The 115343-nt window shown below is 52.7% G+C and carries 110 protein-coding genes and 2 pseudogenes (2 of these 112 only partly in view); 57 read left to right on the top strand and 55 right to left on the bottom strand.

Features of this window, described 5'->3' with window-relative positions:
* From RJ38_RS09410 to RJ38_RS09390, 5 genes are all read right to left on the bottom strand, one after another.
* Nucleotides 1-481 carry the 5' portion of a DUF7146 domain-containing protein gene (locus tag RJ38_RS09410; RefSeq protein ID WP_039018587.1) on the bottom strand. 377 nt of this gene lie to the left of the window's left edge, so the window shows 481 of its 858 coding nt (coding positions 1-481); it begins with the start codon at nt 479-481; the stop codon falls past the left edge of the window.
* A gap of 2 nt (nt 482-483) precedes the next feature.
* On the bottom strand, nt 484-681 hold the full coding sequence (locus RJ38_RS09405; protein WP_039018586.1) for a hypothetical protein: 198 nt from the start codon (nt 679-681) through the stop codon (nt 484-486).
* A gap of 1 nt (nt 682) precedes the next feature.
* Entirely contained in the window at nt 683-865 is a 183-nt protein-coding gene (locus tag RJ38_RS09400) for a helix-turn-helix transcriptional regulator (RefSeq protein WP_039018585.1), read from the bottom strand.
* A 96-nt stretch (nt 866-961) separates the two neighbouring features.
* Entirely contained in the window at nt 962-1498 is a 537-nt protein-coding gene (locus tag RJ38_RS09395) for a hypothetical protein (RefSeq protein WP_039018584.1), read from the bottom strand.
* Nucleotides 1498-2691 (bottom strand): tyrosine-type recombinase/integrase, encoded by a 1194-nt coding sequence (locus RJ38_RS09390; protein WP_082005689.1) that lies wholly within the window; start codon nt 2689-2691, stop codon nt 1498-1500. The genes RJ38_RS09395 and RJ38_RS09390 overlap by 1 nt, the downstream gene beginning before the upstream one ends.
* Before the next feature lie 467 nt (nt 2692-3158).
* Between RJ38_RS09390 and RJ38_RS09380 the strand changes: the two genes are divergently transcribed.
* Entirely contained in the window at nt 3159-3914 is a 756-nt protein-coding gene (locus RJ38_RS09380) for an aspartate/glutamate racemase family protein (protein ID WP_039018581.1), read from the top strand.
* Nucleotides 3915-3920: 6 nt separating this feature from the next.
* Here RJ38_RS09380 and RJ38_RS09375 read toward each other — a convergent pair whose 3' ends face one another.
* The gene (locus RJ38_RS09375; RefSeq protein ID WP_039018580.1) at nt 3921-4616 is read right to left on the bottom strand and encodes a GntR family transcriptional regulator; all 696 of its coding nucleotides are present in this window, start codon (nt 4614-4616) and stop codon (nt 3921-3923) included.
* A gap of 167 nt (nt 4617-4783) precedes the next feature.
* Between RJ38_RS09375 and RJ38_RS09370 the strand changes: the two genes are divergently transcribed.
* On the top strand, nt 4784-6475 hold the full coding sequence (locus RJ38_RS09370; RefSeq protein ID WP_039018879.1) for a thiamine pyrophosphate-binding protein: 1692 nt from the start codon (nt 4784-4786) through the stop codon (nt 6473-6475).
* On the opposite strand, the gene RJ38_RS09365 is transcribed toward RJ38_RS09370, so the two are convergent.
* Nucleotides 6472-7368 (bottom strand): LysR family transcriptional regulator, encoded by an 897-nt coding sequence (locus tag RJ38_RS09365; protein WP_039018579.1) that lies wholly within the window; start codon nt 7366-7368, stop codon nt 6472-6474. The two genes, RJ38_RS09370 and RJ38_RS09365, sit on opposite strands and share 4 nt — an antisense overlap.
* A 166-nt stretch (nt 7369-7534) precedes the next feature.
* On the opposite strand from RJ38_RS09365, the gene RJ38_RS09360 reads away from it, so the two are divergent.
* From RJ38_RS09360 to RJ38_RS09340, 5 genes are all read left to right on the top strand, one after another.
* Complete coding sequence (locus RJ38_RS09360) at nt 7535-8782, top strand: NAD(P)/FAD-dependent oxidoreductase (protein ID WP_039018578.1); 1248 nt, start codon at nt 7535-7537, stop codon at nt 8780-8782.
* Nucleotides 8783-8840: 58 nt separating this feature from the next.
* Entirely contained in the window at nt 8841-9818 is a 978-nt protein-coding gene (locus RJ38_RS09355; protein WP_039018577.1) for a TRAP transporter substrate-binding protein, read from the top strand.
* 110 nt (nt 9819-9928) lie between these two features.
* Nucleotides 9929-10444, top strand: a complete 516-nt coding sequence (locus RJ38_RS09350; RefSeq protein WP_039018576.1) for a TRAP transporter small permease — start codon at nt 9929-9931, stop codon at nt 10442-10444.
* 3 nt (nt 10445-10447) lie between these two features.
* Nucleotides 10448-11758, top strand: coding sequence for a TRAP transporter large permease (locus RJ38_RS09345; RefSeq protein ID WP_039018575.1), 1311 nt, complete (start codon nt 10448-10450; stop codon nt 11756-11758).
* Between the two features lie 74 nt (nt 11759-11832).
* Complete coding sequence (locus RJ38_RS09340; RefSeq protein WP_039018574.1) at nt 11833-12957, top strand: enolase C-terminal domain-like protein; 1125 nt, start codon at nt 11833-11835, stop codon at nt 12955-12957.
* Between the two features lie 367 nt (nt 12958-13324).
* Here RJ38_RS09340 and leuB read toward each other — a convergent pair whose 3' ends face one another.
* From leuB to RJ38_RS09300, 7 genes are all read right to left on the bottom strand, one after another.
* Nucleotides 13325-14428: a 3-isopropylmalate dehydrogenase gene (gene leuB, locus RJ38_RS09335; RefSeq protein WP_039018573.1), complete on the bottom strand. Its 1104-nt coding sequence runs from the start codon at nt 14426-14428 to the stop codon at nt 13325-13327.
* Nucleotides 14429-14501: 73 nt separating this feature from the next.
* Nucleotides 14502-15566 carry an endonuclease/exonuclease/phosphatase family protein gene (locus tag RJ38_RS09330; protein WP_039018572.1) on the bottom strand — a complete coding sequence of 355 codons (1065 nt, stop codon included), beginning with the start codon at nt 15564-15566 and terminating at the stop codon, nt 14502-14504.
* Between the two features lie 11 nt (nt 15567-15577).
* Complete coding sequence (locus RJ38_RS19230) at nt 15578-16417, bottom strand: hypothetical protein (RefSeq protein WP_039018571.1); 840 nt, start codon at nt 16415-16417, stop codon at nt 15578-15580.
* A gap of 301 nt (nt 16418-16718) precedes the next feature.
* Nucleotides 16719-17324, bottom strand: a complete 606-nt coding sequence (leuD, locus tag RJ38_RS09320; RefSeq protein WP_039018570.1) for a 3-isopropylmalate dehydratase small subunit — start codon at nt 17322-17324, stop codon at nt 16719-16721.
* Between the two features lie 11 nt (nt 17325-17335).
* A complete protein-coding gene (leuC, locus tag RJ38_RS09315; RefSeq protein ID WP_039018569.1) occupies nt 17336-18742 on the bottom strand; it encodes a 3-isopropylmalate dehydratase large subunit in 1407 nt (468 codons plus the stop codon).
* Between the two features lie 715 nt (nt 18743-19457).
* A complete protein-coding gene (locus tag RJ38_RS09305) occupies nt 19458-19856 on the bottom strand; it encodes a VOC family protein (protein WP_039018567.1) in 399 nt (132 codons plus the stop codon).
* 11 nt (nt 19857-19867) lie between these two features.
* Entirely contained in the window at nt 19868-20617 is a 750-nt protein-coding gene (locus tag RJ38_RS09300; protein WP_039018566.1) for a sulfite exporter TauE/SafE family protein, read from the bottom strand.
* 177 nt (nt 20618-20794) lie between these two features.
* Between RJ38_RS09300 and nthA the strand changes: the two genes are divergently transcribed.
* The 4 genes from nthA (at nt 20795) to RJ38_RS09275 (ending at nt 24151) form a co-directional block, all read left to right on the top strand.
* Nucleotides 20795-21442 carry a nitrile hydratase subunit alpha gene (gene nthA, locus RJ38_RS09295; RefSeq protein WP_052245308.1) on the top strand — a complete coding sequence of 216 codons (648 nt, stop codon included), beginning with the start codon at nt 20795-20797 and terminating at the stop codon, nt 21440-21442.
* Nucleotides 21443-21445: 3 nt separating this feature from the next.
* On the top strand, nt 21446-22114 hold the full coding sequence (gene nthB, locus RJ38_RS09290) for a nitrile hydratase subunit beta (RefSeq protein ID WP_039018565.1): 669 nt from the start codon (nt 21446-21448) through the stop codon (nt 22112-22114).
* Nucleotides 22101-22469, top strand: coding sequence for a hypothetical protein (locus tag RJ38_RS18145; protein ID WP_052245307.1), 369 nt, complete (start codon nt 22101-22103; stop codon nt 22467-22469). The genes nthB and RJ38_RS18145 overlap by 14 nt, the downstream gene beginning before the upstream one ends.
* Before the next feature lie 464 nt (nt 22470-22933).
* On the top strand, nt 22934-24151 hold the full coding sequence (locus tag RJ38_RS09275) for an MFS transporter (RefSeq protein WP_052245306.1): 1218 nt from the start codon (nt 22934-22936) through the stop codon (nt 24149-24151).
* Nucleotides 24152-24165: 14 nt separating this feature from the next.
* Here the strand turns inward: RJ38_RS09275 and RJ38_RS09270 are convergent, their stop codons facing one another.
* Complete coding sequence (locus tag RJ38_RS09270) at nt 24166-25059, bottom strand: DMT family transporter (protein WP_039018563.1); 894 nt, start codon at nt 25057-25059, stop codon at nt 24166-24168.
* Nucleotides 25060-25097: 38 nt separating this feature from the next.
* Complete coding sequence (locus RJ38_RS09265) at nt 25098-25700, bottom strand: LysE/ArgO family amino acid transporter (RefSeq protein ID WP_039018562.1); 603 nt, start codon at nt 25698-25700, stop codon at nt 25098-25100.
* Between the two features lie 92 nt (nt 25701-25792).
* Here RJ38_RS09265 and RJ38_RS09260 point away from each other — a divergent pair, with 92 nt between their 5' ends.
* The gene (locus RJ38_RS09260) at nt 25793-26701 is read left to right on the top strand and encodes a LysR family transcriptional regulator ArgP (protein ID WP_039018561.1); all 909 of its coding nucleotides are present in this window, start codon (nt 25793-25795) and stop codon (nt 26699-26701) included.
* A 123-nt stretch (nt 26702-26824) separates the two neighbouring features.
* Here the strand turns inward: RJ38_RS09260 and RJ38_RS09255 are convergent, their stop codons facing one another.
* A complete protein-coding gene (locus RJ38_RS09255) occupies nt 26825-27568 on the bottom strand; it encodes a YebC/PmpR family DNA-binding transcriptional regulator (RefSeq protein WP_039018560.1) in 744 nt (247 codons plus the stop codon).
* 115 nt (nt 27569-27683) lie between these two features.
* On the opposite strand from RJ38_RS09255, the gene RJ38_RS09250 reads away from it, so the two are divergent.
* From RJ38_RS09250 to RJ38_RS09230, 5 genes are all read left to right on the top strand, one after another.
* Nucleotides 27684-29465 carry an SLC13 family permease gene (locus tag RJ38_RS09250; protein ID WP_039018559.1) on the top strand — a complete coding sequence of 594 codons (1782 nt, stop codon included), beginning with the start codon at nt 27684-27686 and terminating at the stop codon, nt 29463-29465.
* A 322-nt stretch (nt 29466-29787) separates the two neighbouring features.
* On the top strand, nt 29788-31257 hold the full coding sequence (locus tag RJ38_RS09245) for a flagellin (protein ID WP_039018558.1): 1470 nt from the start codon (nt 29788-29790) through the stop codon (nt 31255-31257).
* Between the two features lie 97 nt (nt 31258-31354).
* Nucleotides 31355-31735: a flagellar biosynthesis regulator FlaF gene (gene flaF, locus RJ38_RS09240; protein WP_039018557.1), complete on the top strand. Its 381-nt coding sequence runs from the start codon at nt 31355-31357 to the stop codon at nt 31733-31735.
* A complete protein-coding gene (gene flbT / locus RJ38_RS09235) occupies nt 31732-32145 on the top strand; it encodes a flagellar biosynthesis repressor FlbT (RefSeq protein ID WP_039018556.1) in 414 nt (137 codons plus the stop codon). Before flaF ends, flbT begins: the two co-directional genes overlap by 4 nt.
* Nucleotides 32142-32954, top strand: coding sequence for a DUF1217 domain-containing protein (locus RJ38_RS09230; RefSeq protein WP_039018555.1), 813 nt, complete (start codon nt 32142-32144; stop codon nt 32952-32954). Before flbT ends, RJ38_RS09230 begins: the two co-directional genes overlap by 4 nt.
* 15 nt (nt 32955-32969) lie before the next feature.
* On the opposite strand, the gene RJ38_RS09225 is transcribed toward RJ38_RS09230, so the two are convergent.
* Nucleotides 32970-34280: a FliI/YscN family ATPase gene (locus RJ38_RS09225; RefSeq protein ID WP_039018875.1), complete on the bottom strand. Its 1311-nt coding sequence runs from the start codon at nt 34278-34280 to the stop codon at nt 32970-32972.
* Between the two features lie 135 nt (nt 34281-34415).
* On the opposite strand from RJ38_RS09225, the gene RJ38_RS09220 reads away from it, so the two are divergent.
* Genes RJ38_RS09220 through RJ38_RS09180 form a run of 9 tightly spaced genes read left to right on the top strand, consistent with a single transcriptional unit; the run spans nt 34416 to nt 39006 of the window.
* Nucleotides 34416-34802 carry a FlgB family protein gene (locus tag RJ38_RS09220; RefSeq protein WP_039018554.1) on the top strand — a complete coding sequence of 129 codons (387 nt, stop codon included), beginning with the start codon at nt 34416-34418 and terminating at the stop codon, nt 34800-34802.
* A gap of 11 nt (nt 34803-34813) precedes the next feature.
* Complete coding sequence (flgC, locus tag RJ38_RS09215; RefSeq protein ID WP_039018553.1) at nt 34814-35206, top strand: flagellar basal body rod protein FlgC; 393 nt, start codon at nt 34814-34816, stop codon at nt 35204-35206.
* 11 nt (nt 35207-35217) lie between these two features.
* The gene (gene fliE, locus RJ38_RS09210; protein ID WP_039018552.1) at nt 35218-35508 is read left to right on the top strand and encodes a flagellar hook-basal body complex protein FliE; all 291 of its coding nucleotides are present in this window, start codon (nt 35218-35220) and stop codon (nt 35506-35508) included.
* A 10-nt stretch (nt 35509-35518) separates the two neighbouring features.
* A complete protein-coding gene (locus RJ38_RS09205) occupies nt 35519-35785 on the top strand; it encodes a flagellar biosynthetic protein FliQ (protein ID WP_039018551.1) in 267 nt (88 codons plus the stop codon).
* A gap of 1 nt (nt 35786) precedes the next feature.
* Nucleotides 35787-36506 (top strand): flagellar hook-basal body complex protein, encoded by a 720-nt coding sequence (locus tag RJ38_RS09200; protein ID WP_039018550.1) that lies wholly within the window; start codon nt 35787-35789, stop codon nt 36504-36506.
* Between the two features lie 12 nt (nt 36507-36518).
* Nucleotides 36519-37304 (top strand): flagellar basal-body rod protein FlgG, encoded by a 786-nt coding sequence (flgG, locus tag RJ38_RS09195; protein ID WP_039018549.1) that lies wholly within the window; start codon nt 36519-36521, stop codon nt 37302-37304.
* Complete coding sequence (flgA, locus tag RJ38_RS09190; RefSeq protein ID WP_039018548.1) at nt 37304-37729, top strand: flagellar basal body P-ring formation chaperone FlgA; 426 nt, start codon at nt 37304-37306, stop codon at nt 37727-37729. The genes flgG and flgA overlap by 1 nt, the downstream gene beginning before the upstream one ends.
* Before the next feature lie 12 nt (nt 37730-37741).
* A complete protein-coding gene (flgH, locus tag RJ38_RS09185; RefSeq protein WP_039018547.1) occupies nt 37742-38470 on the top strand; it encodes a flagellar basal body L-ring protein FlgH in 729 nt (242 codons plus the stop codon).
* 14 nt (nt 38471-38484) lie between these two features.
* Nucleotides 38485-39006 (top strand): flagellar basal body-associated FliL family protein, encoded by a 522-nt coding sequence (locus RJ38_RS09180; RefSeq protein ID WP_156121815.1) that lies wholly within the window; start codon nt 38485-38487, stop codon nt 39004-39006.
* A gap of 3 nt (nt 39007-39009) precedes the next feature.
* Here RJ38_RS09180 and RJ38_RS09175 read toward each other — a convergent pair whose 3' ends face one another.
* The 6 genes from RJ38_RS09175 to RJ38_RS09150 all read right to left on the bottom strand — a co-directional run bounded on the left by RJ38_RS09175 (nt 39010) and on the right by RJ38_RS09150 (nt 47917).
* Nucleotides 39010-40560, bottom strand: a complete 1551-nt coding sequence (locus tag RJ38_RS09175; protein WP_039018545.1) for a polyamine aminopropyltransferase — start codon at nt 40558-40560, stop codon at nt 39010-39012.
* An 85-nt stretch (nt 40561-40645) separates the two neighbouring features.
* Nucleotides 40646-41221, bottom strand: a complete 576-nt coding sequence (locus RJ38_RS09170; protein ID WP_039018544.1) for a hypothetical protein — start codon at nt 41219-41221, stop codon at nt 40646-40648.
* Nucleotides 41222-41254: 33 nt separating this feature from the next.
* Nucleotides 41255-42547: a rhomboid family intramembrane serine protease gene (locus RJ38_RS09165; protein ID WP_039018543.1), complete on the bottom strand. Its 1293-nt coding sequence runs from the start codon at nt 42545-42547 to the stop codon at nt 41255-41257.
* Between the two features lie 3 nt (nt 42548-42550).
* Entirely contained in the window at nt 42551-42943 is a 393-nt protein-coding gene (gene speD, locus RJ38_RS09160) for an adenosylmethionine decarboxylase (protein WP_039018542.1), read from the bottom strand.
* 157 nt (nt 42944-43100) lie between these two features.
* The gene (locus tag RJ38_RS09155; protein WP_039018541.1) at nt 43101-46292 is read right to left on the bottom strand and encodes a DNA translocase FtsK; all 3192 of its coding nucleotides are present in this window, start codon (nt 46290-46292) and stop codon (nt 43101-43103) included.
* Between the two features lie 293 nt (nt 46293-46585).
* Nucleotides 46586-47917 (bottom strand): amidase, encoded by a 1332-nt coding sequence (locus tag RJ38_RS09150; RefSeq protein WP_039018540.1) that lies wholly within the window; start codon nt 47915-47917, stop codon nt 46586-46588.
* 49 nt (nt 47918-47966) lie between these two features.
* Between RJ38_RS09150 and RJ38_RS09145 the strand changes: the two genes are divergently transcribed.
* Entirely contained in the window at nt 47967-49229 is a 1263-nt protein-coding gene (locus RJ38_RS09145) for a UbiH/UbiF/VisC/COQ6 family ubiquinone biosynthesis hydroxylase (protein WP_039018539.1), read from the top strand.
* A gap of 3 nt (nt 49230-49232) precedes the next feature.
* On the opposite strand, the gene RJ38_RS09140 is transcribed toward RJ38_RS09145, so the two are convergent.
* Genes RJ38_RS09140 through RJ38_RS09130 form a run of 3 tightly spaced genes read right to left on the bottom strand, consistent with a single transcriptional unit; the run spans nt 49233 to nt 51009 of the window.
* Nucleotides 49233-49430, bottom strand: a complete 198-nt coding sequence (locus tag RJ38_RS09140; protein ID WP_039018538.1) for a Trm112 family protein — start codon at nt 49428-49430, stop codon at nt 49233-49235.
* Nucleotides 49427-50062 (bottom strand): LON peptidase substrate-binding domain-containing protein, encoded by a 636-nt coding sequence (locus tag RJ38_RS09135; RefSeq protein WP_039018537.1) that lies wholly within the window; start codon nt 50060-50062, stop codon nt 49427-49429. Before RJ38_RS09135 ends, RJ38_RS09140 begins: the two co-directional genes overlap by 4 nt.
* Nucleotides 50063-50088: 26 nt before the next feature.
* Nucleotides 50089-51009, bottom strand: a complete 921-nt coding sequence (locus RJ38_RS09130) for a thioredoxin family protein (RefSeq protein ID WP_039018536.1) — start codon at nt 51007-51009, stop codon at nt 50089-50091.
* A gap of 179 nt (nt 51010-51188) precedes the next feature.
* Between RJ38_RS09130 and RJ38_RS09125 the strand changes: the two genes are divergently transcribed.
* Complete coding sequence (locus RJ38_RS09125; protein WP_039018535.1) at nt 51189-52610, top strand: DUF2793 domain-containing protein; 1422 nt, start codon at nt 51189-51191, stop codon at nt 52608-52610.
* Between the two features lie 46 nt (nt 52611-52656).
* On the opposite strand, the gene xth is transcribed toward RJ38_RS09125, so the two are convergent.
* Nucleotides 52657-53445, bottom strand: a complete 789-nt coding sequence (gene xth / locus RJ38_RS09120) for an exodeoxyribonuclease III (protein WP_039018874.1) — start codon at nt 53443-53445, stop codon at nt 52657-52659.
* Between the two features lie 93 nt (nt 53446-53538).
* On the opposite strand from xth, the gene RJ38_RS09115 reads away from it, so the two are divergent.
* Together RJ38_RS09115 and RJ38_RS09110 are read left to right on the top strand one after the other, a co-directional pair.
* The gene (locus RJ38_RS09115; protein WP_039018534.1) at nt 53539-54771 is read left to right on the top strand and encodes an MFS transporter; all 1233 of its coding nucleotides are present in this window, start codon (nt 53539-53541) and stop codon (nt 54769-54771) included.
* A 214-nt stretch (nt 54772-54985) separates the two neighbouring features.
* The gene (locus RJ38_RS09110) at nt 54986-55741 is read left to right on the top strand and encodes a LytTR family DNA-binding domain-containing protein (protein WP_039018533.1); all 756 of its coding nucleotides are present in this window, start codon (nt 54986-54988) and stop codon (nt 55739-55741) included.
* 199 nt (nt 55742-55940) lie between these two features.
* On the opposite strand, the gene RJ38_RS09105 is transcribed toward RJ38_RS09110, so the two are convergent.
* The gene (locus RJ38_RS09105) at nt 55941-56627 is read right to left on the bottom strand and encodes a response regulator transcription factor (RefSeq protein ID WP_039018532.1); all 687 of its coding nucleotides are present in this window, start codon (nt 56625-56627) and stop codon (nt 55941-55943) included.
* Between the two features lie 194 nt (nt 56628-56821).
* Between RJ38_RS09105 and ribA the strand changes: the two genes are divergently transcribed.
* Both ribA and RJ38_RS09095 read left to right on the top strand, forming a co-directional pair.
* The gene (gene ribA, locus RJ38_RS09100; RefSeq protein ID WP_039018531.1) at nt 56822-57913 is read left to right on the top strand and encodes a GTP cyclohydrolase II; all 1092 of its coding nucleotides are present in this window, start codon (nt 56822-56824) and stop codon (nt 57911-57913) included.
* The gene (locus RJ38_RS09095; protein WP_039018530.1) at nt 57910-58422 is read left to right on the top strand and encodes a L,D-transpeptidase family protein; all 513 of its coding nucleotides are present in this window, start codon (nt 57910-57912) and stop codon (nt 58420-58422) included. The genes ribA and RJ38_RS09095 overlap by 4 nt, the downstream gene beginning before the upstream one ends.
* Here the strand turns inward: RJ38_RS09095 and RJ38_RS09090 are convergent.
* The gene (locus RJ38_RS09090) at nt 58413-59066 is read right to left on the bottom strand and encodes a YggS family pyridoxal phosphate-dependent enzyme (RefSeq protein ID WP_039018529.1); all 654 of its coding nucleotides are present in this window, start codon (nt 59064-59066) and stop codon (nt 58413-58415) included. The two genes, RJ38_RS09095 and RJ38_RS09090, sit on opposite strands and share 10 nt — an antisense overlap.
* 101 nt (nt 59067-59167) lie before the next feature.
* A complete protein-coding gene (locus tag RJ38_RS09085) occupies nt 59168-60118 on the bottom strand; it encodes a porin (RefSeq protein WP_039018528.1) in 951 nt (316 codons plus the stop codon).
* A 281-nt stretch (nt 60119-60399) separates the two neighbouring features.
* On the opposite strand from RJ38_RS09085, the gene RJ38_RS09080 reads away from it, so the two are divergent.
* The 5 genes from RJ38_RS09080 to RJ38_RS09060 all read left to right on the top strand — a co-directional run bounded on the left by RJ38_RS09080 (nt 60400) and on the right by RJ38_RS09060 (nt 65678).
* Nucleotides 60400-60912: a DUF3576 domain-containing protein gene (locus RJ38_RS09080; RefSeq protein ID WP_039018527.1), complete on the top strand. Its 513-nt coding sequence runs from the start codon at nt 60400-60402 to the stop codon at nt 60910-60912.
* 96 nt (nt 60913-61008) lie between these two features.
* On the top strand, nt 61009-63582 hold the full coding sequence (gene leuS / locus RJ38_RS09075) for a leucine--tRNA ligase (RefSeq protein ID WP_039018526.1): 2574 nt from the start codon (nt 61009-61011) through the stop codon (nt 63580-63582).
* On the top strand, nt 63569-64057 hold the full coding sequence (gene lptE / locus RJ38_RS09070) for an LPS assembly lipoprotein LptE (protein ID WP_039018525.1): 489 nt from the start codon (nt 63569-63571) through the stop codon (nt 64055-64057). The genes leuS and lptE overlap by 14 nt, the downstream gene beginning before the upstream one ends.
* Nucleotides 64054-65076 carry a DNA polymerase III subunit delta gene (gene holA / locus RJ38_RS09065; RefSeq protein ID WP_039018524.1) on the top strand — a complete coding sequence of 341 codons (1023 nt, stop codon included), beginning with the start codon at nt 64054-64056 and terminating at the stop codon, nt 65074-65076. The genes lptE and holA overlap by 4 nt, the downstream gene beginning before the upstream one ends.
* 8 nt (nt 65077-65084) lie before the next feature.
* A complete protein-coding gene (locus tag RJ38_RS09060; RefSeq protein ID WP_039018523.1) occupies nt 65085-65678 on the top strand; it encodes a glutathione S-transferase family protein in 594 nt (197 codons plus the stop codon).
* Between the two features lie 8 nt (nt 65679-65686).
* On the opposite strand, the gene RJ38_RS09055 is transcribed toward RJ38_RS09060, so the two are convergent.
* The 6 genes from RJ38_RS09055 to RJ38_RS09030 form a co-directional block, all read right to left on the bottom strand.
* Nucleotides 65687-66841, bottom strand: coding sequence for a TIGR03862 family flavoprotein (locus RJ38_RS09055; RefSeq protein ID WP_039018522.1), 1155 nt, complete (start codon nt 66839-66841; stop codon nt 65687-65689).
* A complete protein-coding gene (locus RJ38_RS09050; protein WP_052245304.1) occupies nt 66838-68175 on the bottom strand; it encodes a mechanosensitive ion channel family protein in 1338 nt (445 codons plus the stop codon). Before RJ38_RS09050 ends, RJ38_RS09055 begins: the two co-directional genes overlap by 4 nt.
* A gap of 76 nt (nt 68176-68251) precedes the next feature.
* Nucleotides 68252-68875 carry an enoyl-CoA hydratase/isomerase family protein gene (locus tag RJ38_RS09045; RefSeq protein ID WP_039018521.1) on the bottom strand — a complete coding sequence of 208 codons (624 nt, stop codon included), beginning with the start codon at nt 68873-68875 and terminating at the stop codon, nt 68252-68254.
* The gene (locus tag RJ38_RS09040) at nt 68872-69627 is read right to left on the bottom strand and encodes an SDR family oxidoreductase (RefSeq protein ID WP_039018520.1); all 756 of its coding nucleotides are present in this window, start codon (nt 69625-69627) and stop codon (nt 68872-68874) included. The genes RJ38_RS09045 and RJ38_RS09040 overlap by 4 nt, the downstream gene beginning before the upstream one ends.
* 136 nt (nt 69628-69763) lie before the next feature.
* Nucleotides 69764-70918, bottom strand: a complete 1155-nt coding sequence (rlmN, locus tag RJ38_RS09035; RefSeq protein WP_039018872.1) for a dual-specificity RNA methyltransferase RlmN — start codon at nt 70916-70918, stop codon at nt 69764-69766.
* 158 nt (nt 70919-71076) lie between these two features.
* Nucleotides 71077-71628, bottom strand: coding sequence for an invasion associated locus B family protein (locus RJ38_RS09030; RefSeq protein WP_039018519.1), 552 nt, complete (start codon nt 71626-71628; stop codon nt 71077-71079).
* Nucleotides 71629-71802: 174 nt separating this feature from the next.
* On the opposite strand from RJ38_RS09030, the gene RJ38_RS09025 reads away from it, so the two are divergent.
* Nucleotides 71803-72798, top strand: coding sequence for an asparaginase (locus RJ38_RS09025; protein WP_039018518.1), 996 nt, complete (start codon nt 71803-71805; stop codon nt 72796-72798).
* Between the two features lie 6 nt (nt 72799-72804).
* Here the strand turns inward: RJ38_RS09025 and serB are convergent, their stop codons facing one another.
* Nucleotides 72805-73674 (bottom strand): phosphoserine phosphatase SerB, encoded by an 870-nt coding sequence (serB, locus tag RJ38_RS09020; RefSeq protein ID WP_039018517.1) that lies wholly within the window; start codon nt 73672-73674, stop codon nt 72805-72807.
* A 132-nt stretch (nt 73675-73806) separates the two neighbouring features.
* Between serB and RJ38_RS09015 the strand changes: the two genes are divergently transcribed.
* The 3 genes from RJ38_RS09015 to RJ38_RS09005 all read left to right on the top strand — a co-directional run bounded on the left by RJ38_RS09015 (nt 73807) and on the right by RJ38_RS09005 (nt 77357).
* Nucleotides 73807-74952 carry a phosphoserine transaminase gene (locus RJ38_RS09015; RefSeq protein WP_039018516.1) on the top strand — a complete coding sequence of 382 codons (1146 nt, stop codon included), beginning with the start codon at nt 73807-73809 and terminating at the stop codon, nt 74950-74952.
* Nucleotides 74953-75026: 74 nt separating this feature from the next.
* Nucleotides 75027-76622 (top strand): phosphoglycerate dehydrogenase, encoded by a 1596-nt coding sequence (gene serA, locus RJ38_RS09010; RefSeq protein ID WP_039018515.1) that lies wholly within the window; start codon nt 75027-75029, stop codon nt 76620-76622.
* A gap of 9 nt (nt 76623-76631) precedes the next feature.
* Nucleotides 76632-77357, top strand: a complete 726-nt coding sequence (locus RJ38_RS09005; RefSeq protein WP_039018514.1) for a metallophosphoesterase — start codon at nt 76632-76634, stop codon at nt 77355-77357.
* A 3-nt stretch (nt 77358-77360) separates the two neighbouring features.
* Here RJ38_RS09005 and RJ38_RS09000 read toward each other — a convergent pair whose 3' ends face one another.
* From RJ38_RS09000 to RJ38_RS08985, 4 genes are all read right to left on the bottom strand, one after another.
* Nucleotides 77361-78920 (bottom strand): pentapeptide repeat-containing protein, encoded by a 1560-nt coding sequence (locus tag RJ38_RS09000; protein WP_039018513.1) that lies wholly within the window; start codon nt 78918-78920, stop codon nt 77361-77363.
* Nucleotides 78921-78965: 45 nt separating this feature from the next.
* On the bottom strand, nt 78966-79157 hold the full coding sequence (locus RJ38_RS08995) for a DUF2783 domain-containing protein (RefSeq protein WP_039018512.1): 192 nt from the start codon (nt 79155-79157) through the stop codon (nt 78966-78968).
* Between the two features lie 3 nt (nt 79158-79160).
* Nucleotides 79161-80747: an FAD-dependent oxidoreductase gene (locus RJ38_RS08990; protein WP_039018511.1), complete on the bottom strand. Its 1587-nt coding sequence runs from the start codon at nt 80745-80747 to the stop codon at nt 79161-79163.
* 78 nt (nt 80748-80825) lie between these two features.
* On the bottom strand, nt 80826-81776 hold the full coding sequence (locus tag RJ38_RS08985; RefSeq protein WP_039018510.1) for an MBL fold metallo-hydrolase: 951 nt from the start codon (nt 81774-81776) through the stop codon (nt 80826-80828).
* Between the two features lie 52 nt (nt 81777-81828).
* Here RJ38_RS08985 and RJ38_RS08980 point away from each other — a divergent pair, with 52 nt between their 5' ends.
* Nucleotides 81829-82404 (top strand): DUF2585 domain-containing protein, encoded by a 576-nt coding sequence (locus tag RJ38_RS08980; protein ID WP_039018871.1) that lies wholly within the window; start codon nt 81829-81831, stop codon nt 82402-82404.
* A gap of 66 nt (nt 82405-82470) precedes the next feature.
* Here RJ38_RS08980 and fahA read toward each other — a convergent pair whose 3' ends face one another.
* The 3 genes from fahA to hmgA are packed head-to-tail and all read right to left on the bottom strand — an operon-like array spanning nt 82471 to nt 85766.
* Nucleotides 82471-83757: a fumarylacetoacetase gene (gene fahA / locus RJ38_RS08975; protein ID WP_238321671.1), complete on the bottom strand. Its 1287-nt coding sequence runs from the start codon at nt 83755-83757 to the stop codon at nt 82471-82473.
* A 21-nt stretch (nt 83758-83778) separates the two neighbouring features.
* A complete protein-coding gene (maiA, locus tag RJ38_RS08970; protein WP_039018509.1) occupies nt 83779-84408 on the bottom strand; it encodes a maleylacetoacetate isomerase in 630 nt (209 codons plus the stop codon).
* A gap of 5 nt (nt 84409-84413) precedes the next feature.
* Complete coding sequence (hmgA, locus tag RJ38_RS08965) at nt 84414-85766, bottom strand: homogentisate 1,2-dioxygenase (RefSeq protein ID WP_039018508.1); 1353 nt, start codon at nt 85764-85766, stop codon at nt 84414-84416.
* Nucleotides 85767-85939: 173 nt separating this feature from the next.
* On the opposite strand from hmgA, the gene RJ38_RS08960 reads away from it, so the two are divergent.
* The 3 genes from RJ38_RS08960 to RJ38_RS08950 all read left to right on the top strand — a co-directional run bounded on the left by RJ38_RS08960 (nt 85940) and on the right by RJ38_RS08950 (nt 89767).
* Nucleotides 85940-86380, top strand: coding sequence for a MarR family winged helix-turn-helix transcriptional regulator (locus RJ38_RS08960; RefSeq protein ID WP_039018507.1), 441 nt, complete (start codon nt 85940-85942; stop codon nt 86378-86380).
* Between the two features lie 87 nt (nt 86381-86467).
* Nucleotides 86468-87643, top strand: a complete 1176-nt coding sequence (locus tag RJ38_RS08955; RefSeq protein WP_039018869.1) for an acetyl-CoA C-acyltransferase family protein — start codon at nt 86468-86470, stop codon at nt 87641-87643.
* 165 nt (nt 87644-87808) lie between these two features.
* Entirely contained in the window at nt 87809-89767 is a 1959-nt protein-coding gene (locus tag RJ38_RS08950) for an ATP-binding protein (RefSeq protein WP_039018506.1), read from the top strand.
* A 3-nt stretch (nt 89768-89770) separates the two neighbouring features.
* Here the strand turns inward: RJ38_RS08950 and recQ are convergent, their stop codons facing one another.
* Nucleotides 89771-91819, bottom strand: a complete 2049-nt coding sequence (gene recQ / locus RJ38_RS08945) for a DNA helicase RecQ (RefSeq protein WP_039018505.1) — start codon at nt 91817-91819, stop codon at nt 89771-89773.
* Nucleotides 91820-91882: 63 nt separating this feature from the next.
* Nucleotides 91883-92167 (bottom strand): YggT family protein, encoded by a 285-nt coding sequence (locus RJ38_RS08940; protein WP_039018504.1) that lies wholly within the window; start codon nt 92165-92167, stop codon nt 91883-91885.
* Nucleotides 92168-92291: 124 nt separating this feature from the next.
* On the opposite strand from RJ38_RS08940, the gene RJ38_RS08935 reads away from it, so the two are divergent.
* The 7 genes from RJ38_RS08935 (at nt 92292) to RJ38_RS08905 (ending at nt 98844) form a co-directional block, all read left to right on the top strand.
* Nucleotides 92292-92837: an acyl-CoA thioesterase gene (locus RJ38_RS08935; protein WP_039018503.1), complete on the top strand. Its 546-nt coding sequence runs from the start codon at nt 92292-92294 to the stop codon at nt 92835-92837.
* A gap of 73 nt (nt 92838-92910) precedes the next feature.
* A complete protein-coding gene (locus RJ38_RS08930; protein ID WP_039018502.1) occupies nt 92911-94245 on the top strand; it encodes an MFS transporter in 1335 nt (444 codons plus the stop codon).
* Between the two features lie 12 nt (nt 94246-94257).
* Complete coding sequence (mepA, locus tag RJ38_RS08925; protein ID WP_039018501.1) at nt 94258-95127, top strand: penicillin-insensitive murein endopeptidase; 870 nt, start codon at nt 94258-94260, stop codon at nt 95125-95127.
* Complete coding sequence (locus RJ38_RS08920) at nt 95100-95999, top strand: esterase-like activity of phytase family protein (protein WP_039018500.1); 900 nt, start codon at nt 95100-95102, stop codon at nt 95997-95999. Before mepA ends, RJ38_RS08920 begins: the two co-directional genes overlap by 28 nt.
* 87 nt (nt 96000-96086) lie before the next feature.
* Nucleotides 96087-96707, top strand: a complete 621-nt coding sequence (locus RJ38_RS08915; RefSeq protein ID WP_039018499.1) for a queuosine precursor transporter — start codon at nt 96087-96089, stop codon at nt 96705-96707.
* Between the two features lie 258 nt (nt 96708-96965).
* Nucleotides 96966-97385 (top strand): alternative ribosome rescue aminoacyl-tRNA hydrolase ArfB, encoded by a 420-nt coding sequence (arfB, locus tag RJ38_RS08910; RefSeq protein WP_039018498.1) that lies wholly within the window; start codon nt 96966-96968, stop codon nt 97383-97385.
* A gap of 4 nt (nt 97386-97389) precedes the next feature.
* Nucleotides 97390-98844 carry a protein adenylyltransferase SelO family protein gene (locus tag RJ38_RS08905; protein WP_162183565.1) on the top strand — a complete coding sequence of 485 codons (1455 nt, stop codon included), beginning with the start codon at nt 97390-97392 and terminating at the stop codon, nt 98842-98844.
* Between the two features lie 7 nt (nt 98845-98851).
* On the opposite strand, the gene RJ38_RS08900 is transcribed toward RJ38_RS08905, so the two are convergent.
* From RJ38_RS08900 to RJ38_RS08880, 5 genes and pseudogenes are all read right to left on the bottom strand, one after another.
* On the bottom strand, nt 98852-99898 hold the full coding sequence (locus RJ38_RS08900; protein WP_039018496.1) for a glycosyltransferase family 2 protein: 1047 nt from the start codon (nt 99896-99898) through the stop codon (nt 98852-98854).
* Between the two features lie 83 nt (nt 99899-99981).
* Nucleotides 99982-100964 (bottom strand): annotated as a pseudogene (galE, locus tag RJ38_RS08895) (UDP-glucose 4-epimerase GalE).
* A gap of 12 nt (nt 100965-100976) precedes the next feature.
* Nucleotides 100977-101870, bottom strand: coding sequence for a UTP--glucose-1-phosphate uridylyltransferase GalU (gene galU / locus RJ38_RS08890; RefSeq protein ID WP_039018495.1), 894 nt, complete (start codon nt 101868-101870; stop codon nt 100977-100979).
* Nucleotides 101871-102316: 446 nt separating this feature from the next.
* On the bottom strand, nt 102317-103114 hold the full coding sequence (gene cysQ / locus RJ38_RS08885) for a 3'(2'),5'-bisphosphate nucleotidase CysQ (protein WP_039018494.1): 798 nt from the start codon (nt 103112-103114) through the stop codon (nt 102317-102319).
* A gap of 154 nt (nt 103115-103268) precedes the next feature.
* A complete protein-coding gene (locus tag RJ38_RS08880) occupies nt 103269-103883 on the bottom strand; it encodes an alpha-ketoglutarate-dependent dioxygenase AlkB family protein (protein WP_039018868.1) in 615 nt (204 codons plus the stop codon).
* Nucleotides 103884-104160: 277 nt separating this feature from the next.
* Here RJ38_RS08880 and dnaK point away from each other — a divergent pair, with 277 nt between their 5' ends.
* The 3 genes from dnaK (at nt 104161) to radC (ending at nt 108182) form a co-directional block, all read left to right on the top strand.
* A complete protein-coding gene (gene dnaK, locus RJ38_RS08875; RefSeq protein WP_039018867.1) occupies nt 104161-106083 on the top strand; it encodes a molecular chaperone DnaK in 1923 nt (640 codons plus the stop codon).
* A gap of 69 nt (nt 106084-106152) precedes the next feature.
* Nucleotides 106153-107313, top strand: coding sequence for a molecular chaperone DnaJ (dnaJ, locus tag RJ38_RS08870; RefSeq protein WP_039018493.1), 1161 nt, complete (start codon nt 106153-106155; stop codon nt 107311-107313).
* Nucleotides 107314-107447: 134 nt separating this feature from the next.
* Nucleotides 107448-108182, top strand: coding sequence for a RadC family protein (radC, locus tag RJ38_RS08865; protein ID WP_238321670.1), 735 nt, complete (start codon nt 107448-107450; stop codon nt 108180-108182).
* On the opposite strand, the gene RJ38_RS08860 is transcribed toward radC, so the two are convergent.
* From RJ38_RS08860 to secA, 3 genes are all read right to left on the bottom strand, one after another.
* Complete coding sequence (locus RJ38_RS08860) at nt 108179-109708, bottom strand: phosphate ABC transporter substrate-binding/OmpA family protein (protein ID WP_039018491.1); 1530 nt, start codon at nt 109706-109708, stop codon at nt 108179-108181. The genes radC and RJ38_RS08860 overlap by 4 nt on opposite strands.
* Before the next feature lies 1 nt (nt 109709).
* Nucleotides 109710-110453, bottom strand: a complete 744-nt coding sequence (locus RJ38_RS08855) for a hypothetical protein (protein WP_156121814.1) — start codon at nt 110451-110453, stop codon at nt 109710-109712.
* A gap of 106 nt (nt 110454-110559) precedes the next feature.
* Nucleotides 110560-113256 (bottom strand): preprotein translocase subunit SecA, encoded by a 2697-nt coding sequence (gene secA / locus RJ38_RS08850; protein ID WP_039018866.1) that lies wholly within the window; start codon nt 113254-113256, stop codon nt 110560-110562.
* A gap of 181 nt (nt 113257-113437) precedes the next feature.
* Here secA and RJ38_RS08845 point away from each other — a divergent pair, with 181 nt between their 5' ends.
* Together RJ38_RS08845 and argJ are read left to right on the top strand one after the other, a co-directional pair.
* Nucleotides 113438-114286 carry a peptidylprolyl isomerase gene (locus RJ38_RS08845; RefSeq protein ID WP_039018489.1) on the top strand — a complete coding sequence of 283 codons (849 nt, stop codon included), beginning with the start codon at nt 113438-113440 and terminating at the stop codon, nt 114284-114286.
* 4 nt (nt 114287-114290) lie between these two features.
* Nucleotides 114291-115343 (top strand): annotated as a pseudogene (gene argJ, locus RJ38_RS08840) (bifunctional glutamate N-acetyltransferase/amino-acid acetyltransferase ArgJ) (it continues 167 nt past the right edge of the window).

The following is a 115343-nucleotide window of genomic DNA, read 5'->3' as shown; positions in this document are numbered from 1 at the left end:
CGAAATATGTTCTGTGAACGCCGCCAGATGAAACATCACCCACCATAGCCGTTGCCCATGTGGCACTAGGGCCGTGGTAAATATCAGGCATGAAGCGCAAGGCGCTGGGCAAGTCGCAAGTGATAGCGCGCCCCCTCAGATATGCCTCTACCTTGGTGCCTGTGATAGGCTTGGCCGCGTTCCATAAATTGCGGGCCTTGGCCAGCTTTTCCGCAGCATAGGCGGCTTGCTTGCGTTCATGTTCGCGCTGGGCATCAAAGTCGATCTGGACGCTATCCAGCGGCATATGCGCGGCCTTGGCGATTTCCACAAAGGAACAACCCGCCTTGAAACAATGCAGCAATGTCTTTCCGTCTTCTTGTGACAGACTCAAGGCATTTTGATCGCGGCGGCGTTCTGGCTGACATACCGGGCAAGGCGCTTGCCCCCGGCCATTGCGCCAGTATCCGCCAAGGTTATGGGTGATTGTGTGTAAATCCATCCTTAGAACGCCCCCCAGATCAGAGACACCAAAGGCAAAATCTGGATTTCAGATAAGCCGCGTATTATTTGCAGGTGAAAGATTTGGCTTAGGTGGTGGGTTTCCAATAAGGTGGAAAAGTGAACCGCAATCGTATGGCGTTTTTCCAACCCGGATACCTGTCGCAACACGTATCCGGGGTTTGTTTGTTTGCCGCTCATATCAAACAACCTGAGCGCGAAGATTGCGCAGATGCGCGTCAACATCGCCTTCAGGCCAGTAGAGTCGCCCGCCAAGCTTTACCGGTTGGGGAAGTCGACCAGCCGCGAGGTCCAGATAGATCGCAGATCGTGAGCGGTTGCCAAGTTTTGCGCGTAGTTCTGTTAGGGTTAAATAGGTCTGCATCGTGCATCGTCCTGTTTGATTTCAGATGATGCAATGATGACTCGAGTGGTACTTCTGTGTCGTGGGGCAGCAAAATTTATTTCATTGCCCCACGCTTTATGCTTCCTCTTCGCGCCTTCTCGCTTCTTTGAAATAAACCTTCCTAATCCCATCTAACGTCATTGGTGTTAGGTTCATTTTCGCGAATGCAGCAGCGACGACATCACACGCACACACGGTGTTTGCAGCCTCACCCCGTGTCTTGTTCATTCCTGTTTCTAGTGAAAGTAAGCGTACAGTATCCCAGATAAAGACCTGCTTCCCACTCTCGGGTAGGCTGCTTATTTTTATCGGCTTCGGCGGTTTGATTTGCTCACGCAGAAAACCTGCTAACCAGACGCGCGCAGCATCTGGAATAGTTTTATCACGATCTACCAGCCAAGCGATAGCCGCACGCAGCTCGTCGAATGCCCCAGGATCATCAGTCGCGCTTTCTACTAACGCCTGAGGGTCAATCATGAGCTTTTTTGCAGCCGAAAGTCCATCAATTTTCAAAAAAGATCGCTTGTCAAACATGTCTTTGTAGGTAAGCCTCACGCGATTTTGTACGTATTCAACATAGCTCTGAAACTGTGTATGCTCTTCTTCTGTCATTATCCCGCCTCATCCAGCTTTACCACTTGCCCGGAACTGCCGGTCACATAATCTGCCCAACGCTCAGATAACGCACGCCGCTGTTCAAGAAAATCAGTTCTGCGATAGGCACGCACGACGCCGCCATCTGTTACGTGCGCCAGCATCGCTTCGGCGACTTCGTGGGGGGCGTCGGTTGTCTCTGCCAGCCATGTGCGCAGGCTTGTGCGAAAACCGTGCGGTCGCGCTTCTAGCCCCCGCCTTTCCATCATACGGGAAAGCGTCATGTCGCTAATCACACCGCCTCGCGTGTTCGGAAAAAGAAAGCCATTACGGGCATGTGGGTGTGCCAGATCAATGATGCGCTGGGCTTCATGCGACAGGGGCACACGGTAAGCCTCAGTCGCGTCTTTGCGACCCTTCATGGCTTCGGCGGGCACGGTCCACACGTCGCCGTCTATCTGGTCCAATCGTAAATTACGCAGTGGGGTCGAGCGCAGGGCGGTTAGAATCAGAAGGCGCAAAGCCAAATGAGCCAGTGTCGGCTCTTCAAGGCTGGTATAGAATGTTGGCACATCGGCCCAAGCCATCGCGGGAATGTTCTTTGCTACATGCCGCGACTTTCCAAGCAATGCCTTGGCTTTTTCTGTTGCCTGCAAGTCTACATCCAAGCCAAGCGCCGCCGCATGCTTCAAGACAATTGATATACGGTTCATGGCTTTGCGGGCGGTATCAGCCTTTGTGTGCCAGATCGGGGCCAAGGTGTCTCGAATATCGCGCTGATCAAGATCAGTGACAGGTACTTTTCCAAGTTTGGGCAGAACATGAATGTTTAGGGGGGAAAGCCATCGGCCTGCATTACCATCGCCTTTCAACTCCGCCTTACGGCTTTCAAATGCATCGGCGGTGATAATATTTAGAGTTATGTCTTCACGACGTGCAGCTTGCTCTTCTGCTTCACGCTCTTTAATAGGATCACGTCCAACCGCTGCAATGTTTCGCCAGCGTTCTGCCAGCTTGCGTGCACTAGCCAGCCCGACTCTAGATAGGCCTCCTAGGCCCATTTCACGTCGCCGCCCGTGAACAGTCACACGTAGCACCCACTGTGCGCCACCATCCTCTCGTTTCACCAACCAAAGCCCGGCACCATCGCAGTAGCTCCCCGCAGGCGCGCTCTTGATAAAACTAGACGTGAGTCTGTTTTTTGCCCTCATTTTTATCCCCCTAAATATCCCCCTTAGGTTATTGGATAGGGGTGGACAATGCAAGACAGGTCAGGACATATATACCTATAAAACAAAGGAGGACAAAGACATGCTTGGACATGCAAAAACAAGCAAAAACAAGTGGTTGACGCCTCTTCTGGGCACCAATTTTATCCAATTATATATAGCGATTAAGCAAAATGTTCTTGCGGGATTCACCCGCAGCTGAACGATTTCTTTAATCGCAAGGTGACACAGATACACAACTGACAAGATTAGATTTCCCCTGAGAACCAGGTCCGAAATTGTCGCCACAAAAGACCGCAGCACCTAGCGCAATAACCAGGTGATCTTTGACTGATCATGGCTGCGGACAAAGACCCGGTTGAAGCGGCCTTGACTTCGGGCGCATTGTATACAGTGTTGCACACTATTATATCGCAACCCGGCATGCCGACCAGAAGAGGACCAATACCATGAAGAATGAACACGGTGGCAAAACCGTTTATGGCGCGAATTTGGGTATCTTGATGCTTGAAACACAGTTCCCACGTATCCCGGGCGATATTGGCAATGCGACAACTTGGCCGTTTCCTGTGCAATATCGGGTCGTGCGCGGGGCGAACCCTGAGAACGTTGTGCGAGGGGATGCGACGCTTTTGGTTGATAAGTTTATTGAGGCCGCGAAGGGTTTAGTGGCAAGCGGCTGCGACGGAATCACGACCAATTGCGGCTTTCTGTCGATTGTCCAAGATCAATTGACCGAGGCCGTGCCTGTGCCCGTCGCGACGTCATCCTTGATGCAGGTGCCCATGGTACAATCCATGTTACCGCCAGGCAAACGCGTGGGGATTTTGACGATCTCAAAAGAGACCCTAACAGATAAACACCTGAAGGCCGCTGGCGTGCCGTTGGACACCCCGATCATGGGGACCGAAGGCGGCAAGGTTTTCACGCGCGACATTTTAGGGGATGCGCTGGAGATTGATTTTGCAGCCTGCCGGGAAGACATGCTAGAGGCCGCACGCATTTTCGTGAAGACACACCCCGACCTAGGGGCGATCGTTCTGGAATGTACAAATATGACACCCTATGCGGCGGATGTGCGGCGCGAAACCGGGCTGCCGGTGTTCTCGATCTACACATACCTAAAATGGTTCCATGAAGGACTAGTGCCGGACCGCTTCACGTCGGGTTTGGATGATCCCAAGCCAGGAATTGGCCTGCGTTAGGGTCTATTAGGACGGCACATACAGCTGCGAATAGGCGAGACGAACCAATTCAATCGTCTGTTCGCTGCGCCGTTCAATATGGGCACGCAATGCGGTGAGGGCTGTTTGGGTATCCCGGTTCTGAACAGCATTTGCGATGGCGCGATGGGCGGATAAAAACGTATTGTCACCGGCCTCTGTGCAATCCATTCCACGCAGCTGGCGCAGGTTTACAAGGCGCACATAGCGGATACGTTCATTCACGTTTTTCAACATCCGGCAGAGTTCATTGTTGCCAGATAATCCAGCCAGACGCATGTGGAATTCCTCGTCCATTTTTAACAGTTCTGTCAGATCATCACAGCTGTCATATGTCGTCTCTGTGGCGTTTAAATAGGCGCAAAATTCCGCGATTTCGGCATCTGTGGCGACTTCAACTCCATGACGCAGCGCCTCGGTTTCCAAGGCACAGCGCAGCTGGTAAAGCTCCAAAATTTGTTCCGGGCTTAGGGGGCGGCAAAAGAAACCTTGGCCCTTCGCAAGGGTTAAAAACCCTTCAGCCACCAAACGATTCAGAGCTTCGCGCAAGGGGGTGCGGCTGACGTTCAATTTTGAGGTCAGCGCGGTTTCATTCAGGCGCTCGCCGGGCTTGAAATCAAAGTTAATCGCCATGTCACGAAGCGTCGCGTACACGCGATCCACACTGCTGCCCTGATCTGCCATTCTATATTCGCCCCTTGGTTTGCATGACTTTTACACCGAGGAAGGGGGAGGTGAAAAGGAAAATAAAAATTTGTCTTCACAATTTTCGACAGCGCTGTATACAGTTTAGAACACAATGTTAAACAGCATGCGGCAACCCGCAATGCAGACGCTTGGGGGATGATACTTTGAAGAATACGATGAATGGTGCGGAAGCGATGGTGCGTTCACTGGAAGCACATGGGGTGAAACACATTTTCGGCCTCTGCGGCGATACGACCTTGCCGTTTTACGATGCGATGCACAACCTGGATCACGACATCACCCACATCCTAACCCGCGACGAGCGTTCCGCGACCTATATGGCGGATGGTTATTCTCGCGTAACCGGGACAGTTGGCGTCTGCGAAGGCCCATCAGGTGGCGGCGCGACATATATTTTGCCCGGCCTGATCGAGGCAAACGAAAGCTCTTACGCGGTATTGGCGATCACGACGGATATTTCTGTCGGATCTTATGGGAAATACCCATTAACCGAGGTCAACCAAGAAGCCCTGATGGCGCCACTGACCAAGTTCAACACCGTAATCAAGCGCGCGGACCACATTCCACGCATGGTACGTCAAGCATTTCGCGCGATGACAACGGGCCGGTCTGGGTCTGCGCATCTGGGGCTGCCCTATGACATTCAATATGATGATGTGCCAGCAGATGACATCTGGGGCGATCCAAAACATCAAAGCTATCCGTCTTATCGCGGCGCAGCTGAGCCCGGTGCAGTGGACGATGCGATTGAGGCCATTCTGAGCGCGAAAAAACCGCTGATCGTTTGTGGTGGTGGCGTGGTGATCGCCGGTGCAATGGAAGAACTGGGACTGCTGGCCAACCGTCTTGACATCGCCGTCGCGACGTCGATTTCTGGGAAGGGTTCGCTTGCTGATACCCACCCTCAATCTCTGGGTGTTGTTGGATCAAACGGTGGCACAGACGAGACCTGGGAAATGATGGAAGCCGCTGATCTTGTTGTGTTCATGGGGGCACGTGCGGGCTCAACCACGACATCGCGCTGGGAGGCGCCAAAACCTGGCCAGCGTATCGTGCATTTTGACAATGATCCGATGGTGATTGGTGCAAACTACCCAACTGAGGTGGGTGTGGTTGCTGATTTGCAGCTGTCTTTGGCTGCGGCAAACGCCTATTTGGATGCTCGCACTGGTGATGCGCCGCAATTTGGTGCAGCAGCGCAAATCGCAGACATCAAAGAACGTAAGTTCGCGAAATTCAACGCACTTGCGGCCAGTGAAACCGATATGATCATTCCAGAGCAGATCATCACGGCCTTGAATGCAAACCTGCCGGATGATGGCATTGTGGTTTCCGATCCTGGCACAAGCTGCCCCTATTACAACGCCTATTCCGAACAGAAATTCCCCGGTCGTCAGTATATTACCAACCGTGCCCATGGCGCACTTGGATATTCCCTTTCTGCCGCGGCGGGTGCCTGGTTTGGGGCGCAAGACAAAAAGGTTGTCGCCATGATGGGGGATGGTTCATTCGCTTTTGCTTGCGGTGAACTTGAGACCATCGTGCGCCACAACGTACCCGTGACCTATATCGTATTTTCCAACGCAAGCTTTGGCTGGATTAAGGCCAGTCAACGCGATGATTGCGACAAGCGCTATTACAACGTTGATTTCAACCGAACCAATCAGGCAGCTGTGGCTGAAGCCTTTGGTGTGAAATCTTGGCGTGTTGAAAACGCCGAAGACCTGGATGGTGTGATGAAAGAGGCCTTTGCGCATGATGGCCCAACCTTGATTGACGTGATTTGTCAACCGCTGGAAGAAGCCGCAGCACCTGTGCGTCGCTGGATGGGCTAAACGCCACCAAAGGCTTTCATCTCTGCGGAAAGCAACTTGCGAAACTCTTGCCCGATCGTGGACAGCGGTCGGGCTTTTGACGTGATGATCGCCAATTCAATAGTCACAATGGGCCGAAATGGGCGGGTGATAAAGCCACCTTCACGGTCAAAGTGCACGACAAACGGATCAAGCAGGGAGACCCCCATGCCTTCCTTCACAAAACTAAGATTGTTCTTGAACAGATGCGAATGCACACGTGTCCGCCAGCGTTTTCCTGCGTTGTGAAAGGCTTCGCGCGTACGCCGATGGGTCATGTGATCGGGGCCCATGACAACAAATGGTTCATCTTCCAAAATCTCTGGCGTCAACACATCATGGCTGGCCAGCGGGCTGTCTTCGGGCAAAGCACAGATCGTTTCAAACTGGAACAGTTCCGTGTCGAAAGCGTCATAAAGAATCGGCAACTCGCAGATCCCGACCTCAAACAGGCCCGCGAGAACCCATTCCTGCACCTTTGAGGAATAATTGGACTGGAACGCAATCGACAGATCCGGTTTATCAGCAGAGAATTCTGCAATCAGCTTCGGCATCAGACCAAAAGACAGCGAATGCGGTGAGGCAACCTGCAACTGCCCGGCCTGCTTGTTCTGCAGATCAGTCACGGCCTGCGCCACATGGTCAAGACCCCGCACCACCGTGTCGATCTCCTGAAACAACACGCCAGCTTCTGGTGTGGGCAGCAAACGCCCTTTGCTGCGTTCGAATAACTTCAATCGCGTCTGACGTTCCAACTGGGCCAAAAGATTGGAAATTCCCGGCTGCGAAATCCCCAATTGGTCCGCTGCACCTGTAACGGTGCCGGTTTCAACGATGGCATGAAAGGCTTGGAGTTGGCGAAAACGAAGTGACATATCGGGTGTATAACATTTTATGATGATCTTGCCACAAATTAATATTTGAAATGATGTGACTGACTTGGCACGCTCCGGGTTCAGAAAGCAAAGAAATGATCGCGATGCTGCATAATTTTACAAAAATGACCGGGCGTCGCATGCATGTGGAAACAGGGGCCTGCGTATGACTGAACAGCAATCGGCTGTTGTGATTGGTGGCGGGATTGTAGGCGTTTCCGCCGCGATCTGGCTGCGACGTGAAGGCGTGAATGTGACCGTGATTGACCGGGCGACGCCAGGTGATCGCAGCGCCACGTCATTTGGAAATGCGGGTGTGCTTGCAGCCTGTTCCGTTGCGCCTGTGACGTACCCGGGTATGATCCCCAAAGCGCCGAAATTGCTGTTTGATCCGGAATTCCCGCTGTTTTTGCGGTGGTCTCATCTGCCGAAATTGACCCCATGGCTGTTGAAATATCTGTCCCATGCCAATGACAAAGACACACGACGGATCGCTCGCGGGTTGACCGGAATCACCCATGACACAGTGGATCAGCACGAAGCCTTAACCAAAGGCACGGATGCTGCGGAATGGACCACAAACTCCGATTATACCTTTGTGTATAAGGACCGCGCCGGGTTTGAGGCCGACGGATATACTTGGGAGTTACGCCGCGAAGCCGGTTTCGTGCCTGAAATCATCGAAGGCGACGCAGTGCATGAATTTGAACCCATGCTTGCGAAGAATCTGAACTGTCTCGCGCTGATGCGCGATCATGGCTATGTGCGCGATCCAGGTGGTTATGTGGCAGCCCTCGCGAAAGAGGCCCAAAAACTTGGCGCCGTATTCCGTCAAGGCGAAGTCAAAGACGTCACCCTGACCGATGGAAAAGTGACCGCAGTGGTAACGGATCAAGGCGATGTGCCTTGTGACAAGGTGGTTCTTGCAACGGGCAGTTGGTCAAAAGCGCTGACGGATAAGCTGGGCCTAAAGGTGCCGATCGAAAGTGAACGCGGCTATCACATCATGTTCAAAAACCCCAGTCAGATGCCGAAAATTCCGATGATGATGTCTATGGGGAAATTTGTAGCCACACCGATGCAAGACGGGTTACGCTGTGCAGGTACGGTTGAGTTCGGCGGACTGAATGAAAAAATGTCGGATGGGCCTCTGAAGTTTCTCCGCCGTAAGGTAAAAGAGTATTTTCCCGATCTGGAGTATTCCGAAGAAGTGCCATGGCTGGGCCATCGTCCGGCAACATCGGACAGTCTGCCATTGATTGGTGAAATCAAGAATACCGGTGTGTTTGCGGGCTTTGGCCACCATCATATCGGTTTAACAGCCGGTCCGAAAACCGCGCGTATCATCGCGGGGCTGATCACCGGGAAGAAAGATAATATCGACCTGTCGATTTATGATCCAGGGAGGTTCTGACGACAGGAAAGACCGGAAAAATCCGGCAAGGACAACGACATCCAAAGGGAGGAATAATATGTCCAAAACTACCAAAACAATCGCTGCAGGTCTTGCGGCAACGGCGCTGACCACATTCGGGGCAGCGGCTGAGACTTGGGATATGCCAATGGCCTATTCCGCGACCAACTTTCATTCCGCAACGGGCGCTGAGTTTGCGGCCTGTGTGACGGCGGGTACCGGTGGCGATCTTGAAATCGTAACGCACCCAGGTGGATCCCTGTTCGCAGGTGGCGAAATCAAACGCGCTATTCAGACCGGCCAAGTAAACATTGGCGAACGTCTGTTGTCTGGTCACCAGAATGAAAACGCGCTGTTTGGCTTTGATTCCATTCCGTTCCTTGCAACGTCTTTTGAAGACAGTGAGAAACTGTGGGACGCGGCAAAAGGTCCGCTGACTGAACTTCTGGCGGAACAAAATCTGCATCTTCTATATGCTGTGCCATGGCCAGCGCAGGGGCTCTATTTCAACAAAGAGATAAATTCTGTTGCGGATATGGCAGGCCTAAAGTTCCGGTCTTACAACAACGCAACCGCGCGTCTGGCTGAATTGTCCGGCATGTTGCCAGTTCAGATCGAAGCCGCTGAAATCAGCCAAGCTTTCGCAACCGGCGTTGCTGAATCCATGGTGTCATCTGGCTCCACCGGGTATGACCGCCAGGTTTGGGAAAGCCTGACACATTTCTATGAGGTGGATGCATGGCTGCCGCGCAACTATGTTTTGGTGAACGCCGAAGCATGGAACGGTCTGGAAGAAGGCACGCAAAACGTGATCAACGGCTGTGCAACATTGGCAGAATATGCCGGTGATTGGCGTTCTGTTCAGTACACAGATTTCACGCTGACTGAGCTTGCGAAAAACGGCATGTTTGTTGGCCCTGCAGGTGACGGTCTGACGGCTGAGCTGAAAGAATTCGGCGTGACCATGACCAATGAATGGCTGGAAAACACAGGTGACGCGGGTCAGGCAATCGTTGACGCGTTCAACGCTGACTAAGCTTTTCATCTGCCCCATTGCGGGCAGTGAATTCGGGGGGTGGCGCAATCTGTGCCGCACCCCACAACGGCCACACCAGAACGTGGCCGGATCAGGGACGGGAGGGAACAATGAGCAGTATTCGCAAGGCTCTGGATAGCTTGTATCTGGGAGGGGGGATCTTGGCCTCGCTCTGTTTGATCGGCATCCTTGTATTAATCGTGGTGCAGATGGTTGCACGCTGGACAGGTGAGGTCTTGCTCGGTGCGCCGGATTACGCAGGCTATTGCATGGCAGGTGCGTCATTCTTTGCATTCGCTTACGCACTAAATCATGGAAGCCATATTCGCGTGAGCCTCGGGTTATCTGCTTTGGGGCGTTTTCGCCGCAAAGGCGAGATATGGTGCTTTGGGTTCGCGGGTATTTTTGTTGGATACTATACCTACATTACGTTCAAATTCGTTTACGCATCGTGGAGATTTGGATTCAAAAGTGATGGTTCCGATGCAACGCTCATTTGGATTCCACAAATGGTCATGTGCCTCGGATCTACACTCCTATTCATAGCTTTCGTGGACAACTTCTTGAGCCTGATTTTTAGCGGAAAGCATCGCATCCGTTCGGAATCCTTAGATAGTGTGGAGTAACATATGGAACAACTATCTCTTCTAGTTATCTTTCTTTTCGTCTTATTCCTACTTCTCGGGTCCGGTGTGTGGGTCGGGCTGGCACTCATGGGCACAGCTTGGTTTATTCTTGAGTTTTACACCTCGAGTAGTCCAATGTCGTCGCTCGATCGAATTTGGACCTCTAGTAAATCTTGGACGTTGGCTGCCTTGCCCATGTTCATATGGATGGGCGAGATCTTATATCGAAGTCGATTATCGCAAGACATGTTCCGCGGCCTTGCCCCCTGGATGGCGCGCCTGCCTGGTGGTCTTGTGCATACAAACATCGTGGGCTGTACGATCTTTGCGGCTGTGTCCGGGTCTTCTGCGGCGACGCTGACAACCGTTGGTAAGATGTCGATCCCAGAGCTGCGCAAACGTGGGTATCCTGAATATATGATCATCGGCACGCTGACTGGTGCGGCGACCCTTGGCCTGATGATCCCGCCGTCATTAACCTTGATTGTTTATGGTGTGTCGGTTGAGGTATCGATCTCGAAACTGTTCATGGCGGGCATTCTGCCGGGGCTTTTGCTGGCGCTGATGTTCATGGCCTATGTGGCGGGTTGGTCCTTTGTGCGCAAATCCGAAGTGCCTAAGATCGCCGACGAAATGACCTTTGGTCAAAAGATCGCGGAAAGCCGTTTCTTGATCCCAATCGTTCTGCTGATTATTGCCGTGATTGGATCAATGTACGCAGGCTGGGCCACCGCGACCGAAGCCGCCGCAATTGGTGTGATCGGGTCGTTGATCCTTGCTTGGGCACAGGGGTCATTGACCATCAGTACTTTCATTGAAAGCCTTTTGGGCGCGACGCGCACCTCGGCAATGGTGGCCTTCATCCTGCTTGGCGCGTCTGCGCTAACCCTAGCGATGGGCTTTACGGGCCTGCCACGCGCCTTGGCTGAGTTCATCGAAGTTCTTGAACTATCAAGATTTTCCCTGCTGATCGCCTTGATGTTCTTCTACATCATCCTGGGCATGTTCCTTGATGGGATTTCATCAGTGGTGCTGACGATGGCGATTGTACAACCGATGGTCGAAGCCGCCGGGATCGACTTGATCTGGTTCGGTATCTTCATCGTGGTTGTTGTTGAAATGGCCCAGGTGACACCGCCGATTGGCTTTAACCTGTTTGTGATGCAGGGCATGACGAAACATGAGATGGGCTATATCGCCAAAACCGCGCTGCCGATGTTTGGCATCATGGTCCTGATGGTCTTTGTGTTGATCGTCTGGCCCGAACTTGCCACCTGGTTGCCAGAGAATATGCGCAACACACCAGGCGGATAAACAAAATCAACAGGGCATCCCAAATCGGGGTGCCCTTTTTGCGACCCTCCCCAAACCTCCTTCGGAGCCTCACCATGAGTGACCATAAAATCGAAACCATCCGGGTCCACCGGATCCTTATCCCTGCCAAAGCCGTACATTCCCACGGCAGCGGTGATGTCGCGGGAATCCATTCAGTGATTGTCGAAATCATCACGGATACGGGCATCACAGGTTGGGGCGAAGCATCCCCCTGGCCCGTGTTTACCGGAACGGCGGAAGGTGCTGCGGCGGCGTTGCATGTGTATCTGCGCCCGCATCTGATTGGTGAAGATCCGGTGCAGGTTGAGAAACACATGACCCTGGCGGATCGAATTTTGATCGGCAATCCCGAAGCCAAGGCAGCGCTTGAGATGGCGCTTTTGGACATCACCGGTAAGATCACAGGCCTTCAAGTGTGTGAATTGGTTGGCGGGCGTTTGCGCGACGACATGGGCATGAGCTTTTCCGTGGCGAACCCGGATTTTGATGCGGATCTGGTTGATATCGCGCGGATGTGGGAAGATGGTGTACGGATCTTTAAGTTCAAGACCGGCTTTGCAGATCACAGTTTCGACGTGATGCGCGCGGAAAAACTCCGCGAAATCTATGGCGATGAGATCGACATTCGCATCGACTATAATCAGGGCCTAAAAGCCTATGATGCAGTGCGCTGTATTCGGGATTTGGAACAATTCCGCCCGACCTTCATTGAACAACCTGTGAAGATGCATGAACGCGAAGCCATGGCCCATATCACCCATGTCATCGACACGCCGATCATGGCCGATGAAAGCGTATTTGACCCCAAAGGCGCGCTTTATGGGGCGCAACACCGAATCGCTGATATCTTCTCGCTAAAGATCATGAAATCCGGTGGCATCCGTCGCGCGCTGGAAGTTGCCGCAATTTCCCGTGCGGCTGGGATTGAAATCTACGGTGGCTGTATGTTTGAGACCGGTCTGGCCCATGCAGCGGGCACACATCTGATGGCGGCCGTGCCAGATCTGCATTTGCAGGCAGAATTTTACATGGCGACATATTACGCGCAGGAAGACATTCTGGTTGACCCATTCCCCGTGAAGAACGGGCGTATTCATGTGCCAACCGGGCCTGGGCTTGGTGTGGATGTGAACCCCGATATGCTTGCGAAATATGCGGTCGCTGAGGTTCTGCAATAGGGTTTACCAAAAACAAAAAAGCGCAGCATGAATGCCGCGCTGATTTAGATCTTTGTTTCGTTCCGGTCGTTGTATTCCTACAGCGATCGGCATGTGTTTACATGATAACGAACCAGGAGTGCACGCCAATAAAAAGCGCAGTAGCAGCCACAAGGATGCCAACACCAAGGATATCTTTTGCAGTTTGTGCCATCTTACAGTTCCTTCGAACAAATCAGTTGCGATAAGCCCCAGATAAGAAATACTGCGGAACTTGAGTACCACCAAAATCTGCATAGTCGCTTTGCACCAGGTGCATGACCAATTCATTCAAACCGCTGCAAAAGCAAGCAAGGCTTAGGATCCCAAGCCTTGCTTAATGATGGAATCAGAGACTTGCGTTCAATGCCGCAATCACTGCATCGCCCATTTCTGAGGTCGATACCGCTGTGCCACCATCGGCCTGCATCAAGTCAGCAGTACGGATGCCATCAGCCAGGACCTTCTCAACAGCAGTTTCAAGACGCGTTGCTTCGTCACCTTGATCAAAGCTGTAACGCAGCGCCATCGCAAAACTAAGGATACAAGCGGATGGGTTCGCTTTGCCTTGGCCCGTGATGTCAGGTGCGGAACCGTGAACCGGTTCATACATTGCCTTTGGACGGCCATTTTCCATGGGCGCACCAAGGCTTGCAGATGGCAACATGCCCAGAGAACCTGTCAACATCGCCGCGCAATCAGACAGGATATCGCCGAACAGGTTGTCAGTTACAATCACGTCGAATTGCTTTGGCGCACGCACCAGCTGCATCGCGCCATTGTCCGCATACATGTGGGACAGTTCAACTTCTGGGTAATCTTTGGAAACCTCGATCACAACTTCACGCCACAGAATGCCGCTTTCCATAACGTTGGCTTTTTCCATGGAACATAGTTTTTTGTCACGACGCATGGCCAGTTCAAACGCGGCACGCGCAGCACGTTCGATCTCGGATTCGGTGTAACGTTGGGTGTTCACGCCAACACGTTCATTGCCCTCTTCAAAGATGCCGCGTGGCTCACCAAAATAAACACCAGAGGTCAATTCGCGCACGATCATGATATCCAAGCCGGACACCAGTTCTTTTTTCAAAGATGAGAAATCCGCAAGCGCGTCAAAACACTGCGCAGGGCGCAAGTTCGCGAACAGATCCATTTCTTTGCGCAGGCGCAGAAGGCCGCGTTCCGGCTTAACCGAGAAATCCAGATCATCGTATTTCGGGCCGCCAACAGCACCCAGCAAAACAGCGTCAACTTCTTGCGCTTTTGCCATGGTGTCATCGTGCAAAGGCGTGCCGTGCTTGTCATAAGCGGCACCACCAACAAGGTCTTCAGACACGTCAAAAGCCAAGTCACGTTTATCACCGAACCAAGTGATGATTTTGCGAACTTCAGCCATGACTTCTTGACCGATACCATCACCGGGAAGAATAAGGATTGACGGGTTGCTCATTTGGGTATCCGATCGTTTAAAACTGCGTTGCACCCGAGTACCGCTTGTGGGCGGAAGGGTCAAGAAAGCAGCGTTAAAATGCGATATCCACCCAGACCAAATGATGTGTAGACGCTGCATCAGATGACCCATCTGTCGGCCAATGAACGCCTGAATCCACAACCAGCAGATCGGATGAAGGCAAGACATAATCCACCCGCATATTGCCGGGCCGCCCCGCAGTGTCAGGCCAGTCCACAGTGTCCAAACTCGCCTCGCCAGCATGTGTAATATTCACTGACCTTTGTGTCTCCGACGCCAATCGCGCACCTTGACTGGATGGGCGAACATCTTGGATACGAGGATCATCAAGCAAGGCCAACAATGCCCCCGAGCGCCCCCGCCCATCCACCGGATCAAGATTAAACCCGCCTAAAAGTACAAAGGGGTCATCTGGTGGAGTTTCAGGCAGATCTCCATCCATGTAGCGCAACCAAAATGCAGCTTCATCATGATTTCGTCGCCCATTTCTATCGTGCTGATCATCAAAAACGGGCGGGGCGGCATACATCGTCCACAGAAAAATACGTGTGCCATCGGGCAAAACAACGGGAACCTCCCAATGCGATGAATTTGACAGGCGCTGCACTGCAAAGGCAGCATCACTTGGAAAGGGCCTACCTTCTATTGTGGGGGCGATAGCGCCGGGCAGGTCTTTCCAAAGGAGGTCACTGAAATCACGCGCAACCTCGGATTGAAGGGGGAATTTCGACAAAATCGCAAGCCCGCCATTACCGCGAAACCGCCCAAATCCCTGGGCATCACTGTCGTCACCAAAATATCCGTCACCATCCATATCCAACCCCGTAGCCAGACCGGAATTTGGTGCACGCGAAAATAGATATGGGTAAGTCACCCCCGCACGCACAAGCAACGCTGAAAAAGCACGCAAGGCCAGGTTGCCATCGTCAAAGTCGAATTTTTGTAGAACCAAAATATCCGGTGAGACTTTAGATATAACGTCAACGAGGGCCACTATTTGCACAGAATCCGCGCGTAAAATATCGCGCAACAATAAGCCTGGCCCATCGCGATCCAAGCCTACATTGTAGCTGGCAATGCGCAGTGTTTCAGCCCGCGCGCCATCGCTTAGAAGCATCGAAATTACGATTAAGCCGGAACATATCCATCTTCGAGTGCACGTTCGTAGGACAAACGCCGCTGCTCTCTGATCATTTCTGCAATCCGCCCCATGGCAATCCCGCGCATGAACAGACTGGCCGGCAAAAACGCCCATGTCGCTATCATCCAAATCAAGGTCTGCGACGAAGACACGGCGGAAGGGTCGAATAACATTGCCGCTGAGTTCATCACCAATGGAATACAGAATGGCAGGGCAAAGCCTAACAAAATGTTAATACGAGCATCCCGAATCAGACGCGATACGACGTCCCCCCCGGCGGTGGGATCAAATGTGGGTAGATTGATCCAGACATTGAACGTCCGATCCCGCGCTGGCCAACCATACAAACGCAAAAGAACTGCGAATATGGACAATGAAATCAAAGATGTAAGATATGATATACCTGCAAGAGCCCGAACAAGTTCAAGGCTTTTTACATCGCTGCCTTCTGGGAAGACCTCAATCACGAGGCGCACAGGACTCCAGGGAAAATCCATCGCGAGCCCGATCAACCCGCCAATTGCCGTGACAAATTCGGTCAAAGCCGTTGTCTCAAATTGCCCACGCACAACGATCGCACCCAAAAACACGGTCACAAGCAGGGACATGAAACGCACTCGGTTAAACGGCGGTGCATCGCGAAACTCAACCAGACTTGGATAAGTCGACGCGTATTCGACCAAAATCATGACGCCAGAAAACAACGCGATCAATGTGACGATCTGTGTCGTCTCCTGGGTTTGCGCAGGCAATATCAATGTTGGTGTCGCAATCAACAACATTACCGCCGCCGCACGCGTCAAAGCCCCTGAGAATTGTGCAATCAATTTGCCGTACCTTATCAACCGGCCAGCAATACCCCATCAGAGCAACCAACCTGCATTTCACAATAACCATGTAAAGAAGTACAAAATACGCATCTTGTTTCTGACGCATTTTACTCAACCAATCAATATCCAGTTGAACAAACAATTCGAAACATCTGTTTTCATTGCAGGAAATTCACATACTGTGCTTTTCGGCACACGCATTTCATACAACTTAACCTATTAAATGCTCGATATAAAAAACACTGCCCAGTAGAATCATCTTACTGGGCCGTGCAAAATTCAAACAATCTCTCCCGGTTTAAACCCAGGGACGTGCTTGGGACGCTTGCGCCTCGAATGCATCGACAGATGCTTTCTTTTCCATGGTCAACCCGATGTCATCAAGACCTTCCAACAGGCAATGTTTTTTAAACGCATCAACGTTGAACGCCACGACTTCACCATCAGATGTCGTGATCTCTTGGCTTTCCAAATCAACGGTCATACGGGCGTTTGCCCCTTTTTCCGCGTCCTTCATCAACAGATCAACTTGTTCTTGGGGCAGAACGATTGGCAAGATGCCGTTCTTAAAGCAGTTGTTAAAGAAGATGTCTGCAAAGCTGGTGGAAACCACACATTTGATGCCGAAATCCGCAATCGCCCAAGGCGCATGTTCCCGTGAGGAACCACAACCAAAGTTGTCACCCGCAACCAGAATTTCCGCAGAACGGTACTGTGGTTTGTTCAACACGAAATCTTCGATCTCGGTGCCATCACGATTGAAACGCATCTCATCAAACAGGTTTTTCCCAAAGCCTGTACGCGCGATTGATTTCAGAAAGATTTTTGGGATGATCATATCTGTGTCGATATTCACAAGCGGCATAGGCGCCGCAATCCCGGTGAGTTTTTCAAACTTTTCCATGATATTAGCCCTTAAATCAGATCACGAATGTCGGTCAAACGACCGGTCAGCGCAGCAGCGGCTGCCATGGCAGGGGACACGAGGTGGGTGCGTCCTTTATAGCCCTGACGACCTTCAAAGTTCCGGTTGGACGTGGATGCACAACGCTCGCCTTCGGACAGTTGATCGGGGTTCATAGCAAGACACATGGAACAGCCCGCAAGGCGCCATTCAAAGCCAGCATCTTCAAAGATCTTCGCAAGACCTTCTTCTTCCGCTTGAAGCCGCACAAGGCCGGAACCAGGCACGATCATCGCGCGCATGCCGTCTTTGATCTTCTTGCCTTTGACGACCTCTGCAACCGCACGGAAATCTTCGATACGACCGTTGGTACAGGACCCGATGAACACAGTGTCAATTTCAATGTCGGTCAATTTCTGACCAGGCGTCAGGCCCATATATTCGATGGAACGTGCAGCCGCATCAACCTTGCCGCCTGTGAAATCAGAGGGGCTTGGAACGAAACCAGTGATTGGCAGAACGTCTTCTGGTGAAGTGCCCCAAGTCACAACCGGCGCGATGTCTTCGCCTTTCAGGGTCACGACTTTGTCGAAATGTGCACCCTCATCCGTGAACAGGGTTTTCCACCAGTTCAAAGCCGCTTCCCATTGTGCGCCTTTCGGGGCGTGTGGGCGGCCATTCACATAGTCATATGTCGTTTGATCAGGTGCGATAAGCCCAGCGCGTGCGCCGCCTTCAATCGCCATGTTACAAACGGTCATACGCCCTTCCATGGACAGATCGCGGATGGCTTCGCCCGTGTATTCAATCACATATCCCGTGCCACCGCCGGTGCCGGTTTCACCGATCACAGCAAGGGTGATGTCTTTTGCGGTCACGCCTGGCATCAGTTTGCCAGTGATCTCGACCTTCATGTTCTTGGACTTTTGCTGGATCAAAGTCTGGGTCGCCAGAACATGTTCAACTTCGGATGTGCCGATGCCATGGGCAAGCGCGCCAAACGCACCATGGGTTGCTGTGTGGCTGTCACCACAAACAACGGTCATACCAGGCAAAGTCCAACCCTGTTCAGGACCGACAATATGCACGATGCCCTGACGTACGTCAGACACAGGATAGTAATGCACACCGAATTCTTTGGCGTTTGTATCCAAAGCAGCCACCTGAATGCGGCTTTCTTCGGTCATTTGGGCTGGATCTTCGCGGCCTTGCGTGGTCGGCACGTTGTGATCTGGCACAGCGATGGTTTTGTCCGGCGCGTGTACTTTACGACCCGCGATGCGCAGACCCTCAAAGGCTTGCGCTGAGGTCACTTCGTGAACGAGGTGACGGTCAATATACAGCAAGGTGGTGCCATCGTCACTAACGTGTGCGACATGGGCATCCCAGATTTTATCATAGAGCGTTTTGGGGGACATGTTGGTCCTCTCCCGTATTTTAGGTTTTCAGATGTGGCGAAAGGCTGCAAATGCGCGTGCGAAAGCCGCACGCAACCATCATAGGTCTGCGTTGATAGACAGGGACTGACCATAAAACCGCCAAGGCAAAAAGGCGTGATCGTCGATATCATAGATGCGTTTCATATCACTGCCATACACCCGCGCGGGGATTCCTTCAAGCGGAGCTACATAAGATCTGCAAAAGAATATTGAGAAAGACTGTACACCTTGCCCTAATCCTGTGAGTTGCTTAGTCTACCGCGATCAATTTAATGAGTGATATATATCAACAACATCCAGCCCACTGCCCAGATGGATCTACCGTATAGGCCTTTTCGCTTTGCTGGTTGCGGCATTAAAAGCCAATCAATTTACATTCGATGAATATCATAACCTGGGCCCCGGTTTTTTCGAAACTTCAGGCACAGATTTTCGACTTCTTTGGGCCTCCATGAGCAGCACACTGTGGCTCCTCGGTGCAGTCGCGGCAATGGCGGCAAGGTCAGGCGCTGTCATTTGGATACTCTCACTTTATCTCATCATAGACATTTTGCCCCTGTTTTCTTCGATTTTTCAAGCAATGCCCGCTGGTCCCGCCCTCATGATAGCGATAATCATGAGCCTTCCACTCATCGCGATTGGCTATACCCTCCGTTACCTTGTGAAAACAGGTGAGCTGAGAAAGCCCTGATCATTACACCGCAGGCCCCAGCAAATCCCAACGGTTGCCGAATGGGTCTCGGAAGACAGCGACGGAACCGTAGATTTCATGGCGGGGGTCTTCTTCAAAGATCACGCCATTTGCCAACATCCGGGCGTGATCCGCTTCGAAGTCGCTGGTTTTCAGGAAAAACCCCACGCGCCCGCCGGTCTGATTGCCAATGGCAGCGTGTTGGTCATCGCCCTTTGTCTGGGCCAATAGAATATCTGACCCCGCCCCACCATGAGGGCGCACAGCGACCCAGCGCTTGCCGCCCCCCTGATCTTCATCCTGGACCAGGTCAAACCCCAGTTGGTCCACGTAAAACGCAATGCCTTCATCATATGACGGGACGACAATCGCAATCAGGCCAAGGGATTGTGTGGCGCGCATGGGAAAACCTTTCAGGTAAAGAGGCACGCAAAGAAAACCGCGCTCATGGTTAGCCCGACCAAGATAATAACTGCGCGCATCAGCGCAACTGGCAATATTTTCGCAATGCGTGCCCCCGCAAACCCACCTGCAATCGCCGAAGCCCCCATAATCAGCGCAGCAGGCCAGCTGACGATGCCTGCAATTGCAAAAGTCGCCACTGAAATCGCAGAGATCACGAAACTTAACGCGTTTTTCAACCCGTTCATCGCGTTCAGATTACCCATCCCCCAAAGCGCGAATAACGCGAGCAAGACAATCCCCAAGCCGCCGTTAAAATAACCACCATACAGCGAGACCGTGAAAATCCCGGGCAATCCCCAAGGGGTCAATTGCCAGCCTGATGTCGTAAGGAACGCGGAAATCTGCTTTTGAAACGCGAAAGCCAAAGTTGCGACGAACAGCAGGAATGGCACGATCATCGAGAACAGATCATTGGATGACACCAGCAACAACAATCCGCCCACTAGCCCACCAGCAAGGCCCGCAACCACGGCCCAAATCAAGTTACGTCGAGGTAAAGTCTTAATCTCAGGCCCAAAGCCCAGCGCAGCAGATAAATACCCAGGAAACACCGCAACCGCGCTTGTTGCATTGGCGCTCACCGGTGGAATTCCTGCAAACACCAACGCTGGAAATGTCAAAAATGTCCCGCCGCCTGCGACCGCGTTCATGACCCCCGCGCCAAAGCCCGCAAGAATAAACAAGAGAATTTCGGACATCTATCTTCGCCTTAATGTTAATGTGCAACGCCATCTAGACGCACCCTGTCACATAGTTTTCTGATCCGCCAGCACACCATCATCACAAGCTGAATGCATGACCAAACATAAATTGATGGCCGTTGATCTTGACGCCCCAATTGCCGCAGGTCATCCTTCCCCCAAAAGGAGACCCCCATGACATCCGGCACATCTTTTGATCGCGACAAGCTCGCAAAAATCCACGACCACTTGCATTCCCACCTTCCCCCAGAACCTGCCCTGCGCGTCAAAGCGCTTGAAAGCCTGTTGGTAGAACGCGGCCTCGTGGCCAGCGAAACACTTGATGCCTGGGTCGACGCCTATTCCGAAGACATCGGCCCCAAACGCGGCGCACAGGTTGTGGCACGCGCTTGGCTTGATGTTGATTTCAAGGCTCGCTTGATGGATGACGCCGCCAAGGCGATCACCGAATTCGGTTTTGAGGGAAAAGCTACCGGCGATTTGAAAGCCGTGGAAAACACCGACAGCCAACACAATGTCGTCGTCTGCACCCTGTGTTCCTGTTACCCGTTTTCACTGCTTGGCCTGTCCCCCGCTTGGTACAAGGCCTCGGCTTATCGTGCGCGTGTGGTGCGTGAACCACGTAAAGTATTGGAAGAATTCGGCGTCGAACTTGGCGAGGATACCGCCGTGCGCGTCTGGGATAGCACCGCCGAATTGCGTTATCTTGTTGTGCCCCAACGCCCCGCCGGGACCGAAGGTTGGACCCAAGAACAATTGGCAGCGATCGTGACCCGCAACTCTATGATCGGCACGGATCGCGTGTTGAAGGCGGGGTCTTAAACCATGGATACGTTACATGATCTCGGCGGCAAGCAAGGGTTCGGCCCGGTTGACGTGAATGAACCCGAGGCCCCTTGGCACCATGATTGGGAAGGGCGCATGTGGGCAATGGCGCAATCTTCGCGCAACACCACAGTGACGATTGACTGGTGGCGACACGTGGTCGAACAGCTTCCGCCACAGGCCTATATGACCATTCCGTATTTTGAGAAATGGTGCATGACCGATCTCGCGCTTGGCGTGGATTGTGGCACCTTCACGGTCGAAGATGCCCTAAATATCGACGAAAAAACCGACGTACGCCCCCCGGATGCGCCCGTGCCTGAGGTGATGAACAAGGTCCAGATCCTTGAGAAAAATCGCACATCCGTCAAAACCTTTGAGGAACAGGTCGACTTTGCCCCGGCTTATGCTGTCGGGGATAAAGTCGAAACTTTGGCCCATTCTGTTCCCACCCATACCCGCCTGCCGGCCTATGCCCGTGGTCGTATAGGTGAGATCCTAGCCCATCGCGGCGCACATCCTTTGCCTGATAAGTCCGCGCAGGGCGTTGAAGCACCAGAACATCTGTACACTGTGGTTTTCACCGCACGTGAACTTTGGGGAGAAGATGCCGATCCGCGTGACACTGTGACCCTAGATTTATGGGAGAGCTACCTTGAGCGCCTGTAACCCCCCCCGCGAATTCGGCCCCGAAGATGATCTCGCCCCCAATGCGCCAAAATTCGGCGAGGCATGGCATGCACAAGTATTGGCCATGGCAGATACGCTGGTCACAACCGGGCAAATTTCAGCATCCGACTGGGCCGAGACCCTTGGTGCGGAACGTCGCGTTGATGAGATCAACAACGCCCCAGACACAGAAGAAACATATTACGCGGCCGCGTTGCGCGCATTGGAACGCCTTTTGGATATCACCGCGATTGTACCCAAACCCGATCTAAACGACAGACGGGACACATGGGCGCGTGCCTATCTTGCGACCCCTCATGGTCAACCGGTTGAACTGACAGCGGGCAAATCATGAGACATCTGTGTCTGGTACTTTTGCTGGGCGGGTGCATGGCCAATCCAGTATCCGACATCTCGGCACACCCACCTGCCCCCATCATCCCGATAACTGCGATCTTGTACCAAGACACGGTGACCGTTGAAACATCGGACAAGCAACTGTGCACCGGGCCAAGGCGCACGCCCGGTAACGCATGGGCTGGGCAGTTGTCTGGCTGCGATCATACTTGGCCTTTTAGCGTGAAGCGGGCGACCCAAAAGCCTCGTGTCATTCTAACCCCCAACACCCAAGGAATGACCTCTATGCGCATAGAGACACCCGAAGGATCCCATCTTTTTGGCGGATAATCCCCCCAACCCGGTGAGGGTAAACACGCCCTTCCCCTATGAAAGGCTTGTTTCCGGTGATGATTGGCGTATTCCTGAGACAAGCAAACGCCTTTGATCATCAAAGGCCATGTAGCAAGACAGGGGCGGCTGATGCTTGGGGTTTTATCACATAAAGTATATCGACGGTTGTTTGCAGCTCAGGTTGTTGCCCTATCGGGGACCGGCCTTGCGACAGTGGCGCTGGGTCTGCTGGCCTACCAATTGGCGGGTGATCGCGCAGGCCTTGTGCTTGGCCTCGCCCTGACGATCAAGATGGTTGCCTATGTATTGCTTGCACCGGTGGCGGCGGCTTTTGTCGAACGGGTGGATCGTCGGAAGACATTGATTCTTCTTGATATCGTGCGCGCAGCCGTGGCGGTTTGCCTTCCCTTCGTCAGCGAAATTTGGCAAATTTATGTTCTTATCTTTGTTATGCAATCAGCATCCGCCGGGTTCACCCCTGCGTTCCAAGCAACCATTCCTGACATTTTGACAGACGAGGAAGACTACACCAAAGCGCTGTCCTTATCACGGCTCGCGATGGACCTTGAAAGCCTGCTAAGCCCTGCGGTGGCGGCGCTGTTGTTGGGGTTTGTCACATTTTCCAGCCTGTTTTGGGGAACCTCCATTGGCTTTATCGCCTCGGCGTTGCTGGTTGCATCCGTGCTTCTGCCCAAACCTATTCCTGGCCCCAAACGCCCCATCTATGAACGTACAACTCGGGGAATGCGCTTGTATTTGGCAACGCCTCGTTTGCGCGGCTTGCTGGCCCTGAGTTGGGTTGCCGCAGCCATCAGCGCCTTGGTGATCGTGAATACCGTTGTAATCGTGCGGTCTAATTTGGGATTGGGCGACAGCGATGTGGCCATCTTGCTCGCGGGTTTCGGTGGTGGGTCGATGGTTGCAGCGCTGGCTTTACCCAAATTGCTAAACCGGTACACGGATCGCATCCTGATGCTTTCTGCTGGCGGGATGAGTGTTCTCGTCCTGATCGGTTTGGCCATCGCCCTACAAAGCACCCAATACGCATTTGGCGCCATATTGGTTGGCTGGTTCCTGACGGGCTTTTGCTATTCCGCAATTTTGACCCCATCCGGTCGACTGCTTGCACGATCTGCTGAGCCTGTTGATCGACCTGCAGTATTCGCAGCGCAATTCGCCTTATCGCATGCCTGTTGGTTGGTTTTATACCCGCTGACCGGTGCTTTGATGACCTATCTGAGATTGCCCGTGACGTTGATCATCGTTGCTGTTTTATCTGGTGCAGGCGTTATTGCAGCGCGCCAACTTTGGCCCGCGCATGATATCGAAGAACAACATCACGCGTGACCATAGCCTAGGTATCAGGCCTCGCGTGCCATTCTGCGTTTCGCAGCGGCTTCGCGCCATGAAATATAGCTGATGGCCGCGATGATAATGACACCCCCAAGCACAACCCATTGGTCGATGCCCTCGTTGAACACAAACGCCCCAAGCAACACAGCCCAAACCAATTGTAAAAAGGTGACCGGCTGCGTTACAGAAACCGGGGCGGCTTGGAATGCCAAGGTCATCGCATAATGCCCGCCCGTGGCAAATGCCGCGACGACCAGCATCCAAGCAGCTTGTTCCCATGTCATAGGTTGCCATGCAACCCAAGCAAAGGGCGCCAACCCAATAGTCACTGTGATCGACAGCATTCCAATTACGACGGCCGCAGACACCTGGCCTGACAGGCGTTTGGCGATCAAATACCCTGCCGCGAAAAAGATCGCAGTGAAAATCATGGCGAAATGCCCCGACGATAATTCGCGCACACCTGGACGTAAAATGATCAACGCGCCAACCAAAGCGGCCACCACCGCAATCAGGCGGCGCGCAGCAAATTTCTCACCCAGAAACAAAGCTGCACCAATGGTGATGTAAACCGGCGAAAGATAATTCATCGCAGTGACTTCTGCGATTGTGATTTGCGACATCGCGTAAAACCACAAGATTACCCCCCCGGTCTGCAAAGCCCCGCGTATTGAAAACAACAGAAACATCTTGCGCGTCATGTCGGCGTTCAACATGGGACGGATCATCGGGATGACAAAAATCAATCCCAACACATAGCGCAAGAACGCAAATTGTGCCGCAGGAAGCGATCCATCCATGTGTTTCACCGTCGCCGTCACAGCGACAAAGCACAGACCGGTCACGATCATCCAGAAGACCCCAACAAGGGGGCGATCAGCTTTGGGTAGGTTTTGATCCATGGGGGCAGATGATACCTAGATCATCAGAATGGCAAGCCTCATTCGCCTGCAAACAAAAGTTTCGCGGCAATGCCCCACATTGTGAATGCCACCAACCCGTCAAGAATGCGCCACGCAATGGGGCGTGCAAACATTGGTGCCAAAAACCGAGCGCCATAACCAAGGGAAAAGAAAAAGGCGAAAGACGCAAACACCGCCCCAGCACCAAAGGCAAGCTTATCGGGGTAATCCGTGGAGACTGACCCCAGCAGGACAAGCGTATCAAGGTAAACATGTGGGTTCAGCCACGTCAAAGCCAAGCAAATCCCAAGCGTTTTGGCCAAGCTTTTGCGTGAATTTTCTGCCGCCTCCAAGGCTTCACCACCGCGCCAAGCAGCACGTGCGTTCATAAAGCCGTAGAAGATCAAGAAAACCGCGCCGCCCCAAGTGAACACGGGTTTTATCCATGGTGCAGTTTCCACCACCCATCCAAATCCGGCGACCCCTGCCGCAATTAAAATCGCGTCAGACAGGGCGCATGTCAGGCAGATCACAAAGACATATTGCTGACGCAACCCTTGGCGTAAAACAAAGGCATTCTGCGCGCCAATCGCTAAAATAAGTGTGAGGCCCAAGGCGAACCCGGCGAATACTGTTTCCATGTCTCATATTCCATTGTCTATGTTTGACCAGAATTACCTTGATTGATAACATGAGGCAAATTAAGAATTCTAAGTTAAGTTAAGCATCGCTAATGTTCGATCAAATCCACCTACGTGCACTCACTGCAATTATTAACGAAGGCAGCTTTGACGCAGCTGCTGCGGTCTTACATGTAACCCCTTCTGCCGTCTCGCAACGCATCCGCGCTCTAGAAGAAACAGCTGGGACAGCGCTTTTGGTCCGCAGTCAACCTGCGCGCGCCACCGAAGCCGGACAGATCTTATATCAGCATGCCCAAACCGTATCCCTCCTTGAGCAAAACCTCGCGTCACATTTCCATTCTGATGGGCTGCAAAACACCCGTGCGCAAGTTCGAGTTGCCGTGAATGCCGATAGTTTGGACACGTGGTTCATCCCCGCCATGGCCCAAGCACAGAGCGAGGCCAGCTTACTTTTTGACATCATTTCAGTCGATCAAGATCACACATTACAACGTCTGCGCGAGGGGGATGTGCAAGCTGCCGTTACCACCGAACCAAATCCAGTGGCTGGGTGTGACTGCAGGCCCCTTGGCAGCCTGCGATATGTGGCAAGTTGTAGTCCGAAATTCGCGGAAAATTGGTTTTCGGACGGCGTAACCCAGCAAAGCCTACAACAGGCGCCCGCGTTGGTTTTTGATCGCAATGACGCGCTGCAAAAGCAGTGGGTTCACCGTGAAATCGGACGCAGGGTTCCACTGCTGCGAACGCATATTCTACCGTCAACGAAAGGATTTGTAGCCGCTGCAGAAGCTGGGCTTGGTTGGGGGATGAACCCCGAAAATCTTGTGCGAGACAGAATAGCTGACGGCAAATTGATTGCCATGGGACAACATCCAAAATTGGACACGCCACTTTATTGGCAAGTCAGTCGTGTTGTCGCACAGCCTTTACATCCGTTGACCCGTGCCGTCACTCAATTGGCGCGCAAGAATTTAGTGCACCCAAAACTAGAAAACTAGAAAACTAGAAAACTAGAAAACTAGAAAACTAGAAAACTAGAATTCCGGTTTTCCAACAGTTGTCCACAAAAAAAGGGACGCGCCGCGAAACACATCCCTCCTTTACGTTCATAACTTCGGGTCTCATGAAAGCTGTGCAAGCACCTCGTCACTGGCTTCAAAGTTCGTGGTGACCCGCTGAATATCATCATCATCCTCAAGCGCATCAACCAGACGCATCAGCTTTTCCAAGCCTTCCAAGTCAAGCTCAGTCGACATGTTCGGCTTCCAGATCAGTTTGGTTGAATCAGATTCACCCAGTTCTTTTTCCAATGCGGCAGACACTTCGTTCAAATCTGTATCGGCACAGATAATGGTGTGACCTTCCTCAGAGCTTTCGCAATCTTCTGCACCGGCCTCTAGGGCGGCCATCATTACCGTGTCAGCGTCACCAACTGCGGCACCATAAGTGACCTCTCCAACGCGATCGAACATGAAGCCAACGGAACCGGTTTCACCCAGATTGCCGCCGTTTTTGGAAAACGTCGAACGCACGGTCGATGCGGTACGGTTCTTATTGTCAGTCATAGTTTCAACGATCACCGCGACGCCATTGGGGCCGTAACCTTCGTAACGGATCTCGTCATAACTTTCGCCATCGCCACCAATCGCCTTTTTAATCGCGCGATCAATATTATCCTTCGGCATGGATTGCGACTTGGCTTCCTTCACCGCGAGGCGCAAACGCGGATTCTTCTCAGGATCGGGATCGCCCATTTTCGCAGCAACGGTGATCTCTTTTGAGAACTTAGAGAACAACTTAGAACGCAGTTTATCCTGGCGACCTTTGCGGTGCTGGATGTTTGCCCATTTTGAGTGGCCGGCCATGGTAACTCCCTTTGGCGGAATTTCGCTTTGGTCTTCTATAAAACATAGGCAGCAAAGCCTCAAGTGATTGCAATCAGGTGCGCGATCCGCTTCTGTAGGGGAAAAGGAATTTCACGTGACCACCGACCAGATTATTTTGTTTTCGCTGTTTGGCTTTGTTTTTGCTGGCCTTTTATGGGGGAAGTTCCGGTATGATCTGGTTGCCTTCACCGCCCTTATGGCTGGCGTTGTCCTAGGTGTCGTCGACACCAAGCACGCATTTGATGGCTTTGGGCATCCTGCAACCATCGTGGTGGCCCTTGTATTGGTGGTTTCAGCCGGGCTTGTCCGATCTGGTGCTGTGTTCTTGATCACCCGCACCTTGGTCGATAGCACCCGCAGCCTTGGGGCCCATATCACCATAATGGGAACCGTCGGTGGGATATTATCCGCCTTTATGAATAATGTTGCTGCCCTCGCGCTCTTGATGCCTGTCGACATTCAAACTGCGCGCAAAGCGGGGCGCGGCCCTGGTCTGTCACTGATGCCATTATCCTTTGCGACAATCCTTGGTGGTATGGTCACTATGATCGGCACCCCGCCCAATATCATCATCGCTTCCATCCGAGGCGAAAGCCTAGGTGAGCCATTCAAAATGTTTGATTTCGCGCCTGTTGGTGGTGTCGCTGCCATTGCGGGTCTGGCCTTTGTGGCCCTTGTTGGTTGGCGCATGATCCCTCAGGGAGCCGATAAGGGGGCCGCAGGCGACCCAATGGCGGACATCGCGCAATACATCGCGGAACTTACCATACCGGATGCCTCAAAACTGATCGGAAAGCGTTTGTCTGATCTCTATGAGGCTGCTGACAAAAGTGATGTGGCGGTTCTCGGGCTCGTACGGGGTGGATCACGTCGCTACGGCACACAGCGCAACACGCAACTTAAAGCGGCTGATGCCCTCGTCCTCGAAGCAACTCCAGATGCACTGGACGAATTTCGCGCAACTTTGAACCTCGATTTCGCAGAGACCAAACGCCAAGAAGCCCTGCGTGCTGATGGCGCGGGCCTGTCCACAATCGAAGTGGTCGTTCCCGCCGGAAGTCGTATTGACGGTAAAACTGCACAGACAATCGGCCTAGGTTGGCGCCAACGCACAGTCTTGCTTGGCATTTCGCGCGAAGGCAAAAAAATCACCCATCACCTGCGCAAAACTGAAGTCCGCGCAGGGGATATCTTACTTCTGCTCACGCCAGTTGGGCATTCCAGCGATGTTGCGGAATGGTTGGGTTGCCTGCCCTTGGCAGATCGCGGATTGCAGGTCACCGAGAACAGCAAAACATGGTTGGCGATTGGCTTGTTTGGCGCAGCCGTTCTCGCCGCAAGTCTGGGCCTCATTTACCTGCCCGTCGCCTTGGGCTGTGTCGTTGTGGGATATGTCCTGACCAAGATCCTATCCGTGCAAGAGCTATACGATCACATTGAATGGCCCGTGGTGGTTTTATTGGGTTCCATGATCCCATTGGGCGCAGCGTTGGAAGCGTCTGGCGGGACTGAGTTGATCGCAGGAAGTCTGACCAGTTTAACTGCTGGATACGCACCTTGGGTCGTCTTGACCGTCTTGATGATCGTCACAATGACCCTATCAGATGTGCTGAACAACACAGCAACCACCATCGTAGCCGCCCCTGTCGGCATCCAAATGGCGCACAGCCTTGGCGTAAACCCCGACCCGTTTTTAATGGCGGTGGCAGTAGCGGCGTCTTGTGCATTCCTCACGCCAATCGGCCACAAGAACAATACCTTGATCCTCGGGCCCGGCGGGTATGGTTTCGGAGATTACTGGCGCATGGGCTTGCCCCTTGAGATCTTGATCGTCGCGGTATCGATCCCTTCGATCTTATTCTTCTGGCCACTCTAGTTTCCCGAAAACACACATCTTTTGGTAAATGGGGTGCGCTTATTCATGGCGCCCCCTGCGCCCAACGTGGCCGACGGATCACGTAGGTTGCTACGTCGTCCCGGTCGTGCAGCGCCAAAGAATTGAATAAAATCCTTCGTAAGTTCCCGCGGTTCAATCTCCCAACTTAGGAATGTCTTAGCACTTCCCCTCCAGTTTGCACTTACCCCAGAAGGGATGATCTGTGGCGTGCCCAGGTTAGGTCAAAACGACATCAATGCCGTCACACAAGGCGGGTTATATGGTTGGGTGCAAAAGCACCGATGGAGTAAGGAACAGCATTATGTCAAGTATTCTAACAAACACCAGCGCCATGGTTGCGCTACAAACACTGAACTCAATCAACGATAATCTCGTTAAAACGCAATCGGAAATCTCTACCGGGAAGTCAATTGAATCCGCAAAGGATAACGCTGCGATCTGGGCGATCTCCAAAACGATGGAGTCAGACGTGGCAGGTTTTAACGCAATTTCAGACAGTCTTGCCCTAGGCGAAAGCACAATCACTGTTGCGCGCTCCGCAACTGAAACTGTTACCAATTTGCTGACAGAAATTAAAGGCAAGGTTGTAGCCGCCCAAGAAGAAAACGTTGATCGAGCTAAAATCCAAACGGATATCAAAGCACTGACGGGGCAAATCAATTCGATCGTTGGCGCAGCGCAGTTCAATGGGCTGAATCTCCTAAAGGGTACCGATGATGTGAACATTTTGTCGTCCCTAGACCGGCAAAGTAATGGCATCGTAAACGCCAGCAACATCACGGTTGAGCGTCAAGATTTGTCCACCGCCGCCGGTTCTTACGGGACCGGTACCAGTCTGAATGCCAACGCCACTGCAAGTTCCGGTACGGTTTCTGCAACAGGTAATACAGCCACACTTACAGTGGCGAGTGCTGGCGACGTAAGTGGTGATACTTTTAATATTGATGTCGGTGGCACCGCACTCGCCGTAACTGGTCTAACAGGTGACCAAGACGCCGCTGCAACCGCTATCTCTGCAGCAATTAACGCGCTCGGCCTAGAAGGCGTGTCAGCAGGCGCATCAGGCGCAGTCGTAACTCTAACATCCACCCGGGCATTCGAAGACACCACCCTTTCAGCAACCTCAGCCGGCACCGGAATTACAGCTTCTGCTACTGAAGTCGCCGAACGCGCTGAAGCCGTCACATTCTCTGCTTCTGCAAATGTGAACGAAGGTGACGGATACAGGGTAACACTAGGCTCTGACGTCTTCACCTATGTCGCCGGCAAAAACGAAAACTTCCAAGACGTTGCCAATGGCCTGAAGACAGCAATTGATGCAGGTGGTGTGACTGGTGTCTCGACCCAGGTCAGTATTGGGGACTCCGGTGAAGCCATCTTGAAGGTTGACACAACTGGAGCTGATGTTTCGCTTGCTGCTGTAGGTGCCGCGGGCGGGGAAGCATCCGGTGGTCTCTTTGGACTGGACAACATTGACGTTTCCACAGCTCAAGGGGCCGACGCAGCACTAGCAAGCGTTGAAATTCTGATCACCAATTCAATTGATGCAGCAGCAGCACTGGGTTCTTCGCAAGGCCGAATTGAAACTCAGTCCAGCTTCATTGGCAAACTCACCGACTCTCTTAAAGCGGGGATCGGCACCATGGTCGACGCCAATATGGAAGAAGCTTCAACCAAGCTGCAAGCGCTCCAAGTGCAACAGCAGCTTGGCGTACAGTCTCTGTCCATCGCCAACAAAGCGCCACAGTCAATTCTGTCACTGTTCCGTTAATCGACATGAATTCGGTGGGGCCCATTCATGGGCCTCACCACTCGCTGTCACGGTAAAATCCGTGAACTGAATATTGCTGTCATTGGAAGGAAATGACTTGAACGCATATCACATGGCCAAAACGGCCTATTCAGGTACCAACGCTTCAACAATTCGCACGCCAAGTGCCAATGAATATGAAGCCTTTGCCGACGTAACGCGCAAACTTATGTTTGCGGCAGCACGAAGCCCCCAACACATCCCTGAAATCGCACACGCTATTCATGACAATCGTCAACTGTGGTCACGCCTCGCATCAGACGTTGTCAGCGAAGACAACCAACTGCCCGTAGACTTGAGAGCTCGAATTTTCAGCCTCGCTGAGTTTACGACACGTCACAGCAGCAAAGTCCTGAAAGGGGATGCAACGCTCACTGCACTTATAGATATCAACACCACCATTATGCGCGGCTTACGCGCACAGGATCACGTAAAATGAGTGGTCTTGTCTTAAAACTTGCCCCGCGCGAGCGTGTGTTGATCAATGGTGCCGTCATTGAGAATGGTGATCGAAGAAGTCGACTGTCAATCATCACCCCAAACGCAAACATATTGCGCCTACGAGACGCGATTCACCCTGAAGAGGTCAATACACCAACCCGCCGGGTCTGTTATATTGTACAACTGGTTCTGTCAGGCGATACCGATAAAGACGAAGCGAGAATGCAGCTGCTTCGCGGGATAGAACAGTTAAGTCAAGTTTTCACCGACGATGACAGCCGGCGACAACTCTCGGCGGCAACAGATGCAGTGGTATCAGATCAGTTTTATCAAGCTTTGAAGGCACTTCGAACTCTTTTACCACGCGAAGAGCGGCTACTTGCCAGCGCGAGCGGCCACACCTCATGACGTTTCAACCTCTGCTCCCGTTTTCAGGATACCCCGGTTGGGCCTTTCTTTCTCGCACGCTCGAACAACAACAAACTACCTTTGAACAAGGATCTCTCGTCTCGCGTCAGGTCAAGAACTTTTCTGACAATATTGCGAGCATCAAGACAGCAGAACAGTTGGTCAACGATCGTCAGTTGCTTGAAGTCAGTCTCGGCGCATTTGGGCTCGAAGAAGACATAAACAGTAAAGCGTTCATTCAACAAATTTTAGAGAGCAGCACATTAGATCCCACTAGCTTGGCAAGCCGACTGTCCGATAAGCGCTACCTAGAGTTCACCAAAGCTTTTGGCTTTGGTGATTTCGACGTCCCACGCACCCAACTGTCAGATTTCTCAAACGAAATCACTTCAAAGTTCTTAGATAAGAAGTTTGAAATCGCTGTGGGAGATCAAGATTCAAACATGAGATTGGCACTGGCAGCGGACCGCGATCTTGATGCAGTTGCAAACCGCAACATATCGGATACAGCCAAGTGGTTTTCGATGATGGGGAATGCCCCCCTGCGTCAAGTCTTCGACACAGCCTTTGGAATGTCGTCAAACTTTGCAGCATTGGATTTAGACAAACAACTGAACGTATTCCAAGACAGAGCCCAGCGTGACTATGGGGCCACTACTATTGAACAATTTAGTGATCCTGCCCTACGAGAAAAACTAATACGGAATTTCTTGATACGTTCCGAAGCACAGAACTTTAGTGCCAAAGCATCTGCCGGCCAAACGGCCCTGACGCTGCTGCAATCAGCTGGCCCCCGCTCATTTTTTTAAGCGACATAATTTCACCTACTCAAGGGCAGGAGAAATTGCCTGCTTCAGTCGTTCAAAACTGACTGAACAATTCTCACTTTCATCTTCAGATAAAAATTGATCGAGGGCAGGCCATATCTTGATAGATGCGTCAATCACCGGATCAGACCCAGCCGCATACAACCCAGCTTGGATCATCATTTCCGCCCGATCATATGCGCCAAGTAAACGTCTCGCTTGGGTGATGATTTCGTTCTCTTCTTGGCTTGCGGCTTCAGGTAAACTTCTGGAAACTGATCGCAATAAATCTACGGCCGGAAACCTCCCGCGTTCAGCAATTTGGCGATCCAATATAACATGCCCATCTAAAACCCCGCGTAAAATATCTGCAATGGGCTCGTCCATATCCGACCCCGCGACCAATATTGTAAAGATCGCCGTGATGTCACCTGCATGTCCTTCACCGGGCCCCGCACGTTCACACAACGACATAATCATATGAGAGGTTGACGGCGGAAACCCCCGCAATGAACCTTGTTCACCCGACGCAAGTGCAACCTCTCGATGCGCTTCCGCAAACCGCGTAACTGAATCCGCCAATAACAATACATGCAAACCCTGATCTCGAAAATGTTCAGCAACCCCCATAGCGGTCAACACACAGCGTCGGCGCACAAGAGGAGACTGATCAGATGTCGCCGCGATAACGACGGATCGCTTCATCCCTTCAGGCCCAAGAACGGAATCAACAAATTCCCGGACTTCGCGCCCACGCTCGCCGATCAATGCAATGACAACAACATCAGCTTGCGTGCCTTTTGCGAATTTTGACAACAGCGTCGATTTCCCGACGCCCGAGCCAGAAAACAACCCCAATCGTTGCCCCCGTACCAGCGGCAACAGCGTATTAAAAACGGCAATCCCCGTCTCTAGACGTGCACCCAGCGCACGGCGCTTCGTTGCGTTTGGCGGCGCATTTCGCAGTGATCTCTCCTTTGATCCACGCATCAAAAACGAGCCATCAATCGGCTGCCCAGCCGGATCAATCACATGCCCGATCCAGCTGTTATCTGGTGCGATTGTATTCGGCCCAAGCAACATTGCTTCGTCTCCGATGGCTACACCTTCCAAATTCTGATCCGGCATTATCGTGACCGTCGACTGATTCATTTGAAGAATCTCACCCGTTACGCGCCGACCTGTTTCCGTGTTGATCGCAACCTGTTCGCCCAGACCAGCAACCCCAGAAAGTCCACGTACGGTCAGGGTAGTTGCATGTATTTCTTCAACCCTGCCAATAGCTTGACAAGTGGTCAGCGTCGAAAACTCAGCGAGCAAACCCTTCATATTTACCCTGCCGGGTTTTAGATCATTCAATGCATCCGTCATGTCGGGCCCTTCTGGTCGCCTATGTGCTCTGAAACTATTTCTAAAGGAATCAGGGTTAAGGCTTAGTTGAAACCGATCGAGGGAGAAGCCCCGATGCTTAATAAGATAGAAATCTTCAACATGGCCCAGGCCATGGCCGAACATGCAGCGACCCGCCAGTCAGCGGTCGCCCAGAACATCGCGAATGCAGACACGCCAGGGTATCAATCCCGTGATGTCGCATCTTTTTCTGATACGTATAAAACCCAAACAGATGGCGGTTTAACGGCAACTCGCACGGGGCATATCCTGCCCGGTGAAGAAACCATCACTGCAAAGATACGCATCGACCCAACACCCGGCACTGAAAGCCCAAATGGCAACACAGTGTCGCTTGAACATGAAATGTTGAACGCAACAGACGTCAAACGCCAGCACGATATGGCGCTGACGATCTACAGCTCTTCTCTCAAAATTTTACGCACAACGCTTGGCCAATAGGAGGCGATGATATGAGTGATTTTTCGGATACCCTTGCCCTATCTGCCAGCGGAATGAAGGCGCAATCTATGCGTCTACGTCATGTTTCGGAAAACATAGCGAATGCAGACACCCCCGGTTTTCACCGCAAAATAGTGAGCTTCGAAGAAGTCATTTCACGGGGGATCGGCACCGGAAAGGTGCAGGCTGGTCCAATTCGGTTGGATCAAAGCGAGCTGGAACAGATATTTGACCCATCTCATCCGCTTGCTGATGGAAACGGCAATTATGATGGATCAAATGTCGATCTGGTTGTCGAAATCGCAGACGCGCGCGAAGCGCAGCGCAGCTATGAGGCGAACCTCAAAATGTTTGATCAGGCACGGCAAATGTCGTCCAGCCTGCTTCAACTTCTGCGCCGGTAAAGGAGACCAGAATGGATATCCGATCAACAATCGCAGCACAGCAATATGCTGCAACCCGCCCCGCTACTTCTCCTAAAACGGGAGAGGACGGAGCGGCTGCCGGCTTTGCAAAAGCTGCGGGAGATTTTGCACAGACATTACAGCAGGGCGAAAACACCGCCAAAGCTGCCATGACGGGTGGCGCTGATTCACACGCGCTTGTCCAAGCCCTGGCCCAGACAGAGCTGGCCGTCGAAACGGCAGTCACTGTGCGCGACAAGGTTGTGTCGGCCTACCAAGAAATTTTGCGGATGCCTGTCTGAGGAGCACAACATGACGGAATCAATGTTCTTTGACGTGCTACGACAGGGCCTATGGGTGGCGGTGACGGTCTCGACGCCGATCCTAACTGTTGCATTGGTGACGGGCCTTGTGGTCGGCTTGTTTCAAGCACTGACCTCGGTGCAAGAGATGACCCTAACTTTTGTTCCCAAACTGCTCGCCATCGTCCTTGTTTTCTGGTTTTCGATGAACTTTATGTCACGTGCACTGACAAGTTTCTTCCAAGTCCAGATCATCCCAATCATCGCGGGAGGGTAGGATGGACAACGCTGGTTACACCGCTTTAACACGCCAATCCGGGCTTATGCGCGAGATGCAGACGGTCGCGAATAATCTGGCGAATATGTCCACCTCTGGTTACCGCCGTGAAGGGTTAATATTCGCGGAACACGTCAAGCGACTTGAAGGTGAAAATGACAGCCTGTCCATGGCGACAGCAAACGTCAAAAACACATCCCTCATGCAAGGCACATTGACACAAACCGCGGGAACATTCGATTTCGCCATCGAAGGGGCAGGATTTTTCCTTATCGAAACCCCGGCAGGCGAACGTTTAACACGCGCCGGAAGCTTCACGCCCAGTCCCGAAGGCGAATTGGTTACCCCGGAAGGGTATCGCCTTTTAGACAATGGTGGGTCGCCAGTGTTCGTGCCTCCGGATGCGCCAAGTATCAATCTCGCAGCGGATGGCACCCTATCGGCGGGCAACACGCCATTGGCACAGATCGGCTTATATTCCCCCGCAGATCCCAACCAAATGAGACGCGAAGACGGCGTTAGATTTATTTCAGACGCCGGAACTATTCCCGTTGAAGGCAGCGCAATTCTGCAAGGGTTTATTGAAAGTTCAAACGTTGACCCCGTCGCCGAAATCACGCGCATGATTGAAGTTCAACGCGCCTATGAGCTTGGCCAAGGTTTCATGGATAAAGAAGACGAGCGGATCCGCAGTGTCATGCGCACGCTTGGTTCATCATAAGGAGGGACAGTTATGCGAGCACTAAAAATAGCAGCAACCGGCATGAGCGCCCAACAGATGCGGGTGGAAACGATTTCCAACAACCTCGCGAATATGAACACCACCGGCTATAACGCGCGCCGTGCGGAATTCGCGGACCTACACTATCAGCAAATGACCCGCGCTGGTACAATCAACGCCTCAGATGGGACCGTGGTTCCAACCGGTGTTCAACTTGGCCTTGGCGTCAGGCCGACCTCTGTTTCCGTGCAGTTGGCACAGGGTTCCCTGTCGCCCACTGGTGGCGACCTTGATCTTGCGATCGAAGGCAACGGATACCTTGAGGTCACCCTGCCAAATGGTGCCGCAGCCTATACACGCGACGGTGGCTTAAAGCGCTCAGGCGAGGGGCAAATCGTTACGTCAGATGGATACCCCGTCGTCCCGGACATCACTATTCCCAATGACGCCCGCAGCATTTCAATCAACGCCGAAGGCGAAGTTTACGCCTATTTCACAGGACAAGTTCAAGCGCAGCAAATTGGCGCGATCACTTTGGCGAACTTCACCAATGCCAAGGGCATGGAAGCCATCGGATCGAACCTGTTTTTGGAAACACCTGCTTCTGGCCCAGCCGTGGTCGGAACGCCTGGCGTCGATGGGCTTGGGACTTTGCGCCAAGGGTATTTGGAAGATAGTTCCGTGGATGCTGTGCGGGAAGTCACAGAATTGATCGAAGCCCAACGCGGCTATGAATTAAATGCCAAAGTCATCACAGCGGCCGATCAGATGCTCGGCGCGACGACGCAGATCCGCTGATGAAGTTATTCACCCTCACATCCGTTTTGTTTGTCATCACAGCAACGCCAGTTATGGCAGACACTTTAGTGGCCGCCCGCACGATCCGCAGTCAAACCGTCCTGTCATCTGCGGATTTCGTCATAGCCACGGGCGATACATTGGGCAGCCTAACGCAAATCAGCGACATCCAAGGTCTGGAAGCCCGCGTCACACTTTACGCAGGTCGCCCTGTGCGCCCCGGCGATGTGGGCCCCGCCGCTGTAATCAATCGAAACCAAGTGGTGCCTTTGGTGTTTAATGCCAACGGCTTGGTGATCACCACGGAAGGGCGCGCCTTAGATCGCGCTGCCCCCGGCGAATACGTGCGCATCATGAACTTATCATCTCGCACAACTGTCAGCGGGCGCGCCATGCCCAATGGCACTGTCCTGATCCAGTATTAACAAGGATACAAAATGTTACGCATCTTTCTACTTCTATCTGCTGTTTTCACCGTCACAGCCTGTACTCGGCTTGAAAACGTTGGCCGCGCACCCGAATTCGTCGCACCGGAAGGCGGGGCCGAACAAACCGCAATGATCACGCCTGGTCTGACCGTGTCATTGGTTGCACCCCAGCCCAATGACGGATCGTCACTTTGGACACGCAGTCGTGGATCGCTTCTTGGGGATCGACGTGCGTCCTTGCGGGGAGACATCCTGACAGTTGTGATCAAAATTGATGATAAGGCCGAGATATCCAACGCCACAAACCGAAGCCGTTCTGGGAATGAAAGCATGGGTATCCCTCAGCTTTTGGGCATCCCACAGCGTATCGCGGCAGGCCTCCCGACCGGTGCTGGCGTAGATCCACTCGTGCAAACGAATTCCACAAGCGCGTCAGCAGGCAGCGGCACGGTAAGCCGGAATGAAAAGCTTGAATTGCGCGTGGCAGCAACTGTTGTCGACGTTTTGCCCAACGGTGTGTTGGCCCTTCAGGGGTCTCAAGAAGTTCGCGTGAATTTCGAACTCAGAGAGCTTCTCGTATCTGGTTATGTACGGCCCGAAGATGTCTCGCGCCAAAATGAAATCACCTACGACAAAATCGCATCGGCGCGCATTTCATATGGTGGCCGCGGCCAAATCTCAGACGTTCAGCAACCTCGTATTGGTCAGCAAATCGCCGATATCGTACTGCCCTTCTAAGGAGACTGCATGTGATGGGAAAGATTTTACCTATTCTACTGGCATTGGTTGGCATCGGGGTTGGTGTTGGCGCAGGGGTCGCCCTGCGCCCGCCCCCCCCGCCACCTGTCGAAGTTCACCCATGTGGCCCCGGAGATGATGCAAACCTGACGGCTGATATGCCGAACGGAACCGCAGACGAGATGCATGAGGACGGTGAAGAGCCACCCGAGACAAGCGAATTTGTAAAACTGGCAAACCAATTTGTCGTCTCTGTGGTGAAAGATGAAAAAATCGTGGCGCTGGTTGTCATGTCTTTAAGCGTCGAAGTTTTACCCGGCAACACGGAAGAGGTTTTCCGTCAGCTTCCCAAACTACGCGATTCTTTCCTGCAAGTGATGTTTGATCACGCCAACATCGGCGGCTTTGATGGTGCATTCACCGAAAGCAATAAGATGACCCTGCTGCGCAATGCCTTACTTGAAACCGCAAGACGCCAATTGGGCCCGCCCGTGATTGATGTGTTGATCCAAGATCTGATCAGGCAGGATCTGTAAGCGTCAAAAATTCTTCAGATCTTGCGCGTATTCTTCATATATAGATGGGCTGAAAATTGAGTTCACTCTGAGGTCACGCTTTGGCTGCAAATCAGCCGTAAAAATCCGATTTGCGGCAAAGCTTTCCGCCGTCAGCGAACGCAACCCATCAGGCAATTCCCCAAGTTGTCCGCCTTCCACATTTGATGCCATATGGAACCCCCAAATGCCAAAGGACGGAATGCTTCTATTGTAACTTATCACCTCTGGGAAAATTTCTTTCAGCGTTTCTGCAACCGTCCAATAGGAATGTGGCGCAAAAAACGGCGACGAGCTTTGCGAAACAATGGTCCCGTTCTCGGCGAGAACCCCAGAAACCATTGCATAAAATTCAACCGAATACAGCTTTGACAACGCTTCATTGTGAGGATCAGGGAAATCGATAATGATGCGATCATAAGTCTGATCTGTTTCTTTCACATATAGAAACGCGTCCTCGTTATGAACATTAACCAATGGGGACAGCATGCTGCCATTGTTCAGCCTAACGATAGGGGCAAATTCCTCACCCAAACCTGTCATTTCTGGATCAAGGTCCACAAGATCGATCCGCTTGACCGATGGGTGTTTCAGTATTTCGCGGATCGCAAGCCCATCGCCGCCCCCCAATACAAGAACAGTTTCTGCAGTATCCCCACCCCATGACATCACGGGATGTACCAGCGCTTCGTGATACCGATATTCATCGACTTCGGCGAACTGCAAATGCCCATCGATAAACAAACGCACGTCACTTGTTTTCCAAGTGTTCGTCACCACCAAGGATTGATAAGGGGACTGGCTGCGCCACACAACTTGGTCGAAATACAGGTGATCCTGCGCGAAGGCAGTAATCCGCGACGCAAGCAAAGTTAGGCCAAACAGCAAAATGATCGCACCAATCGTTGCGGCCAACATGCGTCGTGGCGCATCCAAATATTTGCGCAACCAAAACACATTCAAAAGCGCGACAGCGGCGTTGATCAAACCAATTGCAAAGGACGCCGTGATCAAACCAAGCGAAGGCAACAGCAGGATTGGAAAGGCGACTGAGCCGATCAATGCCCCGATGTAATCAAGCGACAGAACATCGGAAATGGATTCTCGGGTCGTGGATCGTTCAGACAAAACCCGTGTTAGCAGCGGAATTTCCAAACCAACCAAGAAGCCAATCGTCGAAATAAAACTGAACATTCCAATGGTGTATAACCACGGCGCAAAGGGGAACAGCATGAACAAAGAAATACTGCACAGCCCGCCAACCAATGCGAGGATCAGTTCAACATAAACGAAGGCTTGGATCAGATTGCCGTGAATAAAGCGCGAGACATAGGACCCCACGCCCATAGCAAACATAAAGAAACCAATCGTCAGAGAGAATTGGTAAACAGAATTGCCCAGCAAATAGCTAGAAACCGTGCCAATGATCAATTCGTAAACGATGCCGCACAGGGCAACGATTAAGATCGAGGCAAGAAGAACAACCGCTTCACGTTTCGGAAGATCTTTGTAATTGGGAGAGTCAGACTGCGACATAAGTTTTGCCTTAAATCCTATATTGATAGAAAAAAGGCCCGGAGCGTTTCCGCATCCGAGCCAAATTTCGGGTATCGGGGCCGGCTTATTTGCCTGCGCGCGGGCCGCCCGCACGTGCACTGCTTGGCGCACGGTAAGAGCTGCGAGGCGTCACAGAACGATTGTTGAAGCTGCCCTTTGAAATGCCCGCACCACGTTGACGGCTTAGCAAGTTACCCAGCAGCATACCGGTCAAGAAACCTGTGCCAGAGAAACGCAGACCCGAGGAATTTCCGGCAACGTCAGTCGCGATCAAACGATTGTTTTCTTCGTCAATCTCAACGGTGAAGACTTTGCCTTCGCCTTCATCCTGAACGCCATTTGCGTTTGCATCGGCATATCCAAGGAAGGTCGCATCGGCCTGAACGTCAAGGCCCAGTGTTTTGTCATAAAAACGCGGATCAGCATTCAAAACGCTGGTGTAGTATTCTGTGAACTCGGCCATTTGTTCATCAGAAACTTCTTCTGCGCCCGTTGTGCCAAGATATTCTTGATAGTTGCTCAGCACGAATTCTGTGCGGTCCAACACCTGACCTAGATCTGCGGTTTGTTCCGACTTACATCCCAACAAAAAGATGCCAGCTGCGCCAATGACTGCAAGAGTTTTAATTTGTCCAAACATACGAACTGTCCCTATTTCAAAATTCGATAATCATTACTTACGCCCCAAGGAACACATCCACCAGTCTTGATGCAATCCAACATGGTAATAATCTTTGAGTTGACCGCTTTTTTCAAAACCATGTGACCGAAGTGCGTCACCATTCGCGTCCGAAATATCCGACGGTATCGCAACCACCGCCATTTTGGCGTGATCCGCCCGCGCTTGCGTTAAGGCTTTGTCCATTCCGGTCAGCCCCTCAGGGGTTTCTTGCCAATTTAGGCCCATCACACGATCAGATTCCGCCTCATAACTGACACCTTTAATGTGCAGGCCCGTGTTTTGCGCTGGCTCAATGCCATGATCATTGCCAAATTCTGGATTGCCCAGACCATAGATAATTTTTGCTTCACGCGCGCCGTGGAACTCTGGCAACGTTAGTTCAACTTCTGCGCCGAAATCTTCATACATCCGATGAGCATCCGCATAAAGCGGCGTTCCGAAATCATCGTAGTCACTGGTTGCTATGAACAGCTTGCGGATGCCGCGATCTTTCAACTTGCCCAATAAATCGTTCATCATTTGGCTGCCCAAGCCTTCGCCCGTGTGCGATTTCGCAAGATACGTCCATGATAGCCAAGCAATGTCATCCACTTGTTCATCGACACCAAAGCCAGTCACACCAAGAACATCACTTCTCTGCTGCAGGACAAACATGTCATCAACGCCGTCGTGCATAAATGACTGCTCTGCCTCACGCGCATCATCGTCATCCGTTTCATCAATGATCGCAACAACCTGTGAGATATGTGACAATTGCATGGGTTTTAGAACTGGGTCTTTGCTGCCAAAAAGCGAACCAAACATGGCGTAACCTCCGCCGATAAGAATTGAAGTTATATGTGTGTATATCGATATGGACTGGGATTGAAACTGTACTTCCAACGCAAGAAATACTGCAATCATGCCCCAAGTGGTCCAGTATTTCTCGCGCGGTGTAGCGGATATAATCGCAAACCCAAGCAAGCCATAAGACGCCGCAGATAGGCCGACAAAACGTCCATCCACCAAGTGATATTGGGTGAGTGTCCCAACCAGAATACAGGCACATGCCAAAGCGGCAGTACGTGGTGACCCGATTTCCCATTCCGTTTTCGCACCCGCAACCGCGATCAAGCCAAGATTGGTCAGCAAGTGGAACAGGTCACCATGGCGAAACACACCCCAAAACGTCGCGGTAAGATTATCCAGCGAATCTGGATTGGTGAAAGGGCCTGCGACACCCCAAACAACCAGCCCAACCGCACAGAGACTTACCGTCGTCCAAAGTTGGCGAATATCACCCATGTATTAAGATGCGTTTTGCAAACAAGCCGCGTGAACATCTGCCCCGCGGTCAATCGTTTGGACATGCTCGCGCTTGGGATTGAAATAGGTCCGCAACACGGCCAAGCTTTTCTCGGGCGCAACACGACCACACATGAAAATATCGATCGCACAATACCCATGTTCCGGCCAAGTATGCACCGAAATATGCGATTCAGCCAATAAAGCAAAACCCGTAAAGCCGTATTCAGGGCCGAAGTCGTGCAAGCGCATCTCAAGGACTGTCGCATCCGCCACCTGAGCGGCCTCGGTCAGAATGTCTTGGATGGGAGGCATCTCACACAGGTTTTCAGCGTCATAAAAGTCAGCAATTATATGGCGCCCAAGGCGACTATTTGGACCAGGGGTCATTTGCATAGTGTTATTCCCGAAAACAATCATCGCTAAATAAGACGCACAGACCCGCACCCAATATGATGCCGAACATCTTATTTGCTTACATAGTCTGACCGCAGGCGTAGGTCAAATGCCCCCACGTGCTTACGCGAAACACACGGGGGCATTATCAATGAGATCAAGCCTGTTCTGGCACAAGAATTTCGCGTTTACCAACATGGTTAGCCGCACTGACCAGGCCTGAATCTTCCATCTGCTCGACCAAACGCGCCGCCTTATTATACCCAATCGCAAGTTTGCGTTGAATATAAGACGTCGAACATTTGCGGTCTTTGATCACAATCGCAACAGCTTGATCATAGATAGCATCTTCGCCATCAGTGTTGCCCCCCGTACCAAGCCCAAGCACAGCATCAATATTATCTGCTTTGTCATCATCCAAACCATCGACCACACCACCGATATATTTGGGCGGACCAAAAGCTTTCAGGTGGTTCACGATTTCTTCGACTTCTTCGTCAGAACAGAACGGTCCGTGCACGCGGGTAATTTTCGACCCGCCAGCCATGTACAGCATATCCCCCATGCCAAGCAGTTGTTCCGCCCCTTGTTCGCCAAGAATAGTGCGGCTGTCGATTTTTGACGTCACTTGGAACGAAATCCGAGTTGGGAAGTTGGCTTTAATCGTCCCGGTAATCACATCCACCGACGGACGCTGCGTCGCCATAATGATATGGATACCAGACGCACGCGCCATCTGCGCAAGGCGTTGAATACACGCTTCGATTTCCTTACCGGCAACCATCATCAAATCGGCCATCTCATCGACGACGACCACGATATATGGCATTTTTTCAGGCGTATTTTCTTCGGTTTCAAAGATCGGATCACCGGTTTCTTCGTCAAACCCGGTTTGCACAGTCCGCGAGAACATCTCGTTCTTGGCAAGCGCATCTTCCACACGGCCATTATAGCCCGCAATGTTGCGCACGCCCATGCGAGACATCTTGCGATACCGTTCTTCCATCTCTCCGACGACCCATTTCAGCGCCACAACGGCCTTTTTAGGGTCGGTCACAACCGGTGACAACAGATGTGGGATACCGTCATAGACAGACAATTCCAGCATCTTCGGATCGATCATAATCATACGACATTCATCTGGCGACAGCTTATAAAGCAGCGACAGGATCATCGTGTTAATTGCCACAGATTTACCAGATCCTGTCGTACCCGCGATCAACAGGTGAGGCATCTTGGCAAGGTTCGCAACGACTGGTGCACCACCAATATCTTTGCCCAACGCCAGCGGCAAAGCATGGCTGCCATCGCCGTAATCGCGGCCGGATAAGATCTCGCGAAAGCTAACCATTTCACGTTTTTCATTGGGCAATTCGATCCCAATGACAGAACGACCAGGCACAGTGGACACACGTGCAGACAGGGCAGACATAGATCGCGCGATATCGTCGGCAAGGCCAATCACACGGGATGCCTTCAAGCCAGGCGCAGGTTCAAGTTCATACATAGTAACAACCGGGCCAGGGCGCACGGAAACGATCTCGCCTTTGACACCATAATCGTCCAACACGCTTTCCAACATACGCGCATTTTCTTCAAGCGCCTCATCAGAAAGGTGATGACGTTCAATGGCTTCCGGGCTGGCCAGCAAGCTAAGGGGCGGGTTTTCGTAGACGTCAGCCTTCGGATCAAACTGCAGGTTTGGCTGCGCTTCGGCCTTGGCTTGGCGTGATGGTTGAACAGGTTTGCTGGGCGCATGCTGAACCACAGCGCGCGCAACCGGCGGCTGGGGAATTTCTATCGGCGCAGCATGAATGCGTGACTGGACCACGGGGGGTTCGGCAACATCAGCGACCTCAGGGAAATACGGATCCGCCATCTCATCAGGCGCGGGTTCATACGTCCGCTCATAGGCGGCTTCTTCCGCATATGTTTGGCCAATATCCTCAGCAACTTGATCCACCTGCTCCTGCACAGATTCTTCTGCTGCGAACGGCGTATAGGCGGGATAGTCGTCCAATGGCTCGTCGCTGAAATCCTCTGGTTCCTCATACGATCTGTATTCGTCGATGGGTGCGGACATACGTTCAGGCGTTGGTGTCTGCATCGGAACATCAGCCACAATTGGCGCAGGGTCCTGGGGCACAACAGGCATAGCGGCGGCAAGCATCGGGGCCATTGGCGCAACTGCGGGTGCGACGCGGGTCAATTGTGGTTCTGCACGGTGAGGCTGTTCAGCACTGCGGGTGGTGTTTGCTTTCAGCACCGGCACACGGCGGCGGCGTGCTTGAATCGCATCCGAAATACGCGACTTGATGCGGTCCGACCCATCTTCTTGCGGCTCAGCAAAGGCGGGCGGTTCAGCTTGAACCAATTCAGGTTCCGGCGTGCGGCGCAAAAGCGAAGCCAAAAGACCTTGCTTCACCTCTTCTTGCGCAGGTGGTGGCGTGTCATCAATAACAGAGTCATCTTCATAATACACCGGATCAGCAGGGGGCGCTTGGTAATATTCCTCTGCGCGCACAACCTGTGCTGTACTTTGAAGTGGCGCAACGGGCTCAACAGCCGCAGCGGTTTGCGCATATAGATGGGCCTGTTCAGCGTCATATTGCGCATTTTGTTGCCGTGCAAGACGCGCATCATTCACAGCCTGCGCCGTTGCGCTGGCCTTCTTCGCGCCTTTGCCTAGCAAACGCATCACTTGCGCATAGCCAACCACAGCACCAATGATCAGAAAACGGCCAAATCTCGTCAGTTCGCTGCGGGTAAAGCCCAGCACAAACAACATCATTGCAATCATGCCGATACCAGACGCGATTGAAAGCAGATTAACCCAAACAGCAACACCGCCAAGGTTATGCATGACGGATAGAAAGGGGCTCACGACGGCGGCGCCCAAAAAGCCACCAGGGCCAAAACTTTGCGTCCAGAAGCTGGAGTTGGCCAAGGATGATGCATAGACCGACACCGAAGCGTAAATCGAAATGATCGTGATACCTACCGGCAGGAATATGAGGCACATCAACGCGCGATCTTCCCCATAGTGAAGCAAATAACGCCCCCCCCAGGCCAGCAACGCCATTGGAACAGCCCAGCTTCCCCAGCCAACACTAAAATATAATGACCAAGCGATTTTCGCACCCAAAGTACCCAATGTATTTTGGACCGGCGCATCTGAGGCAACAAACCAGCTTGGGTCTGATGGTGAGAAACTGGACAGCATCAAAACAAAAGCGATCCCGACAATTATCATCGCAACGCCAAGCAATTCCTTGCTACGTTTTTCCAGAGACGCTTGTGTATCACTGTCAAAAAGAGGGTCACGTTGCCTGATTTGATAAGACGCCATTTTACCTGTCCTTACACTTGCCTAACCGCTTTCAAAGGCGGCGTTATCTTTGTTGGGGCAAAAAATACCCGTAATCATAATGTTGGCAGGGATGGAAAATGACACCGGCGCAAATACACCGGGTGTGTCAAAATATTCATAAAAGAAAGGGATTGCGCCCGCTCTTTGAAACCATATCTGCCTCTGCTCCGGGATCATTTCGCCCCGATTAAGGCCAGAATACGGCGACAAAGCCCTTCTGTCCAGCCCGCTCACCGTAATCCCCGGTGAACGGGCAATTTTCTGTGACTCTTTTACGCCAACGCCATTTCAGCCGCCGCACCAAGCCGCAATAAGCGTTCTTCGCTATTGGGGGCTGTCATCAAAGAAATGCCGCAAGATGGCACACCAGTGGGTAAAGTCAGCGCGATTAAACCCATCAGGTTTGCGATACGCGTGTTGCGCAATGCCAGCAGGTTTTCAGTGATGTAATAGTCATGATCCGTCAGCAAACGGTTCAGATTCGGCGGCAAAATCGGGGCCGTCGGCAAAATCACCGCATCATATTGCGCCGTGGCTTTCAAATATCCCGCCCGCAGGTTTTCCATCTTTTGCCATGCAGCGATATATTCAGATGCGGTCCAGGTTTGTCCCAGCTGAAAACGCGCCAAAATTTCAGGGAACATCACATCTGGGTTGGCCTCAATCACATCTTTCCACGTGCCCCAGGCCTCAGATGTGTAAAGCACCCCGGTCAAATCCATGATCTCGGCAACTTCAGGAACTTCCCCGCGTTCCACTTCGGCCCCTGCCGCCTGCAAGCGTTCAACAGCACTTACAAATGCATCGCGTGGCGCATCTCGCAGATCATCCATCGCGACCGTGTCCAACAGCAAAAACTTGCGACCTTTCAGGTTTGATCCACTCAAATCGGCAGGCTTGCCGCCCTCCATCAAGGCCAACAGCTGGGCGCAATCCTCAACAGATTTTGCCAATGGCCCAACCGTATCAAACCAAGCGCAAAGCGGCACGACGCCATCCAACGAAAGACGCCCTGACGTGGTTTTCAACCCGACCAAATCATTCCAAGCAGCCGGGATTCGCACGGATCCCCCTGTATCAGACCCTATTGCGGCGGGTGCGAGACCAAAGGCCACCGAAGCAGCCGCCCCAGAACTGGACCCACCAGCCACCGCATCAATATCATTCACACAGGGCGATGTCGCCGTGATCGGGTTAAGGCCCAATCCAGAAAATGCCAGTTCTGACATATGAGTTTTGCCAATGCAGATCAGCCCGGCGGCCGTTGCATTCTTAAGAACTTGCGCATCTTCATCTGGAACGCGCCCCTTCAACAAAGCCGTGCCCGCTTCGGTCACATCCCCCGCCGTATCAAACAGATCTTTCCATGAAATCGGCACACCATCCAGCACACTTAAACGTTGGCCCGTTTTGGCACGCTCGGATGCGGCACGCGCCTCAGCCAGCGCACGATCACGGGTAAGACGTGCATAGATACGATCCGACATTTCATGGCCATCAATTTGCGCCAAAACCGCTTCCGTCAAATCAACCGGGTCAATGTCACCTTTGCCAATCATCCGGCCAAGCTCAGATGCGGTTTTGTCTTGCCAATAAAATTCCATCCCGGTCGTCCCCTTTGTGTTTCAGATGACGCTAGCGTCACTGCGGCGCATGGACAATCCCCACACAGTCGCGATAGTGGAATTTATGACCTGCGACTCAGATATCCTGATTGCAGGCGGAGGGTTGAACGGCCCCTCGCTTGCACTTGCCTTGGCCGATGGCGGCCTGAACGTAACACTTGTGGATGCGGCACCCGATGGCGCACGCGAAATCCGAGGCTTTGACGGGCGTTGTTACGCACTGGCGCTTGCCTCACAGCGATTGTTTCAAGCGATTGGTGTCTGGGATTTACTGGATGACAATGCCCAACCGATCCTGAATGTGAAAGTCAGTGATGGACGCGCCGGTGAAGGCCCCGGGCCTTTTGTCATGGGCTTTGATCACGCCGAAATTGAGGAAGGTCCAACCGGTTATATGGTTGAGGATCGTTTTATTTCCGGTGCATTACGTGAAGCCGTTGAGAAACACCCTTTGATCACAAAGATTTCCGGCGCAAAGGTGGTTTCGCAACATGTGGACGGTGCCGTGGTGACTGTTGGTCTGGACACGGGTGAAAGCTTGACGACCCGCTTGCTGGTTGGCGCAGATGGGCGCGGCAGCGGTGTTGCTGCCCGTGCAGGCATCAAACGCAACGGGCACAGTTACCATCAAACCGCACTGGTCTGTTCCGTTGAACATGCCTTACCGCATAACGCCACCGCACATCAGTTTTTCATGCCCGATGGTCCTTTGGCTATTCTGCCTTTGCCGGGCAATCATTCCTCCATCGTCTGGAGCACCTCAGACGACAAAGCCACGCATATCGCATCCCTTGATGATGACGCCTTCATGGAAGAACTTCGCCCCGTTTTTGGCGATTTCCTAGGTGAAATTTCCCTATCCGGGGCGCGGTTCACCTATCCGCTGACCCTGTCATTGGCGGAACATTTCGTGTCGGAACGCCTGGCCCTGATCGGTGATGCTGCCCATGGTGTGCATCCCGTAGCGGGCCAAGGTTTGAACCTTGGTTTGCGGGATGTTGGCGCCTTGGCGGAAGTCGTGATTGAAGCCCGACGTCGCGGTGAAGATTTTGCAGCCGCCGATGTTTTGGCGCGATATGAACAATGGCGGCGTTGGGACACCACTTTGCTCAGCGCGGGCATGGATGGCGTTGTGCGTTTGTTTTCTAACGACAATCCGCTGTTGCGTGCCATCAGGGGCTTGGGGCTTGGCGCGGTCAACACCATGCCAAGCCTACGCCGGAACTTCATCCGTGAAGCTGCAGGCCTAACCGGAGATTTGCCCAAACTGATGCAAGGGCGGCAAGTTTAAGCGTCAATCAATACGGCGCGCTTCATCGATCAACATCACCGGAATGCCATTGCGGATTGGAAACGCCAAACGCGCGGAACGTGAAATAAGTTCCTGACGGCGCGCGTCATATTCCAGAGAGGTTTGCGTCTGTGGGCAAATCAGAGTTTCCAACATGCGTGGAGAGAACTCAGCGTGGGAAATTGTGGCGTCTTCAGTCATTGTATTACCTCTGTGTCGGAACCGCTAAAAATCGCATATTCCAGCAAAGCGGTCAGTGTTCTTCGGCGTTCTGCAAGATTTTTCGCCTCAAGCAAAGCTTGTTTCTCTTCAATCGTGAATGGGCACAGCATTGCAAGGGTGTTTACTAACATTTCTTCCTCGGCACCTTGGATCTGGTCCCAATCCGTACTGAGATCACGCAAGTCAAAATAGCGCCGCAACAACGCCAGAAACTTATCTCGATCAAAAGATGGATCACGCAGCGCAGAGTTCCCATCTTTGGCAAAATCCGCCCATGAGATCTGCGCCCGGCGATAGGGGGCAAACCCATCTTCCGTCTGATCAATTCGAAAGCGCGACACGCCGGTTAACGTGATCATATAGCGATGATCGTCGGTCTCGGTGAATGATGTGATCCGCCCGACGCAACCAATCTGATGCAGGCTTTCAGCGCCCGCGTCCAGTGGCTGCACAATTCCGATCATACGGTCACTGGTCTTCAACGCATCATCAAACATCGCCAGATATCGTGGTTCAAATACATGCAATGGCAAACGGGCCCGAGGCAACAAGATCACCTCAGGCAGGGGAAACAGCGGAATCGTATTTGGAAAATCTGCGGGCAATACCATATCACTATTCTACCCGATTTAGCGTATTAGGCAAAGATCATTGATGACAGCCGTCGACGACCGTTCAGAACAATGGGGTCTTCTGCTTTCAGCGCGTCAAAGATTGTGAACAGCTGCGCCTTGGCAGCAGCATCATTCCATTCACGATCGCGACGGAACAGATCAAGCAACATATCGACAGCCCCTTCCGTGTCGCCATTCGCATGCAATGCGGTCGCGAGATCAAGGCGGGCTTGGTGGTCGTTTTCATCTGCATCCAAGGCCGCGCGCAGCTCGGTCAAGGGGCCTGCTTCCGCAGCTTGTTTCGCGAGATCAAACTGGGCCGCCGCAACTTCGATTTCGGCAGCTTCGGAAATTTCCACAGGTACACCGTTAAGGGCGGCTTCCGCTTCCTCAAGCTGCCCAGCAGCCAAATGCGCCCGCACAAGACCGCCCCAAGCACCCGCATGTTGACCGTCTTCTTCAAGGATCGCTGCAAAGGTTTGCGCCGCATCATCCGCAGCCCCTTCGGTCAACATCTCTTCTGCAGCAGCAACCGCATCATCAAGGCCATTGTCTTCTTCAGGGCCAAGGGCCGCGATCTTATCAACGAAAGTCTTGATCTCAGATGGGGGCAAAGCACCTTGGAAGCCATCGACAGGTTTCCCTTCGAAAAACGCATAGACCGTCGGCACAGATTGGATTTGCAGTTGCCCTGCAATGCCTTGGTTTTTATCAACGTCCAGCTTCACCAGGCGCACTTTGCCGCCTGCGTCTTTCACCGCAGCCTCCAATGCAGGAACAAGCGTTTTGCACGGACCACACCAAGGCGCCCAGAAATCCACGATCACGGGCACAGTCTGGCTGGCCTCAATCACATCCACCATAAATGTGGCTTCTGATCCGTCTTTGATCAGGTCCGTTGGCGCATCAGTGGTATTCGCGGTCTCATTTCCAAATTCAAGCATTTTTCATTCCCTTTTGGGCCCCTTAGGGTTCCCCCCTTAGATGGCGTGGAATGCGCCAGAATTCAAGCCCGCAACCAGATAGAATTGGTTAACAAAACCTTGCCGACACGGGCGTGATCACAGCGGATTTGAAAGGTTTATAGGTCCAGATTTGCCCATTCACAGCAGAGGCCCATCCCATGACCAATTCGCCCATTCTATCTATGCCCTATATCGCGCCATCCCAGGCGCAAAAACACGTAACCCACAACGAAGCCCTACGCCTGTTGGATGTGCTGGTTGAACTGTCTGTCGACAGCCGCACCACGGCCACACCGCCCACGACACCAGTGGAAGGGCAGCGGTTTATTGTTGCCGCTGGGGCGACGGGCGATTGGTCTGGTCACGAAAATCAGATCGCCCTGCGCGAAAACGGCGCTTGGGTGTTCATCCCGCCACAGATCGGTTGGATTGCCATGATCACCAGCGTGATGGAGCTCGCAACCTATGACGGCAGCGATTGGATTCCAGTCAAACCAAACCTAACCGCAAGTGACTTGAACAACCTCGCGGGCATCGGCATCAACACAACGTCCGATGCAACCAATAAGCTTGCCGTGTCATCTGACGCGACACTTCTGACCCACGCGGGCAGCAGCCATCAGGTGAAGGTCAATAAAAACAGTGCGGGTGACACCGCCAGCCTGTTGTTCCAAAGCGCCTGGACCGGCCACGCGGAAATGGGCCTAAGCGGCGACACGAATTTCGCCTTAAAAGTCAGCGATGGCAGTGCCTGGTTCACAGCCCTCCAGACCGATGGCACCACGGGGCGCGTCAGCTTTCCATCAGGTGGTGTGCGCCCGGTGCAAGCTGGCCCGACAACCTGGTATGTGGATCCCAGCAATGGCAACGACGGCAACAGCGGGTTGTTCAGCGGCACGGGCGCCTTTGCCACACTGCAACGCGCCGTGGACGAGGTTCTTTCGATCGACGCAGGCGGTCATGCCATCACGATCCAACTTGCGGATGGTTCACACGCGGTGACCACGCCGGTGGTGATTGATCAACCCTTGGTCGGTGGAGGGGAAATTCTGATCACGGGCAATACCGCGAACCCAACCTTGGTTGCCCTAAACAGTACGGCGGGCGCATTGGATGTCATCGGGGCTGTTGTTGCGATCTCTGGTATCGAGATCAGCACATCCGCCCCCGCCGAGGCCTGCATCACCGGTGCAGAAAACGCCCAGATCACCCTATCCGATATTCAGTTCGGCACAGGCGGCACCGCCCATATCAGCCTGCAGAATGCTGAATGTGCGATCGTCGGCGATATTGAAATCACAAGTGATGCAGATCGCCATATCGCCCTAGATCACAAATCCGTCTTTCGAATGGATGGGCAAACGATCACCCTGACCGGCACCCCAGATTTCGCAACCGCCTTTGTCGAGGCAACCAATGGATCAAGTGCCAGCTTTGATGGCAACAGCTTTGTGGGATCGGCCACCGGTCCACGGTATGAAGCCGCGGTTTTGTCCTCAATCAACACCTATGGTGCGGGCACGTCGCATTTGCCCGGGGGCAGCGCAGGCAGTACCAGCGATGGTGGGGTCTACCTGTAAACGAAAAAAGACCCCGGTTTGATCAGGTTGAACCGGGGCCTTTTTATCAAATATCAAAAGTCGCAAAGACGGGCGCGTGATCCGATGGCTTTTCCCATCCGCGCGCATCGCGGTACACGCGGCTGCTGTGGGCTGTGTTCTTGATATCTTCCGACGCCCAAATATGATCCAAGCGACGCCCCTTATCCGCAGCATCCCAATCCTTCGCACGATAGGACCACCAACTGTATAGCTTGCCATCGGGAATGTCTGCGCGGGTCACGTCATGCCAGCCACCGCTTTCACGGGTTTCCTCAAACAAGGCGACCTCAACCGGGGTGTGACTGACCACTTTCAAAAGCTTTTTGTGATCCCAAACATCATCTTCCCTGGGCGCGATGTTCAAATCACCAACAAGAATTGATTTCTCTGGCCTATTGGCGATGAAATAATCGCGCATCTCGGCGAAATAATCCATTTTTTGGCCGAATTTCTCATTCACTTCGCGATCCGCGACATCCCCACCGGCGGGCGCATAGACGTTGTGAATGGTGACACCGTTTTCCAAGCGCCCCGCGATATGACGCGCATGTCCAAGACTTGCAAAATCCTGGCAGGCGGCTTCGACCATCGGAATTTTGGATAGGATCGCAACACCGTTGTAACCCTTCTGGCCGCTGGCAACCATATGTTCATAGCCCAGCGCACGGAAACCCTCAGTTGGGATCTTATCCACGGGGCTTTTGCATTCCTGAAGGCACAAGACATCAGGGGCCTGTTCTTCCAATAGCTTCAGAACAATCGGCTCTCGCAGACGCACTGAGTTGATATTCCATGTCGCAAGAGTGAAAGCCATTGAAGTATCCTTTGGAAGGCGAAGAAGAACAAACCATGTATATTCCGCGAGGATCACTTTGCCAATGCTTTGATCCTGTGCAAAGCTCGACATATGGAATTATTGCGCACGAACCGGAACTATCGCCTGCTGTTCTCAGCCTCTTCAATCAGCAACCTTGGTGATGGTATCGCGGCTATGGCTTTGCCTTGGCTGGCAACGCTGCTGTCGCGTGATCCCTTTGCGATTGCGATGGTTGCCATGGCCATGCGCATGCCTTGGTTTCTGTTTTCCTTGCCAATTGGGGTGCTGACGGATCGCCTGGATCGCCGCTTATTGATGGTGCAAGCCGATGTGTTTCGCGTGATCCTAACTCTGGGCATTATTGCCGTGATTTTTTCAGGCCCAGCCCTGCCGCAAACAACAGGCGGGAACAACCTGATCTGGGTTTTAGCGTTGATCGCGTTCCTGATGGGCACCGCTGAGGTGTTTCGTGACAACGCCGCGCAAACCATGCTGCCTTCGATTGTGCCCAAAAGCACGCTTGAAACAGCCAATGGCCAAATGTGGAGTGCCGAACAAATTATGGGGTCATTTGTTGGCCCTCCGCTGGCGGGGATCTTGATCGCACTTTGGGTCCCACTGCCCTTCAGCGCCAACTTGCTTGCGTTTGCTCTGTCCGCTTGGGCGCTGTGGTGCATTCGGATCACTAAATTCGCCCCACCAAAGCGACGCCAGTTTCTAAAAGAACTGTCAGAAGGCATGCATTGGATGTGGCAGCACAAAATCATTTTGCGCTTTGCATTGATGCTTGGGCTGCTCAATGCGCTTGGCACTATGACGATGACCGTCTTTGTGTTGTTCTCACAAGAGATCCTAGGCCTTGGTGCCTTCATGCATGGGGTATTGATGACGGCAGGGGCACTTGGCGGCGTGGCTGGCGGATTGCTTTGCCCTAAGATCATTGCACGCCTAGGGCAACGAAACAGCGTGCTGACTGCGCTCGCGCTGTTCCCATTGCCCGCCTTTGCGATTTTCCTCACATCCAACCTATGGATCGTCGCAATCGCGCTGTTTATCGAAATGTTTGCCGCAATTTTATGGAACATCGTAACGGTTTCTTATCGCCAGCGGTTTATCCCTGATAACTTATTAGGCAGGGTGAATTCCATCTACCGTTTCTTCGGGTGGGGAATGATGCCTATTGGCGCATTTGCAGCGGGGTATATTATTTACCTAGCGGAACCCGTAATAGAACGGGAATTGTCTTTACGCCTGCCGTGGGTTATTGCGGCAATCGGTAATGTAATACTGTTTGTATATGGTTCAGTTCGCCTCAGGTTTTAAGGCACCGGAATTCTTCCGGCGGAAACTGCGTTCATCGTTGGGCCACGCGACGAACGCTTATCAGGAACTCACAAACACTGGCCCGTACTCGTACAACGATGCTTGCAGCAGACATCGAAAAGGGGGGTACACTTAGTAACAAAAACAATCACAACCACACCTGATGTAACTTTACTGCCATGACAAACCCAATAAAAAAGGTGATTGCCGCGAAGTGCATTTATTTGTCACGAACGGTACACGGCTGCGAGCAGACCTGGCCGCAGCAACGCAATTTCTATTGGGAAAGGCGACAATTGGCTGTGTGATCGGCTTTTCGATTTTCCTGACATCATTCAAAAACCTGAAATTTGATGCCGAGGCCACCCTGATTTTTCGATTTTCCTACTGGCTTATGTGCGCATCGCTTTGCGTTCTTCTGTGGTGGATCATCATGGCATGCCTATCGGCGACCTTTTGGCGCAAATGGCCAGATCGGGCCGTGCCAAGTGTGCTCATTTCAACCGTCGTCTCATTCTGCATTGTCTGGATCGCCATCAGCATACTCATTCTATTCGATGTCGTTCCCAATTATTCGGTTATCAGCTATATCGAATTTGTTCGAAGTTGGATATTTGTTGTTGGTTTCGAATTCTGTCTCGTGGTTTTCGCTTGGCCCGTCTATCAACATAGATTGAACCCCGCCGCCCCAACCATTACGCCGACAGATACTCCTCGCCCTGCAAGCGCCCCGCCCATGCCAGAACTTCGGTCAACCGACCATTATCTGGTGCAAATCGGCGACTTGGTGGTGGATACTCGAATGCTACAGACCATCCAGGCCCAGGAACATTATGTCGAAATCACCTGTATCAATAGAACCGACATGACGCGCCTTAGCATCAGTAAAGCCGCCGCGGTCCTGGATGAAGTCGATGGGATGCTCGTTCATCGGTCGTGGTGGGTCGCACGTCGCGCAGCCAAGCATTGAAGCGTGAAGATGGAAAATTGGTGTTGGAACTCAATTCCGGAGAAACCATTCCCGTCTCGCGCGGGCGTGCTTCCGCAGTGCGCACCTGGACCAAGACCATTCCCTTGGATAAAAGCGCATTGCAAAAAAAAGACCCGGCCTAAACCGGGTCAGTCCAACAGGGAGAACGGTGCCATACCCCCGGCACCACGGGATGGGGTTAGCTGACCAAACGATAGCCACCTGATTCAGTCACCAACAGGCGCGCATTTGAGGGATCCGGTTCGATCTTTTGGCGCAGGCGATAAATATGTGTTTCCAGCGTATGCGTGGTGACACCCGCGTTATAACCCCAAACTTCATGCAACAGAACATCGCGGGCAACCACGCCATCGGTGGACCGATACAGAAACTTAAGAATATTTGTTTCCTTCTCTGTCAGGCGAATTTTGCGGTCATCTTCGGTGATCAGCATCTTGGTCGCGGGTTTGAACGTATATGGACCAAGCTGGAATACCGCATCTTCGGACTGTTCGTGTTGACGCAGCTGTGCACGCACACGCGCCAACAGAACAGGGAATTTAAACGGCTTCGTCACATAATCATTTGCACCGGCATCAAGCCCCAGAATGGTATCCGCATCTGAATCATGTCCTGTCAGCATCAAGATTGGGCATTTCACGCCTTGCTTGCGCATCAAACGACAAAGTTCACGACCATCTGTGTCAGGCAAGCCAACGTCCAAAATCACCAGATCATAGATCGCCTCGCGGGCCTTTTCCATCGCGCCAGCACCGTCAGCGGCTTCAAACACGTCGAAGTCTTCGGTCATCACAAGTTGTTCTGACAGCGCCTCGCGCAGATCTTCATCATCATCAACAAGCAGGATTTTTTTAAGGGTGCTCATTATTGTTTCCTTGTGACTATATGTGTGCGTTTGCTTGACCTTCATTTGAGTATGCCACAGAAGTTTCTCAAGTGCCTGGCACTTTTTCTCACGCGCTCGTGTCTGTAACCCGCGATATGTTTCAATTTCCCTGGTAAATTCATATAAATTCATTATGTCTCAACTGAACCTGTAACAATCCGCGGCCAATCCCCATGAGCTCTCTCTTTCCGACCATCGCAGAACGACTCGCGCGGGCGCGCTCTGATCTGCGCATGGGCATGGGTGTGGTTCTGTCGCAAGACGGCGCAGGTATTCTCGCCATCAGTGCCGAAGCCGTCAGCACCGATCGCCTCACAGAGATGCGCAATCAGGGTGACGTCACCCTGACCCTGACATCGCGTCGCGCTGAAACCCTAAAGATCCGCGCCTATGATGGTGATATTGCACGTTTGGCCCTGCCCCGCGACGCCGGAGTCGCTTGGGTGCGCGCCATGGCCGATCCCGCAGACGATCTACTGCACCCGATGAAAGGCCCGTGGCAGGAACTGCGTGGCGGCGATTGCAGCCACGCCAAAACCGCCATTCAGCTGGCCAAAACCGCTCAAATTCTGCCCGCCATACTATATATATACCTGGAAAACTCTGACACCTTTGCGCGCGACCATGATTTGACCGTCATTAACGCCCACGACAGCACGCATTTGATGCAGAACGCCCATGCGCTGACCCAGGTCGTGCATGCTCGCCTGCCGATGACGGTATCCGAAGCTGGGCGCCTGCATGTGTTCCGCACCAATGACGGATCCAGCGAACATTACGCCGTTGAAATTGGAAGCCCAGATCGTGATCAGCCCGCCTTAACCCGCCTGCATTCTGCATGTTTCACTGGTGATGTCATCGGATCACTAAAATGCGATTGTGGACCGCAGCTAAACGCGGCCCTAGCCGCAATGGGGCAAAACGGCGCTGGTATACTGCTTTACCTAAACCAAGAAGGGCGCGGCATCGGGCTTGCAAATAAAATGCGCGCCTATTCCTTGCAAGATCAAGGGTTTGACACAGTTGAGGCCAACCACCGCCTTGGCTTTGAAGATGACGAACGCGATTTTCGCACGGGCGCTGAAATCCTGAAAAAGCTTGGTTTCAAATCCGTCAGATTGATGACGAACAACCCCGCCAAAGTCGCAAAAATGCAGGATATGGGCATCGAAGTTGTCGAACGCGTTGGCTTGAAAGTCGGAGAAACCGATCAAAATCGGACCTATCTTGCGACCAAAGCCAAGAAATCAGGGCACCTCTTGTGACGCCCCAAGATCTTGTTCTAACCCCCCGTGGCATTCGGTTTTTGGGTCGTTTGTTTCCCTGCTCAATCGGTAAGGGCGGGATCAAGCAAGACAAATGCGAAGGTGATGGCGCGACCCCTAGCGGATCACACGCCATTACTGGCGGGTTCTATCGCCCGGACCGCATCGCACGCCCCAATTCAGCACTGCCCATAACCCCCCTTCGCCTGAATGATCTCTGGTCGGATGACGTGAAAGACCCGAATTACAACCATCTCGTGAACGCGGCGCAATATGTTTTCAGCCATGAAACGCTACGCCGGGCCGATCCATTATACGATTTGGTGCTGACCACATCGTGGAATTGGCCTAATGCGAGCCCTGGCAAGGGCTCAGCGATTTTCATCCATCAATGGCGCCGCCCCGGGTTTGGCACCGAAGGCTGCATCGCCTTCAAACGGACTGATCTGCGTTGGATTGTCGAACATCTTCGCCCGGGCGCGCGTTTAATCGTGGCCCATCAGCCGTAATCACGCGCCCCAAAAATCGCAGACCCAACCCGCACATGGGTGGCACCCTGCGCAACGGCACGTTCAAAATCACCGCTCATGCCCATGGACAGGCCTTCAACACCGTTGCGCGCTGCAATTTTGCGCAGCAACGCAAAGTGAAGCGATGCTTCCTCGTCTGCCGGGGGAATGCACATCAGCCCAACAACAGGCAGATCCAATGCACGCGCGTCTTTGATAAACGCATCAGCATCACGTGGCATGACACCCGCCTTTTGATCTTCCTCGCCGGTGTTCACTTGAATGAACAGATCTGGGCAATGCCCAATTTCCTGCGCCAAACGCGCCAACGTATTTGCAAGTTTTGGGCGATCAACGGAATGGATGGCGTCAAACAATTCCATCGCTTGCCGGGTTTTGTTAGTTTGCAGGGGGCCAAGCAGGTGAACTTTCACATCAGAAAACTGTTCCCGAAATCCGGGCCATTTTCCTGCGGCTTCCTGCACCTTGTTTTCACCAAACAGACGGTGACCTTCACGCAAAACAGCCTCAACCCGCCCGTTGGGCTGCACTTTAGAAACCGCAATTAGTTGGGTGCTTCCAACAGGCCGCCCAACGCGGGTTTCTTCTTTTTCGATTTTTGTGGTGATTTCAGAAAGTGACATAGCAGGCCCCATAATATTTGGCCCAGTCAAACAATACTTTTACACAAAAGAAAAGGGCGGGAATAAATCCCGCCCTTCCTTATAAGAAATGTTCTTCTAAATTAGAAGGACATCGCCAGGCCAAGAGACCAAGACTCTTCGCTTGTAATTGTCGCACGACTACGGTCTGAACCGTAACCGAATTGTACAGAAGCGCCACCCAGATCATAGTTTACGGCAACACCGAAACCATCACGATCGTGTGCAGCATAAACACCAGAATATTCACCGTAGTTTGCAGAAACAGTCAGGGCACCAGATGTGTAGCCAAGGCCAAGACCGACGTGCTTGTCCATTGCCAGACCAGAAACAGCAGCACTATCCAGATCAGTGTAGTTCAGGATTGCGCGCAGGCCGTTTGCGAAAGTGGTGTCAACAGACAGACCAACGATGCCATTTGTGCCGTTATCTTGGTAACCAAGACCAAGACCAAGGTCCAAACCGCCGAGAGCAACGTCGTATTTCAGACCAAGACCGAATGTGTTGTCGATAGTAGCAGAGCCTGTACCATCAATTTGAGCAGAAACTGCTACGCCGAAATCACCAAAGGTGTTGTCGTAACGCAGAACGTTGCCGTTTGGCGCGCCGTCAAGTACGGAGTTGCCGTTGTAACCAGCGTGCTCAGTGTGGTCATCAGCGATAGAAGAACCGATTGCAGTTTCTTGCATTGCCCAATCAAGCGCACCGTCGGTGTCGCCCATTGTTACTGTGCCGAAAGAGCCGGAAATAAATACAGCAGCTTTTGTAGCTTGGTTCGCAGTAGCAGGAGCAACACCAGGAGCAGACTGAGTAGCAGTAGCTTCGTCTAGATCGATAGTTGCGCCAAATGTCAGGCCGCCATCTGTTTCACCGGAAAGTGTGAAGCGTACGTCAACACCAGTGTGGAACTGTGTTGTTGGGTATGCGTCGCCACCGATCAGGCCCATTTCAGCCCAACCAGAAAGAGATACTTCAGCAGACGCTACGCCAGCTGTTGCTACAAGTGCGGTAGTCGCGAGAAGAATTTTGTTCATTTTGTTATCCCTCATGGAATTCAAAGGTGCATCCCAATTCAGGGGAATCTGAACCGGGTATGAGGGTGTTTCTCTGTTTTTCCCGCCTCAATCAAGAAAAGCCCGCATCTGATTTCGAAAGTCATTGGGCCTGGTGCAGGTTTGCCACAGTCCATTTTCGCGCCCAACGGCAGCTCTCCGCGCAAAAAAATCAGATCGCACTATATAACAAGTGAAAAACCTTGCTCGGTTTCTTCCACACCTATAACAGAGAAAGCGCAGGATAATTCAGGACAGACGATATGACACTTAGAAAATCCATTGGAAAACTGGCGATCACCCTTGCCGTGATGTCTCTCGTTGCTTGCGGCGGCAACAAATCAGCCCGGACCGACCAATACAGTGGCACGAATCGCAGTCAGACCCCCGCAATTGAACAGCTAAAACAAGAACAAGCCGGCAATGGTCGTGAAACGATCTGGGATATCTTCAACAGTGGTGATGATTCTAACGTCACGCTTGAGGTCAACAAATACATCTGGCGCGCCAGCCTTGAAACGTTGAACTTCCTACCAATTCAAACCGCTGATCCGTTTTCTGGTGTGATCTCTACTGGTTACGGCACCCCACCCGGCGGTAATCGCAGCTATCGCGCGACTGTTTATATCACGGACCCCGCCCTTGATGCGCGTTCCTTGAACCTTTCGCTACAAACCCGCGGTGGCCGCGCAGTTGATGCCGACACCCGTCGTGCCGTTGAAGATGCGATTCTCACGCGAGCCCGCCAGTTGCGTATTGCCGAAGGCAAACTGTAATACATCTATAACGTCCGCTCTGGACCACAGCCCAATCACCGATTATGAAAACGCCGGGCCCATCGCTCGGCGTTTTCACGTAAAGGACCAGACCATATGTCTCGCTACACCGCATCCGATCTTGAACCAAAATGGCAAGAGGCCTGGGAAAAGGCCGGGGTCTTCACCGCCAAACGTGATGAAACGCGTGAGAAATACTATGTGCTGGAAATGTTCCCTTACCCATCCGGCAAGCTGCACATGGGGCACGTGCGCAACTATACTATGGGCGACGTAATCGCGCGGTATAAGATGTCATGTGGGCTCTCTGTTCTACACCCAATGGGGTTTGATGCCTTTGGTATGCCTGCGGAAAATGCGGCAATGGCGATTGGCGGCCACCCCAAAACCTGGACTTACGAGAACATCGACACCATGGTCGAGCAGATGAAGCCCCTTGGCCTGTCGCTTGATTGGTCGCGGATGTTTGCCACTTGCGATGTTGAATATTACGGCCAACAACAGTCTTTGTTTCTCGATTTTCTCGACAAAGGCCTCGTCTATCGCAAAAACGCAGTGGTGAACTGGGATCCGGTCGATATGACCGTTCTGGCGAATGAACAGGTTGAAAACGGTTGTGGTTGGCGTTCCGGTGCCCCTGTTGAACGCCGTGAGCTGACGCAATGGTTCTTCAAGATCTCGGATCATTCCGATGAATTGCTGACCGCTTTGGATGATCTGGAAAACTGGCCTGCCAAAGTGCGCCTGATGCAGGAAAACTGGATCGGCAAGTCGCGCGGGCTGCAATTTGATTTTGAACGCGTGGACGGTGAAGACCCGATCACCGTCTATACAACCCGCCCTGACACGCTAAATGGCGCAAGCTTTGTTGGCATCTCGCCCGATCACCCGATTGCAAAACAGCTTGAGGCCGAAAACGCTGAACTGGCTGAATTCCTTGTGGAATGTCGCAAAGGCGGCACCACAGAAGAAGCAATCGAAACCGCGCCGAAGCTGGGCTATGACACGGGCATCAAAGCGAAACATCCGCTGACTGGCGCTGAATTGCCCGTTTGGATCGCGAATTTCATTTTGATGGATTACGGCACAGGTGCGATCTTTGCCTGCCCCGCCCATGATCAACGTGACCTTGATTTCTGCCGCAAATACGACCTGCCAGTGATCGACACCTTCTTTGCGCTCGACAATCCAACCCCGGTTGAGAACGAAGCATTCGTTCCAATGAAATCCGAAAAGGTGAAATGGATTAACCATTTTGCGGGCCTTGATGAGGCAACCGGCGAAGAGGCCATCAACGTAACCATTGATCTGGCCGAAAAAGACGGCTGGGGCGAAGGCGTGACCAAGTTCCGTCTGCGCGATTGGGGTCTGTCACGCCAACGCTATTGGGGTTGCCCGATTCCCGTGGTGCATTGCGATGCTTGTGGCGTGGTTCCTGAGAAAAAGGAAAACCTGCCGATTGAGCTGCCGTTTGATGAAGATGGCAAAGATATTGATTTCTCGATCCCCGGCAATCCGCTGGATCGTCACCCAAGCTGGCGCAATTGTGCCTGCCCATCTTGTGGTGCAGATGCGCTGCGTGAAACTGATACGATGGATACTTTCGTTGATTCCAGCTGGTATTACGCCCGCTTCACCGCGCCAAATGCCACCACCCCCACCGGTATGGCCGAGGCCGAATATTGGATGAACGTCGATCAATACATCGGCGGCATTGAACACGCGATTCTGCATTTGCTGTATTCGCGTTTCTTTGCGCGTGCGATGCAGATCTGTGGTCACCTGCCAGACAAAGCGATTGAACCGTTTGATGCGTTGTTCACCCAAGGCATGGTCACCCATGAAATCTACGAGAACACGACACGCAAAACTCCCGAGGGGCGCACGCTGTATCACTATCCCGAAGAGATCGAAAAGCGCGACGGCAAGACTTATGTCAAAGGCACCGACGAAGAACTGAAGGTCACACCTTCCGCGAAAATGTCGAAATCCAAGAACAACGTGGTCGATCCAATCGAAATCATCAATTCTTACGGCGCCGACACAGCCCGTTGGTTTGTTCTGTCTGATTCCCCCCCCGAACGGGATGTGGAATGGACGGCCTCTGGTGCAGAAGCTGCCGCGAAACACCTGAACCGTGTCTGGAACATCTGTGATCGTATCGGCGAAATGGACAAGGACGCCAAAGGCACGGGTGACGAAGATCTTCTGCGCGAAACGCATAAGGCCATCCGTGATGTGACCTTGGGTGTCGAAAGCTTTGGCTTTAACGCAGCAATCGCAAAGCTTTACGGTTTTACCAATGTGATTCACAAAACCAAAGCCAGCTTTAATGCACAGCGCGAAGCGATCATGACCCTTGCGCAGTTGATGGCCCCTATGACGCCCCATATCGCGGAAGACATCTGGGCCCATCAGGGTGGTGAAGGTCTGGTGATCAATGCCCCTTGGCCGATTGCAGACGAGGCAATGTTGGTTGAAGCCAGCGTCACGATGCCAATCCAAATCAACGGCAAGCGTCGCGGCGAAATCACAGTTCCTGCGGATCTGAGCAAAGAAGAGATTGAAAAAATCGCGCTCGCGCAGGATGCTGTCGTAAAGGCGCTTGATGGCAATGCGCCAAAGAAACTGATCGTAGTTCCGGGACGCATTATCAATGTGGTTGTTTAAACGCCTTTCTCTTATCCTAACAGTCGCAACCCTCACTGGTTGCGGCTTTAGCCCCGCCCTTGCACCCGGTGCCAGCGGGGCGGCCTTGCCGTCTCGAATCGAGGTCATGGCCCCCAACGACCGGGACAGTTTTGATCTTACGCGCCGCCTGGAAGAACGTTTGGGCCAGCCAACAAATACACTATGGGAGCTGTCTTACACGCTCACAACATCCCAAGAATCTGTGGGGATCACACCCGAACAAGTGACAACACGTCACAACATTCACGGCCAAGTGAACTATGTTTTGACTGATCTTGCGTCGGGTACATCCGTTCTTGAAGGCAAAATCGAAAACTTCACCAGCTATGCTGCAACCGGAAACACGGTTTCGACGCTGTCATCACAGCGTGACGCACATCAACGACTGATGTTCATCATGGCAGATCAAGTTTACGCACGACTGCTGCTGGCCAGCGACCAGATCGCCCAATGAAACTAGCTGGCCGCGAAGCAAACCGCTATTTCGCAAAGCCTGACCCGGCGAAAACCGGGCTTTTGATCTATGGGCAAGATGCGATGCGCGTTGCCTTAAAGCGCCAGCAACTTATCGCAGCACTTGTCGGTCCAAAGGGCGAAGAAGAAATGCGCCTAACGCGGATCAATGGTGCGGAATTGCGTAAAGATCCTGCACAGCTTACCGACGCTATGAAAGCCCAAGGCTTTTTCCCCGGTCCACGCGTGGTTTTTGTCGAAGAAGCCACCGAATTTGCATTTCCCGCCCTGCAAACGGCGCTAGATGATTGGCAGATGGGGGATGCACAAGTCATCGTCACCGCCAAGGCGTTGAAGGCCACATCAAAGATGCGCAAACTGTTTGAAGGGCATCGCAATGCCTTTGCGGTTGGCATTTACGATGACCCACCCGGTCGCGAAGAGATCGAAGAGATGCTGCAAAAGGCAAATCTGTCCAATATCCCAAATGACGCGATGGGCGCCATTGAAAGCCTATCGCGCAGCCTTGACCCCGGTGATTTTGCCCAGGTGATCGAAAAGCTGGGCCTCTACAAAAGAAACGACAATTCCCCTGTAACAGAGACTGATATCGAAGCCGTCGCACCCACTTCAACAGAAGCCGCCCTTGATGATATGCTCAATATCGTGGCCGAGGCCCGCACCGCAGACATCGGCCCCTTGATGGCACGCCTCAAAAGCCAAGGCGTACTGCCTGTCACGCTTTGCATCGGCACTATGCGCCATTTCCGCACCTTGCACGCCGCGGCCTCTGACCCCGGCGGGCCGTCACAAGGCATTGCCCGGCTGCGCCCGCCTGTCTTCGGCCCGCGTCGCGATCGTATGACCAAACAGGCCAACACATGGGGATTGCGCCGTTTGGAACAAGCCCTTCAAATGCTGACCGAGACCGACCTTCAACTCAGGTCAACATCCAACGCCCCCGCCAACGCCGCGATGGAGCGCACCCTTATTCGCCTTTCAATGCTTGCCCGCCGATAGGAAAAAACATGTATGAAGTCATTGGCGCGATCCGCTCGCGCACCCGCCGTGTTCTTTGGATGCTCGAGGAAATCGGCGCCGCCTATACGCGAAACGCAGCCTCCGCGCGCTCGGATGAGGTCCGCGCCATCAATCCCACCGGCAAAATCCCTGCATTGATCGTTGAAGGAACGGTTCTAACTGATTCCACCGCGATTGTTCAGTTCCTCGCTGATCGTCACGCGAAATTCACATTTGAAACAGGCACCCTTGAACGGGCGCAACAAGATGGGTTCACCCAAAGGATCTTGGACGAGTTTGATTCCATACTTTGGATGGCAGGTCGTCATGATCATTACTTGCCAGAAGACGAACGCATCCCAGAAGTGCGCAACACCGTTGCAAAAGAACTGGCGCGCAACATGGCTGCCCTCGCCCCTGACCTTGATGGAAAAGATTTCCTTATGGGCGGTGTGATGACTGTGCCAGACCTCATCCTTGCCCATTGTCTCGATTGGGCAAAAAGCGCGGGTTTTGAAATTTCAGAACCTATCCTGCAGGATTATGCCAAACGGTTGCGATCACGTGACGCCTATCGGCGCACCCTCGCAATGAGAGACTAATCATGAGGTTAGTCTCTATTATTCGCCCAGTTGGCCGCCGCGCGCCCTGCGCGGTGACCCGTCGCGAGACATCCACTGATAAGATAGCCACCTGTTGGTGCTTCCCAATCCAGCATCTCGCCAGCACAAAAAACGCCCGGCCTAGATTGTAGCATCAAATCTGCATCCAATGCATCAAAGCTTAGCCCCCCGGCGACGGAAATCGCCTCATCCATAGGTCGAGGGCCATTATGAGGCATCGGCATATTCTTAATGGCTTGTGCCGTGAAATCTGATCCGACCTCGCGTAACAGCCCGATTTTCACAGGCGACAAACCGGCCTTTCGCAAGTGATTGGTGAGACTGTTCTTACCACGCGGCTTGCTCAGCCGTGCGGTCAGGGCCGCCACGTTTAGGTCTGGCATCAAGTCCAGCATCAAAGGGTGATTTTCGCGCATCTGCCTCGACACAGCATAAATGCCACTGCCCTCAACACCGCGCGCCGAAATCACAAACTCGCCCTTGATTTCATGCCCACCACAGCGCAGCACCACGGGCTTTACAGGTGCACCAAAGTGCCGTTGCATATGCGGTGACCAATCACAAACGAACCCCATGTTGGCAGGCTTGAATGGAACACAGGGGGCCTCAACGAAATCGATCCAAGCACCATCTGCCCCCAAACGCGCCCAGCTGGCCCCGCCACAGGCAAGAACGACAACATCCGGCGTCAGAACATCCTTTCCGGTCGCACTGACAATCGAAACGCCGCTTCCCTCAAACCCAATCCACCGGGTGCCGGTCCGCAAAACAACGCCAAGCCCATCCAAACGCCCCATCCAAGCACGCAACAAAGGCGATGCTTTCATTGCTGTTGGAAACACGCGCCCTGATGATCCTGTGAAAACCTCTTGGCCAAGATCCTGCGCCCATTGCTTGACCTTTTCAGGGCCAAAGTCAGCCAGAATATCGCGCAGCTCTTTAGGTGCATCAGGAAAAGCCGCAATAAAACCTGCCAGGGGCTCATCCTTGGTCAGGTTCAAGCCACTTTTGCCCGCCATCAAAAACTTGCGCGCGGGGCTGGTTTTGGCCTCAAGGATCGTGACGCTTACACCGGCACGCGCCAGTTCTTCCGCCGCCATTAGGCCAGCAGGTCCGGCCCCAATGACAAGTGCCGTTTTCATTCAGATGCCACAGGTAGACTGCCTTTGATCTCAACAACACGGTGCGGATATGGGATCTCGACGCCCGCGTCTTTCAGGGCATTCCAAACGATAAACATGACATCAGATGTGAATTTATTGTCCCCATCATCAAACCCGTTCACCCAGAATTCCACGGCGAAATCAACGCCACTGTCGCCAAACCCACGCAGTTCGCAATCCGGCGGATAAGGTGCATCCAACACAGCTTTGTGCTTCGCTACAGCCGGTTCAATGATGTCAGGGATCTTATTGATATCCGTGTCATAGCTGACTGAAAACGCGACTTCATATCGGTTGGAAGACCCTTGATCCGAAAAGTTCACAACCCGGGTGGTGATGAAATCCTCATTCGGAACGACGATCCAACGGCCATCAAATGTCTCAAGAAAAATCGCACGCGCCGTCATTTTCACGATGGTACCAGATTCGCCACCATCCAGTTCGACGAAATCCCCCACCGTTGCCTGACCTTCCAGCAGCAAGATCACACCTGAAATAAAGTTCGACGCAATTTTTTGCAGACCAAAACCAAGACCCACACCAATCGCACCACCAAGAACCGCGAGGGTCGACAGGTTGATACCCATAATGTTCAGCAGCAGCAGGAACGCGAGGCCAAAGATGAAGATCTCGGATGCTTTGACAGCCAGTTGGCGCGTGGCCGGGCGCAGTTCTTGCTGTTTCTGAATATAGGTCGTGCTTTGATCATTTGACCAACGCCCAAGCCAAAACAAAATCGCGCCAGCAACGATACCGCGCACCAAGGACATCACCGAAAAACTAATATTGCCGAATTGAACAACAGTGTTGGTAAGATAATCGGTTGCCAAGCCCAAAAGCCCAACCGTGTGCAACGCCATCACTGGGATCAGAACGTATTTCCCCAGCAATTTCAGGAAAGAATCCTGGATAATGTCATTCACCAAGGCGCGCACAGCTAGGAACAGGAACGCGCGTTTGCCAAAGGCGATAACAGCGCCCGATCCGAACAGGGATCGCGTCACACCTTCGCCCAAACCAATCAACGCATAGGCCAACAGGGGCAGCAATAAGGGAAGATACAACAAAGCGTATCGGCGTAGGCGCGCGACAATATGCACTTGTTCCTCTGGCGGAGAGACCAAGCGCGTGATGGTCGGCGTTAGCTTGCGCGCGCCGTACCAAGCAAGGCCAAAGGCCACCACAAGCAAAGCAAATTGTGACCAGGCGGCCGGGGACAGTAACCAATCACTGGCAAGGTCCCACGCCCAAAATGCATAGTTCGTGACCGTTGTGGCAAAATCAGTTTCGGCTTCAATCGTCTCGACACTCATATTACTCTCCGGTCCGGTCACTTTAATTGACGGCCTGCATATAGAAATTGACCAGAATCTCAAGCGATACTCGGCGTCAACGGGTTGGTCGTACCATATCTTTAATCGCCGCCACATGTGCAGGATCAGCCGCGATCGGCGCTTGCGCCAATAACAAAGCCTCAGACATCAAGTCCTCAGGTGCAACAACCTTATCGACCAAGCCAAACGCAAAAGCGTCTTGCGCGGTCACTTTCTGCCCTGCCATCAAGATCAACTTTGCCCGCGCAGGGCCGACAAGATCATGCAAGCGCTTTGGATCAGAGGGTTGCGGCAGAAAGCCCAGTTTCATCACCGGATAGAAAAACTTTGCCCCAGGCACCGCGATACGCAAATCACAAGCCAACGCCATGCCCATCGCGCCGCCTGCCAAGGTTCCGTTCAACGCGGCAATGGTCAGGCACGGTGCATGGGCCACGGCAGTTGAAAGGCGTTCCCAGAGGGGAGATACTGCCAAGCCTGCGCGTGCTTCATCCAAATCCGCCCCCGCAGAGAAAACCTTGCCGTCGCCGGTCAAAATAACTGCATTTACACCTGCGTTAGACACTGTTTCGAAAACCTCACACAGATCTTCCAGCATCACAGATGTCAGAGAATTCGCCTTCTCTGGACGGTTGATCTTTACCGTCCAGAGCGCATCATTTTTCTCAACCTCAATCACACGGAGATACCCGCACGCGTGCGAACATCTTCATCAGCATGGTGAACTTCTTGGCCAAGGTAATCATCCGCGTCGCTGCCACACATCCACAACAGAATACGCGCAGGAACATCCACCGGATGGTGATCTTCCCAATCCAGCTGGCTAACCGCGTTGATGCCTGATGATTTGATTTCCTTTTGCATCTGTGTCGCCACGGTCCCCGGCGAAAATCCCATGATCCGCACGCCTTTGCCGCCACTTTCCAGATGCGCAGCACTGGTCAACATCGCAGTCCCCGCTTTGGAGGTGCAATAGGCGCTCCACCCCTCAAGGGCATTATGTGCGGCACCAGAACTGATCGTGATCACGGTGCCTGATCCACGGGCTTCCATACGCGGAATCGCCGCGCGCATCCCGTAATAGACACCTTTTGTGTTCACATCGATCGCCTGCCCCCAGGCCTGTGGATCAGATGTGTTCATCATCCCAATCGGGTCAATCATGCCGGCATTATTGATCAGGATATCCACCGGACCAAAGTGACGTTCGGCTTCGGCCATCGCTTTTGCCACATCGGCCCAAGACGCGACATCACCGGAAATCGCCAGGGCATTCTCACCAATATCACGCGCAATCGCATCGATTTTCGCAGTAGATCGCGCAAACAGCACCACGCGCGCGCCTTCATGTGCCAGCAAACGCGCCGTGGCTTCGCCGATCCCCTGGCTGGCCCCGGTTACAAAAACGGTTTTTCCTGAAACTTCCGACATCCCATGTCTCCCTTTATTTTGGAAGAATGGTACTGCCCTGATAGTCACAACAAAAGCACGAACATGGGCTAAGCCACATTAATTACGTGCGGTTCTGCTTCATGTTAGCCCAACGCAAGACGATTACAGGCGGGTTCTACAGACCGGCTTCGCGTTCAATCTGCTTGCGGCTTTTACGGGCACGTTCCGTCGCACTTTTCAACTGACCACAGGCCGCCATGATGTCTTCGCCACGCGGTTTACGCACGGGGGATGCATATCCCGCCTGATAAATGATCTCGGAAAACGCCCGAATACGGTTGTTTGAAGACCGCTCATAAGGGGAACCAGGCCATTCATTGAAGGGAATCAGGTTCACTTTCGCGGGGATACCTTTGATCAGTTCGACCAAACGATGCGCATCCTCGTCACTGTCGTTCACGCCCTTCAACATCACATACTCAAAGGTGATGCGTTCAGAGTTCGACGCTTTGGGATAGCTGTTCAAAGCCTCAAGCAGCTTTTCCAACGGCCAACGTTTGTTGATCGGCACAAGCACATCGCGGACGGCATCTGTGGTGGCGTGAAACGAAATCGCCAACAAACAGCCGATTTCCTGGGCCGTGCGCGCCATTTCCGGTACCACACCAGAGGTCGACAGCGTGATACGGCGACGCGACAGCGAGATCCCTTCAGGGTCCATCGCAATCTTCATCGCATCGCGCACATTTTCAAAGTTATACAGCGGTTCGCCCATGCCCATCAGAACAATATTGGACAGTTTGCGCTTGGTCTCATCATTGGGATTACGGCCAGGTTCAGGCCACTCATCGAGATCATCACGCGCCACCATCACCTGACCGATGATCTCGCCTGCGGTTAGGTTACGTACCAATTTTTGCGTGCCCGTATGGCAGAAGGTACAGGTCAAAGTGCAGCCAACTTGCGACGAAATACACAAAGTACCGCGATCCGTTTCCGGGATGTAAACAATCTCGACCTCATGGCCGCCATTGATGCGCACAAGATATTTACGTGTGCCATCTTGCGAAACCTGGCGTGTGATCACCTCCGGCACGCGAACTTCAAATTTTTCAGCCAACATCGCGCGAAATGGTTTCGCCAAGTTGGTCATATCATCGAACGACCGCACACCCTTTTGATAAATCCACTGCCAAATCTGCCCCGTGCGCATCTTCGCCTGCTTTTCAGGTGTGCCGGCTTCGATAAGTGCGTCGCGCATCGCATCACGTGTCAGCCCAACCAAATTGATCAAGGCAGAAGGCGCTTCCTTGCGCGGCAGCGTCAACATATCAGGCGTAACGGCCTTGGTCGATGTGGGCACAGCAGGTGTGGTTGCAGATTTTGGGTCAGACATTTCGGGCTCCGCTGAAACAGAGCTGCGTCATAACGTAAAAAAGGGGCAATGGAAAGTTGCCCCCTTTGTCATCTGCAATCTTTTACAAAAGATCAGCCGTCGCAGCGTTTGCCCGCTTCATCAACTGCGGCCGTAAAGCCCAACAACGAAAATGTATCTTTCGTGATTGTACCGCGACCGGAACGCCCGGTCAGAACGGCAGATGCACCGCGTTTCATCGCGGTCACGATGCGCGCATCATCCGCGGGACTTGCGGCCCAAGCGTTTTCGCCAGTGGTGAACAATTCAAACGCGCTGGCGCCGATTTCAAGCTTAACAGTTGACCCGCTTGCAAAAGGATAGCCGCCCGTGAAGGAAACCTGTGCACTGATCTCGGAAGATGGGTTCCATGTGACAAACATCAAGATTTGCCCACGGTTCACCGCTTTCGGGCGACCGCTCGCATCAGTGTTTACCGTGGCCTTCGGGCCAGAAACCGCCCAACATTGGGTTGGGCTATCATCGACAAAGACACTCCAATCCGTTTGGGCTGCAACACGATTGGTTGAAGTTGCCTGCGCAAGCGCCCCGGTTACGGAACCAGCAACAGACACCGCGCCCAAGCAGATCACGCCAACAATTGTGCGGAAAAGATGTGATTTCATTTCGATACAGCCTCCAGCTGCTATGCCTCTGTTCGGGCCCGACGATCCGTTATAGTCAAATCTGCCTCCCGAGATTACCCGATAGACTTACACTAATCAAAAAATGCAGTTGTTTGAAACCCCAATTCCCCCGTAAGTTGGCGAAAATCTGCGCATTCCATCAGGAGAGACACAATGACAGCCCCCCATATCTTAACCGAAATCTGGCGCGGGCCGGTTCTTGAATCCATTCACACGGGCCATGTGGTGATTTCAGATCATGCAGGGCAAATCGTCGAAAGCTGGGGAAACCCTGATCACATCACTTATCCAAGATCATCGTGTAAAATGATCCAAGCCCTGCCCCTTGTGGAAAGTGGCGCAGCCGATGCCTTTGGTCTCACAACCGAACATCTGGCCCTATCCTGCGCATCACACCAAGGCGCATTCATCCACACAGATCGTGTTGGAAAATGGCTATCCAACCTTGGCCTTAGGGAAAGCGATCTGCGCTGTGGTCCACAGGAACCAGCCGACATCCCGGCGCGTAATGCGCTTGTGAAAACCGATGATTCGCCATGTCAGTTCCACAACAACTGTTCCGGCAAACATTCCGGTTTTCTGACCTGGAACAAACATATGGGTCATGGTGCAGATTACCATGATCCCAGCCACCCGTTGCAAGTCACCATCAAGGACGCTTTTGAAGATACCACGGGTGAAACCAGTCCTGGCTATGGCATCGACGGCTGTTCTGCCCCCAATTATGCAACCTCTGTCGCTGGCCTGGCCCGTGCGATGGGGTTCTTTGCGGGTGCATCCGAAAGCGGCTCCGCCCGCGAAAAAGCCGCCGTGCGTTTGCGCGAGGCCATGGCCCTGCACCCCGAATTGGTCGCTGGCGAAACTCGGGCTTGCACTGAACTGATGCGCGCGATGGACGGAAAAGTGTCGATCAAAACGGGCGCTGATGGTGTTTTCGTCGCAATCATCCCTGAAAAGAAATTGGGTGTCGCGTTGAAAATTTCCGATGGCGCAACCCGGGCATCTGAATGCACGATCGCAGCTATCCTTGTGCGCTTAGGGGTTCTTGACCCCGAACATCCCGCCGCGAAGAAGCGTTTAAACACGCCAATCCTGAACTGGAATGGCGTGAATTGCGGAACGATTAATGCGGCAAAATCCTTTATTTAGGGTCTGTTATTCCACAAAATCCGATTTCTGATAGCCCTGCACATACAGCAGGGCTGTCAGATCACCAAAGTTGATCCGAATATCACATTCCGCTTGCACAGACGGTTTCGCATGCGCGGCAACACCGCTGCCCGCAAGGTGCAACATCCCAAGATCATTCGCCCCATCGCCAACAGCGATCACATCCTTTGGCGTTAGCCCCAAGCGTGCGGTGATTTCGTTGACCGCAGTGATCTTTGCCTCGAACCCTAGGATCGGCATGCCGACCTGACCTGTCAGGGCACCATCCACGTGCAACAACGTATTTGCGCGGTTCTCATCAAAGCCCAATTTCGCAGCGACATCCGCCGTGAAATCGGTAAACCCACCTGACACCAGCGCTGCGTAGCCGCCATTTGCTTTCATCGTTTGAACCAATGCGCGCCCCCCGGGCACAAGCGTAATGCGATTTACCAAAACAGTGTCTATTACAGAGCTTTTCAGCCCTTTCAGCAAAGCAACACGTTCTTTCAACGCATCCTCAAAATCAATCTCACCGTTCATGGCACGGGCAGTGATCTTCACCACCTGATCGCCAATTCCTGCCTCTGCAGCCAGCTCATCTATGCATTCTTGGGCAATCATTGTGCTGTCCATATCCGCCACGAGCACACGCTTTTTGCGCCCCTCCGTTTCTTGCACAACAAGATCCACTGACATTTTTTGCAACTCACCCCAAACATCCCAATGATTGTCGGGCATCTTTGGAATATCAAATTCTGCGGCCTCACCCGCAGACAACCACCGCAGTTCACCGCCCCCCCACGCGCTTCGAATTGAGTTCGCCAGAATGGGTTCCAGCATTCCGGGTTTTGCGATCATTGTGGCTGTGAACATAGGGCACCTGTCGTGTTTGCGTTGTGTTTCGCCGCATAACGACAATTTTTTACTTGCGCCAGAAAAAAACGCTGCTATTTCCAAAGGTGGGACACCCTTCCCCAACGAAGGGCTTATATCTGGAAGGATATCATGACTGATATTGTACACCCTGCCGCGCGGCCGGCTAATCCGCGTTTTTCTTCTGGCCCTTGCGCCAAACCTCCCTCATGGAATCTTGATGTTTTACGTGACGCGCCCCTTGGCCGTTCGCATCGTGCTGCTGGCGGTAAAGCCAAGCTTAAAGCTGCGATAGAAGAAACACGTGAGCTTCTGAACATTCCAGGCGATTACAAAATCGGCATCGTTCCGGCATCTGACACCGGCGCTGTTGAAATGGCACTGTGGAATTTGCTTGGCGCACGGCATGTTGAAATGTTGGCCTGGGAAAGCTTCGGCGCGGGCTGGATCACCGATGTTGTGAAGCAACTCAAGATAGAAGCAACCGTCAAAACCGCAGATTATGGCCAGATCGTTGATCTCAGCACTGTGGATTTCAACAATGACGTTGTTTTCACATGGAACGGCACCACATCTGGTGTACGCGTACCTAATGGTGATTGGATCAAGGATGATCGCGAGGGTCTGACCATTTGCGACGCAACCTCTGCTGCCTTTGCCATGGATCTGCCTTGGGACAAGTTGGATGCGACCACTTATTCTTGGCAAAAAGTCCTAGGGGGCGAAGCGGCCCATGGCATGATCATCCTGTCTCCACGCGCTGTGGAACGGCTTGAAAATTATGCCCCCGCTTGGCCACTACCAAAGATTTTCCGCCTCACAAAAGCAGGCAAACTGATTGACGGTATTTTCACGGGTGCAACAATCAACACGCCTTCCATGCTGTGCGTCGAGGATTACTTGTTCGCACTTTCATGGGCGCGCTCGGTAGGTGGTCTCAAAGGCCTAATCGCTCGCGCAGACGCGAATTCCTCCGCAATAGAGTCTTTTTGCGCTGCAAACCCTTGGATTGAGAACCTTGCAAACAATAAGGCGACACGTTCAAACACCTCAGTTTGCCTGAAATTCACGGACGCCCGCATCAAAGATGGCGCAGCCTTTGCCAAGGCCGTTGCAAAGCGTCTCGAAACCGAAGGCGTGGCTTTTGACATTGGTGCATATCGTGACGCCCCAGCAGGCCTTCGCATCTGGTGTGGTGCCACGGTTGAGACCAATGACATCGAGGCCCTATTGCCTTGGATCACCTATGCGTTTGAAGCTGAAATCGCGTCTCTCTAACACACCCCCTGAGCGCGCCTTGTCGATCAAAAAGCAGGGCGCCTCCCCCCACATATTCATAAAGGACCACGACCATGGCCCCTAAAGTACTCGTCTCTGATAAACTTTCCGAAACCGCCGTACAGATCTTCCGTGATCGCGGCATCGACGTTGATTTCATGCCTGATCTTGGCAAAGACAAGGCAAAACTAGCGGAACTCATCGGCAAATATGACGGTCTTGCGATCCGTTCTGCAACTAAAGTTACCCCCACGATTCTTGCCGCCGCTGACAATCTGAAAGTCATCGCACGTGCAGGCATCGGCACGGATAACATCGACAAAGACGCCGCATCTAAGAAAGGTGTGATCGTCATGAACACGCCTTTTGGCAACATGATCACCACGGCGGAACATGCGATTGCAATGATGTTTGCAGTTGCGCGTCAGATCCCAGAGGCCTCTGCCTCAACACACGCGGGCAAATGGGAGAAATCCAAATTCATGGGGGTCGAGCTGACCGGCAAGACCCTTGGCGTCATCGGTGCTGGCAATATTGGCGGCATCGTTTGCGACCGTGCGCGCGGGTTGAAAATGAAGGTCATCGCCTATGATCCCTTCCTTGGCGAAGAAAAAGCCAAACACATGGGTGTTGAAAAGGTCGAGCTGGATGACCTACTGAAGCGCGCTGATTTCATCACACTTCACGTGCCGCTGACGGATCAAACCCGCAATGTTCTATCCCGTGAAAACCTTGAGAAAACCAAAAAAGGCGTACGTATCATCAACTGTGCCCGTGGTGGACTGATTGATGAGGCGGCCTTGGCTGAAATGCTACAATCTGGTCGCGTCGCTGGCGCGGCGTTAGACGTTTTCGCTGTCGAGCCCGCGAAAGAGAACGTGTTGTTCAATCTACCGAATGTCGTCTGCACCCCCCACCTTGGTGCGGCCACATCGGAAGCTCAGGAAAACGTTGCCTTGCAGGTTGCCGAACAGATGTCTGACTATTTGTTGACCGGTGCGGTGACCAACGCCTTGAACATGCCCTCTGTGACGGCGGAAGAATCCAAGGTCATGGGGCCATGGTTGGCTTTGTCTGGCCACCTCGGCGCATTTGTAGGTCAAATGACCGATGAACCCGTCAAAGCCATTAACATTCTATATGATGGTAACGTTGCAGAAATGAACCTCGAGGCGCTGAACTGTGGCGTCATCGCGGGCATCATGAAGCGCGCGAATCCTGACGTGAATATGGTTTCTGCCCCAGTTGTTGCGCGCGAACGTGGCATTCAGATTTCCACCACCAATCAAGCGAAATCCGGCGCGTTTGACGGCTATATCAAAGTGACGGTCGTGACTGAAAAACGCGAACGCTCTGTGGCGGGCACTGTATTTAGTGATGGAAAACCACGGTTTATCCAGATTAAGGGCATTCAGGTTGATGCAGAAATCGGGCGTCACATGCTGTACACCACGAATGAGGACGTTCCCGGCATCATCGGCACACTGGGGCAAACCATGGGCGAAAATGGTGTGAATATCGCGAACTTTACCCTTGGACGATCAGCGGTAGGCGGAGAGGCGATTGCATTACTGTACATCGACCATGAAATTGATGAATCTGTGATTGCAAATCTGAATAAGACGGGCATGTTCCAAAGCATCAAGCCGCTGGAATTTGACGTCGTTTAAGGGATAAAAATGCGTCACTACGCCATAGGAGACGTGCACGGGCACCTCGATAAACTGCAAAAGGCCATGACGCTGATTGCAGAAGATCGCGTCCGTGTGGATGACCCCAAAGCGCCCGTGGTGCAGATCGGTGATCTGATTGATCGTGGCCACGATTCAAAGGGCGTGATCGAATTCATGATAGAAGGTGTGATCCGGGGTGAACCCTGGATCACACTGCTTGGCAATCACGACCGTCAAATGCTGTGGTGGCTGGAGAACCCCGAACGTCACGATCCCAACATGAAGCCGGACTATCACTGGCTGCATGACCGTATCGGAGGGCGCGAAACGCTGACCTCCTACGGTGTCGACATCAATACGCCCGCAGTGGAAATGCTTGCACAAGCACGCATGTTGATCCCTGTTGATCACGTCGATTTCCTCAGCGCGATGCCCAATTATTACCATCGCGGCAATCTGTTCTTTGCGCATGCTGGCATCAAGCCAGGCATTGAACTTGATCAACAAAACGAAGATGACCTGATCTGGATCCGTGGTGAATTTCACAATTCCCACGTGGATCACGGCGCATTGATCATTCACGGGCACACGCCCATTGATGCGGTCACACATTATGGGAACCGGATCAACATTGATACTGGTGCTGGTTGGGGAAAAGACGTTTCCACCATCGTAATTGAAGATCACGACGCATGGCTTTTGACGCCAACTGGACGAATTCCCCTTGGTTAGACCCTAATCATTGCGGATCATCCCCGTCAGCGCACCCGCGGCCAAAGCCGTGATAACCCAGCCTGCGACCTTAGCGAACCACCTGATCCACCACCCATGCCATCCCCAAGGGCTGCGCGAGGTTGACGGCGCCCATGCGCTTTCTTGGCCCAAAGTGACAATCGGAACCAGAAGGTCAGCGGCATAGGCATAGGAATGAAACGTCTCATAATCCTGACCCGCTTGCCCTGGCGACGACCAGAACTGTGCGGGGTTATCCGGGTGGGTTTCCGTGGCCGAAATCCAATTTGCCGAGATCAAGATCGGGGCCGCATCCGGTGCCATGTCACCCGCATCCCATGCTTTGCCGAAAAACCATCCCAATAGCAGAACCAGCAGAGATGACACAAAAAGCGCACGCGCAGGTCGATACCCATAACCGACAACATATTTCAAAACAGGCTCTATTACAGCCGAAAACAGGTATTTTGCCCATTTATGTTCAAGGGCCATAAGGCGTCTATTTTCGACCCGTAACAGACGTTCCTTATGCATCAAAACCGTTTTCGCATCAGTTCGGTGCCCAAGCGTAGATAGAACCCCTGCCAGATGTTCATACGGCTGGGCAGAAAATGGCATATCATCTGGACGTCGTTCTAACCATTCCAAGCGCGCAGCAACCGTTGTATCCGTATGGCGCGAAAAGTCTGAATAGTTAAAACCATCCAGACGTAAAGGGTACGATGCCCCGGGTGCGATGGGTTCATCCCGCAATCGCGTGACATACGCACCTGCGAAATTCACAATCCCACGGCTAATCTGATTATCCGACAGGTACAGAATTCCATTCACATGCGCCCGTGCCAACGACAAGGCAATGCCAGCGCCATGTTCTTCAGTTGCTCCAAAAGTCGTGCTGCCACCGTTCTCCTGAACGGAAATGGCAGTTCGCGTTATGAAAACATCATGTCCGATTCGGGCGGATGAAAAGAACAACGCGCCTTCGGTAACCAATGACGAATCAGTGTCTGAATAAGGGTAGTTTCCCAAAAACAGGGACCCATCCACGCGCAAGCCAGGTGCAAATACTGCGTCCTGCCCCCCGCTTTCAACGCGCAAACCACAAAGCTGCAAGTCACCTGTAATGCGCGCACCAGCGAGGCTAATTTCGCCCTGCACATGGCTATCACCACGAATATACAGAGACCCCGAAAACTGCCCATGATCGGCAGAAAATCCAGCCAAATGGCAGCCCGAAAAATGCAGCCCACGCAGTTGGGCATTCACAAAATTGGCGGGTTCAGCGAAGCAACAATTAGAGAAAGTTAGGTCGCGCGCGCAGTGAATACCTTGCAGGTCAAGGGCCCCTTGAACCCAAGCGCCGCGTAAGCGTACGCCCTTGGCATCAATTGGCAAATTCGGATGCAACAAAGCTGCCCGCAATAGCTCTGCGCGCAACATGTTGTTATCACTCGCGGTTTCAGGCAGATCCCCACCTGCGAACACTGTACGGCCAAGAATTGAAAGCCCTTCTAGAAACCGTGTTTCGGCGGTGGAAAGCGGGAAAAATGCATCAAATGTCATGGACAGAGAGTTGCATCTCTGCCCATATTGGTAAAGCGTGCAAACCTATTTTGACGTCGTTTTTGCGGCTTTGATCGCTTGCGACAGAACATCACGATCACCAATGTGATTGGCGAGAACCAATATTAACCGCGCATTAAGGGCGGCGGAAGCCTGTTCATCTAACCCCTCATGCGCGTTAAGCAACTCAGCATAAAAGCCATCATGATCCGCGATATTTGGTTTGGAATTTAGCATGTATCAGGCCCCTTTTGCACGCTGAATGGCATTCGCAATGTCAATCGCGGAAGGCGCAGCCCACCGCGCCGCAATATGTTGATCCGGGCGGAACAAGATTGTGCCGCCTCCCCCATCCCCTGCATAGCGTGTCTTCAATTCATCCGAGGGTTCTGCAACGTGGATCAATTTCACACCTTCGGGAACGTCTGGCGCCGCAAACCCGATGGTAAGAACAGCAAATTCCCCGCCGATCTGATCCAACAACCAACCGTTGGGCAATGGGGCATCCGAAGCGGAAGCACCCGGGCGCGTTCGCGCTGGAAAAGAGCCTATTTCAGGGGTATTCAGACAGGAACTATCATGAACAGCAGGCACCGAAAGGCGGCCCGAGTTCACCAATGGGCGGGTAAATTCATGCGTCTGCGCAAGATCCAAAACCGCATCCCGGAACACACGACTTATGCCTGATTTCGGTGTAATAAAGTCTGTGGAACGCGTGGAGTTCAGAATGTTTTCATCCGCAGCTTCGACACGTTCATCATTGTAGGTATCCAGTAAGGTTTCTGGCGCGTCGCCCTTAATCACGCTTGCCAATTTCCAACACAGGTTGTCGGTATCTTGCAGTCCAGAGTTCGCACCACGCGCCCCAAAAGGGCTGACCTGATGGGCCGCATCGCCCGCAAATAGCACACGACCATGGCGAAACTTGTCCATACGCCGACATTGGAATGTGTAAACAGACACCCATTCCAGCTGGAATTTTGTGTCTTTGCCCAACATCGCCTCAAGCCGGGGGATCACATTGGCAGGTCGCATTTCTTCTTCGCGATCAATGTCCCAACCAAGTTGTAGATCAATGCGCCAAACATCATCGGGCTGCTTATGCAAAAGCGCAGATTGCCCCTTGTTAAAGGGGGGATCGAACCAGAACCAGCGTTCTGTTGGGAACTCTGCGTCCATGATCACATCTGCAATCAAAAAGTTATCTTCAAACACACGCCCGCCAAAGTCACAGCCCATCATGCGACGTGTGGGCGAGCCCGCGCCATCACAGGGGATAAGCCATTCTGCTTCTATGTTGTACGGCCCCTCAACAGTGTCTATTTCAAGGGAAACATGCGTTTCATGCGTGCCGACTGCGGAAACTTTACTGCCGCCGCGCAGTTCAATATCTGCGCCCTCGGCCTGTAGTTCACGCACGCGATCTACCAGATATTCTTCCAGATAGTACTGCTGAAGATTGATAAAGGCCGGGCGTTTGTGGCCGCTTTCTGGCAACAGATCAAAAGCATAGGCTTCGTCTTCACCGTTAAACACCCGCCCCTTGTTCCAGGTCACGCCCTTTTCAACTAAACGATCTCCGATGCCCAGGCGGTCTGATATCTCTAGCATCCGTTTGGAAAAACAAATCGCGCGGGACCCGTGAGAGACTTTGTCATTTTCATCCACCACGACGACCGGAATGCCATGTTGCGCAAGATCAATCGCGGCGGCAAGCCCGACAGGCCCCGCCCCAATCACAACAACCTTGTGGCGCACAGGCGTGATCGCATCCTGATCCGGGCTGCGTTCATAGGGATAAAGTGGTTTTTCGAATATCTTCGTCATGTCTCTCTCCGGCATTTTAGTCGATCCCTTGCGCACGCCCTTTTAGGAAAAAGCGCCCGCAAGGGAGGGCTGAGTGAGTTAGCTTTGCAGGTCAGCCCACATGTCTAGATCACGTTGCGCGGTCCAAATACGCGGGGTCTCAATACCGCGCGCTTCGTCAAATGCACGAGCAACGTTAAAGGGCAGACAGTGCTCATAAATCGCATATTCCGCAAATTTAGGGTCACATTCTGCGCGTACAGCGTCCCAGGCTTCTTTCAAGGAACCACCGCGTGCGGCAACTTTTGCAGCCGGGCGATAAGTGCTTTCAACGAAGTCACGGGTGTTCTCAATCGCGGCTTCGACCATTTCACGACCAACAAGCGCATCACCACGACCAGGCGCGATGCAAACTGGATCAAACGACGCGATGTTATCAAGCGTGTCGCCCCAATCGGCGAAGTGACCGTCACCGCAATAACAAGCGGAATGATATTCAACGATATCGCCCGTAAACATCACCTCTGCGTCAGGCACCCAAACAACGGCGTCGCCAGCGGTATGTGCGCGGCCCAGTTGCATAATATCAACGCGGCGTTTGCCAAGGTAAACCGTCATCATGCCGTCAAAAGTGGTGGTCGGCCAAGTCAGGCCTGGAATGCTTTCATGGCCCTGAAACAGGCGTGGGAAACGTTGAAATTCGCTGTCCCAATCTTCTTGGCCACGCTCAACGACCATCGCGCGGGCATCGCCGGACATGATGATCTCCGGGGCATTAAATTCGGACGCGCCCAGAACGCGCACGGCGTGGTAATGGGTCAAAACAATGTGCGAGATCGGCTTGTCCGTGACCTTTCGGACCTCTTCGATCACTTTGCTCGCCAGACGTGGGGTTGCCTGTGCTTCGATGATCATGACGCTTTCATCACCGATGATAACGCCTGAATTAGGGTCTCCTTCAGCGGTAAAAGCGTATAGGCCGTCACCGATTTCCGTGAAGCTGATGTTCTTGTCTTCCATGTCGCCCTGAGACGCGAATGCTTTTGCCATGGTATGGATTTCCTTATTTTACAACCTGGTGGTCGTGTGGTTGATTGGCGCCATGATACAGAAAAAACATATTCCCCTGCTTCTCACCGCCCTTGTTGTTCTGGCCACCGCCATCATCCTTTTGTGGATGGGGCGAGAGCCGATTTGTAAATGTGGCTCCGTTAAACTTTGGTGGGGTAAAACCTTCAGTTCTGAAGGATCCCAGCACCTGACCGACTGGTACACACCCAGCCATCTCATCCACGGATTTATATTCTTTGGTTTTCTCTGGCTGGTTGCCCGTCGTATGCCCCTTGGCTGGCGTCTGCTGATCGCCACTTTGATCGAAGCCGCCTGGGAGATCTCTGAAAACACCACCGCCGTGATTGAACATTATCGCACGGTCACGATTTCGCTCGATTATTTCGGGGACAGTGTCGTGAATTCCATGGCGGATATTGGCGCGATGTTGCTGGGCTTCTGGCTGGCAAAGCGCCTGCCGATCTGGGCCAGCCTGCTGATTGTGATTGGGTTTGAGGTTTTCACCATGTTCATGATCCGCGATGGCCTTGCCTTGAACGTGTTGATGTTGGTCAATCCACTTGATGTCGTGAAAGAATGGCAGGCCGCCATTCCGCCAATCCAGTAAAGATAACGCGGCTTTGCCCTGTTGGGTGTGTTCCCAGATATGATCCTGGCAAAGCCGCATGTGTCTCTATTCCTCGCCAAAACCGGTGATTGCGGGCAGAATTTTACCTGTGCAGTCGCCAAAACCGATCTGGTAACCGTCACCCTTGGCGGCACCTTTTAAGGTCAGCGTATCACCATCCTCAATAAAGCCACGGGTCTCACCTGTGTCCAAGGTAAAGGGTTCTTTGCCGGCCCAGGACAGTTCCATCAGGGAACCATACTCAGATTTAGATGGGCCAGAAATCGTACCAGAACCCAGCAAATCGCCACCGTTCATGGGCACGCCACCAACCGCGTGATGACACAGTTGTTGCGCGGCGGAATAATACATGCGGCTGTAATTTGTCTGCGCAACTGTGGTTGCTTTGGCGGCACCTTCGGGCTGCATTGTGACCTCAAGCGAGATATCATACAGGCCCGGTTTGCTTTCTTTCAGATAAGGCAAAAGTTCCTTATCGCGGGCGGGTGTTTCGGTGCGAAAAGGCTCTAACGCAGCAGAAGTCACAATCCAGGGGCTGATGGACGTGCCAAAAGCCTTGCCTTGAAATGGGCCAAGCGGTTGGTATTCCCAGCCCTGAATGTCACGCGCAGACCAGTCGTTCAGCAACACATAACCAAAGATCATGTCATCGGCCTGATCAACCGTGATCGGTTGGCCCATCTCGGAAGAGGTGCCCACAATCGCGCCCATCTCAAGTTCGATATCAAGGCGTTTACAAGGGCCAAATGACGGCATTTCTGCATCAGGCGCTTTGCTTTGACCAAGGGGGCGGTGAATATCGGTGCCGGACACCACAACAGAAGACGCGCGGCCATTATATCCGATTGGGATATGCAGCCAGTTCGCGGGCAAATCAGGCGAACCCCGCAGGATCGCACCCATGTTTTGCGCGTGTTGTTTGCCCGCGTAGAAATCCGTGTATTCAGACACGACAAACGGTAAGTGCATCTCGGCGTCAGCGATCGGCACAAAGGCACGGGCGCGCATGTCGGCGTCATCACGCAGCACGGCATCACCATCAGCAGACAGCAGTTCAATCAGACGGGCGCGCAGGGCGTCCCAAGTCTCGCGACCGGCTTCCATCACTTCGTTCCAGAAGGGCAGATCCAGCATCGCGTCGCCGTCTTCATCAAGGGCAATCACGCCCTCTTCTTCGAGATAAGCCACATCAAGAATCATGTCGCCAATGGCAACGCCGCAACGCGGGTCTTCGTCGCCAGTGGTAAAAACGCCATAAGGCAAGTTGTTCAGGGGAAAAGGGCAATCAGCCGAATTGGCGCTTTCGACCCAGGATTTCATAAGAGAGGACATTCGCGTTTCCTTGTTAGGTTCTTAACCCGCGTCGGGCTGGTTTTCAGGGCGCGCCGCATCAAAGGCGGGCAGTGCCAGACAGGCCTGTTCGATCTCTAGCAGACGCGCAAAGGGTTTCATATCGGTGCCCCAACGATGGGCGTTATAAAGTTGCGCAACAAGGCAGACGTCAGCAAGACCCGGAACATCAGAAAAGGCATATTTAGTGTCTGTTTTGATCATCGATTGAAAGGCAGTGAACCCTTCTGTCATCCAATGGTTCATCCAGATCACAACGTCATCCTGATTGTGGCCCAGTGCCTTTAACTGCCCCCCAACACGCAGGTTATTCACCGGGTGAACATCCAAGGCGATGGCGTGCGCAGCGGCTTGCACCTTGGCGCGTTCAATCGGATCAACGGGCAGCAAGGCGGGTTCGGGATAGACGCGATCAAGGTAGTCCAAAATCGCCAAGGACTGCGTCAAAACCGTACCGTCATCCAACACCAGCGCAGGCACACCCTTACCGGGATTGATCACCTGGTAATCTTGCGCGCGCTGTTCCCCCTTCACCAGATCCACCGGCAGGGTTTCAAACGCCACCCCTTTCATGTGCAACGCAATGCGCACACGAAAGGAGGTGGTCGAACGCCAATAACTGTAAAGCTTCATACCGTTTACTTTTTCCCTGGGGTGCCGTCGAATTTCTTCTCGATGTCGTCCCAGCAGCTCATGTAATCGTCCTGCAAGGGCGCCTCATTCGCGGCAAAGGCAGTAATATGCTGCGGGAAGCGGGTTTCGAACATGAACGACATGGTATTGTCGAGTTTTTCTGGCCCAAGTTCCGTGTTCGAGGCTTTTTCGAACGCATCATTGTCCGGCCCATGCGGGATCATCATGTTGTGAAGCGACACACCACCAGGGATGAAGCCCTGTGGTTTGGCATCATATTGACCGTAAATATTGCCCATCAGTTCGGACATGATATTCTTATGGTACCAAGGCGGGCGGAACGTATCTTCCATGACCATCCAACGTTCGCGGAACAGCACAAAATCAATGTTTGCAGTGCCCGGCTGACCAGAAGGCGCGGTCAGAACGGTAAAGATCGACGGATCAGGGTGATCAAACAGGATGGAACCCACGGGGCAATATGTTGTCAGGTCATATTTCACGGGCGCATAGTTGCCGTGCCAGGCCACAACATCCAGAGGCGATTGATTGATATGGGTTTTATGGAACTGACCGCACCATTTGATGGTCACAGTGGACGGCACTTCGCGGTCTTCCCAAGCGGCCACGGGTGACTTAAAATCACGACGGTTCGCCATGCAATTCGCGCCAATTGGGCCACGACCCGGAAGTTCAAATTTCTGCCCATAGTTTTCACAGACAAAGCCACGTGCTGGGCCTTCAACCACCTCAACACGGTACAAAAGACCACGCGGAATGATCGCGATTTCCTGTGGGGCAACGTCGAGAATGCCCAGTTCGGTGTAAAACCGCAGAACACCGTCTTGCGGCACAACCAGGATCTCGGAATCCGCTGAGAAGAAGTAATCATCTTCCATGGTTTCCGTCGCCAGATACACATGTGTCGCCATGCCGACTTGGGTGTTCACGTCGCCCGCGGTGGTCATGGTGCGCATGCCCGTCACAAACGTCAGTTTTTCATCCGTATGTGGCACGGGATCCCAGCGGTATTGACCAAGGGAAATCACATCCGGGTCCACATTTGGCGCGGACTTCCAGTATGGCATGTCGATTTTCTCATAGCGCGCAGAATGCTTAACGGATGGGCGAATGCGATAACACCAGGTGCGCTCGTTTTGATGGCTCGGCGCAGTAAACGCCGTGCCTGTCAACTGCTCACCATACAGACCATAGTTACACTTCTGCGGGCTGTTCATTCCCTGAGGCAGAGCGTCAGGCAGGGCCTCAGTTTCGAAATCATTACCGAATCCTGGCATGTAGCCTTCATGCGGTCCAGCTAAAGAAGGGGCAATATTCATACGCGTTTGCTTGGTCATCGGGGCCTCTCGACAGCTGGAATAGGGTGGTTCGTTTGACCATCATTATCGTTGCACTTGCAACGAAGTCAAGATCGGCCTTTAAACTCCCCCACTTTACTGACCTAATTATGGGGCTACTCTTGATCGCACCCCATATTCATGCGCATCTAAGAAAAACCGTAGAAAGCCAAATGACAGATATTATCCCACGTTTCAGCCTAGAAGATTTCTTGCCCTACCAACTTGCCGTGGCATCAACGCGCGTATCCCGCAGGTTTGAAAAAACCTATCGGGAACGCTTTAACCTGACTGTGCCAGATTGGCGCGTACTTGCGCATCTCAGTGATTCCGGGACAGTTTCCGTCCGCGAAATTCATCAACGTGTGGATATGGATAAATCAAAGATCAGCCGCGCCGCCAGCCGCCTGGAAGATCGGGGTTTGATCCACAAACGCCCCCACCCCACCGACGGACGCCTGCTGGAACTTACGTTAACCGATCAGGGACGGCAGATGGTTTCCGAAATGGCACCCTTGGCGCATGCCTATCAAGCGGAACTGATGGCTGAACTTGGCGATGGTGCCACATTGTTAAAACAACAATTATGCGAGCTGTCGAAACGCAGCGAATAAAACGCCGTGACGAAGCGTAATGCTTTCCACATCAAGGCCAACGCGTAGACATAGGGTAACCAGTTTCGGAGGACTCCCATGTCAAATATGGCAGATATCGTAATTCTTGATGGCGCACGCACGGCAATCGGCACATTCGGCGGCAGCCTTGCGGCCCTCAGCCCTGCTGATCTCGGCACCCATGTGGCCAAAGCCGCGCTAGAACGTTCCGGCGTTGAGGCCGCCCAAATCGGCCATGTTGTCTATGGCAATGTCATCAACACAGAACCCAAAGACATGTATTTATCGCGTGTTTCCGCAATCGGCGCAGGTATTCCAGACAGCACCCCGGCAATGAATGTGAACCGCCTTTGTGGGTCGGGTGCGCAAGCTATTGTCTCGGTATATCAGTCTCTATTGCTGGGGGATTGCGAATTTGCACTCGCTGGCGGGGCGGAAAGCATGTCACGCGCGCCCTATATTATGCCGGCTGCGCGCTTTGGCCAAAAAATGGGCGATGTGACTTCGCTTGATATGATGTTGGGCACGCTAAACTGCCCCTTTGGCAGCGGTCATATGGGCATCACTGCGGAAAATGTTGCGGGGGAACATAATGTCACCCGTCAAGACATGGATGCGTTCGCACTGGCCAGCCAAACCCGCGCCAAAGCCGCAATCGAGGCAGGGTATTTCGCCAATCAGATCGCCCCGATCGACATTCGTGTAAAGCGTGACATGGTACCCTTCGACACGGATGAACACCCAAAGGCCAGCACCCTGGAAACCCTGGCCGGTCTACGCCCCGCGTTTAAAAAGGATGGCATGGTCACCGCAGGGAACGCTTCTGGTATCAACGACGGTGCGGCGGCTATGGTGCTTGCCACAGCCGATGCCGCTGAACGTGCAGGGTTGAAACCCAAAGCGCGCATTCTTGGGTATGCCCATGCAGGCGTTCGCCCCGAAGTCATGGGTATTGGTCCGGTGCCCGCTGTGCAAAAACTATTCGCAAAAACGGGTCTAACAGGTGCCGATTTTGATGTTATCGAAAGCAACGAAGCCTTTGCCGCACAGGCCATTGCTGTGAACAAGGAACTGGGCCTTGATCCCGCCAAGGTGAACCCAAACGGCGGCGCAATTGCATTGGGCCATCCCGTGGGGGCGACGGGCGCGATTATCACCATCAAAGCGATGTATGAATTGGAACGTATCGGCGGCAAACGCGCCTTGATCACCATGTGCATCGGCGGCGGTCAGGGCATCGCGCTGGCCATCGAGCGCATTTAACCTTCCAACTGGCCGCATACGTTAAATCTGACGAATGCGGCCAGTTCCACGATACGACACGAACATTGAGACATGGCTGATTTCCATTTTTGGCGCTGCGATTAACAGCTTGTTCACCCTGATCTGTGATTTTGACACGATCACGATTCATCCGGGGGACGCAACTTGGACCTGTCAGAAAAGCTCGCACATGAACGCCGTGGCCGATTGGCCGCCGAGCGCCTGCTTGAGCTAAAGCAAGTTCAACTGTTTGATGCCAATGATCGCCTTGGACAACATGCCTTACAACTGTCAGATCAGATCATCGAAAAACGAGAAGAAGCGGAACACCTGCGTGAAGAAGCGGAACATCTGAAAGGTGAAAACACCCAGGTGCGTTCCGATCTTGATACGGCTGAACAGCGCCTGTGGAATTCGATACAGACGATCCAGGATGGGTTCGCCGTGTTTGACAACACCCAACGCATGGTTACCGCCAACGATAATTTTATACAAATATTTGATGGGCTTGATGAAGTTCAGCCAGGTGTTTCCTATGGTCGGCTTGTCGAACTTCTGGTCGAAGAAGGTGCCATTGATATTGGCAAGAAACACCCTTCAGAATGGCAGACACAAATGTTGGAACGCTGGTTGTCGACAGCACCCGCTGACATTACGATCAAGCTTTGGAACCAACGTTTCATCAAAGTCATTGATCGGCGCGCCCCCAATGGCGACACGGTAACTTTGGCGCATGATATCACGGACACCATTCGTTACGAACATAAACTGAAGGAAGCCCGCGATCGGTCCGAAACCGCGAATCGCGCCAAATCATCCTTCCTCGCCAACATGAGTCACGAACTGCGCACCCCGATGAATGGCGTCGTGGGCATGGCTGACCTGCTGCAAGACAGTGATCTGGATGACGAACAGCAACTATATGTGGACACGATCAAAGGATCCGGCGAGGCGCTGCTGGTGATAATCAATGACGTTCTTGATTATTCAAAAGTTGAGGCGGGCAAACTGCAACTCACATTGGAACCATTTGATCTATTTCAAACGCTTGACGAAATATGCACTCTGCTGCGCCCGACGGCCACGGACAAAGGTCTCGCGCTGGATTTTCAATGGGAAGACGATCTTGCCCGTCAGTTCATCGCGGATCCTGGCCGTATCCGCCAGATCATGATCAACCTGCTTGGAAACGCCATAAAATTCACGCTTGAAGGGCAGGTTGTCTTGCGGGTCGCTGGCGTGGAAACCTCTGACCCAGAAAACATGTTGATACGCATTGAAATCGAAGACACCGGGATCGGAATTCCGAAAAATCAGCTCGAACATATATTCGGGGAATTCAATCAAGCAGAAGATGAACACAGCCGCAGCTTTGACGGTACGGGCCTTGGCCTCGCGATCACACGGGAACTTGTTCACTTGATGGGCGGCGATATTTGGGTCGATTCGATTGTAGATGAAGGATCTTGTTTTGGCCTGAAAATCCCTCTCCCCCGTGTTCCTGAAGAACCCAGCAACAATCGAATCATCGCGGGCCTTCACGGCCCTAATGCCACCAGGCCGCAGAAACCTGATTTCCAGACGGTCCACATTCCAACAGAGAGTCTTTCCACATCAAACGAAGCTATTGCAGCTGTTGATGTTCCCGTCATGCAGCCAGACGTCGCACCCGACGATATCCCGATTTCAGATGAACCCATAACGACAGAAGCTGCCCCTCGGATGATGCGCGTGCTTGCGGCTGAGGACAATAAAACCAATCGCCTCGTATTTAGTAAAATGATCAAAGCTTTGAACATTGACCTTAAATTCGCCGAAAATGGCATTGAGGCGGTCGAATATTTTCAAGCCTTCAATCCCGACATGATTTTCATGGATATCTCAATGCCCAAAATGGACGGAAAACAGGCAACCGCCGAAATCCGCCGCCTTGAGATCGAAGCGGATACATCACCTGTCCCAATTGTCGCCGTCACAGCCCATGCAATGGATGGCGATTCAGATTCTATTTTTGCCGCAGGCGTGACGCATTACCTCACGAAACCCCTGAAAAAGGCGCTGATTATTGAAAGAATCCACGACGCAAAGCCGGAAGAATGTGCGGACTTGGACGGCATAGAATAAGTCTTAATCTTGCGAGATCGTTTCTAAAAACGCGTCCCCAAAACGTTCAGCCCTGGCCATATCCATTCCTGGAACACTGGCCAATGCACCGATACTGCCGGGACGGCGTTCCGCAATGTTGCGCAACGTGCTTTGACTGCAGGATAAGGGCTTATCGATCCCGTCAACACCGCGCTGCAAAGTCAGATGGATCTGCGAAAGCCGATCAAACAATTCGCCCGAGGTTTTCCCTGCCATCGAACGTCTAATCGGATGCATCTGCGCGGGGCGTTCCCCGGCGATGACCTCTAGAAATTCAGCGCCATAACTATCAAGTTTCTTCGCACCGACCCCGGAAACCTGCGCCATCTGATCAAGATTCATGGGGCGTGTTTCCGCCATTTCAATCAATGTTTTATCGTTGAAAATAATATAGGCAGGTACATTTGCGCTTTCCGCCAATCCACGACGTTTGGCCTTCAGCGCGGACAACAACGGCGCGTCATCCTCACTGACCAATGTTTTCACAGCGGGGCGACGGGTGGTTGATTTTCGAATGCTGTCTTTGCGCAATTCAATGGTGGCTTCATCGCGCAACAAAGGGCGCGCGGCTTCTGTCATACGCAAGGCGCCGAAACGTTCCCGGTCTGGACGTACCAAATCATGCCCCATCATTTGGCGAAAGATACCTTGCCATTGCTGACGCGTATATTCTTTTCCAACCCCGAACGTTGGCAGTTTTTCATGGCCATGATGTTCGATTTTATCCGTGGTTTTACCCAGCAGAATTTCAATCAAATGACCCGCCCCAAAATATTCACCCGTGCGCAAAATCGCTGACAGCGCTTTGCGCACCGCCAACGTTCCATCAAAAGTTTCCGGTGGTGTTTGACACAGATCACAATTCCCGCAGGGCTCAGCCGCCTCACCAAAATAGCCCAACAATTTCACGCGTCGGCAGGCCAAAGATTCAGCCAATCCCAGCAAAGCATTCAGCCGCCCATGATCCGCCATTCTGCGTTCCGCTGGGGCAAGACCTTCGTCAATTTGAGTACGACGAAACCGGATGTCATCGGAACCATAAAGCGTCAGCGTTTCCGCAGGTGCGCCATCACGACCACCGCGCCCAATTTCCTGGTAATAGGCCTCAATAGATTTCGGCAAATCCGCATGCGCAACCCAGCGTACATCAGGCTTATCGATCCCCATGCCAAACGCCACGGTCGCCGCAACCACCAACCCATCTTCACGCTGAAACCGCCGTTCCACAATGCGCCGATCATCGGCCTCCATCCCGCCATGATAGTGACACGCCACATGCCCAGCGTCATTCAGTGCCTTGGCGAGGGATTCGGTCTTTTTCCGTGTGCCACAATAGACAATTCCAGATTGCCCTTTGCGCGCGCTTGCGAAATCTAAAATTTGCTGACGAGGTTGGTCTTTGGCACAAAATGCCAGATGCAAATTGGGTCGATCAAACCCGTGCAGGAATGTCTTTGGCGCCTCACCATCAAACAGACGGGTGACAATTTCCGCGCGGGTTTCTTCATCGGCTGTGGCAGTAAATGCGGCCAGCGGCACATCCAATTTCTTGCGCAACTCACCGATACGCAAATAATCCGGTCGAAAGTCATGCCCCCACTGACTGACGCAATGCGCTTCGTCCACGGCAATCATCGTACAATTTGAACGCAACAACATGTTCTGCGCAGCACCCGACGCCAAGCGTTCTGGTGCAAGATACAATAGTTTCAGACGCCCTTCACGCAGGGCATCGAACACTTCGTCTGTTTCTTCGTCCGTGTTTTGGGAAGTTAATGCACCGGCCTCGACCCCCGCTTCGCGCAGGGCACGCACCTGATCGCGCATTAAGGCAATTAACGGGGAAATCACAACCGTCACGCCATCGCGACAAATTGCAGGCAATTGAAAGCAAAGTGATTTCCCACCACCCGTTGGCATAATCGCCAAGGTGTTTTCGCCGTTGAACACGGCTTCCGCCACCTCTGATTGACCAGGGCGAAAATCGGAAAACCCGAAAACCGAAGATAGATTATCGCGTAATGTCTGCATTGCCTGTGGGACTATCCATGTTTTCGACGGTTATCACACAGGCAGGATTCAGCAGCAAGCGCCCTAGCGCAAACCAAAGATCGCAGGCAAAATGATATTGCGCAACGCGATCAAGGCGACGAACACCGCCAATGGTGCAAGATCAAGCGGACGTGTATCTGGCAAGTAGCGGCGCACAGGCGCATAAAGCGGTTCCAACAAACGGTTAAGACCGCTCCACAATTGCCAAACCAAGGGTTGTTGCGTGTTGAGAACCTGAAAGTTGATCAGCCAGCTCATGATAATATGTGCGATCATGACCATCCAAACGACGCCAAGGATCAGCCGTAGCAGTTCATCAATTACCATTCTTTTCGGGCTCCTGTATTTCGCTCATTATGCAACTATGCAATCTGCACCCATCACGCAAGGTTATGCTGGCGTTTTCCGCATTTCGCGTTAACGACAGACCGAATATTGCAAAGGGCGCAACATGTATCCGATTTTTCGAATGGCCAAAGAAATCGCCATCCATTGGCACGCCAAGCCGCTTGGCTTCTTTGAAACTCATGTTTCTCATCACATCTGCTGGCCTTGGGATCTTGATTTTTGGATGGAACTGAACAACGGTCGCACGCTGACCATGTTCGATCTTGGCCGTGTCCCACATTCTATGCGGATCGGCATCATTGGCCTTGTGCGCAAAAAGGGGTGGGGCATGGCGGTTGCCGGGGTTTCCGTGCGCTATCGTAAGCGCGTGCGTGCCTTCCACAAGGTCGAAATGCGGACATCCTTGCTGGGTTGGGATGAACGTTTTGTCTATATGGAACAAAGCCTTTGGCGCAAAGGCCAATGCACAGGCCACATGTTATTGCGCGCCGCGGTCACCGATAAAAACGGCTTGGTTGCACCAGAACGTGTCCCCGAGGCCATGGGCATACAGATCGAAAGCCCGCCCTTGCCGAGTTGGGCAAAAGCCTGGATTGACGCAGAAGCAACCCGCCCCTGGCCCCCAGAACCAAACCCACACGACAGTTAAACCCACAGCACTGTTGCCTGCCACTTGGTTTCCCGCCATACCTTGAGAAACCAAGTGGTATAGAGGTGTAGGTTTGTCTGAGATTTCATTGCGCAAGAAAATCTGGGGTTGGTTCTTTTTTGACTGGGCCAGCCAACCTTACAACACGCTTTTACTGACGTTCATTTTCGGCCCCTACATCAAATCTATCATTGGCGATGGCGCTGAAGCCCAAGCCCTTTGGGGCTGGTATGTCGGTATGGCAGGTCTGATCATCGCCGTCATCGCCCCAGTTTTGGGTGCGATTGCTGACAACGCAGGCAATCGTGTGCGCTGGATTTGGTTGTTTTCGGTCATGTATGTGATCGGATCTGCCGGTCTATGGATCGCCGCACCTGAGGCTACGAACTTAAACACCGTGATGATCTTCTTCGTGATCGGGTTGATAGGGATGGAATTCGCGACGATTTTCACAAATTCCATGTTGCCTGATCTTGGCTCTCGCGAAGAAGTTGGGCGCATCTCAGGCAATGGCTGGGCATTTGGCTACGTGGGAGGCTTGATCACGCTTGTGGTTATGCTTTTGTTTTTTGCAGAACAAGGCAATGGCAAAACCCTAATCGGAATGGACCCATTGTTTGGTTTTGACGCGGCCCAGCGCGAAGGCACACGATTTGTTGGCCCGCTCACAGCCATTTGGTTCATCCTTGGTATGATCCCATTTTTCCTATGGGTGAAAGACCCCAAGACCTCATCCGTGTCGGGAGTGCAAATCGGTAAAGCCCTGAAGGGACTCGGAAAAACTGTTTCTGGGTTGCGCACACAAGGCAGTCTAGCGGCCTATCTGTTGTCATCCATGTTTTACCGCGACGCATTGAACGGGATCTATGTTTTTGGCGGATTATACGCATCAGGCGTCCTGGGCTGGAGCGTCGTAAGCACGGGCATCTTCGGTATTCTCGCCATTATCACGGGCGCGATTTTTGCATGGTACGGCGGGCGTGCAGATGAAAAATTTGGTCCGAAACCCGTGATCGTCACCTGTGTTCTTGCGCTAACTCTTGCCGTGATCTTGGCCGTCTTCATCAATCGTCAATCTGTCATGGGCATCCCGGTTGATGCCGCGTCATACTTACCAGACATTGCCTTCTATTTCGTTGGGGCATTGATCGGTGCAGCTGGCGGCGCGTTGCAATCTGCCAGCCGCACGATGATGGTGCGCCAAGCCAACCCCAATCGCATGACCGAAGCCTTTGGGCTTTACGCGCTATCCGGCAAAGCCACGTCTTTCATCGCGCCATTCCTGATCTTCTACTTCACCAGCACCTTCGGCAATCAAGCTGTCGGCATCGCTCCGCTTATCGCATTGTTCCTTATTGGTCTGGTGCTGTTGAAATGGGTAAAACCCGAAGGTGAGCAGAATTCGTAACGAGGCTATTTAATGAAATATCTATTCCTTTCCGCATGTCTGGCGCTGGGGGCGGCATTGCCAATTCACGCCCAAGATGCACCAGCCAAACAGTTTTTTGGCGCCCATGATGAGGCCTCTAATCAACGTGCGAGGTCGCACGGATCTTACGCCAAGGGCTGCATCGCAGGTGCCGAACAATTGGCTGAAACCGGGCGCACTTGGCAGGCGATGCGTCTGTCGCGCAACCGCAACTGGGCCCATCCCCGCACCGTCGACTTTGTGCAACGTCTCTCGCGTGAGGCCCGCGATATCGGCTGGAATGGCCTTTACATTGGCGACATGTCGCAGCCCCGTGGCGGCCCCATGCTGTCCGGGCACCGTTCACACCAGATCGGTCTTGATATCGATATTTGGATGCGCCCGGCGATGGATTTAAACCTTTCGCGGCGTCAACGTGAGAACCTCAGCTCGATCTCTATGCGTCGTGCCGGTGGTGCTTTTGTGAACAACAATTGGACACCCGAACACCATGCGATCCTACGCGCGGCCGCCAGCGACCCCGAAGTTGCACGTATTTTCGTATTTCCAGGTGCGAAGGTGCAAATGTGCAACGACGAAACTGGGGATCGTTCTTGGTTGAATAAGATTCGCCCTTGGTATGGGCATCATTACCACTTTCATGTCCGCTTGCGCTGTCAGCGCGGATCGCGAAATTGCGAAAACCAAGCCCCACCCCCAGCAGGTGATGGCTGTGCCGATGCGCAACGTTGGGTGAATGACATTCTTGACCCGCCCCCTCCACAACCACGTGACCCTAATGCGCCAGCACCACAGCCGCGCCGCGAATTGCGTGTTTCCGACCTGCCACAAAAATGCGTAGACGTTCTAAACTCGCGCTAGCGGCTTTTCTGCTGATCTGTACCGGTGCAATAGCCCAAGATCAGCAGAGCCCAGCCCCCCAAGCGCAATATCTAAGCAGCTTCGCCCCCGGCAATGTGATTGCCGGGTTTGGTGGCCTATCAGCGCTGGAAATCAGTGAGGATGGCAATCGTTTCTTTGTTCTCAGTGATCGGGCCATTCTGTTCGAGGGGCAGTTTGCACGCAATCAAACCCAGATTTCGGACATGTTGATTGCACCTGCTATGTCATTACGTGATGTGGACGGGCAAGAATTTCGTGGGAAATCCGGCGACAGCGAAGGTCTCGCTTTGTCAAAAAACGGCAATCTTATGCTTTCGTTTGAAGGTGTTCCGCGCCTTTCATCCGTGCCAGATACGCATGCCGAAACCATAGACTTGATACGCCACACACGCCCCGATGCGTTCCGGCAATTGCCTGAAAACGCCGCGCTAGAAGCTTTGGCCGTTGATGAGAACGGCGCATATTTCACCCTGCCCGAAGACCCACGTGATGGCGGTGACTTCCCAGTTTGGCGGTATCGACATGATCTCTGGGATCAACCTTTTGCCATTGCGCGTCATGATGGTTTCTTGGCGGTGGGTGCAGATTTCGGCCCCGATGGCATGTTTTATTTGCTTGAACGCAAACTGGCATTCCCTGGATTTGCCAGCCGTATCAGGCGGTTCACCATTACGGGCGATCATATTTCTGAAGGCGAGGTCATTTTGAAAACCACACCCGGTCAGCACGACAATCTTGAAGGAATTTCCCTTTGGCGTGACGATCAATGGCGCATACGCATCACGATGGTGTCGGACAATAATTATTTCATTCTGCAAACCACCGAATTTGTCGAATATGTAATGCCTTGATTTATCGGCGCGGCCCGTGCTAAAGCGCGCCGTCCCGTATGACATGGGGCCGAGTTCTCCGCTACCTTGATAAAACGGGATCATATCATGACACGTCTTCTCCCCGGCATTCTTGCCATGGCCGCAATTGTGGTCACCTCTAACATCCTTGTTCAACACCTGCTTGGCAGCTGGTTGACCTGGGGTGCTTTCACCTATCCTTTCGCCTTCCTTGTCACCGACATTATGAACCGCGTATATGGCGCACAGGCCGCGCGTAAAGTGGTTTTCGTCGGCTTTGTGACCGGCATCATCTGTTCGTTCATCGGCACACAGATCATGGGTGAGTTTGGCCCACTTGTGACCCTGCGCATCGCAATAGGGTCTGGTTTGGCCTTCCTGACCGCGCAACTTTTGGATGTCGCCATCTTCAACCGCCTACGTGAAGGCGCTTGGTGGCGTGCGCCCTTGGCATCCACGTTGATCGGATCAACGGTTGATACCGCGATCTTCTTTACCATCGCGTTTTCTGCCGGCTTTATCTTCCTTGAGCCAGGCAATGATGTGTCCTGGGCCGGCGAGGTTTTGCCCTTACTTGGCGTTGGCTTCATGGCCCCGCTGTGGGTGTCGCTTGCGGTCGCTGATTGGATGGTCAAGCTGACCTTAAGCCTGATCGCACTGGTACCCTTCCGGGCCTTCACAAAAAATTCACGGGCACATCCTGTATAATTTATTTTGACAAACACAAAATCTATGGCAACCTCATGGTGTGAATATCAACCAGAAGGGAGGTGCCAATGATTATTGGGAAACAGGAGCAGCTGGTGAAGGTTACGAACGAGGGAGCATTCGACAGGCAATCTTAGCGAATGTGATCTCGGCTCCGGGCTTCAGGGCCCTGCTTGCCACCTCCAATTCTCGAGAAGAGCCTCTGCGACATCCGCAGGGGCTCTTTCATTTTGAGACATCACAGCTTAGCTTGGCCAAATGCGTATCAACGACACTATCACCATCGCGGATTGGGAACTTTCCGAAAGCTTCACGCGGTCTTCTGGCCCCGGTGGGCAAAACGTGAACAAGGTTTCCACGGCCGTGGAATTGCGCTTCGAAGCCGCGCGCAGCCCAAATCTGCCAGAACCCGTGAAGGCCCGCCTGAAACGATTGGCCGGACGACGCTGGACCTTGGAAGGCGCTTTGGTTTTGCGCGTTGAAGACACACGCAGCCAAGCGCGAAACCGCGAAATTGCCCGTGACCGCCTGACTGAATTGATAAAACAAGCCCTGGAACGCCCCAAACGGCGCATCGCTACACGACCGACATTGGGCTCAAAACGTCGCCGGATGGATGCAAAAACTCGTCGGGGCGAAGTCAAAACTTTACGTGGAAAAATACAATCTGATGACTGATCTGCTGCAATTTCCCTTTGAGAACACCTACGCCGATCAATTGACGGGATGTTACACGTCTTGGACCGGGGATATCGTTCCCAACCCTCAAATCGCACTATTTAATCATGATCTCGCACGTGAACTTGGGTTGGATGCCGCGACATTCAACAGTGAAGAGGGCGCGCGTGTTTTGACTGGTGGCCTCATCCCCAACACATCAAAACCCCTCGCCATGGCATATGCCGGGCATCAATTTGGGAACTTTTCGCCAAAACTGGGTGATGGGCGGGCGTTGTTGCTGGGCGAGATAGTGAGCGAAGATGGACGTTTCGACCTACATCTCAAAGGATCCGGTAAAACGCCATTTTCGCGCGGCGGCGACGGCAAGGCCGTTCTGGCCCCGGTTTTGCGTGAATATATCATGGGCGAGGCAATGCATGCGCTGAACATTCCCACCACCCGCGCTTTGGCCGCCTGTACGACAGGCCAACAAATCATGCGCCAAAACGGCCCTGAACCCGGCGCGGTTTTGGCCCGGATCGCATCCAGTCACCTGCGTGTCGGCACTTTCCAGTTTTTCGCAGCTCGGCGTGAGACGGATAAGGTAAGGCAATTGGCCGATTACGCCATCGCCCGCCATGACCCCGATCTTGCCAATCAAGATGACCAATATTTGCAATTCCTCATGCGCGTTTCTGAACGCCAAGCCAAGTTATTGGCGAAATGGATGTCGGTTGGGTTTGTGCATGGTGTGATGAACACTGACAATATGACGATTTCAGGCGAAACCATCGATTATGGGCCTTGCGCGTTTATGGACGCATATGATCCGCAGACCGTGTTCAGCTCCATTGATCGTATGAGGCGGTATGCCTATGGTCGCCAGCCGCAGATGGCGCAATGGAATTTGGCGCGTCTTGCCGAAAGCTTGCTTGATCTGATCGCACCTGGTGACCCTGACCGTGCCATCCAGTTGGCCGGCGATGTCGTAAATGGCTTTATGGCCCAGCATTTACAGTTCTGGCAGACCTTAATTCGCAGGAAATGTGGCTTACAACATCAAGACAGCGGTGATCGAGATCTACTGGCAGATCTGTTTCAACTGCTTGACGGTGCAAACGTCGACTATACTGGTTTCTTCCGAACACTGCCGGACGCCAAACAGACTTGTGACCGCTTTGCTGATCCAAGCGAGATACGCGCTTGGCACGTAAGGTGGCGCGCACGCCTACAGGCTGAAGCCCGCGCCGAAACCGCGATTTTCACCGACATGGACAGCGTTAATCCGATTTATATCCCACGCAATCACATGGTTGAACAGACGCTGCAGGCCGCCACGGAAAGCAACGATCTTGCCGATGTTTCCACCTTACTCAGCGTTCTCAGTAAGCCATTCACCAAACGCGCAGACTTTGAAGAATACGCCCAACCTGCACCCCAAGGAATGCCCGCATACCAAACATTTTGCGGAACGTAGCGGGTTCTTAACTCCAACCCCCCCCGGAGATCAGCCCAAGTTGCGCCAACTGTTCTGGGCCGCCATATCGCAGTGAATGTTCATCGCGCAGGCAAGGCCGCGCGATAATATCGTCATAATATCGGTCATAGCGTTCGGTATAAGTGAAATGTTCCCGTCGCTGCTTTTCCTCAATGGATTTCGCCACAACACTGTTGAGGAATTTTGTGTGCAACAAGGCCCCCGTCGGAGGGTTGTTACGCTGATCGAATCCGGCATTTAATCGCCGCGGCAACAGAAGATGCGTGGAACTGCTGTAAACATATTTGCGAGACCATCGCACCAAAGGTGTCTTGTTCAGATGTGGTGCATGGCCGGGCTTTTGGGAAAAGAACACACGTTCACGTGCCCCACCTCGAATTGACATATTGCGGTACTTTGGCTGCCATTCCCAATAATATCCGTCCGGCGAGAACCAAGGAAGGGATACAATCGGATCTTCCCCTGCTTGGTATGCATCTTGCCCAAGCGAGTTTTCCGGAAACATGTCCAGCATCAACGCGGAAAACACGGGAATATCACGCGTGTCCAGCCACGATGTAAGTTGGCGTAGATCGCACCTTGTATCGTCTGCATAGACCAGCAATTCATCGGCATCAGCCGTGATGCACCAATGACCATCCGCAAACTTTCCTTGTAAATATGTCAACCAATCGACACCAAAGCGGGATTTTTTGTAACTAGCCTCCGCATGCCAAAGCGAAACATCGGGCTGTGCAGCCAAAAAATCTGCGGTGCCATCCGTACTAGCGTTGTCCACAAATAGGAAATGCCGGACACCCAGCTTTCGGTAATGATCGATGAAATATGGCAGGCGATCCACTTCATTGCGCACAGTCGAGAACAGAAGGATATCATCGGCAACGATGGTCTGGGTGCAATCTGAAACAACGGTCAGTTCACGGCGCTTTCGGAACGCGCGCCACAACAAACGTTTGCGTCGCAAACGCAGTTTATATGCATATGCGAGGTCTCTTAGAACTGGGAATTGACCGTATGTCTTGGCTTTGCTCAACCTATGCGTCCTGCGGCATTTCTAACCACTGCAGAACTACCTCAAAAAGAAAACCACATAAACTGAAATATTTAGCTGTCACTTTATTGGTCGTAATGCCCATTTTGCTGCCAACGCCACGCATCTTTGATCATCTCAGATAGAGATGATCTTTCTGGCGTCCAGCCCAACTCATCCATCGCGCGCTGACTTCCAGACACCAGCTTGGTGCAATCACCTGGGCGGCGTGGCCCTTCTGAATGTGGTACAGGCTTGTTGGTAACAACTTGGCTTTGCTCGATCACTTCACGTACTGAATACCCTGACCCCGTGCCAAGGTTAAACGCACGACTGCCTTTGCCTTGCTCAAGCCATTTCAGACCCAGCAAATGCGCATCAACAAGATCCATCACATGCACATAATCACGAATGCACGTGCCGTCGGGCGTGTCATAATCCGTGCCAAAAACCGTCAATGCGCCACGTTTGCCACTGATGCATCCAGCATCAATGGAACCAAATGTGTTTCGGGTTGGTGGAATTCGCCGACCTCGCCATCAGGATCGGCGCCTGCGACGTTAAAGTACCGGAAAATCACATGGTTCAACCCATGGCTTTCGCCGAAGTTCGCGAGGATATCTTCAATAGCGCGCTTAGACGCGCCATAAGCATTGATGGGCAGCTGCGCGCAATTCTCATCCAAAACAACGTTGTCTTGTTCGCCATATGTGGCGCAAGTGGATGAAAAGACAAAATTCTTGCAACCCGCAGCGACAGTGGCCTCGATCAGGTTGAGGGACCCCATCACATTGTTTTGCCAATATGTACCCGGCTGTGTCATGCTTTCGCCGACTTGACTTAGAGCTGCAAAATGCATGACGCCAACGGGCTGATATTCAGCAAAGGCTGCGTCAATGCTGGCGCGATCCAGTAAATCGCCTTCAACATAAGGGCCAAACTTTATGGCGTCTCGCCATCCGGTGATGAAATTATCGAATGTAACGGGGGTATAACCCGCATTCTTCAGCACTTTACATGCGTGTGAACCGATATAGCCCGCGCCGCCAGTCACCAGAATATTTGTCACAATTTCGTCCTGTTATTGTGCTGCTTGCTTCAGCATCGACATGCCATCTAAGAACTCTGAGAATTCATCTTTCAAATCGGGGCGAGACAAACCGAACGCCACGGTCGCTTGCAAGAACCCAGCTTTTGAGCCGCAATCAAAACGTTGCCCACGGAAGCGGTAACCAAAGACGTCGCGGCCGTTCTCGATCTCTTGGGCGATCGCGTCAGTCAGTTGGATCTCACCACCCGCGCCGCGCTTAATATTACTGAGGTTCTGTAGAACTTTTGGTGCAAGAATATAACGTCCAATCACCGCAAGGTTCGATGGGGCTTGGTCTGCATCAGGTTTTTCGACCATGCCTTTCACAGACACCAAAGCGCCCATGTCATCTTTCACGTCCAAAACACCGTAAGAGGATGTTTTTTCCTGTGGGACTTCCATCGCAGCAACCATGGACCCGCCAGTTTCTTCATAGGCTTCAACCATTTGTTGCAGGCAAGGTGTATCTGCGGCGATCACATCATCCGGCAAGATAACGGCAAATGGTTCATTCGCGATCAACCGGCGCGCACACCATACCGCGTGACCAAGCCCCAGGGCCTGATGTTGTCGAATGTAAGCAATCGCGCCACTTTCCATATTGGTTGCCTTCAGGGCCTCCAACAGTTCCGTTTTGCCCTTTTCGCGCAACGAGTTTTCAAGCTCAGGCGCGAAGTCAAAATAGTCTTCAAGTGCGCTTTTTCCGCGCGACGTAACAAAAATGAACTCACGAATGCCAGCAGCCCGCGCCTCATCAATTGCATATTGGATAAGAGGACGGTCAACCAAGGTCATGATTTCTTTAGGGATCGCCTTCGTGGCGGGCAAAAATCTTGTGCCCAATCCCGCAACTGGGAAAATCGCCTTCGTCACCTTACGCCGCATCTCGTCGCACTCCTATACTCAATATAAATAGACCAATCATTTTCGGCATGACTAGTCCTGTTCAAAATGGCACACAAGCCAGATCGCTCGATTTTACAACTCTTTGTCCCACTGCCCACAGCATATCAACAGTTTTGACTTCACATTTTCGCGCATTTTACGTGCACGAGCACCAGGAACACAGTTTACCAACCGCTTTTGAACATCATCTTGTCGCATAGAAACATTCAAGATTACTTAAATTTTCAAGCAAGCGTTTCAGCGCATTTAAGGCGAAACACCAGCTACGAATACCTCTTGAAAGAGTCTAACCTGACGGAATTAAATTCTCAAGCATTCCGTAACTAAACTCAAAATTTAGAAAAAAAGGGACGTCATATATGTGAATGCGACGCCCCAATTTCATCATATCCGCTTAATCAAGAACATGACCAAACCTTTACAATTTAAGGCTTTTTCAGGACCACGCCTGGCGCTGTTGCAATGAAGAATGGGTTTGCATATTCTTCTTTGCCATACAGCAATGACGTATGATCATCAAAACGCACAACCTGCCCGCCTGCGCCCGTTACAACCGCATGGCCTGCTGCTGTATCCCATTCCATTGTGCGGCCAACACGCGGGTAAAGATCCGCCTCTCCCGTTGCGACAAGACAGAACTTCAAGGACGATCCTGCGCTCTTGCTGTCGGCCACCTGATACTTGCCAATGTAATCTTCCGTGGCCTGATCCCGGTGTGACTTTGATGCAACAATAAGCAAGGCAGAATTGTCTGGCTCCGATACTGAAATCGGTGAAACCGCGCCTACGGTGTCCAAATCAAACGCGCCTGTCTCCTCGACGCTTTGGCCGTCAGCTGTGGTGTAAAACAGTCGCTCTTTCGCTGGGGCGTAAACCACCCCTCGTGTTGGGACACCATTTTCGACCAAAGCGATATTCACTGTGAAATCGCCGCGACGATGAATGAATTCCTTCGTACCATCCAGCGGATCAACGATCAGGAAAGTATCCCCCTGCAAGCTGTGACTGTCGGCCTGTTCTTCTGTCACCAGCATGACATCGGGAAACGCTTTGCGCAGCCCGGCAGAGATCAACGCATCAGCAGCTTCATCCGCGGCGGTCACCGGGCTTTCGTCAGATTTCAGTTTTACGTCAAAATCAGGGCCATCATAGATTTCCATAATGCGCGTGCCTGCTTCCAACGCGAGACGGCGAATAACGGGGATTAAGTCATCATATGTCATCTGGGTACTCTCCTGCATGGGTCATAAGTGACCTTCACTGCTGCAATTTTTAAACATCGTTGCGCCCTTTATGATTGGACGCATGAAAAACGGCAAGTTCCCTTGACGACGCATGACCAATTTTACCCACAGCCTGCGGAGGGCAAGCGTATTTTCACCGCGCAACACGCATTGTCACATTGATCCGTCCAGCTTTCGGCAAAAGCCGCGATGATCCAAAACGGATTTTATCCACCCCATGCCACGCCAGACGCGCATCTCCGCCCATCACAACCACATCGCCAGAGGTTAACCAGATCGCATCTGTTTTGCCGCCTTTCGTTACGCCCCCCATTCGAAATAATCCCTCATCCCCCAGCGACAAGGACACGACTGGAAAGGATTTATCAGCTTCATCAAGATCCTGATGCATCCCCATGCGCGCACCTTCGCCATAGAAATTGATCAGACAACTGTCAGGGGCGCGATCGCACCCAGACACAGCCGCCCATAGATCCAACAACCGATTTGGAATGTTGGGCCAGGCCTTTCCTGATGGATGAGCCGCCATATACCGATACCCAGCGACGTCCGAATACCAACCGACATCCCCCGCAGAGGTCATGCGAACAGACATCTTCCGCCCCCCAACCATTTCTGGCGTAAACATCGGCGCTTTTTGCACAATTTCTCGAAGATCCAACAAGATCGCCTGCTGGACTTCTGACGAGCACTTCATCTTGTGAATTTCAAAACCACGCAGCCGCAAGATCGGATTTTCAGAAGTCATCAAATTCGCCATTTTCTACTTATTAACCTAAATATTACCAGTTTCCTGGCAAAAAAGCCCGTATTGTTCGTGTTTTCATGCGTTTCCACGCTCTCAACGCTTGCAGCATAAAGATGTGAACCTTATATACCCTGCGAAGCCAGATCAGGGCTGCCCGTTTCTTGCGCATTTCGCGACAGCAAACAAACACCTTGATCTGAAAATTGGGATCGGCACCTGGATGCCTATTCACGGGTCCAGGCGCTATCATATCGCCTATGAGAAGGAATTGAACACTATGGCAAAAGTCATTGGTATTGACCTCGGTACAACAAACTCTTGTATCGCTATTATGGACGGGTCGCAGCCCCGCGTTATCGAAAACGCTGAAGGCGCGCGCACCACGCCATCTATCGTCGCGTTCACAGACGACGAACGCCTTGTTGGCCAACCTGCAAAACGCCAGGCTGTCACCAACCCAGAAAACACTGTTTTCGGCGTGAAACGTCTGATCGGTCGTCGTTTCGATGACCCAGCATTGGCGAAAGACCTGAAAAACCTGCCATTCAACGTCATCAACGGCGGCAATGGTGATGCATGGGTAGAAGCTAAGGGTGAAAAATATTCTCCAAGCCAAGTTTCTGCTTTCATCCTTGGTAAAATGAAAGAAACCGCTGAATCATACCTCGGCGAAGACGTGACACAGGCGGTTATCACCGTTCCTGCGTATTTCAACGACGCGCAACGCCAGGCGACAAAAGACGCTGGTAAAATTGCTGGTCTTGAAGTTCTGCGTATCATCAACGAGCCAACAGCAGCGGCGCTGGCCTATGGCCTTGATAAAGAAGAAACACAAACCATCGCGGTTTATGACCTTGGTGGCGGTACATTCGATGTAACCATCCTAGAAATCGACGACGGCCTGTTCGAAGTTAAATCCACCAATGGCGACACGTTCCTTGGCGGTGAAGACTTTGACATGCGCATCGTGAACTATCTTGCGGATGAGTTCAAAAAAGAAAACGGCGTTGATCTGACCAAAGACAAAATGGCCCTTCAGCGCCTGAAAGAAGCTGCGGAAAAAGCCAAGATCGAATTGTCTTCTGCCAGCCAAACCGACATCAACCAACCGTTTATCTCTATGGGTTCTGACGGCGCGCCATTGCACATGGTTATGAAATTGACACGTGCGAAACTGGAAACCCTTGTGGGTGACCTGATCAAAGCGTCTATCAAACCTTGTAAAGAAGCATTGAAAGACGCTGGTCTTTCTGTTGGCGACATCGACGAAGTTGTTCTTGTTGGTGGTATGACCCGCATGCCGCGCGTTGTTGAAGAAGTCACAAAATTCTTCGGCAAAGAGCCACATAAAGGTGTGAACCCTGACGAAGTTGTTGCTTCTGGTGCAGCGATCCAAGCCGGCGTTCTGCAAGGCGACGTGAAAGACGTTGTTCTGCTTGACGTGACACCTTTGTCTTTGGGCATCGAAACGCTTGGTGGTGTGTTCACGCGTCTCATCGACCGCAACACAACGATCCCAACCAAGAAATCACAGATCTTCTCTACTGCGGAAGACAACCAGAACGCTGTGACCATTCGTTGTTTCCAAGGTGAACGTGAAATGGCTGCGGACAATAAGATCCTGGGCCAGTTCAACCTTGAAGAAATCCCACCAGCGCCACGCGGCCTGCCACAAATCGAAGTAACCTTCGACATCGACGCCAACGGCATCGTATCTGTTGGTGCATCCGACAAAGGCACTGGTAAAGAACAGAAAATCACCATTCAGGCCTCTGGCGGTCTGTCCGATGCGGACATCGAAGCAATGGTAAAAGACGCGGAAGAAAACGCCGAGTCCGATAAAGAACGTAAGGAATTGATCGAAGCACGGAACCAGGCCGAAAGCCTGATCCACAGCACCGAGAAATCCATGGAAGAGCACAAAGACAAAGTCGATCCAACCACCATTGAGGCGATTGAATTGGCGATTGTTGCTTTGAAAGACGATCTTGACGACGAGAATGCAGCTGCTGAGAAAATCAAAGCTGGTGTTCAAAACGTGACTGAATCCGCAATGAAACTTGGCGAAGCGATCTACAAAGCTTCCGCTGAAGAAGCTGGTGAAGAAGAGCCAGCTGGTGCGGATGAAATGGCCGGTGGCGACGATGATATCGTTGACGCTGACTTTGAAGACCTCGACGAAGACAAAAAACCTTCTTAAGGGCATTCGCTCTTTTAGCCGGCCTGGAAATGTCCGGGCCGGCTTTTGCGTTCCCAAAGGGGATATATAATGTCAAAGCGCGACTACTATGAGACGCTTGGGGTTTCCAAAGGCGCCACAGCGGATGAGATCAAAAAAGGCTATCGCAAGAAAGCCAAAGAACTGCACCCTGATCGCAATGCCGATAATCCAAAGGCTGAAGATCAGTTCAAAGAGGCCAATGAGGCCTATGAAGTTCTGAAAGACGGCGACAAGAAGGCCGCTTACGACCGTTACGGTCATGCCGCTTTTGAAGGTGGCATGGGCGGTGGTGGTGGTCGAGGCCATCCCGGTGGTCAAGGCGACTTCGGTTCTGCATTCTCTGACATCTTCGAAGATCTCTTCGGCGGCGGCGGTGGCGGCGGTTTTGGTGGCCAAGGCCCGGGTCGTGGGCGTTCACGCGCTACACGTGGCTCAGATCTTCGCTATAACCTACGTGTGACCTTGGAAGAAGCTTGGGGTGGCTTGCAAAAAACCATCTCTGTGCCGACATCTGTTTCCTGCGGTGAATGCAGCGGCACTGGCGCTGAAAGCGGCGCTGAACCCGTCACCTGTCCGACCTGTGCGGGCATGGGTAAAGTGCGCGCACAACAGGGTTTCTTCACTGTTGAACGCACCTGTCCAACCTGTCAGGGCGCGGGTCAAAAGATCACCAACCCCTGTAAATCTTGCCATGGTGCAGGACGTCAGGAAAAGGAACGTTCGCTGTCTGTGAACATTCCGAAAGGTGTGGAAACTGGCACGCGCATTCGTCTGTCTGGCGAAGGCGAGGCAGGCTTACGTGGGGGTCCTTCGGGCGATCTTTACATCTTTATTGAGGTCCGTGATCACGATATTTTCCAACGTGAAAGCGAACATCTCTATTGCCGTATCCCGGTTTCAATGGCCTCAGCTTCGCTTGGTGGTGACATTGAAGTGCCAACGATTGATGGCGGCCGTTCACGGGTAAAAATCCCGGCTGGCAGCCAATCTGGCCGGCAGATGCGCCTGCGTTCTAAAGGCATGCCACGCCTGCGTGGTGGTGGCGAGGGCGATATGTATATCGAACTGGCGGTGGAAACCCCGGTGAACCTCACCAGCCGTCAAAAAGAGATCATGCGCGAATTCGATGAGATCGCCGCAGACAACAACCCGGAAAGCACCAGCTTTTTCTCACAGGTGAAAACCTTTTGGGACGGGATGAAAAATTAATAAACAAGGGCGTTCCATCGGGACGCCCTTCGTTTTTCCACCCCGATGTTCATGCATAAAAATTTTATTTAACGAATTCTTCAGCGAATCGATCAAATAAAGAACATATGGGAAACATTGGTCACTTTTCTGAAATGCCGCTGCCTCTTTTTGAGGGGGATGAAACCGTTGTCACAACAACGCCGCCATCTGGCGTTCCATCTTATCTGAAAGATCATCGCAAACGCCTACGCCAGCGATTTTTTGACGGCGGCGCAAATGCGGTCCCCGATTATGAAATGCTGGAACTCATTCTGTTTCGCGCCATTCCACGTCGTGACGTAAAACCACTGGCCTTTAGGTTGCTGGATATGTTCGGCGATTTTAACCGCGTTGTGTCAGCCCCGATCAAACGCCTCGCTGAAGTGCCCGGTGTCACCAGTGCTGTGATCCAAGAACTTAAAATTGTCGAAGCCGCCGCCCAACGCATGGCACGTTCAAAGATCATGCAAAAACCGATTGTATCCAGCTGGGATCAGTTGATTGATTACTGCCACACATCTATGGCACATCGTGAAACCGAACAATTTCGCGTCCTGTACCTGGATTGCAAGAATGTCTTGATCGCCGATGAAGAACAGGCAAATGGCACCGTAAATCACGTGCCCGTATATCCCCGCGAAATCATCAAACGATCTCTAGAATTAAACGCCTCGGCCTTCATACTGGTCCACAACCATCCATCCGGCGACCCTACCCCGTCAGAAGCCGACATCACCATGACACATCAAATACAAGACGCCGCGAACGTTCTAGGACTGACACTGCACGACCATTTGATCATCGGAAAAAGCTGCGAACTTAGCTTTCAAGCTGAAGGGTATCTCTAGTTTTCGGATTGCGGTAAATCACGCACCCACACTTCAACTCTGCGATTGATCTGCCGCTCAAATTCAGAACTGTCGCAGGCCAAGGGCATCGCCTCGCCGAACCCCATAGGCGTCAGCGTCACATCACTCGCGCTAAGCAGGTCTGATCGCGCAAGCAGCGCCGAGCGTATTGCCTGGGCACGTTTAAGCGCAATACCTCGATTGGCCGCACTGCCGCCATCGCCATCAGAGAACCCGGCAAGAACAAGTTCTTTCCCGTCAAAACGCCCAGTTTCGATGTGGTGAACCAGCACATCAAGATTTGCATTCGACAAGACATCCAGTTGTGCCGCCCCTGCGCGGAAACGAAATGTTAAAGTCAATCGTTGGGCATCACGCAACTCTGCCATCATTTCCTGCAAATCTTGCAGGTTCACATCATTCCCGGCTTGCACCACCGCATTGGCAATACGCGCGCCTTGCGCCTCAAGCGGGATCTCAATCAAATTATGACTAACGAAGCCTGAGAATTCTGCATCACGTGCGGCGGAATCCGTTGCAAGGTAACGCAGGAATTGCCGTATAATTCGCGGCTTTCGATTTGCGCTTTGATACAGGAACTGCGGCGACGCGAAGGGATAATCGCCGGTCTTTAAGTTCTGCGGCGATGCGACAAACCCCACGCCACAACCACCCAACAAACCCAACGCAACGGCACCGCCAGGATCAGACAGACGTGTTAAGCCAATCGAAATACTGTCGTCTGACACACGATCAACCACTTGCCCCGAAAGGGTTTGGCTTTCCTCGGCCATAAACGCGGTTGTCGCGGTCAATTGATCGTCAACTTCGTCGACTTCACCCATCGCAATTAAAGGCAAGTCTGGTCCACCCAATTCAGCCCAGTTTTCAACCTGACCGCGCAAAATTTGGGTCAAAACATCAAGCGGAACCGCACGCATTGGGTTATCTGCGGCAACCGAAAATGTCACAGCGTCCAAACCAAGCACCCTTGGTGTGCCGAATTTCGTTCCCTCATAAGCAAACCGCGCAAGTGCAAAATCCGCCTCTTCGACTTCCAATGCCGCAAAACCTGTCAATGTGTCGGAAAGCTCAAATTGAAACTCCGCGACGACTTCGCCCGTGTCCGAATTCATCAACTCCAGCGAAAAATCGTCTGCGGCGCGTTCCACCCTTCGCAAGTCCAGCCCTTCTTGGCTTGCAAATCCTTCGATCAAAACCGGCATCAGAGTTTCCCCCAACGCGGTCGCTCCGACGATCCGGGCCTTTGCGATAAACGCGTTCACCGAGGGGCAACCTGGGCCCTGGCAATGCACACCGCTGCCGTCCAACGTCAAATCGCCATAGGCAGATCTGATCTGGTAATATTCACCATCAAAACTTAACAAACGGCCTTCAACGGTTAACGTTCCGTCAGCAGAGGTCAGTGCAACGTCTTGCGACCAAACCTTCATCGCAGTGAAACATAAAAGCAATGTGGCTACGACCAAACTGCGTTGTGACGCGCGTGACACCCATCTGATCATCTTAATTCCTTTCAAACGCCAGATCGCGTAACACATTTTCCATCACAAGAACGCTCTGCCCACCACCACAGTCAGGCAGTTGAAAGCTTACGGGTATGGCCACCAAGCCCCCCTGAGCCGCCTTTTGCACGGCATTGAATGTCTGTTGGGTCCCGCAGTTGTCTTTATTTGGGGAAACCTCAACATGCAACCGAACCCCATAAGTCCGATCAAACGTCGGTCTGATGCTATAAATCTCGGATCGGGTCCCATCGGTAATCCGTCGGTCCCCCAACTGCAGCTTCTGACCGTCACGTCGAAACCCCGACCGCCCCAGAGGCAATGCAATTAAGGAAGCGTGGCTATTTCCCCGCCAGGTTATCGCAACGCGTTCGAAATCTTCCGCGTCTTCATGAACGCCGGTTTTCTCAATCTGTGTGCCATTTTCAAACCTCAGTCGCACGGTGGTTTGGGCTTCTAAGGCAGGCAAAGTCACATCCAAAACCCCGGTGACCGACGTCAGGAAGCTGGCTGAAACATGCGACCAAACGACATCCACTCGCCCGCCGCGTTGGCATGGTGTGCTTACTTCGAGGCGCAACATCGCATCAGCAACGGGCGTCACTTTTGCGTTGATCTCGCAGGATACACCCCATGCGCTGTAATTCCGCCGGACGAAATCCAAGTCTGCATGATCCGGCATAGGCGCCATCGCAGACGGCGCTTGCAGGTCAGATGGGACAAACTCTGGAAATGGAAAGGACATGTCCGCATCACCCGCGAATGCTATGCTTTGCCCTGAAAGATACATAAGGCAAAGCAGCAGTCGCGTTTTCCATTCCGTTCGCATCATGCCCCGGCGGCCTTCGTGATCAGGAAAGCTTACCGTGGCAATGTTTGAACTTTTTCCCCGATCCACATGGGCAATCGTCATTGCGCGCAGGTTCACCCCATGTGGAAGGATCCTCTTCGACAAATCCCTCAGCCGGGGTTGCCGTCGCAGCAATAGGTGCCGCAATTCCGGCTGCCGCAAGCTGTGCCGCACGTTGCGCTTCATATTGCGCGCGCATCTGGGCTTGTTCTTCTTCCGTCAGAGGGCGGATTTGCGCCAACTGCTGGGTGACTTGTTCACGAAGCGTGTCCAGAAGTGTTTCAAACAGCTGGAAACTTTCAGTTTTATATTCGTTCAGTGGATCACGCTGGGCATAACCACGGAAACCGACAACCGAACGCAGGTGTTCCAAGGTCAACAAATGTTCACGCCATTTGCCGTCGATTGTTTGCAACAAGATTTGTTTTTCAATGTTGCGCATGGCTTCAGGGCCAAATTTCGCAGCCTTCGCGGCCATGAACTCATCCGCTGCTTTTTCAAGACGTTCCCGGATGTCATCATCATCCACACCTTCTTCTGCAGCCCATTCGATCACCGGAACATCGATACCAAGATGTTCTATACACGCGCCATAAAGACCCTGGGTATCCCATTGATCCGCATATGATTTTGGCGGCATAAATTGAACGACCAAATCATCAATCACCTGATGACGCATGTCTTGCACGATCTCAGACAGGTCCTGCACTTCCATGATTTCACGACGCTGTGCAAAGATTACCTTGCGCTGGTCATTCATCACGTCATCAAATTTCAACAGCTGTTTGCGAATGTCAAAGTTGCGACCTTCGACCTTTGCTTGGGCCTTTTCGAGCGACTTATTCACCCAAGGGTGCACAATCGCTTCGCCTTCTTTCATGCCAAGGCGCGACAACATTTTGTCTAGGCGTTCAGATCCGAAGATGCGCATCAAATCATCTTCCAAAGATAGGAAGAATGCAGAACGACCAGGATCACCCTGACGACCGGAACGACCGCGCAGCTGGTTGTCGATCCGGCGGCTTTCGTGGCGTTCCGTTGCCAAAACAAACAGACCGCCCGCCGCTTTCACAGCTTCTTCATCCGCCTTATGGCCTTCTTCGATTTTTGTGCGCAGCTCGTCTGGATTTGCGTCCGGGTCCGCGGCAATGGCTTCCATGATCTTAAATTCGACGTTGCCGCCAAGCTTAATATCGGTCCCACGACCCGCCATGTTTGTCGCGATGGTCACAGCGCCAAGCTTACCAGCATCGGCCACAATTTGGGCTTCTTGTTCGTGCTGACGCGCGTTCAAAACATTATGCTTTACGCCTGCTTTATCAAGCAGTTGCGACAGGTATTCAGATTTCTCAATAGAGGTCGTGCCCACAAGTGTCGGTTGACCGGCCTCATGCGCCGTTTTGATTTCTTCAACGATCGCATCGAATTTTTCTTTGGCCGTGCGATAGACCGCATCATGTTCATCTTTGCGCGCAATCGGACGGTTTGTCGGAACTTCAACCACGCCAAGGCCGTAAATTTCTGCAAATTCTTCTGCTTCGGTCAGGGCCGTTCCGGTCATACCAGACAGCGTGTCGTACAGGCGGAAATAGTTCTGGAAGGTCACCGACGCCAGCGTCACGTTTTCAGGCTGGATCGTGACATTTTCTTTGGCTTCAATCGCTTGGTGCAACCCGTCTGACAGGCGACGACCAGACATCATGCGACCGGTGAATTCATCAATCAGAACAATTTCTTGACCGCGTACGATGTAATCTTTGTCACATGTAAACAGCTTATGCGCACGCAAGCCTTGGTTCACATGGTGCACAATTGTGGTGCTTTCAGGGGCATATAGCGACTGATCTTTTTCAAGTATGCCTTCAAGATGAAGGATCTCTTCCAGCGCGTCATTACCGTCTTCGGTGAAGGTCACATTGCGGGTTTTTTCGTCCAGCGTGTAGTGATCATCATTCAGACGCGGGATCAATTTGTCGATGGTGACATAAAGTTCGCTGCGGTCTTCGGCGGGGCCAGAAATAATCAGTGGCGTACGCGCCTCATCGATCAAGATCGAATCAACTTCGTCGACAATTGCGAAATTATGGTCGCGCTGGAACATTTGGTTCAGCTCTGATTTCATATTGTCGCGCAGATAGTCAAAGCCAAGTTCATTGTTCGTGGCATAGGTCACGTCGCAATTATAGGCGGCTTTCTTCTCATGATCAGGCTGGTTCGGAAAGATCACGCCACAGGTCATGCCAAGGGCTTCGAATACGTTGCTCATCCATTCGGCATCACGTTTCGCAAGGTAATCATTCACCGTCACAACGTGAACGCCCTCGCCTGTCAGCGCGTTCAGATAGGCCGGGAAAGTCGCCACAAGGGTTTTGCCTTCGCCGGTTTTCATTTCCGAAATATTGCCCTGATGCAGGAAGATCCCACCCATCAGCTGCGTGTCAAACGCCCGCAAACCAAGGGCGCGGCGCGCCCCTTCGCGGCAATTGGCAAAGGCTTCGGGCAGCAGCGCATCAAGGCTTTCACCGCCTTTTGCACGGGCTTGCAAGTCATGCGTTTTCTCGATCAGCTCGGCGTCAGATAATTTTTCAAAATCCGGCTCAAGCGCATTAATCTTTGCGACAATCACGCGGGTTGCTTTGACCTTACGATCATTCGGGGTACCAAAAATTTTCTTGGTAATTGTTCCGAGTCCGAGCATATTTTCTCCGCCTGATGTCTTCGTGATAAAACTGCGACACATGCTGCCTTGAACAGCCTCGCGCCGCGCCATAGAAGGTTTGTCAGAATGTGTCACACCCCCTTGACCAATGGTGATGTAAGGGGGCGACCGGCATGTGTCAACGTCACGCCGCATTGCGTGGAACTCAAAGGAACAACAGATGTTTTTTCGCACTAAGTTTTTGACCGCAACTGCGCTTGTTTGCGCGCTTTCCACCCCTGCTTTTGCTGAAGGTCCCGACGCATCAACCGTCATCGCCACTGTCAACGGCACCGAAATAACGCTTGGTCACATGATCGCGACAAAACGTAACCTGCCCGAGCAATACCAACAACTGCCTGACGATGTTCTGTTTCAGGGCATCTTGGATCAGCTGATCCAGCAGACGGTTCTGTCCGGTTCTGTTGAAGACGTTGATGCAGAAACCCAGCTGGTTATCGAAAACGAACGCCGTGCCATTCTGGCAGGCCTCGCCATCAGCCACGCAATCGAAGCCGGTGTATCCGATGCCGCCGTGGAAGACGCCTATAACGCACAATACGCAGGCGCTGCGCCCGAAACAGAATTCAACGCCGCCCATATCCTGGTCGAAACCGAAGAAGAGGCCACAGCCCTTGTAACACGTTTGGAAGCCGACGAAGATTTCGCCGAACTCGCGCGTGAAAAATCCACAGGTCCATCTGGCCCCAACGGCGGCGCACTTGGCTGGTTCGGCAAAGGCATGATGGTGCCCTCTTTTGAAGAAGCCGTGATCGCATTGGAAGTCGGCGGCATCTCAGCCCCGGTTGAAACACAATTTGGTTGGCATGTGATCAAACTAGACGAAACGCGCCTGAAAGATGCGCCGGCACTGGAAGACGTGCGCGATGAATTGGCGGCAGAAGTTGAACAATCCGTCGTTGAGGCCGCAATCACCGCATTGACCGAAGCCGCAACCATCACACGTGTAGAAGACGAAGCAATCACACCTGATCTTCTGTCCTCAACTTCCTTTAACATGGAGCACTAAGCACATGATCTCTCCGCTGGCACCAAAAAACGGCTTTCCAACCCTTCCTGAAATCAAAGGCGTGCGCTTTGCCGCCGTTGAGGCCGGGGTGCGATACGCGGGGCGAAAAGACGTGATGCTGGCGGAACTTTCACCAGGAACTGCGGTCGCAGGCGTGTTTACACGATCTGCCACCCGTTCTGCCAATGTCTTGGATTGTCAGGCGAAAATCGGCGGCAATCAAGACACTGGCGCTGCCATTATCGTCAATTCGGGCAATTCAAACGCCTTCACTGGTATTGCAGGAGAAGGCGCTGTGGATGCAATTTGCGCCGCTGTCGCCCAAGAATGTGACCTTCCGAAAAACCGCGTTTTCACCGCATCCACCGGCGTGATTGGTGAACGCCTGCCCCATGATCGCATTACATCTAAGATCAGCGAGTTGGCGAAAAACCTGTCCCCAAGTGGCATCAAAGACGCCGCCGACGCCATCATGACCACCGACACATTTGCCAAGGGTTGCGCCGCGCAAACGCCATCCGGCGTGAAAATCGCAGGTATCGCCAAGGGCTCTGGCATGATCGCACCCGACATGGCGACGATGTTGGTCTATATCTTTACGGACGCGAAAATTGCGCAATCCTTGTTGCAAAAATTGCTGTCAGACCTAACCGACCGCACATTCAACGCCATTACTGTCGACAGCGACACATCGACCTCAGACAGTTTGATTTTGGCCGCCACGGGCCAGACAGACGCTGCCGAGATCCTAGAGGGCACAAGCGACTACGACACCTTCCGCATGGCTTTGCACGGCGTCATGCGCGACCTGGCACATCAGGTGGTCAAAGACGGGGAAGGCGCAACAAAATTCATAGAGGTTCAAGTGACTGGTGCAGAAACCCAGTCAGATGCACGCCGTTGTGCCATGGCTATTGCCAACTCCCCCTTGGTGAAAACCGCCGTCGCAGGCGAAGATCCCAATTGGGGCCGTATCGTGATGGCCGTTGGAAAATCAGGCGCAAATGCGGATCGCGATCTGCTGTCTATTCACTTTGGTGACGTGTTGGTCGCTGAA

The sequence above is a fragment of the Halocynthiibacter namhaensis genome (assembly GCF_000812685.1).
Classification (GTDB): Bacteria; Pseudomonadota; Alphaproteobacteria; order Rhodobacterales; family Rhodobacteraceae; genus Halocynthiibacter; species Halocynthiibacter namhaensis.
The sequence above is the reverse complement of the archived record's forward strand: the minus strand, read 5'-3'. Positions and strand labels throughout refer to the sequence as shown.

Bases quoted from the DNA above. Each gene is read 5' to 3' on its own strand.
- RJ38_RS09405 (WP_039018586.1), bottom strand. From the start codon at position 681: ATGAGCGGCAAACAAACAAACCCCGGATACGTGTTGCGACAGGTATCC.
- RJ38_RS09400 (WP_039018585.1), bottom strand. From the start codon at position 865: ATGCAGACCTATTTAACCCTAACAGAACTACGCGCAAAACTTGGCAAC.
- RJ38_RS09395 (WP_039018584.1), bottom strand. From the start codon at position 1,498: ATGACAGAAGAAGAGCATACACAGTTTCAGAGCTATGTTGAATACGTA.
- RJ38_RS09390 (WP_082005689.1), bottom strand. From the start codon at position 2,691: ATGAGGGCAAAAAACAGACTCACGTCTAGTTTTATCAAGAGCGCGCCT.
- RJ38_RS09380 (WP_039018581.1), top strand. From the start codon at position 3,159: ATGAAGAATGAACACGGTGGCAAAACCGTTTATGGCGCGAATTTGGGT.
- RJ38_RS09375 (WP_039018580.1), bottom strand. From the start codon at position 4,616: ATGGCAGATCAGGGCAGCAGTGTGGATCGCGTGTACGCGACGCTTCGT.
- RJ38_RS09365 (WP_039018579.1), bottom strand. From the start codon at position 7,368: ATGTCACTTCGTTTTCGCCAACTCCAAGCCTTTCATGCCATCGTTGAA.
- RJ38_RS09360 (WP_039018578.1), top strand. From the start codon at position 7,535: ATGACTGAACAGCAATCGGCTGTTGTGATTGGTGGCGGGATTGTAGGC.
- RJ38_RS09355 (WP_039018577.1), top strand. From the start codon at position 8,841: ATGTCCAAAACTACCAAAACAATCGCTGCAGGTCTTGCGGCAACGGCG.
- RJ38_RS09350 (WP_039018576.1), top strand. From the start codon at position 9,929: ATGAGCAGTATTCGCAAGGCTCTGGATAGCTTGTATCTGGGAGGGGGG.
- RJ38_RS09345 (WP_039018575.1), top strand. From the start codon at position 10,448: ATGGAACAACTATCTCTTCTAGTTATCTTTCTTTTCGTCTTATTCCTA.
- RJ38_RS09340 (WP_039018574.1), top strand. From the start codon at position 11,833: ATGAGTGACCATAAAATCGAAACCATCCGGGTCCACCGGATCCTTATC.
- leuB (WP_039018573.1), bottom strand. From the start codon at position 14,428: ATGAGCAACCCGTCAATCCTTATTCTTCCCGGTGATGGTATCGGTCAA.
- RJ38_RS09330 (WP_039018572.1), bottom strand. From the start codon at position 15,566: ATGCTTCTAAGCGATGGCGCGCGGGCTGAAACACTGCGCATTGCCAGC.
- leuD (WP_039018570.1), bottom strand. From the start codon at position 17,324: ATGGAAAAGTTTGAAAAACTCACCGGGATTGCGGCGCCTATGCCGCTT.
- leuC (WP_039018569.1), bottom strand. From the start codon at position 18,742: ATGTCCCCCAAAACGCTCTATGATAAAATCTGGGATGCCCATGTCGCA.
- RJ38_RS09305 (WP_039018567.1), bottom strand. From the start codon at position 19,856: ATGCGCGCCACACAATCCCTTGGCCTGATTGCGATTGTCGTCCCGTCA.
- RJ38_RS09300 (WP_039018566.1), bottom strand. From the start codon at position 20,617: ATGTCCGAAATTCTCTTGTTTATTCTTGCGGGCTTTGGCGCGGGGGTC.
- nthA (WP_052245308.1), top strand. From the start codon at position 20,795: ATGACATCCGGCACATCTTTTGATCGCGACAAGCTCGCAAAAATCCAC.
- nthB (WP_039018565.1), top strand. From the start codon at position 21,446: ATGGATACGTTACATGATCTCGGCGGCAAGCAAGGGTTCGGCCCGGTT.
- RJ38_RS09275 (WP_052245306.1), top strand. From the start codon at position 22,934: ATGCTTGGGGTTTTATCACATAAAGTATATCGACGGTTGTTTGCAGCT.
- RJ38_RS09270 (WP_039018563.1), bottom strand. From the start codon at position 25,059: ATGGATCAAAACCTACCCAAAGCTGATCGCCCCCTTGTTGGGGTCTTC.
- RJ38_RS09265 (WP_039018562.1), bottom strand. From the start codon at position 25,700: ATGGAAACAGTATTCGCCGGGTTCGCCTTGGGCCTCACACTTATTTTA.
- RJ38_RS09260 (WP_039018561.1), top strand. From the start codon at position 25,793: ATGTTCGATCAAATCCACCTACGTGCACTCACTGCAATTATTAACGAA.
- RJ38_RS09255 (WP_039018560.1), bottom strand. From the start codon at position 27,568: ATGGCCGGCCACTCAAAATGGGCAAACATCCAGCACCGCAAAGGTCGC.
- RJ38_RS09245 (WP_039018558.1), top strand. From the start codon at position 29,788: ATGTCAAGTATTCTAACAAACACCAGCGCCATGGTTGCGCTACAAACA.
- flbT (WP_039018556.1), top strand. From the start codon at position 31,732: ATGAGTGGTCTTGTCTTAAAACTTGCCCCGCGCGAGCGTGTGTTGATC.
- RJ38_RS09230 (WP_039018555.1), top strand. From the start codon at position 32,142: ATGACGTTTCAACCTCTGCTCCCGTTTTCAGGATACCCCGGTTGGGCC.
- RJ38_RS09225 (WP_039018875.1), bottom strand. From the start codon at position 34,280: ATGAAGGGTTTGCTCGCTGAGTTTTCGACGCTGACCACTTGTCAAGCT.
- RJ38_RS09220 (WP_039018554.1), top strand. From the start codon at position 34,416: ATGCTTAATAAGATAGAAATCTTCAACATGGCCCAGGCCATGGCCGAA.
- flgC (WP_039018553.1), top strand. From the start codon at position 34,814: ATGAGTGATTTTTCGGATACCCTTGCCCTATCTGCCAGCGGAATGAAG.
- fliE (WP_039018552.1), top strand. From the start codon at position 35,218: ATGGATATCCGATCAACAATCGCAGCACAGCAATATGCTGCAACCCGC.
- RJ38_RS09205 (WP_039018551.1), top strand. From the start codon at position 35,519: ATGACGGAATCAATGTTCTTTGACGTGCTACGACAGGGCCTATGGGTG.
- RJ38_RS09200 (WP_039018550.1), top strand. From the start codon at position 35,787: ATGGACAACGCTGGTTACACCGCTTTAACACGCCAATCCGGGCTTATG.
- flgG (WP_039018549.1), top strand. From the start codon at position 36,519: ATGCGAGCACTAAAAATAGCAGCAACCGGCATGAGCGCCCAACAGATG.
- flgA (WP_039018548.1), top strand. From the start codon at position 37,304: ATGAAGTTATTCACCCTCACATCCGTTTTGTTTGTCATCACAGCAACG.
- flgH (WP_039018547.1), top strand. From the start codon at position 37,742: ATGTTACGCATCTTTCTACTTCTATCTGCTGTTTTCACCGTCACAGCC.
- RJ38_RS09180 (WP_156121815.1), top strand. From the start codon at position 38,485: ATGGGAAAGATTTTACCTATTCTACTGGCATTGGTTGGCATCGGGGTT.
- RJ38_RS09175 (WP_039018545.1), bottom strand. From the start codon at position 40,560: ATGTCGCAGTCTGACTCTCCCAATTACAAAGATCTTCCGAAACGTGAA.
- RJ38_RS09170 (WP_039018544.1), bottom strand. From the start codon at position 41,221: ATGTTTGGACAAATTAAAACTCTTGCAGTCATTGGCGCAGCTGGCATC.
- RJ38_RS09165 (WP_039018543.1), bottom strand. From the start codon at position 42,547: ATGGGTGATATTCGCCAACTTTGGACGACGGTAAGTCTCTGTGCGGTT.
- speD (WP_039018542.1), bottom strand. From the start codon at position 42,943: ATGCAAATGACCCCTGGTCCAAATAGTCGCCTTGGGCGCCATATAATT.
- RJ38_RS09155 (WP_039018541.1), bottom strand. From the start codon at position 46,292: ATGGCGTCTTATCAAATCAGGCAACGTGACCCTCTTTTTGACAGTGAT.
- RJ38_RS09150 (WP_039018540.1), bottom strand. From the start codon at position 47,917: ATGGAATTTTATTGGCAAGACAAAACCGCATCTGAGCTTGGCCGGATG.
- RJ38_RS09145 (WP_039018539.1), top strand. From the start codon at position 47,967: ATGGACAATCCCCACACAGTCGCGATAGTGGAATTTATGACCTGCGAC.
- RJ38_RS09140 (WP_039018538.1), bottom strand. From the start codon at position 49,430: ATGACTGAAGACGCCACAATTTCCCACGCTGAGTTCTCTCCACGCATG.
- RJ38_RS09135 (WP_039018537.1), bottom strand. From the start codon at position 50,062: ATGGTATTGCCCGCAGATTTTCCAAATACGATTCCGCTGTTTCCCCTG.
- RJ38_RS09130 (WP_039018536.1), bottom strand. From the start codon at position 51,009: ATGCTTGAATTTGGAAATGAGACCGCGAATACCACTGATGCGCCAACG.
- RJ38_RS09125 (WP_039018535.1), top strand. From the start codon at position 51,189: ATGACCAATTCGCCCATTCTATCTATGCCCTATATCGCGCCATCCCAG.
- xth (WP_039018874.1), bottom strand. From the start codon at position 53,445: ATGGCTTTCACTCTTGCGACATGGAATATCAACTCAGTGCGTCTGCGA.
- RJ38_RS09115 (WP_039018534.1), top strand. From the start codon at position 53,539: ATGGAATTATTGCGCACGAACCGGAACTATCGCCTGCTGTTCTCAGCC.
- RJ38_RS09105 (WP_039018532.1), bottom strand. From the start codon at position 56,627: ATGAGCACCCTTAAAAAAATCCTGCTTGTTGATGATGATGAAGATCTG.
- ribA (WP_039018531.1), top strand. From the start codon at position 56,822: ATGAGCTCTCTCTTTCCGACCATCGCAGAACGACTCGCGCGGGCGCGC.
- RJ38_RS09090 (WP_039018529.1), bottom strand. From the start codon at position 59,066: ATGTCACTTTCTGAAATCACCACAAAAATCGAAAAAGAAGAAACCCGC.
- RJ38_RS09085 (WP_039018528.1), bottom strand. From the start codon at position 60,118: ATGAACAAAATTCTTCTCGCGACTACCGCACTTGTAGCAACAGCTGGC.
- RJ38_RS09080 (WP_039018527.1), top strand. From the start codon at position 60,400: ATGACACTTAGAAAATCCATTGGAAAACTGGCGATCACCCTTGCCGTG.
- leuS (WP_039018526.1), top strand. From the start codon at position 61,009: ATGTCTCGCTACACCGCATCCGATCTTGAACCAAAATGGCAAGAGGCC.
- lptE (WP_039018525.1), top strand. From the start codon at position 63,569: ATGTGGTTGTTTAAACGCCTTTCTCTTATCCTAACAGTCGCAACCCTC.
- holA (WP_039018524.1), top strand. From the start codon at position 64,054: ATGAAACTAGCTGGCCGCGAAGCAAACCGCTATTTCGCAAAGCCTGAC.
- RJ38_RS09060 (WP_039018523.1), top strand. From the start codon at position 65,085: ATGTATGAAGTCATTGGCGCGATCCGCTCGCGCACCCGCCGTGTTCTT.
- RJ38_RS09055 (WP_039018522.1), bottom strand. From the start codon at position 66,841: ATGAAAACGGCACTTGTCATTGGGGCCGGACCTGCTGGCCTAATGGCG.
- RJ38_RS09050 (WP_052245304.1), bottom strand. From the start codon at position 68,175: ATGAGTGTCGAGACGATTGAAGCCGAAACTGATTTTGCCACAACGGTC.
- RJ38_RS09040 (WP_039018520.1), bottom strand. From the start codon at position 69,627: ATGTCGGAAGTTTCAGGAAAAACCGTTTTTGTAACCGGGGCCAGCCAG.
- rlmN (WP_039018872.1), bottom strand. From the start codon at position 70,918: ATGTTGACGCTGCCGCGCAAGGAAGCGCCTTCTGCCTTGATCAATTTG.
- RJ38_RS09030 (WP_039018519.1), bottom strand. From the start codon at position 71,628: ATGAAATCACATCTTTTCCGCACAATTGTTGGCGTGATCTGCTTGGGC.
- RJ38_RS09025 (WP_039018518.1), top strand. From the start codon at position 71,803: ATGACAGCCCCCCATATCTTAACCGAAATCTGGCGCGGGCCGGTTCTT.
- serB (WP_039018517.1), bottom strand. From the start codon at position 73,674: ATGTTCACAGCCACAATGATCGCAAAACCCGGAATGCTGGAACCCATT.
- RJ38_RS09015 (WP_039018516.1), top strand. From the start codon at position 73,807: ATGACTGATATTGTACACCCTGCCGCGCGGCCGGCTAATCCGCGTTTT.
- serA (WP_039018515.1), top strand. From the start codon at position 75,027: ATGGCCCCTAAAGTACTCGTCTCTGATAAACTTTCCGAAACCGCCGTA.
- RJ38_RS09005 (WP_039018514.1), top strand. From the start codon at position 76,632: ATGCGTCACTACGCCATAGGAGACGTGCACGGGCACCTCGATAAACTG.
- RJ38_RS09000 (WP_039018513.1), bottom strand. From the start codon at position 78,920: ATGACATTTGATGCATTTTTCCCGCTTTCCACCGCCGAAACACGGTTT.
- RJ38_RS08995 (WP_039018512.1), bottom strand. From the start codon at position 79,157: ATGCTAAATTCCAAACCAAATATCGCGGATCATGATGGCTTTTATGCT.
- RJ38_RS08990 (WP_039018511.1), bottom strand. From the start codon at position 80,747: ATGACGAAGATATTCGAAAAACCACTTTATCCCTATGAACGCAGCCCG.
- RJ38_RS08985 (WP_039018510.1), bottom strand. From the start codon at position 81,776: ATGGCAAAAGCATTCGCGTCTCAGGGCGACATGGAAGACAAGAACATC.
- RJ38_RS08980 (WP_039018871.1), top strand. From the start codon at position 81,829: ATGATACAGAAAAAACATATTCCCCTGCTTCTCACCGCCCTTGTTGTT.
- fahA (WP_238321671.1), bottom strand. From the start codon at position 83,757: ATGTCCTCTCTTATGAAATCCTGGGTCGAAAGCGCCAATTCGGCTGAT.
- maiA (WP_039018509.1), bottom strand. From the start codon at position 84,408: ATGAAGCTTTACAGTTATTGGCGTTCGACCACCTCCTTTCGTGTGCGC.
- hmgA (WP_039018508.1), bottom strand. From the start codon at position 85,766: ATGACCAAGCAAACGCGTATGAATATTGCCCCTTCTTTAGCTGGACCG.
- RJ38_RS08960 (WP_039018507.1), top strand. From the start codon at position 85,940: ATGACAGATATTATCCCACGTTTCAGCCTAGAAGATTTCTTGCCCTAC.
- RJ38_RS08955 (WP_039018869.1), top strand. From the start codon at position 86,468: ATGGCAGATATCGTAATTCTTGATGGCGCACGCACGGCAATCGGCACA.
- recQ (WP_039018505.1), bottom strand. From the start codon at position 91,819: ATGCAGACATTACGCGATAATCTATCTTCGGTTTTCGGGTTTTCCGAT.
- RJ38_RS08940 (WP_039018504.1), bottom strand. From the start codon at position 92,167: ATGGTAATTGATGAACTGCTACGGCTGATCCTTGGCGTCGTTTGGATG.
- RJ38_RS08935 (WP_039018503.1), top strand. From the start codon at position 92,292: ATGTATCCGATTTTTCGAATGGCCAAAGAAATCGCCATCCATTGGCAC.
- mepA (WP_039018501.1), top strand. From the start codon at position 94,258: ATGAAATATCTATTCCTTTCCGCATGTCTGGCGCTGGGGGCGGCATTG.
- RJ38_RS08920 (WP_039018500.1), top strand. From the start codon at position 95,100: ATGCGTAGACGTTCTAAACTCGCGCTAGCGGCTTTTCTGCTGATCTGT.
- RJ38_RS08915 (WP_039018499.1), top strand. From the start codon at position 96,087: ATGACACGTCTTCTCCCCGGCATTCTTGCCATGGCCGCAATTGTGGTC.
- arfB (WP_039018498.1), top strand. From the start codon at position 96,966: ATGCGTATCAACGACACTATCACCATCGCGGATTGGGAACTTTCCGAA.
- galU (WP_039018495.1), bottom strand. From the start codon at position 101,870: ATGCGGCGTAAGGTGACGAAGGCGATTTTCCCAGTTGCGGGATTGGGC.
- cysQ (WP_039018494.1), bottom strand. From the start codon at position 103,114: ATGACATATGATGACTTAATCCCCGTTATTCGCCGTCTCGCGTTGGAA.
- RJ38_RS08880 (WP_039018868.1), bottom strand. From the start codon at position 103,883: ATGACTTCTGAAAATCCGATCTTGCGGCTGCGTGGTTTTGAAATTCAC.
- dnaK (WP_039018867.1), top strand. From the start codon at position 104,161: ATGGCAAAAGTCATTGGTATTGACCTCGGTACAACAAACTCTTGTATC.
- dnaJ (WP_039018493.1), top strand. From the start codon at position 106,153: ATGTCAAAGCGCGACTACTATGAGACGCTTGGGGTTTCCAAAGGCGCC.
- radC (WP_238321670.1), top strand. From the start codon at position 107,448: ATGCCGCTGCCTCTTTTTGAGGGGGATGAAACCGTTGTCACAACAACG.
- RJ38_RS08860 (WP_039018491.1), bottom strand. From the start codon at position 109,708: ATGATCAGATGGGTGTCACGCGCGTCACAACGCAGTTTGGTCGTAGCC.
- RJ38_RS08855 (WP_156121814.1), bottom strand. From the start codon at position 110,453: ATGTCCTTTCCATTTCCAGAGTTTGTCCCATCTGACCTGCAAGCGCCG.
- secA (WP_039018866.1), bottom strand. From the start codon at position 113,256: ATGCTCGGACTCGGAACAATTACCAAGAAAATTTTTGGTACCCCGAAT.
- RJ38_RS08845 (WP_039018489.1), top strand. From the start codon at position 113,438: ATGTTTTTTCGCACTAAGTTTTTGACCGCAACTGCGCTTGTTTGCGCG.